The sequence below is a fragment of the Tunicatimonas pelagia genome (genome assembly GCF_030506325.1).
Lineage (GTDB): Bacteria > Bacteroidota > Bacteroidia > Cytophagales > Cyclobacteriaceae > Tunicatimonas > Tunicatimonas pelagia.
On record NZ_CP120683.1, the window covers coordinates 3,290,343 to 3,405,685 of the forward strand.

The 115,343-nt window shown below is 44.4% G+C and carries 104 protein-coding genes and 2 tRNA genes (1 of these 106 only partly in view); 44 read left to right on the top strand and 62 right to left on the bottom strand.

Annotated features, from left to right (window positions below):
* Positions 1-69: 69 nt before the first annotated feature.
* From P0M28_RS14060 to purK, 5 genes are all read right to left on the bottom strand, one after another.
* The gene (locus P0M28_RS14060) at positions 70-477 is read right to left on the bottom strand and encodes a hypothetical protein (protein ID WP_302210539.1); all 408 of its coding nucleotides are present in this window, start codon (positions 475-477) and stop codon (positions 70-72) included.
* Positions 478-939: 462 nt separating this feature from the next.
* Positions 940-1,359, bottom strand: coding sequence for a DUF3995 domain-containing protein (locus P0M28_RS14065; protein ID WP_302210540.1), 420 nt, complete (start codon positions 1,357-1,359; stop codon positions 940-942).
* 85 nt (positions 1,360-1,444) lie between these two features.
* Complete coding sequence (locus P0M28_RS14070; RefSeq protein WP_302210541.1) at positions 1,445-2,800, bottom strand: hypothetical protein; 1,356 nt, start codon at positions 2,798-2,800, stop codon at positions 1,445-1,447.
* Between the two features lie 137 nt (positions 2,801-2,937).
* Positions 2,938-3,465: a 5-(carboxyamino)imidazole ribonucleotide mutase gene (purE, locus tag P0M28_RS14075; RefSeq protein ID WP_302210542.1), complete on the bottom strand. Its 528-nt coding sequence runs from the start codon at positions 3,463-3,465 to the stop codon at positions 2,938-2,940.
* Positions 3,462-4,601: a 5-(carboxyamino)imidazole ribonucleotide synthase gene (gene purK / locus P0M28_RS14080; RefSeq protein ID WP_302210543.1), complete on the bottom strand. Its 1,140-nt coding sequence runs from the start codon at positions 4,599-4,601 to the stop codon at positions 3,462-3,464. The genes purE and purK overlap by 4 nt, the downstream gene beginning before the upstream one ends.
* 40 nt (positions 4,602-4,641) lie before the next feature.
* Here purK and P0M28_RS14085 point away from each other — a divergent pair, with 40 nt between their 5' ends.
* Positions 4,642-5,202 carry an outer membrane beta-barrel protein gene (locus tag P0M28_RS14085; protein ID WP_302210544.1) on the top strand — a complete coding sequence of 187 codons (561 nt, stop codon included), beginning with the start codon at positions 4,642-4,644 and terminating at the stop codon, positions 5,200-5,202.
* A 118-nt stretch (positions 5,203-5,320) separates the two neighbouring features.
* A complete protein-coding gene (locus P0M28_RS14090) occupies positions 5,321-6,757 on the top strand; it encodes a sulfatase (protein ID WP_302210546.1) in 1,437 nt (478 codons plus the stop codon).
* A gap of 147 nt (positions 6,758-6,904) precedes the next feature.
* Here the strand turns inward: P0M28_RS14090 and P0M28_RS14095 are convergent, their stop codons facing one another.
* A complete protein-coding gene (locus tag P0M28_RS14095; protein WP_302210548.1) occupies positions 6,905-7,372 on the bottom strand; it encodes a DUF4126 family protein in 468 nt (155 codons plus the stop codon).
* A gap of 136 nt (positions 7,373-7,508) precedes the next feature.
* On the opposite strand from P0M28_RS14095, the gene P0M28_RS14100 reads away from it, so the two are divergent.
* Positions 7,509-7,991: a DinB family protein gene (locus P0M28_RS14100; RefSeq protein ID WP_302210549.1), complete on the top strand. Its 483-nt coding sequence runs from the start codon at positions 7,509-7,511 to the stop codon at positions 7,989-7,991.
* 110 nt (positions 7,992-8,101) lie between these two features.
* Here the strand turns inward: P0M28_RS14100 and P0M28_RS14105 are convergent, their stop codons facing one another.
* Positions 8,102-8,758 (bottom strand): NUDIX hydrolase, encoded by a 657-nt coding sequence (locus P0M28_RS14105; protein ID WP_302210550.1) that lies wholly within the window; start codon positions 8,756-8,758, stop codon positions 8,102-8,104.
* Between the two features lie 59 nt (positions 8,759-8,817).
* Between P0M28_RS14105 and P0M28_RS14110 the strand changes: the two genes are divergently transcribed.
* The 3 genes from P0M28_RS14110 to P0M28_RS14120 all read left to right on the top strand — a co-directional run bounded on the left by P0M28_RS14110 (position 8,818) and on the right by P0M28_RS14120 (position 10,296).
* Positions 8,818-9,759, top strand: a complete 942-nt coding sequence (locus tag P0M28_RS14110) for a nucleoside hydrolase (RefSeq protein ID WP_302210551.1) — start codon at positions 8,818-8,820, stop codon at positions 9,757-9,759.
* A gap of 69 nt (positions 9,760-9,828) precedes the next feature.
* The gene (locus tag P0M28_RS14115; protein ID WP_302210552.1) at positions 9,829-10,023 is read left to right on the top strand and encodes a hypothetical protein; all 195 of its coding nucleotides are present in this window, start codon (positions 9,829-9,831) and stop codon (positions 10,021-10,023) included.
* Positions 10,024-10,074: 51 nt separating this feature from the next.
* Positions 10,075-10,296, top strand: a complete 222-nt coding sequence (locus P0M28_RS14120; protein ID WP_302210553.1) for a hypothetical protein — start codon at positions 10,075-10,077, stop codon at positions 10,294-10,296.
* A gap of 488 nt (positions 10,297-10,784) precedes the next feature.
* Here P0M28_RS14120 and P0M28_RS14125 read toward each other — a convergent pair.
* Together P0M28_RS14125 and P0M28_RS14130 are read right to left on the bottom strand one after the other, a co-directional pair.
* A tRNA-Leu gene (locus P0M28_RS14125) sits at positions 10,785-10,868 on the bottom strand.
* Positions 10,869-10,911: 43 nt separating this feature from the next.
* Positions 10,912-12,717 (bottom strand): MutS-related protein, encoded by a 1,806-nt coding sequence (locus P0M28_RS14130; protein WP_302210554.1) that lies wholly within the window; start codon positions 12,715-12,717, stop codon positions 10,912-10,914.
* 179 nt (positions 12,718-12,896) lie between these two features.
* Between P0M28_RS14130 and lysA the strand changes: the two genes are divergently transcribed.
* The 4 genes from lysA to P0M28_RS14150 all read left to right on the top strand — a co-directional run bounded on the left by lysA (position 12,897) and on the right by P0M28_RS14150 (position 16,386).
* Complete coding sequence (lysA, locus tag P0M28_RS14135; protein ID WP_302210555.1) at positions 12,897-14,150, top strand: diaminopimelate decarboxylase; 1,254 nt, start codon at positions 12,897-12,899, stop codon at positions 14,148-14,150.
* Entirely contained in the window at positions 14,147-15,157 is a 1,011-nt protein-coding gene (locus P0M28_RS14140) for a DUF3316 domain-containing protein (protein ID WP_302210557.1), read from the top strand. Before lysA ends, P0M28_RS14140 begins: the two co-directional genes overlap by 4 nt.
* Before the next feature lies 1 nt (position 15,158).
* A complete protein-coding gene (locus P0M28_RS14145) occupies positions 15,159-16,232 on the top strand; it encodes a S41 family peptidase (protein ID WP_302210558.1) in 1,074 nt (357 codons plus the stop codon).
* 79 nt (positions 16,233-16,311) lie between these two features.
* Positions 16,312-16,386 (top strand) — tRNA-Val (locus P0M28_RS14150).
* A gap of 41 nt (positions 16,387-16,427) precedes the next feature.
* On the opposite strand, the gene P0M28_RS14155 is transcribed toward P0M28_RS14150, so the two are convergent.
* The 11 genes from P0M28_RS14155 to P0M28_RS14205 form a co-directional block, all read right to left on the bottom strand.
* Positions 16,428-16,985, bottom strand: coding sequence for a Crp/Fnr family transcriptional regulator (locus tag P0M28_RS14155; protein ID WP_302210559.1), 558 nt, complete (start codon positions 16,983-16,985; stop codon positions 16,428-16,430).
* A 627-nt stretch (positions 16,986-17,612) separates the two neighbouring features.
* Positions 17,613-19,448, bottom strand: coding sequence for a tetratricopeptide repeat protein (locus P0M28_RS14160; RefSeq protein WP_302210560.1), 1,836 nt, complete (start codon positions 19,446-19,448; stop codon positions 17,613-17,615).
* A gap of 394 nt (positions 19,449-19,842) precedes the next feature.
* Positions 19,843-21,912: an Ig-like domain-containing domain gene (locus P0M28_RS14165; protein ID WP_302210561.1), complete on the bottom strand. Its 2,070-nt coding sequence runs from the start codon at positions 21,910-21,912 to the stop codon at positions 19,843-19,845.
* 128 nt (positions 21,913-22,040) lie between these two features.
* Entirely contained in the window at positions 22,041-22,649 is a 609-nt protein-coding gene (locus P0M28_RS14170) for a DUF2490 domain-containing protein (protein WP_302210563.1), read from the bottom strand.
* 7 nt (positions 22,650-22,656) lie between these two features.
* Positions 22,657-23,232, bottom strand: coding sequence for a hypothetical protein (locus tag P0M28_RS14175; protein WP_302210564.1), 576 nt, complete (start codon positions 23,230-23,232; stop codon positions 22,657-22,659).
* A 6-nt stretch (positions 23,233-23,238) separates the two neighbouring features.
* Positions 23,239-25,104 (bottom strand): tRNA uridine-5-carboxymethylaminomethyl(34) synthesis enzyme MnmG, encoded by a 1,866-nt coding sequence (gene mnmG, locus P0M28_RS14180; RefSeq protein ID WP_302210565.1) that lies wholly within the window; start codon positions 25,102-25,104, stop codon positions 23,239-23,241.
* Between the two features lie 297 nt (positions 25,105-25,401).
* Positions 25,402-25,842: an rRNA maturation RNase YbeY gene (gene ybeY / locus P0M28_RS14185; protein WP_302210566.1), complete on the bottom strand. Its 441-nt coding sequence runs from the start codon at positions 25,840-25,842 to the stop codon at positions 25,402-25,404.
* On the bottom strand, positions 25,842-26,243 hold the full coding sequence (locus tag P0M28_RS14190; protein ID WP_302210567.1) for an ATP-binding protein: 402 nt from the start codon (positions 26,241-26,243) through the stop codon (positions 25,842-25,844). Before P0M28_RS14190 ends, ybeY begins: the two co-directional genes overlap by 1 nt.
* Before the next feature lie 4 nt (positions 26,244-26,247).
* A complete protein-coding gene (locus P0M28_RS14195) occupies positions 26,248-29,544 on the bottom strand; it encodes a DUF4175 family protein (protein WP_302210568.1) in 3,297 nt (1,098 codons plus the stop codon).
* Positions 29,545-29,628: 84 nt separating this feature from the next.
* The gene (gene xth / locus P0M28_RS14200) at positions 29,629-30,393 is read right to left on the bottom strand and encodes an exodeoxyribonuclease III (RefSeq protein WP_302210569.1); all 765 of its coding nucleotides are present in this window, start codon (positions 30,391-30,393) and stop codon (positions 29,629-29,631) included.
* Between the two features lie 6 nt (positions 30,394-30,399).
* Positions 30,400-30,759, bottom strand: coding sequence for a hypothetical protein (locus P0M28_RS14205; protein WP_302210570.1), 360 nt, complete (start codon positions 30,757-30,759; stop codon positions 30,400-30,402).
* A 104-nt stretch (positions 30,760-30,863) separates the two neighbouring features.
* On the opposite strand from P0M28_RS14205, the gene P0M28_RS14210 reads away from it, so the two are divergent.
* A complete protein-coding gene (locus P0M28_RS14210; protein ID WP_302210571.1) occupies positions 30,864-31,541 on the top strand; it encodes a ComF family protein in 678 nt (225 codons plus the stop codon).
* A 147-nt stretch (positions 31,542-31,688) separates the two neighbouring features.
* Here P0M28_RS14210 and gldJ read toward each other — a convergent pair whose 3' ends face one another.
* Positions 31,689-32,903, bottom strand: a complete 1,215-nt coding sequence (gldJ, locus tag P0M28_RS14215) for a gliding motility lipoprotein GldJ (RefSeq protein ID WP_302210572.1) — start codon at positions 32,901-32,903, stop codon at positions 31,689-31,691.
* 245 nt (positions 32,904-33,148) lie between these two features.
* Positions 33,149-36,499, bottom strand: a complete 3,351-nt coding sequence (gene mfd / locus P0M28_RS14220; protein WP_302210573.1) for a transcription-repair coupling factor — start codon at positions 36,497-36,499, stop codon at positions 33,149-33,151.
* A gap of 125 nt (positions 36,500-36,624) precedes the next feature.
* Here mfd and P0M28_RS14225 point away from each other — a divergent pair, with 125 nt between their 5' ends.
* Positions 36,625-37,260, top strand: a complete 636-nt coding sequence (locus P0M28_RS14225; RefSeq protein WP_302210574.1) for a cytochrome c oxidase subunit 3 — start codon at positions 36,625-36,627, stop codon at positions 37,258-37,260.
* Here P0M28_RS14225 and P0M28_RS14230 read toward each other — a convergent pair.
* Positions 37,250-38,212, bottom strand: coding sequence for a RibD family protein (locus P0M28_RS14230; RefSeq protein ID WP_302210575.1), 963 nt, complete (start codon positions 38,210-38,212; stop codon positions 37,250-37,252). The genes P0M28_RS14225 and P0M28_RS14230 overlap by 11 nt on opposite strands.
* A gap of 35 nt (positions 38,213-38,247) precedes the next feature.
* On the opposite strand from P0M28_RS14230, the gene prmC reads away from it, so the two are divergent.
* The 7 genes from prmC to P0M28_RS14265 all read left to right on the top strand — a co-directional run bounded on the left by prmC (position 38,248) and on the right by P0M28_RS14265 (position 44,109).
* Positions 38,248-39,111, top strand: coding sequence for a peptide chain release factor N(5)-glutamine methyltransferase (gene prmC / locus P0M28_RS14235; protein ID WP_302210577.1), 864 nt, complete (start codon positions 38,248-38,250; stop codon positions 39,109-39,111).
* Positions 39,112-39,171: 60 nt separating this feature from the next.
* A complete protein-coding gene (cysC, locus tag P0M28_RS14240) occupies positions 39,172-39,762 on the top strand; it encodes an adenylyl-sulfate kinase (RefSeq protein ID WP_302210578.1) in 591 nt (196 codons plus the stop codon).
* A gap of 19 nt (positions 39,763-39,781) precedes the next feature.
* Entirely contained in the window at positions 39,782-40,684 is a 903-nt protein-coding gene (gene cysD, locus P0M28_RS14245; protein WP_302210579.1) for a sulfate adenylyltransferase subunit CysD, read from the top strand.
* Positions 40,685-40,701: 17 nt separating this feature from the next.
* Positions 40,702-40,986 carry a four helix bundle protein gene (locus P0M28_RS14250; RefSeq protein WP_302210580.1) on the top strand — a complete coding sequence of 95 codons (285 nt, stop codon included), beginning with the start codon at positions 40,702-40,704 and terminating at the stop codon, positions 40,984-40,986.
* 217 nt (positions 40,987-41,203) lie between these two features.
* Positions 41,204-42,493 carry a sulfate adenylyltransferase subunit CysN gene (gene cysN, locus P0M28_RS14255; RefSeq protein ID WP_302210581.1) on the top strand — a complete coding sequence of 430 codons (1,290 nt, stop codon included), beginning with the start codon at positions 41,204-41,206 and terminating at the stop codon, positions 42,491-42,493.
* Between the two features lie 152 nt (positions 42,494-42,645).
* Entirely contained in the window at positions 42,646-43,377 is a 732-nt protein-coding gene (locus P0M28_RS14260) for a 3-keto-disaccharide hydrolase (RefSeq protein ID WP_302210582.1), read from the top strand.
* A 156-nt stretch (positions 43,378-43,533) separates the two neighbouring features.
* Positions 43,534-44,109: a hypothetical protein gene (locus P0M28_RS14265; RefSeq protein ID WP_302210583.1), complete on the top strand. Its 576-nt coding sequence runs from the start codon at positions 43,534-43,536 to the stop codon at positions 44,107-44,109.
* Positions 44,110-44,141: 32 nt separating this feature from the next.
* On the opposite strand, the gene P0M28_RS14270 is transcribed toward P0M28_RS14265, so the two are convergent.
* The 6 genes from P0M28_RS14270 to P0M28_RS14295 all read right to left on the bottom strand — a co-directional run bounded on the left by P0M28_RS14270 (position 44,142) and on the right by P0M28_RS14295 (position 51,751).
* Complete coding sequence (locus P0M28_RS14270; protein ID WP_302210585.1) at positions 44,142-45,461, bottom strand: glycoside hydrolase family 140 protein; 1,320 nt, start codon at positions 45,459-45,461, stop codon at positions 44,142-44,144.
* A 99-nt stretch (positions 45,462-45,560) separates the two neighbouring features.
* Entirely contained in the window at positions 45,561-48,794 is a 3,234-nt protein-coding gene (locus P0M28_RS14275) for a PQQ-dependent sugar dehydrogenase (RefSeq protein ID WP_302210586.1), read from the bottom strand.
* Positions 48,795-49,024: 230 nt separating this feature from the next.
* On the bottom strand, positions 49,025-49,753 hold the full coding sequence (locus P0M28_RS14280) for a 3-keto-disaccharide hydrolase (RefSeq protein WP_302210587.1): 729 nt from the start codon (positions 49,751-49,753) through the stop codon (positions 49,025-49,027).
* Positions 49,754-49,842: 89 nt separating this feature from the next.
* Positions 49,843-50,901 carry a sugar phosphate isomerase/epimerase family protein gene (locus P0M28_RS14285; protein WP_302210588.1) on the bottom strand — a complete coding sequence of 353 codons (1,059 nt, stop codon included), beginning with the start codon at positions 50,899-50,901 and terminating at the stop codon, positions 49,843-49,845.
* Positions 50,902-51,167: 266 nt separating this feature from the next.
* A complete protein-coding gene (locus P0M28_RS14290) occupies positions 51,168-51,437 on the bottom strand; it encodes a HEPN domain-containing protein (protein WP_302210589.1) in 270 nt (89 codons plus the stop codon).
* Positions 51,434-51,751 (bottom strand): nucleotidyltransferase domain-containing protein, encoded by a 318-nt coding sequence (locus tag P0M28_RS14295; protein WP_302210590.1) that lies wholly within the window; start codon positions 51,749-51,751, stop codon positions 51,434-51,436. The genes P0M28_RS14290 and P0M28_RS14295 overlap by 4 nt, the downstream gene beginning before the upstream one ends.
* Positions 51,752-51,848: 97 nt before the next feature.
* On the opposite strand from P0M28_RS14295, the gene P0M28_RS14300 reads away from it, so the two are divergent.
* From P0M28_RS14300 to P0M28_RS14310, 3 genes are all read left to right on the top strand, one after another.
* Complete coding sequence (locus P0M28_RS14300; protein ID WP_302210591.1) at positions 51,849-52,364, top strand: hypothetical protein; 516 nt, start codon at positions 51,849-51,851, stop codon at positions 52,362-52,364.
* A gap of 78 nt (positions 52,365-52,442) precedes the next feature.
* Complete coding sequence (locus tag P0M28_RS14305; protein WP_302210592.1) at positions 52,443-55,241, top strand: M1 family metallopeptidase; 2,799 nt, start codon at positions 52,443-52,445, stop codon at positions 55,239-55,241.
* A 108-nt stretch (positions 55,242-55,349) separates the two neighbouring features.
* Positions 55,350-58,994 (top strand): T9SS type B sorting domain-containing protein, encoded by a 3,645-nt coding sequence (locus P0M28_RS14310; protein ID WP_302210594.1) that lies wholly within the window; start codon positions 55,350-55,352, stop codon positions 58,992-58,994.
* Positions 58,995-59,007: 13 nt separating this feature from the next.
* Here the strand turns inward: P0M28_RS14310 and P0M28_RS14315 are convergent, their stop codons facing one another.
* The 6 genes from P0M28_RS14315 to P0M28_RS14340 form a co-directional block, all read right to left on the bottom strand.
* A complete protein-coding gene (locus tag P0M28_RS14315; protein WP_302210595.1) occupies positions 59,008-60,036 on the bottom strand; it encodes a hypothetical protein in 1,029 nt (342 codons plus the stop codon).
* A gap of 107 nt (positions 60,037-60,143) precedes the next feature.
* A complete protein-coding gene (locus P0M28_RS14320) occupies positions 60,144-60,782 on the bottom strand; it encodes a hypothetical protein (RefSeq protein ID WP_302210596.1) in 639 nt (212 codons plus the stop codon).
* A 6-nt stretch (positions 60,783-60,788) separates the two neighbouring features.
* Positions 60,789-61,250 carry a hypothetical protein gene (locus P0M28_RS14325; RefSeq protein WP_302210598.1) on the bottom strand — a complete coding sequence of 154 codons (462 nt, stop codon included), beginning with the start codon at positions 61,248-61,250 and terminating at the stop codon, positions 60,789-60,791.
* 4 nt (positions 61,251-61,254) lie between these two features.
* Entirely contained in the window at positions 61,255-61,806 is a 552-nt protein-coding gene (locus P0M28_RS14330; RefSeq protein WP_302210599.1) for an RNA polymerase sigma factor, read from the bottom strand.
* A gap of 565 nt (positions 61,807-62,371) precedes the next feature.
* On the bottom strand, positions 62,372-63,844 hold the full coding sequence (locus P0M28_RS14335; RefSeq protein WP_302210601.1) for a SusD/RagB family nutrient-binding outer membrane lipoprotein: 1,473 nt from the start codon (positions 63,842-63,844) through the stop codon (positions 62,372-62,374).
* A 10-nt stretch (positions 63,845-63,854) separates the two neighbouring features.
* Positions 63,855-67,199 carry a SusC/RagA family TonB-linked outer membrane protein gene (locus tag P0M28_RS14340; protein WP_302210602.1) on the bottom strand — a complete coding sequence of 1,115 codons (3,345 nt, stop codon included), beginning with the start codon at positions 67,197-67,199 and terminating at the stop codon, positions 63,855-63,857.
* Between the two features lie 774 nt (positions 67,200-67,973).
* Between P0M28_RS14340 and P0M28_RS14345 the strand changes: the two genes are divergently transcribed.
* Positions 67,974-68,387 (top strand): Spy/CpxP family protein refolding chaperone, encoded by a 414-nt coding sequence (locus P0M28_RS14345; protein WP_302210603.1) that lies wholly within the window; start codon positions 67,974-67,976, stop codon positions 68,385-68,387.
* Between the two features lie 299 nt (positions 68,388-68,686).
* Here P0M28_RS14345 and P0M28_RS14350 read toward each other — a convergent pair whose 3' ends face one another.
* The 3 genes from P0M28_RS14350 to P0M28_RS14360 form a co-directional block, all read right to left on the bottom strand.
* Positions 68,687-69,220 (bottom strand): c-type cytochrome, encoded by a 534-nt coding sequence (locus tag P0M28_RS14350; RefSeq protein ID WP_302210604.1) that lies wholly within the window; start codon positions 69,218-69,220, stop codon positions 68,687-68,689.
* A 327-nt stretch (positions 69,221-69,547) separates the two neighbouring features.
* The gene (locus P0M28_RS14355) at positions 69,548-70,141 is read right to left on the bottom strand and encodes a nucleotidyltransferase family protein (protein WP_302210605.1); all 594 of its coding nucleotides are present in this window, start codon (positions 70,139-70,141) and stop codon (positions 69,548-69,550) included.
* Positions 70,138-70,845: a DUF3667 domain-containing protein gene (locus P0M28_RS14360; protein WP_302210607.1), complete on the bottom strand. Its 708-nt coding sequence runs from the start codon at positions 70,843-70,845 to the stop codon at positions 70,138-70,140. Before P0M28_RS14360 ends, P0M28_RS14355 begins: the two co-directional genes overlap by 4 nt.
* A 123-nt stretch (positions 70,846-70,968) precedes the next feature.
* Between P0M28_RS14360 and P0M28_RS14365 the strand changes: the two genes are divergently transcribed.
* Together P0M28_RS14365 and P0M28_RS14370 are read left to right on the top strand one after the other, a co-directional pair.
* Positions 70,969-72,141, top strand: a complete 1,173-nt coding sequence (locus P0M28_RS14365) for an aminotransferase class V-fold PLP-dependent enzyme (RefSeq protein WP_302210608.1) — start codon at positions 70,969-70,971, stop codon at positions 72,139-72,141.
* A 194-nt stretch (positions 72,142-72,335) separates the two neighbouring features.
* Complete coding sequence (locus P0M28_RS14370) at positions 72,336-72,965, top strand: LON peptidase substrate-binding domain-containing protein (RefSeq protein WP_302210609.1); 630 nt, start codon at positions 72,336-72,338, stop codon at positions 72,963-72,965.
* 53 nt (positions 72,966-73,018) lie between these two features.
* Here P0M28_RS14370 and P0M28_RS14375 read toward each other — a convergent pair whose 3' ends face one another.
* A complete protein-coding gene (locus P0M28_RS14375; protein ID WP_302210610.1) occupies positions 73,019-77,845 on the bottom strand; it encodes a DUF8578 domain-containing protein in 4,827 nt (1,608 codons plus the stop codon).
* Between the two features lie 465 nt (positions 77,846-78,310).
* Here P0M28_RS14375 and P0M28_RS14380 point away from each other — a divergent pair, with 465 nt between their 5' ends.
* The 6 genes from P0M28_RS14380 (at position 78,311) to P0M28_RS14405 (ending at position 82,085) form a co-directional block, all read left to right on the top strand.
* A complete protein-coding gene (locus P0M28_RS14380) occupies positions 78,311-78,808 on the top strand; it encodes an NADH-quinone oxidoreductase subunit A (RefSeq protein WP_302210611.1) in 498 nt (165 codons plus the stop codon).
* 3 nt (positions 78,809-78,811) lie between these two features.
* Complete coding sequence (nuoB, locus tag P0M28_RS14385) at positions 78,812-79,357, top strand: NADH-quinone oxidoreductase subunit NuoB (RefSeq protein ID WP_302210613.1); 546 nt, start codon at positions 78,812-78,814, stop codon at positions 79,355-79,357.
* Entirely contained in the window at positions 79,354-79,860 is a 507-nt protein-coding gene (locus tag P0M28_RS14390) for an NADH-quinone oxidoreductase subunit C (protein WP_302210615.1), read from the top strand. The genes nuoB and P0M28_RS14390 overlap by 4 nt, the downstream gene beginning before the upstream one ends.
* A gap of 113 nt (positions 79,861-79,973) precedes the next feature.
* Positions 79,974-80,381 carry an Xre family toxin-antitoxin system antitoxin gene (locus P0M28_RS14395; RefSeq protein ID WP_302210616.1) on the top strand — a complete coding sequence of 136 codons (408 nt, stop codon included), beginning with the start codon at positions 79,974-79,976 and terminating at the stop codon, positions 80,379-80,381.
* Between the two features lie 2 nt (positions 80,382-80,383).
* A complete protein-coding gene (locus P0M28_RS14400; protein ID WP_302210617.1) occupies positions 80,384-80,872 on the top strand; it encodes an RES family NAD+ phosphorylase in 489 nt (162 codons plus the stop codon).
* A gap of 4 nt (positions 80,873-80,876) precedes the next feature.
* Positions 80,877-82,085 carry a putative Ig domain-containing protein gene (locus tag P0M28_RS14405; RefSeq protein WP_302210618.1) on the top strand — a complete coding sequence of 403 codons (1,209 nt, stop codon included), beginning with the start codon at positions 80,877-80,879 and terminating at the stop codon, positions 82,083-82,085.
* A gap of 63 nt (positions 82,086-82,148) precedes the next feature.
* Here P0M28_RS14405 and P0M28_RS14410 read toward each other — a convergent pair whose 3' ends face one another.
* Positions 82,149-82,718 carry a hypothetical protein gene (locus P0M28_RS14410; RefSeq protein WP_302210619.1) on the bottom strand — a complete coding sequence of 190 codons (570 nt, stop codon included), beginning with the start codon at positions 82,716-82,718 and terminating at the stop codon, positions 82,149-82,151.
* Positions 82,719-82,811: 93 nt separating this feature from the next.
* The gene (locus P0M28_RS14415) at positions 82,812-83,378 is read right to left on the bottom strand and encodes a hypothetical protein (RefSeq protein ID WP_302210620.1); all 567 of its coding nucleotides are present in this window, start codon (positions 83,376-83,378) and stop codon (positions 82,812-82,814) included.
* A gap of 169 nt (positions 83,379-83,547) precedes the next feature.
* Here P0M28_RS14415 and P0M28_RS14420 point away from each other — a divergent pair, with 169 nt between their 5' ends.
* Complete coding sequence (locus P0M28_RS14420; protein ID WP_302210622.1) at positions 83,548-83,955, top strand: hypothetical protein; 408 nt, start codon at positions 83,548-83,550, stop codon at positions 83,953-83,955.
* A 181-nt stretch (positions 83,956-84,136) separates the two neighbouring features.
* Here the strand turns inward: P0M28_RS14420 and P0M28_RS14425 are convergent, their stop codons facing one another.
* The 4 genes from P0M28_RS14425 to P0M28_RS14440 form a co-directional block, all read right to left on the bottom strand.
* On the bottom strand, positions 84,137-84,613 hold the full coding sequence (locus P0M28_RS14425) for a toxin-antitoxin system YwqK family antitoxin (protein ID WP_302210624.1): 477 nt from the start codon (positions 84,611-84,613) through the stop codon (positions 84,137-84,139).
* A complete protein-coding gene (locus P0M28_RS14430; protein WP_302210626.1) occupies positions 84,613-85,521 on the bottom strand; it encodes an SMP-30/gluconolactonase/LRE family protein in 909 nt (302 codons plus the stop codon). Before P0M28_RS14430 ends, P0M28_RS14425 begins: the two co-directional genes overlap by 1 nt.
* Positions 85,522-85,583: 62 nt before the next feature.
* The gene (locus tag P0M28_RS14435) at positions 85,584-87,017 is read right to left on the bottom strand and encodes a sulfatase family protein (protein ID WP_302210628.1); all 1,434 of its coding nucleotides are present in this window, start codon (positions 87,015-87,017) and stop codon (positions 85,584-85,586) included.
* Between the two features lie 74 nt (positions 87,018-87,091).
* Positions 87,092-87,685 (bottom strand): nitroreductase family protein, encoded by a 594-nt coding sequence (locus P0M28_RS14440; protein ID WP_302210629.1) that lies wholly within the window; start codon positions 87,683-87,685, stop codon positions 87,092-87,094.
* Between the two features lie 188 nt (positions 87,686-87,873).
* Between P0M28_RS14440 and P0M28_RS14445 the strand changes: the two genes are divergently transcribed.
* The 5 genes from P0M28_RS14445 to P0M28_RS14465 all read left to right on the top strand — a co-directional run bounded on the left by P0M28_RS14445 (position 87,874) and on the right by P0M28_RS14465 (position 90,876).
* Positions 87,874-88,638 carry an SDR family NAD(P)-dependent oxidoreductase gene (locus P0M28_RS14445; protein WP_302210630.1) on the top strand — a complete coding sequence of 255 codons (765 nt, stop codon included), beginning with the start codon at positions 87,874-87,876 and terminating at the stop codon, positions 88,636-88,638.
* Between the two features lie 47 nt (positions 88,639-88,685).
* Positions 88,686-89,126, top strand: coding sequence for a hypothetical protein (locus P0M28_RS14450; protein ID WP_302210631.1), 441 nt, complete (start codon positions 88,686-88,688; stop codon positions 89,124-89,126).
* Positions 89,110-90,060, top strand: coding sequence for a SelL-related redox protein (locus P0M28_RS14455; protein ID WP_302210632.1), 951 nt, complete (start codon positions 89,110-89,112; stop codon positions 90,058-90,060). The genes P0M28_RS14450 and P0M28_RS14455 overlap by 17 nt, the downstream gene beginning before the upstream one ends.
* A 15-nt stretch (positions 90,061-90,075) precedes the next feature.
* The gene (locus P0M28_RS14460; RefSeq protein WP_302210633.1) at positions 90,076-90,264 is read left to right on the top strand and encodes a hypothetical protein; all 189 of its coding nucleotides are present in this window, start codon (positions 90,076-90,078) and stop codon (positions 90,262-90,264) included.
* A 129-nt stretch (positions 90,265-90,393) separates the two neighbouring features.
* Positions 90,394-90,876 (top strand): hypothetical protein, encoded by a 483-nt coding sequence (locus P0M28_RS14465; RefSeq protein WP_302210634.1) that lies wholly within the window; start codon positions 90,394-90,396, stop codon positions 90,874-90,876.
* Between the two features lie 76 nt (positions 90,877-90,952).
* On the opposite strand, the gene P0M28_RS14470 is transcribed toward P0M28_RS14465, so the two are convergent.
* The 3 genes from P0M28_RS14470 to P0M28_RS14475 all read right to left on the bottom strand — a co-directional run bounded on the left by P0M28_RS14470 (position 90,953) and on the right by P0M28_RS14475 (position 95,333).
* Complete coding sequence (locus tag P0M28_RS14470) at positions 90,953-91,876, bottom strand: PH domain-containing protein (RefSeq protein ID WP_302210636.1); 924 nt, start codon at positions 91,874-91,876, stop codon at positions 90,953-90,955.
* Positions 91,877-92,055: 179 nt separating this feature from the next.
* Positions 92,056-92,196: a Txe/YoeB family addiction module toxin gene (locus P0M28_RS31090; RefSeq protein WP_367281912.1), complete on the bottom strand. Its 141-nt coding sequence runs from the start codon at positions 92,194-92,196 to the stop codon at positions 92,056-92,058.
* Between the two features lie 164 nt (positions 92,197-92,360).
* Entirely contained in the window at positions 92,361-95,333 is a 2,973-nt protein-coding gene (locus tag P0M28_RS14475; RefSeq protein ID WP_302210637.1) for a serine hydrolase domain-containing protein, read from the bottom strand.
* A 505-nt stretch (positions 95,334-95,838) separates the two neighbouring features.
* Between P0M28_RS14475 and P0M28_RS14480 the strand changes: the two genes are divergently transcribed.
* On the top strand, positions 95,839-97,416 hold the full coding sequence (locus tag P0M28_RS14480) for a beta-N-acetylhexosaminidase (protein ID WP_302210638.1): 1,578 nt from the start codon (positions 95,839-95,841) through the stop codon (positions 97,414-97,416).
* An 89-nt stretch (positions 97,417-97,505) separates the two neighbouring features.
* On the opposite strand, the gene P0M28_RS14485 is transcribed toward P0M28_RS14480, so the two are convergent.
* Both P0M28_RS14485 and P0M28_RS14490 read right to left on the bottom strand, forming a co-directional pair.
* Positions 97,506-97,727 (bottom strand): PIN domain-containing protein, encoded by a 222-nt coding sequence (locus tag P0M28_RS14485; protein WP_302210639.1) that lies wholly within the window; start codon positions 97,725-97,727, stop codon positions 97,506-97,508.
* Between the two features lie 2 nt (positions 97,728-97,729).
* Entirely contained in the window at positions 97,730-98,002 is a 273-nt protein-coding gene (locus P0M28_RS14490; protein WP_302210640.1) for a hypothetical protein, read from the bottom strand.
* A 110-nt stretch (positions 98,003-98,112) separates the two neighbouring features.
* Between P0M28_RS14490 and P0M28_RS14495 the strand changes: the two genes are divergently transcribed.
* Complete coding sequence (locus P0M28_RS14495; RefSeq protein WP_302210641.1) at positions 98,113-100,242, top strand: alpha-galactosidase; 2,130 nt, start codon at positions 98,113-98,115, stop codon at positions 100,240-100,242.
* Here the strand turns inward: P0M28_RS14495 and P0M28_RS14500 are convergent.
* Both P0M28_RS14500 and P0M28_RS14505 read right to left on the bottom strand, forming a co-directional pair.
* Entirely contained in the window at positions 100,229-101,056 is an 828-nt protein-coding gene (locus tag P0M28_RS14500; protein WP_302210895.1) for a tetratricopeptide repeat protein, read from the bottom strand. The two genes, P0M28_RS14495 and P0M28_RS14500, sit on opposite strands and share 14 nt — an antisense overlap.
* Before the next feature lie 124 nt (positions 101,057-101,180).
* Positions 101,181-102,314 carry a hypothetical protein gene (locus tag P0M28_RS14505; protein WP_302210643.1) on the bottom strand — a complete coding sequence of 378 codons (1,134 nt, stop codon included), beginning with the start codon at positions 102,312-102,314 and terminating at the stop codon, positions 101,181-101,183.
* A gap of 157 nt (positions 102,315-102,471) precedes the next feature.
* Between P0M28_RS14505 and P0M28_RS14510 the strand changes: the two genes are divergently transcribed.
* Positions 102,472-103,434, top strand: a complete 963-nt coding sequence (locus P0M28_RS14510) for a hypothetical protein (RefSeq protein ID WP_302210644.1) — start codon at positions 102,472-102,474, stop codon at positions 103,432-103,434.
* A gap of 247 nt (positions 103,435-103,681) precedes the next feature.
* Here the strand turns inward: P0M28_RS14510 and P0M28_RS14515 are convergent, their stop codons facing one another.
* Together P0M28_RS14515 and P0M28_RS14520 are read right to left on the bottom strand one after the other, a co-directional pair.
* A complete protein-coding gene (locus tag P0M28_RS14515; RefSeq protein ID WP_302210645.1) occupies positions 103,682-104,149 on the bottom strand; it encodes a hypothetical protein in 468 nt (155 codons plus the stop codon).
* 298 nt (positions 104,150-104,447) lie between these two features.
* Entirely contained in the window at positions 104,448-104,702 is a 255-nt protein-coding gene (locus tag P0M28_RS14520) for a helix-turn-helix domain-containing protein (protein WP_302210646.1), read from the bottom strand.
* Between the two features lie 71 nt (positions 104,703-104,773).
* Between P0M28_RS14520 and P0M28_RS14525 the strand changes: the two genes are divergently transcribed.
* The gene (locus P0M28_RS14525; RefSeq protein ID WP_302210647.1) at positions 104,774-105,199 is read left to right on the top strand and encodes a hypothetical protein; all 426 of its coding nucleotides are present in this window, start codon (positions 104,774-104,776) and stop codon (positions 105,197-105,199) included.
* 103 nt (positions 105,200-105,302) lie between these two features.
* Here the strand turns inward: P0M28_RS14525 and P0M28_RS14530 are convergent, their stop codons facing one another.
* The 6 genes from P0M28_RS14530 to P0M28_RS14555 form a co-directional block, all read right to left on the bottom strand.
* Positions 105,303-105,674, bottom strand: a complete 372-nt coding sequence (locus P0M28_RS14530) for a VOC family protein (protein WP_302210648.1) — start codon at positions 105,672-105,674, stop codon at positions 105,303-105,305.
* Between the two features lie 114 nt (positions 105,675-105,788).
* The gene (gene fusA2, locus P0M28_RS14535) at positions 105,789-107,912 is read right to left on the bottom strand and encodes an elongation factor G2 (RefSeq protein WP_302210649.1); all 2,124 of its coding nucleotides are present in this window, start codon (positions 107,910-107,912) and stop codon (positions 105,789-105,791) included.
* A 216-nt stretch (positions 107,913-108,128) separates the two neighbouring features.
* Complete coding sequence (locus P0M28_RS14540) at positions 108,129-109,157, bottom strand: lytic transglycosylase domain-containing protein (protein ID WP_302210650.1); 1,029 nt, start codon at positions 109,155-109,157, stop codon at positions 108,129-108,131.
* A complete protein-coding gene (locus P0M28_RS14545) occupies positions 109,157-109,831 on the bottom strand; it encodes an LOG family protein (protein ID WP_302210896.1) in 675 nt (224 codons plus the stop codon). The genes P0M28_RS14540 and P0M28_RS14545 overlap by 1 nt, the downstream gene beginning before the upstream one ends.
* A gap of 176 nt (positions 109,832-110,007) precedes the next feature.
* Complete coding sequence (locus tag P0M28_RS14550) at positions 110,008-110,463, bottom strand: four helix bundle protein (protein ID WP_302210651.1); 456 nt, start codon at positions 110,461-110,463, stop codon at positions 110,008-110,010.
* Between the two features lie 40 nt (positions 110,464-110,503).
* Complete coding sequence (locus P0M28_RS14555; protein ID WP_302210652.1) at positions 110,504-111,415, bottom strand: TIGR01777 family oxidoreductase; 912 nt, start codon at positions 111,413-111,415, stop codon at positions 110,504-110,506.
* 390 nt (positions 111,416-111,805) lie between these two features.
* Here P0M28_RS14555 and P0M28_RS14560 point away from each other — a divergent pair, with 390 nt between their 5' ends.
* The gene (locus P0M28_RS14560) at positions 111,806-112,072 is read left to right on the top strand and encodes a helix-turn-helix domain-containing protein (RefSeq protein ID WP_302210653.1); all 267 of its coding nucleotides are present in this window, start codon (positions 111,806-111,808) and stop codon (positions 112,070-112,072) included.
* Positions 112,073-112,121: 49 nt separating this feature from the next.
* On the opposite strand, the gene P0M28_RS14565 is transcribed toward P0M28_RS14560, so the two are convergent.
* Together P0M28_RS14565 and P0M28_RS14570 are read right to left on the bottom strand one after the other, a co-directional pair.
* Positions 112,122-112,505 carry a carbonic anhydrase gene (locus P0M28_RS14565; RefSeq protein WP_302210654.1) on the bottom strand — a complete coding sequence of 128 codons (384 nt, stop codon included), beginning with the start codon at positions 112,503-112,505 and terminating at the stop codon, positions 112,122-112,124.
* A 59-nt stretch (positions 112,506-112,564) separates the two neighbouring features.
* Positions 112,565-112,828: a hypothetical protein gene (locus P0M28_RS14570; RefSeq protein ID WP_302210655.1), complete on the bottom strand. Its 264-nt coding sequence runs from the start codon at positions 112,826-112,828 to the stop codon at positions 112,565-112,567.
* 289 nt (positions 112,829-113,117) lie between these two features.
* Here P0M28_RS14570 and P0M28_RS14575 point away from each other — a divergent pair, with 289 nt between their 5' ends.
* Both P0M28_RS14575 and P0M28_RS14580 read left to right on the top strand, forming a co-directional pair.
* Entirely contained in the window at positions 113,118-114,533 is a 1,416-nt protein-coding gene (locus P0M28_RS14575) for a four-carbon acid sugar kinase family protein (protein ID WP_302210656.1), read from the top strand.
* Between the two features lie 145 nt (positions 114,534-114,678).
* Positions 114,679-115,343, top strand: the 5' portion of a protein-coding gene (locus P0M28_RS14580; protein WP_302210657.1) for a phosphogluconate dehydrogenase C-terminal domain-containing protein. It continues 166 nt past the right edge of the window; 665 of the gene's 831 nt are visible here — the first part of the coding sequence; its start codon is at positions 114,679-114,681; its stop codon lies off the right edge, out of view.

Consider the following 115,343-nt stretch of genomic DNA (forward strand, 5'->3'; position numbering starts at 1 on the left):
AATACAATAACTCCCATCGTGATAAATACAGCGAGGGCAATGCGATTATATTTTCGAATAAAGCTCATATTACTGAGGAATAGGAGTCGTCGAGCTATTAGTGCTCCACCAGCGAATGCCGAACGAAAACAGTAAGCAAAATGCTAGTGCCCATAGAAAATTCACCAAACTAAAGGTGTAGTACTCTGAGCTGTAAGGATCTTCTTCGTAAAGTACGCTGATTTCGTTATAGCTGATGAAGTAGGCTACCGCAAAGTTAATTGCTCCAATAATTAACACGTAGATCAGCCAGTGAAACCAGCGGTTGAAACGGGGGTGATTGATGATGTAGTAATAGATTGCTACTAACCCTAGTGCCGTTAGTAGCAGCGTCCAACCGATGGGAATATACAACTGCTCATTGTACACGTCGTCGGAAAAATTTTCGAGATAAAAGGCTCCCCAGCCTTCGTAAAGAGGAGCAAAAAAATCGTTCATACACCTGATTATTATTGATTAGAAGTTAGGTATTAGTCTTTAGATACGCTACGCAAGGTTTAAATAATTAACGATACTGAAGCATATAACACTAGTTCTTTATCGTCAGTACAGGCCAGTCTACTGCGGGATGTCTACAGCGTATTGTATCTTTTCAAGTTATTCATTATATTCATAGAATAACCTTGAAAACCCTAAACATGCGAGTTAAATTGTCACTTCCCGTTTCTACTCTATTAGCAACTGCCGTTTTCGTCTTCAGCTTAATAATCATGCTCGGATTATCGTTATCCATTGATCATAGTAAATTTGCAATAAGCCTCGGTGTTCCCACCCTCGGGATATATCTAGTTATATCACTTATAGCCGCCATTCTTGCTTTCAAATTCTCGCAAAGAAAATAGTCAAAGTTTTACTCTCATTTCTCTAGGCCGAACAGGGCCAAAATTTTTACAGACTGGTCTACATCAGCTGAATAATAACCCCCACTGTTCCAATCATCAGACACAAGGGAGAGTAGAACTGAGTATCCCGCTTTCCGAATTCGGTTTGTCTGATTTTTTTAAATAGACCCACGTACTTAAAATCCCCAATAGCCCGCACGATAAAGATCGCTGGGATAAGCCAACCTCCGTATTTAAGTATCCATTCGGGAATACCCACCTCAACCATCTCCGTTCGGAGCAAGTAGAATAATGAAAAGACGGTTAATCCCAAGCCAATAACGATACAATCAACTGCTCTCGGATTTAGTACTTTCTCTCCGTGCTCATTGGTAGGCAATATGCTACTAAAACCCCATTGGTTACCCAACGCCCAGCTAAAATGCAAGAAGGCAAGAGCCGCGAAAATGAGACACAAGATTACCGACAGTATGTTCATATTATACCGAGGCTAATTGAAATATTTTTCCTATTTGGTTTTGGGACTTTAATTAGATCAACTCCCAATCCCTAAAACCCAAAACCTACTTTTTAACTGAAACCTCAACCGTAAAATAAGCCTTCTGATTGTCAAATACCTGCTCATAAGCCTCTTCTATCCCTTCTACCAGGTATTGTAATCCGAAAGTTTGGGTTTGCTGGGTTCTGCTTCGCTGAATACCGGTGTCATCCGTAGAACTAGTATTTAAAACCCAAGCGGGCGTTTGTTTTACTAAAGAGATCGTTAGATCGGGATAATTGGTTTGCTCGGTGCTGACGACCAATACGTGGCTGGCTTTTCCTTCTATCAAAGACTGATCACGAGGATGAATCCGGGCTACTTCACTGATGCTGACGATAGAGTCTAGCTGATAGCCTTCTACCAAGTAATTGCTAAGGCTTGTTACGTAACTTTCCTCAGCCGGAATGGAGGCTAAGTCTATAGCTACGGCGAAGCTTAGTTTCTTGCTATCACCTCTTCGTCCCATTTCTACTTTCTCGATACCTCGCACGTAGTCGGCTGAGGAATAATCCCGGTCGGTACGGAACGAGGCCGTTGTTATCGTATTACTGAGGACGGTATAAAAGGGCGCATTCCCTTCCCGACTGGTCGATAAAAAATAACTAGTTTGATAACCATCTAATGCCGAAAACCGGACTTTACGCTGGAGCGACTGAAGGGCTTCTTCCGGCCCCATCAGCCAGATATAGTAGGGGCGAATAGTATTGCTGAGTGAAATCGGGCGGTCATTTTTATCGTAGTAGCTCCCGCTAAATTCAGACTGCAATTTGATAATTAAGGTACCGAATGGCGATTGTCCCAGTTGCTGCCGAAAGGTGTTGTACAGACTAATTTTTTGATTGTTGAGTAAATCTTCAGTATTACCACCTTTTACCGAAAAAATAAAGTCCGATACCAGCACACTCACTTCACCTTGACTCGCCTGATTAGCCACTTTTTGCAAAATCTCATTGAGATCGCTATTGCCCCGATTGCCCCCTCGTTGCTGAAACTCCTGAGGTTCCAGATCACTAATAAATTGGGAAACATCTTGCTGATAAGGAATCGATTGGGAGTTGATGTAGTACAGTTGCAGCGTATCGGCCCAATAGCCTACATCCACTAGCATCCGGTAGATAGCATCCTCAAACTGAGTATTCCCCCGCACGTAGCCATCCATGCTCCCCGAATTTTCCAGATAAACCGAAGCAGCATACGTACTTTTAGGTGCCTCTTCTACAGCAGCTTTTTGAGCCGGAGCCGATTCTTTTTTCTGGGGTTGAGAGGTGCCTTGTCGTTCTCGGTCGTAGGAGCAGGAAGTAATACCAACTGCTAATATCAATGTAAGCCAGTAGGTCAAATGGGGCTTAAAGGTATTTCGGATAGCTCTGTAAATCACATTCTGGCACAAACTAACCTCGCCCAGCAATTGTAGGAACCTGCTTAACTTATTTTTTTTCTCAGAAAAGTGTGATGGAATAGCGGTATTCAATCGTAGATTAGGTATAAGTGATGAACGACTGCTCTACGGAAAAATTACGTACCAAAGCCGATTTTGTTCCCTCGGTAACCGTAGCTCTCTACTTGCTCGGCTGATTCTTCTACTTTTTCTTTCATCTCTTTTTTGTAGGCATCCAGCTTTTTGGCAATTGCTTTATCAGTGGCTCCCAGAATTTGGGCGGCTAGAATCCCCGCGTTTTTGGCTCCGTCTAGCGCAACCGTCGCTACGGGCACTCCACCCGGCATCTGCAAAATGGAAAGCACCGAGTCCCAACCGTCAATGGAGTTGCTAGATTTGATGGGTACTCCAATCACGGGAAGCGTGGTTAGCGATGCCACCATGCCAGGTAGATGGGCTGCTCCACCGGCTCCCGCTATAATCACTTTAATACCTCGCTTACGGGCACCTTCGGCGTACTGAACCATTCGGTGGGGTGTACGGTGAGCCGAGACGATACTTACTTCGTGAGGGATTTCTTGGTCTTCCAGAAATTTGATGGCTTCTTGCATTACGGGCAGGTCAGATTTGCTGCCCATAATGATACCAATTTGGGGTTTGCTCATGCTCTTACTTTTAAATGTTCTTTAACAAATTGCGTTTTCTCTTTCAATTGATCTAGATTCTGATCTAAAATGGTGACGTGTCCCATCTTTCGGAAGGGTTTGGTCAGTTTTTTTCCGTACAGATGCACATTGATACCTTCTACTGCCAACACTTTATCCAAACCCTGATACTGGGCTTCTCCGGTGTAGCCATCTTCGCCCAACAAATTCACCATAGCAGCTGGAATAAGCGTATCAGTAGATCCCAGAGGTAAATCTAAGATAGATCGCAAGTGCTGAGCGTACTGAGAGATAGCATTGCCTTCAATAGTATGGTGACCACTGTTGTGCGGGCGAGGCGCCACTTCATTCACCAGAATTTCCCCATCTCGGGTCAGGAATAATTCTACTGCTAACAGTCCGGTCATATTCAGTTTTTCAATAACCTGCTTCGCCAAATCGGTGGCTTTCTGAGCAATCTCAGAGCTAATATTAGCCGGGGCAAAAAGATATTCTACCAGATTATGCTCAGGATGAAACACCATCTCGGTTACCGGAAACGCTTTGATCTCGCCCGATGAATTACGCGCTACAATTACTGCTAACTCTTTCTCAAAATTAATCAGCTTTTCTAACAACCCCGGCTGATCAAACCCCTTAGAAATATCTTCGGGAGATTGGATTTTCTGCACGCCTCGGCCATCATACCCAGCTCGCCCCAGTTTTTGCACGGCAGGCAGCATATCCTGATATTTTTCTAAGTCAGCTTGCTGTTCGGTGAGCACGAAGGGTGCCGTGGGAATGCCGTGTTGCTGATAAAACTGCTTTTGTTCCCGCTTATCCTGAATGAGTGCGATTACGTTAGGCTCAGGGTAGACTTTTTTTCCTTCTTCCTGTAGCTTTCGTAGTGCCTCGGTACTCACATTCTCTATCTCTATCGTTACTACATCGCAGTTTTGGGCGAATTTGTAAACGGTATCGGCATCCGTAAGTGAACCCTGGGTAAACTGAGTAGCAATATCCCGACAGGGAGCGTTAGCATCGGGGTCGAGTACGTGTACATCAATATTCAGATCAATCGCCGCCTGAATCAGCATCCGGCCCAGTTGCCCCCCGCCAACAACGCCTAAGGTTAGGTTTTTATAAATTGTGCTCATTGCGCTTTTATTTCTTCAAAATTACGGGTTTCTTTCGGTTATGCGATACGTCGGATTATTTCTCTGTGCGCTTTCTTTTTCATCTATCGTTTACGCCCAAAGTTTTCAGGCGTATGCCGAGTTAGGAATTAATGCTTCGCAAATTGATGGTGACGATCTATTTGGTTACAACCAGCCGGGACTACGGATTGGGGCACACGTAGCTTTACCCCTGGATAGCAGTTGGCTGGTTCGGGGTGGCATGGTGTTTAGTGGCAAAGGGAGTCGGCATGGGGAGCGCGATCTGATCTTTCAGATTATCCGGCTCAGCTATCTGGAGCTTCCCCTGGTAGCGCAGTACGCCTTACTAGAGCAAGTATCACTTACCGCTGGATTTACTGTAAATTATCTGATTGGGGCACAGCAAGACCTTGGCGGTGGTTTTGAAAGTTCTCGCGAAAATTATCGCAATATTGATGTTTGTTACACCGCCGGAGTTGTGTATAAACCCTTTGACAATGCCTCCTTCTCTATCAGTATTATCAATGGATTGGCTAGTGCCAGTTCACTAGAGTTCTTTCGTAACCGCAGTCTGGCGTTTTCGCTGTTTTATCATTTGTGAGGGGAAGGCATTAGCGTTCCATTGTGGTGCTCAGATGCCTAAACTTGATTAGTTTTCATGAATACGTGAACACCTGAGCACATTCTTCTTTTCAATTATAATTCGTAATTTATCCTCTATGAATTACTTCCTTTGCTTCAGCTTCTTGGTAGTCACTTCGCTGTTTTCAATACCTATCCGAGAAAAACCAACTCAGGCTCAAAATGCCCCCGACAAACCAAATGTCTTATTTATCGCGGTAGACGATCTGCGCCCTGAATTAGGCTGTTACGGAAAAACGGCGGTGATTTCGCCCAATATTGACCGCCTGGCTTCGCAGGGTACATTATTTAACCGGGCGTATTGTCAAATTCCGGTATGCGGGGCTTCCCGGGCGAGTCTACTTACGGGTTTACGTCCGAATCGAAATCGGTTTTTGAATTACAAGACTTGGGCGGATAAAGATGCTCCCGAAGCAGTAACCTTGCCGCAGCACTTTAAAAATAATGGTTACTATACTGTTTCTAACGGAAAGATTTTTCACTACCAGGACGATAAGCTAGAAAGCTGGAGCGAGTTACCGTGGCGAGCTCGTGACCCTAGCAATGACTGGCGCAACTATGTGACTGAAGCGGCTCAACAGATTGCGATTGATCACGGTAACGGAAAAGGCCCAGCCTTTGAGCAAGCTGATGTACCCGATACAGCTTATTTCGACGGAAAAATTGCGGCTAAAACGATTGCTGACTTAAAACGCCTAAAGGAACAAGATCAGCCATTTTTCTTAGCTGTCGGCTTTCTAAAACCGCATTTGCCCTTCAATGCACCGTCCCGATACTGGGATTTGTACAATCCGCAAAATCTCCCTGAAGCTTCTAATCCATTTCCACCGGAAAGCGCCCCGGACGCTGCAATCCATAACTTTGGTGAACTAAGGAACTACGCAGGAATTCCTCCTGAAGGCGCGCTAAACGAAAGTATGGCAAAGCTAATGGTTCACGGTTACCACGCCTGCATTAGCTATACCGATGCCCAGATTGGCAAATTACTGGATACCTTAGAAGAGTTAGATTTGGCTGATAATACGATTGTGGTGCTGTGGGGCGACCATGGTTGGAACCTGGAGGAACACGGGCTGTGGTGCAAACACTGCAACTTTGAAACTTCTCTTCGCGCTCCGCTACTTATTAAAGCTCCCGGTTTACCCGCCGGGCAGCGCACCGAAGCCCTCACCGAATTTGTCGATATTTACCCTACACTCTGTGAATTATCTAACTTAGCCCAACCGCAGCAACTAGAAGGTACCAGTTTGGTTCCACTACTTTCTCAGCCTAATACATCCGGTAAAGAATATGTATTCAGCAAGTATCACGAAGGCTTTACCGTGAAAAATGACCGCTACCGCTATACCGAGTGGAGCAAAGACGATGGTGAAGTATACGCCCGAATGCTGTACGACCATCAGCAGGATTCGTTAGAGAATGTAAATATTGTAGATCTGCCAGAAAATAAGGAGATCGTAAAGGGGTTACAGCAACAACTTCGTAAAATGTATCAGGAAGATTTCATGAAATGAAATTGGGATTGCGACTTTTACCTGGTTCAATGGATCTATTGTTCTATTGTTAAATCACTGGTTGGTTACTAGCTTACAATGATAGTCATCAATCATTACTCATCAGTCATTACTCATCAGTCATTATTCATTATTAACTGTTCGCTGTTAAATCCTCCTTTTGCCTAGTTTGATAGCTGCTACGTCTTCCAGACCAGCCCAAAGCATATCGGGCAGTTTTGTTTCCTGCGATAGCTTCTTGCGTAAATAGTGAAAAGTATAAGCCGAGGCCAACGCGCTTGATGCTCCTACGCTTCCTCCCAACCAGCGATTTTCGCGCGAAAGTACGGCTAACGTAGTTCCTACCAAAGCTCCCGATAGTCCTCGCCCTATCAGTCCGGTAGGGTCAGTTCGGCTAGGGGTCATCGGTAGCTTATCGCCAATCAGCTCTCCGGCAGCCAACACTTTTAAAATATTCGCCGTTGAACCGGACTGCATAAAACGTAAGTTTGTTCGGCGCAATCGCTTAGGCCGTCTATTCTTAAGACTGCCACTAAGTAAAGCCGGAGCCAGCATTGTACGCATTCCGGCCACAATTCCCAGTGCTACAATCTGATTTAATACGCGAGTGTTCATAGGTTACCGTTGTTAAAAAAATACACTTGTTTGAACTATAACCCGAAAGATACCAAATGTTTTAAAGTACGTATGAATAAGTCCGGGTAAATCGTACTTTACTATCCAACAGCTATTTATACTTGTTTTCATAATTATGGATTTATCATCAAGCGTTCAGCTACGGCAGCAGCTCGTAAAACATTTAGAAGGCGGAGAGGCATTTGTCCCCCTGGATACTATCGTTCATAATATTCCTTTTGATAAGCTCGGAATGGTTCCGGACGGTTTACCGTATTCTTTGTGGCAACAGTTCTATCATTTGCGCTACACGCAACTCGATATTCTAGAGTTCTGCCGTAACCCTACCTACGCTTCGGTGAAATGGCCGGACAACTACTGGCCGAGTGAAACAAAGCCGGAAGATTGGCAGCAATGGAACCGCATTGTCAACGCCTATTTCTCAGAGAGAAGCGAACTAGCTGAATTAACTACTAATCCTAAAAATAACTTAATGAAACCCCTCTCGCATGGTGAGGGACAGATGCTGCTACGAGAAGTTTTGCTGGTTATTGAACATACTGCCTACCATACCGGGCAGATACTGATCATCCTTCGTCTGTTGGGTGAGTATGAATAACAATGAACCGTTGACAGTGGATAATGTACAATGACTGATAACAATCGAGTCATCAAGTAATTTTACCTTCTAACAACAACCCGCTATTGGCAAAAAATCAGGCGATTATGTTAGTATATGCTACTACTTTCCTGATACTTTTCCGGGTTGAATCGGTACAGATGCCCCGGTCGGTGCGAAACGTTCTTTTCAAGTTCATCGAGTCGCTCAATGTAAGGTAGTTTCAGGATTTTCTTTCGGAAGTTGCGGTTATCTATTTTGATATTGTACAGTGCTTCGTAGAATCTTTGCAATTGATTTAAGGGAAATTTGGTTGGTAATAAATGATAAGCAATAGGTTCTAGCTTTACCAATTCCTTAATTTTCTCAGAGGCAAAAGCTACTTTTTCGCTGTGATCAAATGGTAATGGTGGAACTTCTTTGAAAGGAAACCACCTTGAAGTTTGTTGCTGACCTGATTCTGTAAGCTCTTCAAATTTGATGAATGAATAATAGGCTACTGAAGCAATTCTATTGTCCTGAGTGATATCGGTCAAGCTGTACGCTTTTAGTTGCCGCAGATAAACATTCGCCATTCCTGTTTCTCGCTGAAGAATGGATGAGGCAGTTTCTTCAAAGCCTTCAGTCTTTTTTATAAACCCACCGGGCAAAGCCCACTCTCCCTTCTGAGGCATATTGACCCTTTTGGTGAGCAAAATTTTTAGCTCATTGAGCTGGCTATCATACCCTATAATCACACAATCTATCGCTATTTTGAAATACATCATTTTGTTTACGTATTTTTTACGCTAACTTAGCGTTATATTTACGCTTACATATTTTAAAGATGAGAACTAAACCTGTTATTATGGATCACGACGGCTCGGCCGACGATTTCCTTTCTTTGATTTTACTGCTACTGATGAGGCACGTTGATCTGCTTGGAGTTAGCATAACTCCCGCTGACTGTTACCTCGAGAATGCATTAGAAACTACCCTAAAGCTACTTACGAAAGCCAAAAGAACCAATATTGAGATTGGAATTGGGCATGTTCACGGCATCAACGCCTTTCCGGCTGATTGGCGAGCCCGTCCAAAAGTTTTAAATGCTCTTCCCGACTTAATTGGTATTGATACTAACTCAAGCCCATTAGATTTCCGAACTAGTCAGGAAATGATCATTGAAAAACTGCTAACTGCTCAAGAAGCGGTCACCGTACTAATGACCGGGCCGTGTTCTAACTTAGCCCACGCTATTGAGCGAGAACCGAAAATACTGAACCACATCGCTGAAGTTATCTGGATGAGTGGAGCCTTTGACGTGCCCGGTAATGTATTGACCTATAATCACGATGGCACTGCCGAGTGGAATGTATTTTGGGATCCTATCTCCGCTAAATCATTACTAACACATCAAATACCCATTATTTTTATACCACTTGACGTAACCAACCACGTACCCGTAACCATTGATTTTTTAAAGAAACTGGCGAATCAATCGTCTGATTCCTGGGCAAATTTAGCCGGACAATTTTGGGCCACTACCCTAGATACCATTCCCGCTTACGAGTACACCTATTTTATGTGGGATGTGCTGGCGACCAGCTTTCTAAGTATTCCTGAAGCCTTTACGCTGGAGGAAGTAGAAGTTGATGTAGTAACTCAAGGTGCGTCGGCAGGAAGAACGTACCGAAAAGCGAATTCTGGCTATCACGCTAAAGTCGCTACCGATGTTAACAAAAAGTTATTTTACGACTACCTGTTGGAGGTACTTTCTACTGCATGTTGATACACTTAGCTTTTTCTACCGCTCTTCATTATTGGAGCAATTGTTTGCTCACTAGCTTACCACTTCTCTTTGTCTCAGGTCATTATCGTTATCAAAAATGACCATAACCCAGCTGAAGTAAAGCAGCAGGCGGCGTACTACGCCCACGCCTTAGGCATTGATGCGAACGTATATATTCTGATTAGCTTTAGCCACCGAGTACCCCGAAATTTGGGAGGCTTCACCCGCTATCGGGATTCTCGACCTGAGGGAGGCGGACACTAAATACACATTACACTCAGCCGAAAGGCCGGACGTTCCTCTCAAATACATACGTTGGCACATGAGATGGTACACGCTCAACAACTTATTGAGGGACGCTTGGTACAGTGTGACCTAGCTCACTACCGTTGGAAAGATCAGGCTTGTGAAAAAGTAGCTAATATAGCTTACCTTGATCGCCCCTGGGAAAAAGAAGCGATGGAGACCGGAGCAGCACTATACAACGCTTACCGGAGTAAATTTTTAGCCCTATCTCCTGTTCAGCTTCCGGAATAAATTCAAATGTTATTTTTCAAGCAGTCTAATCAATGCCTCTTTGGTATCCTGGTAACTCCCGTATCTGCTTTTCAATGATTTCCAACTTTTTACTTAAACGCGGCATTTTTGTCTATGCACTGACCAGGACTAGCATCTCTTTGATCTAGAAGCTCTTTGCACTCTTTCAACGTAGTTGAGTGGATGTTACCCTTCGGAATTTTGCAGCTAACCAGTACTGTTTTGTTTCTAGTGCCTAAAACCAGACGGATCGGATTTTTCCTTCTTTGCAGTTATCTAGGCGGAATAATTGCAACTCGAGCATTGCACGATGTCAATCATATAGGTATTGCACTGACTATTCTATTATGGATAGGAATGTATTTTGAAGACAAAAAACTATTCAGCTTGGAAAATAATAAATCTGCCCAAATTTGAGAACTCAGAACGCCTGATAACACTATCGTGGCTGATGATTTGGCAATACATTGTTAAGAATAAGAACAGAGTGCTGAGGGCGGGAGTCGAACCCGCACGAGTGTTACCTCACACGCACCTGAAACGTGCGCGTCTACCAATTCCGCCACCCCAGCATGAATTCAAAATTAGGGATTTCCTCTAGGATGCACAAAAGATTTAGTTGCCAATCGCTATTCCCATCTTTTCCATCAGTTTGCTGGCGTTGAAGCTTTGACAAACTCCATCGTGTAGCTTATAATCAAAAATAATTTCATCACCCGCAATGGTGCTGGTAAAGTTATAATTCCGCAGATTGGGTAGTTCGTCGGCCAATTTTCCTAGTTCCAGGTCATGCGTTGAGACGAAACCAGAAGATACTAATTTTCCCAGCTGCTTAATCAGCGAGGCGGCTCCGTGGTGACGGTCGTGGGAGTTGGTTCCTTTCAGAATTTCATCCAGCATAAACAGCACGGGTAATTGGGGGGCTTCCAGCATGGTGAGTAACTGCCGCAACCGTTGCAATTCGGCGTAAAACGAAGACACATTTTCTTCCAGCGAATCTTGGGTACGCATACTGCTGAAGACCTGCATCACCGCTACTTCAAATTGCTGGGCGCAGACCGGAGCTCCGGTTAATGCCAGCACCATATTCGTTCCTACTGTTCGCAAAAAAGTACTTTTTCCCGACATGTTTGATCCGGTGATGATATTGATTGTGCCCCGCCCCTGCATAGCAAAATCGTTGCTGACTCGCTGCTGAGGGGGAATAAGGCAGTGCCCCATCGCTTCGGTACGAATATAGTGTCGCTCACCCGAAATGGCGGGAAACGTGAAGTCAGGCTGGGCGTAGGCAAAGCTGGCAATGCTATCCAAAGCTTCCACTTCACCCATGCTGTTGAGCCAGGCTTCAACATGATCTTTCGTTTGGGCTTTCCAGCGGTCAGCTCGTAGTAGCCAGTGCACATCCAACAGAAAGATAACATTTAAAATATGGTACATCATGTTACCTCGCGCATCGAAATTTGATAAGATATAGCTTAGCTCCTTTATCGAGGCCGAAGCCGATTTACCATCGCCCTTTAATTCATTCTGCAATGATTGTAGCTTTTCCGATTGAAAAGACTGTTGCTCTACGCCTTCCATCATATATCGATAGGCCTGTAGCGTAGTCACACTTTTATTAGTCTGCTGATGGACTTTCTCCGCTGCTTTAGCCGTGGTGCCAACGATGGCCATATTCACTAAAATGACAATCATTGGTATGTACCACTGTACCGTGGGCAGAACAAAAGCAGCCACAATTAAAAGAACTGCCAATGCACTGAAGGCGTACTGTACTATCTGATAAACCTTTTGGTTACTGACCGCCGGTGGAGAAGAAGCCCAAGCCAACAATTGTTGAATATCTTCTTGGGTAGTGTCTACCTGTCGTCCGTGCGCTTGCTGAGCCTGTCGCCAGTCTAGTTGGTCTTTTAGCTCCGCTACGGCTGCCTGCCGAGCCTCAATTTCTGGTTTAGCTGCCGGTTGCCTCAGCCAATCCGCTAGAAAGTCTTTTCCCTTCCGGGTAGCACTGCGGTTAATAAGTTGGAACAAAGAATGTTCACCGAAAACATCTAAGTCACCGGAGTAGGGGTGGCGGGCATCTTGGTAGGTCTCGCCCGAATCAAATGAATGAAGCTGGTAATTTAGTCGGTGCAGTTCCTCTTGATTGATAGTAGATAACCGCTCGCTATGTTCGTATTTTTGCTTAATACGTTGATGCCAGCGAATAATCAACACAAACCCAACGACTGATACTACTAATGCAATGATAAACAAATCGGTAAGGCGAGCATTAGCCAAATAGACAATGCTGATAATGGCTACCACAAAGAATACGATTCTCAGTATAGAAACCTGGTTGTATTTTTTCTGTAGTATCTGAGCTTGCTGCTGAAATTCAGAAAGGCGACTTTGAAATATTTCTTCTACTGACTTCTTCATGATAATGATTAATGAGTAACGAATGATGATTAGTGAATAGTGGCAGTAATAATGGATTTTCTGATACCCATTAGTCATTACTCACTATTCATTAGTCATTATAATTAGTGGTAAGTTTCTAAAATCCATCCGCTATTCCCAAATCTTATTGTATCTTCACGGTTCTGAATAATTGATTTATGTCTTTTTCTAGCTCCACCACCGAAGCCATTCCTACTACTTTCTCTCCGCAGGGAGTAGACCTTACGCAGGTTTGCCAGCAGTTTGGTACTCCACTTTACCTATACGATGCGGATGTTATTATCCGGCAGATTAATACGCTCAAAAACGCTTTTACCTACTCTAAAGTAAAGTTCAAATACGCTGCCAAGGCACTGACCAACATCTCAGTACTAAAATTAATTCGCCAGCAAGGTATTGATCTGGATGTAGTTTCTATTCAGGAAGCCCACATTGGTTTGAAAGCGGGTTTTTCAGCCCAGCAAATTATGTACACTCCTAGCGGAGTGCCCTTTTCCGAAATTGATGAGGCGATTGCGCTGGGAGTGCAGATGAACGTAGATAGCTTACCGTTGCTACGCTATATCGGTGAACGTTACGGCAATACGGTTTCCTGCTGCCTTCGGCTAAACCCAGACATCCGAGCGGGTGGCCACGCCAAAATTTCGGTAGGGCATAACGAATCTAAGTTCGGTATTGCGCTATCGCAGCTAGATTTAGTAGTAGATGTGGTTAAGCAGTACGGCATCACGATCAACGGACTGCACATTCACACCGGTTCTGATATTAAAGACCCCGAGGTATTTGCTCAGGGTGCCCAACGATTGTACGCGGCTGCCCAGCATTTTCCTGATTTGCAGTTTATTGATTTCGGTAGCGGCTTTAAAGTAGCTTATAAAGAAGGTGATGTGGCTACTGACATTCCTCAGTTGGCTCGCCTAATGGAAGACTCGTTTCAGGAGTTTTGCCAGCAGTACGGAAGGGAACTAGAAATGTGGTTTGAACCGGGAAAGCTCATCGTTAGCGACTCCGGTTATTTGCTGGCTGAGGTCACGGTAGTCAAAGAAAACCCAGGGATTAACTTTGTCCACCTAGATACGGGACTAAATCATCTCATCCGCCCCATGATGTACGAAGCATACCATGAAATTGTGAATGTGACTAATCCTGATGGAGATTTACAACCCTACCATGTAGTGGGTTACATTTGCGAAACTGATACTATCGCGGAAAACCGAATGCTACCACAAGTGCGACAGGGTGATATTGTGGCTATCAAAAATGCGGGTGCTTACGGTTTTAGTATGGCATCCAACTACAACGCCCGTCTACGACCTGCCGAAGTACTTATTCATCAAGGTGAAGCTAAGCTAATTCGCCAGCGGGAAACGATGGATGATATTCTACAGAATCAAATAGAAATATCGTTATGAACAGTTGTTCATTTTTAACGTTTTCTCTCAGCGATACACGAAAGAAAAGCCAGCGAGGGAAATCTCCTTCACTCGTTCCGCGGTGGCTCTTTTTAAAAAACGGAGAAAACAAAACTGTATTCTCTTCCTTTGGGATAAAAGCATCGAGCAATTTTGAGAACGGAAGCAATTTCCCCTTAGAAAAAGGGGGTAAGGGAGATTTAAGGAAATTATCTTACTACTGTTTATTAGTAACCTTTCTTGCTTTATCGTTCACCCCAACCCAAGCCCAAGAAAAATTTCGTTCGTTCAATATTGGATTTGGTTATACCTTACCGAAATTTCTCGACGAAAGCTTTTCGGTACAGCGCTACCAAGGTCACGCAGCTTCGGTGGTGGGTGGTTTTCACTTCCGTAAAGATAGTAGCACACTTGAGCATATCGATTTACGGTTCGATTACGGGCAAATGTCCGCCTTTGCTTTTGAATTTGCTGATGTCAACTCCTTTCGCTTTGAGGGAAATTATAGTTATAAAAAGCGTATCAGTAACATTTGGGAAGACCGTCTTCAGTGGTTTGTGGGAGGTTCAGTCAATGGCCTTTATACGCTGTGGCAATTCACTAATTTTAGTAACAACTCATTCAATACCAGTCTGTACGTATCGCTTAGCCCCGCTACTTCACTAGCGTATCCCTTCAAACTCTGGAATCGACAATTTCGGGCATCATATTCGGCGTATTTGCCATTGTTAACTTTTGCGGTGCGTCCTTCTTACGGCACCACGCGCTTACCGGGCTTTCTGGATGATGAGCGGGACGAGCCTGTCGCCCAATTTTTTGAGAGCGGTTCGCTAACCAGCTTAAACAAGTTTTTTCGCTACAGCAACACCTGGTCTTTAGAGTACTTCCTATCGAATCGAAACCGCCTGCGCTTGAGCTATGAGTGGAATTATGTGCGCTACAGTGAACCTCGGCTGGTGCAATCGGCTTCGCATAATATAGTTATTGGAACCATGTTTAATTTTTAGCATGATGAAGTTAGTAAATGGATTTCTGGTTGCGGTAATCGGCCTGCTGGCCTTTGCGTCTTGCGAAGAAGTTTTTATTCGGGAAGAGTACGACGATAATGCGGTGGATGTCTTTAACGCTATGTGGACGACGGTAGACGAAAATTACTCTTTCTTTAACTTTAAAGGAATTGACTGGGATGCAGTGTACGAGGCTAATCGCCCCCGGGTGGAAAACGGAATGCGCCGCGATTCGCTGTTTAATGTACTGGCCGATATGCTGTTTGTGCTGCGCGACGGACACGTTAATCTACAAGCGGGCTTCGACCTATCCCGCAATTGGGATTGGTACCTGGATTTTCCCCAAAATTTTGATTTCACCGTAATTGAGCGCAATTATCTGGCTGATGACTACGAAATTACTGGACCATTTCTGCACCGAGCTATTGACTCAGTTGGTTATATTTACTACGAAAGTTTTGAAGATGATTTTAGTGAATCGGTTGTTGACTATTTGGTAACGCTATACGCTAGCCGAGTAACCGGTAATGATGATACACTTATCTTTAAAGGACTAATTATTGACGTGCGAGACAACGGCGGCGGTAGCCTTGATAATGTTAATACCTTAGCTAGCCGATTTGCTGATGAACGCCGACACGTGCAAAATTGGCAGTACAAAGATGGACCAGGACATAACGACTTTACCGACCCAATAAAGAAATACATTGAGCCTGAAGGAGCGTTCCAATACAATGGCCCAGTAGTAGTACTAACCAATCGGTCGTGTTATAGTGCTACCAACTTCTTCGCGCAGATTATGAAAAACTTTCCCAATGTAACTGTAATGGGGGATAGTACCGGAGGAGGGGGCGGACTACCCATCAATCGGGAGTTGCCCAACGGTTGGGTCTATCGTTTTTCGTCAACGGTAACTACCACGGTAGCCGGAGAAAACATTGAAGATGGAGTAGCCCCCGACATTCGGGTAGATATTACCGATGAAGATCGCGAAGCTGGTCGGGATACTATTTTAGAAGAAGCCCTTACAGAAGTTGATCGAATTTATAATGAACTATTCAATAGAGGAGCATAGAAATCAAAATATGAGACAAGAGATATGAAATCTGAAAAATACTTTCTTACCTTCATATTTCACATCTCATATTTTATTTGGGTCGTTAGCTCAGTTGGTTTAGAGCGCTGCCTTGACAGGGCAGAGGTCACTGGTTCGAATCCAGTACGACTCACTCCCTTCATGTTACTCTAGTATTTTCCTACTTCGCTACAGTCAACCTTTTATCTTTCTTATTCTACTAAGTGTTTCTTGACTAATACCTAAGAAAGTAGCAATATGACCTAAGTTTACTCGATTGACAATATCCGGATATTCATCTGTAAGTCTTTGGTATCTCTCATGTGCGGTATGAAACATCAACCCCTCAATCCGTTCGGCCAATTCAAAATAAATTACTTGGGTTAATTGCCTGGCTGACTTTTCATGATGAGGATTTTCAGATAGGAATTTTTCATACTGGTTGATATTGATCCTACTAACTTTTGCATCTTCAAGAACCTCTATATTGTATTTACTAGGCTTCCTAGTAACTAAGCTATCAATGGCTGATATGATCCCAAAGTCTACCACAAAATGTGAAGTGATGTCTAATCCATCTTTGTAATAGAAAGATCTACCTACGCCCTTATGAAAGATAAATAGGTCAAAGCATGTATAACCGCTCCTGTGCAGAAGTTGCCCTTTTTTATAGCACGCTGGCTGAATGAAGTATCTTGCCCCTTGCGCAAAATTCTCTAAATAGCTTTTTAAAGCTGCTGATTTCGGAGCCATATTTTGAAGCCTCTATTTGAAAAATATTTTCCTTTTTTGATTAATGTCAAAGCAAATAACTATCACTTAGGCTTTCTTAGATGAAAAAATGAAATCACTCATCCATAGAATCAGTATCAATAATATTTTTCTTATTGACTCAATTGGTGCATTATATACTTCCTTTGTCCTACTATTTTTCCTGATCGTTATTCCTGATTTAATTGGTATTTCTACCAGCATTTTGTCACTGCTAGCTTTAATTGCTCTTGTTTTTGGAGTATTTTCTATGATTTCACAACGGGTCGGTAACTCGCAAAAACTACAACTGTTAAGGATAATAATACTTGGAAACATAACTTACGTTCTGCTAACCACCTACATCTTAGTCTCCCACTTTAGCGTGATTCACTGGATTGGGAAAATTCATTTCACTCTAGAAGTTCTGACGATAGTAACACTTATCGTGATAGAGATTCGTATTGTCCAGAAAAGAATTTAATGAAAGTAAACTATCGTTCAATTCACTTTTACTACTTTTTAACTAATAGTTTTTGTAACCAGTAATAAGCGAGTAAACACACTATGCTTATCCTTTAGCAAATGGTAGACACAAAACAGTAGCACAAATATTACTTAAACTATCGTTCAATTTATATTAAAATCTCCTCGTAGATTGCGGAAGCGTTTGCGAACATCGGCTACGTAAATACTACCGGGATACTCTCGCATAAATTGGGTGTAGAGTTCCATTGCCTTTTCGGTATCTTTTAGCTGTTCTTCGTAGATGCGTCCCGTCATGAAAAGCGCATCATCACCCAAAATATCGTAATTATACGATTCTGTTATTTTTTCTAACCGACTTAGTGACTGATCAAAGTTCCCCAGCTGCAGCTGCACCTTGGCTACTAACCAATGTATTTCATCTTCCAACGGATGGCTTTGGTAGGTACTTAGCATACTATCTAACTTAGCTAGAGCTTCTTGCTGCCTATTTTGAAACAAAAGCAACTCCGCATCGGCGTAGGCTTGCATCGCAGCACCAGACGTATCTAACGCTGTATTATTTTGAATGAGCAGGCTCAGCGACATAGCATCGTTGGCAATTTCGCGAGTAGTCGCTTCCTTTAGCACGTTCAAATGATCTTGCGCTAGTTGGAAGTCGCCTTTGTAGTACGACAGTTTGGCGTTACGTAATTTGGCTTCGTAGCCAACCGGTTCTTCTTTGTGCGCCTTTTCTACTTGAGCGTACAACAGCGTAGATTCCCACGATTGATTCATAAGCACGTAGATGTCACCCATATCCAGCTTGCTTTGTGCCTTAATTTCCCGACTTGCCTTCGGGTTACTAGTTACTTCCTGAAGAATGGTAATTGCCCGGTCTTTTTCGTTCATGTAAAAAGCGTAGAGCAATGCCTGACTTCGCATCGCTTCTAGCGTAGCGGCACTTGGCCCAATGGGTGAGCCTTTACTCTCATCAATAAAATTTTGATAATCTTGAATGAGTTTAATAATTTCCTCCTGCTGCACCGGAAATTGGTTTTTTACCAACTCTTCTCGAGCTTTAATCTTGTACCGCCGGGCCGAAACGTAGTTAGATGTGCGCGGATGACGCTCAATTACGTAATCGTACATTTTGAGCGCATTGTCATAATCTTGGTTTTCCAGCGCGATCTGAGCTACGTTCATTACTTCGTCGCCATCGGTACGCTGCCGACGATCTACCGCTCGGGCTTGCATAAACGCCCCGTAAAAGTTTTTCTGTTGTAAATTGATCCAGATGAGCAGTTCGCTATACAACGGGTTATCAGCATCCTTCTGAATGCGATCTAGCAGCAAATTAGCCATGCTGTCCAAATCTTCATCTTCGGTCAGAATACTTTGCAACACATTTTTGACGTAGCTAACGCGAGACGGATCCTCATTAGCATAGCTAAGGTATTCTAGTACCATCTGATCCACTTTATTCAGTCGGCGGTATACATTGGCTAATTCCAGAGCGTAAAGGCTAGGGTCGCCACTGGTTTGCCTTCCTGCCATATAAATGCTCACCGCTCGCTCTATTAACTCATGTTTAATGAGATGGCCCGCCACAATACGCACTTGGTAAGTGTCTGTTTTGGCTTTTTCAAATACTTGCGTAAAGTACTTTTCGGCTTCAGCATCTTCACCTTGCCGTAAGTGTACAATGCCCGCATCTAACTGGTACAAAATATTGGTAGGGTAGTGGCGCAAAGCTTTGGTAAGATATTTTTCCGCTTCGGTTAGATAGCCATTGTTTATTAGCAGCCGAAAGTAACGGTCGTGGATGATAGGAATGTTTTTCTTTTTCCCGACCAATTCATCGTAGAGCGTTTTTGCTTTTTCAATTTCGCCTTTATCATCGTATTGCTGCGCTAACTCTATTTGCTGCGTATTTTGCCCATAGGCAAGCATGTTAGCGTTTGTTAGTAAAATAATAACCCAGATTATCGTACGGATCATAGTTTGTGGTTTGACAGCGGATAACTTTTGAACTAACATACTACATTATTAATTAATTATTTTTCTTCGAAATTATTATTAATTATTACGCTGTGGATTTGTGAATAACTCCCGTCAAATAAGCCAATTATTGAGCTTTGTGAATAACTCCGATAATTATCTACAAATTACTAACACACTTATCCACAATTAATCAGTTGACTTACAAACACTTATACGTAAATTATTCATTTGTTAACTAATATGTGGATAACTATATGGATAATATTAAAAGTGCATAACACTGTGTATAACTTACGTTGAGGAGTGAATAACCCCCCGAAATGGTGAAATTATTTGAGAGTAGTGAATAACAAGCTGTTTATTAACAAGTTATTGTTAGCTTTTCCACAGGTTATTCACTCGATAATGTGGATAACTCCCCAATGATAATGTTGAGATCGCTACGTTCCCAGTTAGCCCGTAGATCAATAATCTCTTCTTCGGTGTAGAAGTAAACTGGTTCGGGTTCTTCCTGAGAAAGAATGCTACCGGCTTCCCATTCTCCGTCTTCATCGGCATCTACCAAAATTCGGATTTGGTATTTGCCGGGTGGTACCAGCTTGAATGAGAATTTTTGGGCATCTCTAATTTCTCGGATTAACTCAAACTGTTGGTTGAGTAGTTGCACAGTGTAGCGGGGGTATTCGGTGGTTACCGTGCCACTAATGGCTCCGTAATCTTCAGGATTTTTGAATGAGAATTTTTGGATGATTTGTTCACTGCTGTCGTTTTCTACACTCATAAAACTTCCTCCGCTCGCGTAAAAATTGAAGGAGCGTAAATCGGTAGTAACTTCTTCTCGGTCGTAAGTTTTGGGTAAAAACTGTTGGTTAATCTGGGTGGTGTCTACATAACTTGTAAGTAAGGCGAGTTTAGCCTCTTCTTCCTCTAGCGATTTAATGCTATCGAGAACAGCTCGATCTGGATTTGCTTTCTTAGCTATTACAAATTGCTGTAGCCAACCGAGGCGGTTTTCTCCAGAAGCATCAGTTTCATTTTTCAGACTGTCTAAATAAACGGTTTGTTGGCGGACTCTATCTTTGTAAGATGAACTATCGTTCAATTTTAGGTAATAAATTACGCTATCCACAATCTGCGACTGATCTACGGGTACATCTAGTCCAACCTGATCGGAATGTTCGCTCCACTGGAGCGCTTGGCTATAATCGATGGGTAGATAAAATAGTGTATCGTAGCTCAATAAGATACTATCAGTATTTATTTGGGCAACGGGTTTAGAAAATACGAAAGTACCTGAGATAGTATCTGTAACTTCGTTGTCACCTGATATAAACTGAGTAGTGAAATCAGCAATCTTTCGGCGACTTTCAGTAAACTTCAAATAAAGCAGAGTATCGGGCAGTAATTGTTGAGCGGAGTCAGTAGCTGAAATAGTAATGGCTAAACTATCTTGCTTTAACGTATTGTAAATACGAACGACTTTTTGCTCATCTTGAAAATTGCTAAACAGCACAATGCTAGTATCAGATAGATTGAATGCAACTGAATCTTTTAGAAAATCCAGCGTAGCCTGGCCAACCCGCTCGGCTGCTGAAAGCGAATAACTGTCTAGTGACTTATTGAATTTTATCTCAAAGTATTTTCCATTAACCCGAGCACTTTGCAACCGAATGGGGCGAATGTCTTGCCGTTGAATAACTAGGTCTCTGATTTTATTTAATGCGTAAACCGAGTCAGTAATAGTTATTGAATCGGCCTGAACCAACTTATTAATGTCGGTTCCTAAGTACACCGGTTCAGATTTAAAACCGAAGGGTTCGTTATTTGAGTCAATTTTCAGGTTGCCATTTTCATCAACGTAGGCGTATATATTGTATAAGCCTTCCCGAATGTAGCGGATAGTATAGTCACCGCCTGTATCGGTTTTCGCTAAATACATGGGTGGGCCAGTGAAAGCATCTAACGTATCGTTCACATCATAAAGCGCAACCACCACATCCTCAACAGGCTGTTGGGTCATCAAAGCTCGAACGTTACCGCTTACCTGAAAGGAGTCAATTTCGGGCCCAGTACTAAACGCAACGATCAGATTTTCGGCAGGATTTTTTTCCGAAGCGTCTTTAATTCCCTCTCGGAAGTTAAAAGTATAGGTAGTGCTATCCCTCAGTTCTTCCTCAATTTCTAAAAAGAGCGTTCGTTTGCTTACGTAAAAACTATAATCCTCTATTGGTGGGGTGATAATAAGCTCTTGCTTTAGTTCGCGGCCTTCTATGTACTCGTCAAATTCTAGCTCAATCTTATCTTCATCGAAATTAACGGTTTCTAACTCAGGGTACATTCTGACTAATTTGGGTGGGATAGAATCTTTTGGTCCACCAGTGGGAGTTCCTTGTCGGGCACACGATCCAACCATGATTAGCAAAACCCAAAGTGCGAGTAACCAACTGTATTGTTTTATCATGTTTTTAGTAGTTCGGTATTTATTACTAAACGCCTATTTGGAAGCTTTCTTTTGATTATTTATATACAGCACCGTAGAAATTGCTAGTATATTTCGATAAGAACCGCGTTGTCCTGAAAGGTGATACATCAGCCCGGTTTGTAATTTATACTGTCGGTTGAAAAACCAGCCAATTCCGGCAAACAACCGATTTTCGCCACTTCCTCCCGGTTAAATGACCATAAGTATTCATTTGTTACAATAGCGTAAAGTTCTCCTGGGTCAAGCTGCTCACCGTTAAGTGGGCTATCAAAACCTAATTGATACCGCAAGCGGTTGGTAAATCCTGAATCTCGAATACGTTGCTCCAGCTGTACCCAGCTAGCAATTCGTTTTCCTGCTAAGGCATAAATTACAAACGCAAATTGTTCCATAAACCGATGCTCACGAAAATTGCGGGATTCGGGAGAGCGTAATTGAAAAGCGTAACCGCCGCTGAGCTTCTTGTTCCCCCACAATTCGTAGGTAGCAAAAACCTGGGTTTCGTTGAGGTTCCACTGAAAATCAGTCTGATTTTCTTCATCTTGATATTCTACCATCGTTCCCCTTTGCTTGATGTTTACGTTGAGTGACCAGCGGCTTTGAAATTTCTGTGTAAACGATAACCCGGGTTTCCACTGAAGGAGAGTGCTGGATTGGGCTAAGCAGTAAACATTTGCTGAAATAGCTGCGATGAAGATGAAAAAAAATAAACGCACGATAAGGTTAATAGAGGAAATTATCGAGTAACCGACGTATAATCAATCGCTTTTGCTGAAGAACACTCTGAGAGTTGAATAACATTTCGTACGAATGGACTTCGGAACCTTCGTTTAAACTGACTTCTAGTTCGTAGTTCTGGGTATTTTCACTAGTTAGCTCTTGGTAATCGTCAGTTTGGTTAGGTAAAAACTGACGCTGAATCCGCTGTATAGTGTGTCGGCTATAACCATTAGTTAAGACTGAATCGGTGCGTAGACGGACTGAATCAGGAATTTCTTCAAAACGGGTTAGTTCTTCAATGTCCTGAAGTTTACCATCGTCATTAAACTCTATGTTAAACCTTCTTCTATTTCTTACTAATTTTGTTTCGTAACTCAAGTTTTTTCCGTCAGTTTCTCGGTAAAACCGCTTTCTCCGGGATTCTTTCAACCAAATACTATCTAAATAATCTTGAGCAACTTTTGGTATTTCTTGCAGCTTGATCCGTTTTTCTTGCTCTTGCTTTACATACTCTTGAGCACGACTCGGTACGAAGAACATCCCCATTAGCCCGGCGACAATTATGATACGATAGAGCATGAACCTCTATTTGCCGAGATAAATCATAATGACTGACACATCTGCCGGAGACACGCCGCTAATCCGGGAAGCTTGACCAATCGTTTGTGGACGAATTTTTCCTAGCTTCTCACGTGCTTCAGTTGACAATGCTTTTACGGTGTTGTAATCGAAGTCACCGGGAATTCGGTAATCTTCCAAACTTTCCACTCGCTCGGCGTGCTGGCGTTCTTTTTCCAAATAGCTTTCGTACTTGGTCAGAATTTCTACTTGTTCTTTTACCTCCTCGTCTATTGGCTGGAAGTATTTTTGTAAAGTAGAATCAAGTTTTACTAAAGTTTTAACCGTAATTTCGGGACGCTTTAGTAACTGATGAATACTTACTTTTTCTTTAATAGTAGCAGTCGATATTTCATCTAGCCCTTCGTTTATTTCCTGGGGAGCAGCTTTTCGTTGTTTAATTTCGGTCATTACTTCTTTAATAGCATTCCGCTTATCAAATACTTTTTCTAAACGCGAATTATCAATTAGCCCGAGCTGGTGCCCCTTTTCGGTAAGTCGTAGGTCAGCATTATCCTGCCGGAGCAACAGTCGAAACTCGGCTCGGGAAGTAAACATTCGGTAGGGCTCTTCGGTACCCTTATTAATTAAATCATCAATTAGTACTCCAATGTAGGCTTCAGATCGGCGCAAAATGAGGGGTTCCTGCTCTTGAACCTTAAGGTGAGCGTTGATACCAGCCATCAGACCTTGGCAAGCCGCTTCTTCGTAACCGGTAGTTCCATTAATTTGCCCAGCGAAAAATAGATTCTCAATCACTTTAGTTTCTAAACTTAGCGAAAGTTGCGTCGGTGGAAAATAGTCATATTCAATGGCGTAGCCGGGACGAAATAATTTAGCGTTCTCAAAACCAGGAATATGGCGGATGGCTTGGTGCTGTACTTCTTCGGGTAATGAAGTAGAAAACCCGTTAACGTATACTTCCACCGTATCCCAGCCTTCGGGTTCTACAAATATCTGGTGGCGTTCGCGCTCGGCAAATCGGTTAATTTTATCTTCAATCGACGGACAATATCGCGGACCTTGCGCCTGGATTCGTCCGTTAAACATGGGTGAACGATCAAACCCGCTTTCTAATACTTCGTGAACAGTAGGGTTCGTATACGTAATATGGCAGCTTCGCTGATGCGTGAGTGGCTGAGTATCGGTAAACGAAAACTTACCAGGGTTTTCATCACCGGGCTGCTCTTCCATTTTGCTATAGTCTAGTGAGCGACCGTCTACTCGGGGTGGAGTCCCGGTTTTCATTCGTCCGGCCTCAAATTCCAAACTGATAAGTTGCTCGGTAATCCCTTTAGAAGCCCGCTCACCCGAACGCCCTCCGCCCATCTGCTTGTCACCAATATGGATTAAGCCATTCAGAAATGTACCATTGGTTAAGATAACGGTTTGGGATTTAATCTCCAGTCCGATACTGGTTTTCACTCCTACCACCTTCTCCCCTTCTACCAGAATTTCGGCCACCATTTCTTGCAGAAAGTCTAGGTTTGGAATTTTCTCCAATTGCATTCGCCAAGCCTCGGTGAAACGCGCCCGATCATTTTGGGTTCTTGGACTCCACATGGCCGGGCCTTTAGAGCGGTTTAGCATTCGAAACTGAATGGCTGATACATCAGTAACAATACCAGACAGTCCGCCCAGCGCATCAATTTCCCGAACAATTTGCCCTTTGGCTACACCACCCATTGCCGGATTACAAGACATCTGACCCATTTTGGCCATATCCATTGTGATAAGTAATGTTTTAGAACCCAAGTTTGCGGCAGCGGCGGCAGCCTCATTTCCAGCGTGCCCTGCTCCTACCACAACTACATCGTATTTTTCGAATAGCATATCTCTACGTAAGTTTCTCTTCTTCTTTACAAGTAAAATTAGTATTTCGTTTCCACTTTTTCTGATTTCTATTGCCGAAATAATGAAGTCTTCTTTTTAAGGTGCTTTGCTGTATTACGGACACAGAAACGGTAGAAGGTGAAGAGTGAAAGGTAGCTAATCTTTGCAGAGAATCTTTATCGTGTATATTCTCTTTTAGATCTACTAGATGCCTCATTTCAAGTAGGTTACGTTACGGTTCGTGAAGTAAATTGTTAATGTTCCACGTGGAACGTGGGCGTGAAGCGGTTTGGGATACTAAGAGAGGTGAAAATTCTGGAAGTAAAGGTTTACAAACTTATTCTCTAGGGAACGCATTTCTAACTTCTCGGCATCGGTAGAATCTTTGAATCCGAGTAAGTGGAGAATGCCGTGAACAATCACTCGTAGAAATTCAGATAGAAACGAAGCACTCAATTGATGGGCATTTTCCCTAACCCGGTCGATACTAATAAAAATATCACCTTCTAAAGACTGATTAATATCGTCGCGATTATCAAAGGTAATAATATCAGTATAATAATCATGAGAAAGATACTGCTGGTTAATGCTGAGAAGATACTCATCTGAACAGAAAATATAGTTGATTTCCTGAACAGACTGGTTGTGTTGACTAACAACTTCGAGCAACCAATCTGGAGTGGGAACAAGAAGGTTTTGAGGGTCAAAGTCTATATCCTCTACGAAAAATTGAATCACTAATTGATGTAAAAAATAAGCTCTACTGTACAACCTTCATCTCGGAAGTTTACTTCGTCGGAAAGGTGCTTCATTAAAAAAATTCCTCGCCCACCCGGTTTGTCAATATTCTCGGGAGCGGTGGGATCAGGCAAGTTGGTGTGGTCAAAACCATCACCTTCGTCTTTCACCCAAAAAATAATAGAGCCATCGTTAAGCTTCAAGGAAAGGTTAACATTCTTATGTGAATCGCCTTTGTTGCCGTGGCGGATGGCGTTATTCACCGACTCGGTGACGGCAATCATGATGTTACCGTATATGTCATCGTTCAAACTGAACTGTTCTTTAGCATTGTCGATAAAACTTTCTATCATCCGAATATTCTCGGATAACGAAGGAACAGAAATGCTGATTGAATTCATATTGCTAGTTTAAACGCTTAAAGTATTTATTAGCCTCAGTTTTATAGTAAGGATTAAGCTTGAGAGGCACGGTTTTTAGAAGCTCAATCTCCTGTTTTTTCAATTGAATGTATTCATCAAATCGCTGAGCCGCTTGTTTCTCGTAAGAGTCTTTAGCAGTTTCCCCTTTACGCTTTTGATCAAGCTCTTGCTCTCGGTCTGATTTTTCAACATCTAATAAACGGGTTAGAATTTGTTTCTGTCGTTCAATCAACTCGTTTGAAAGCTTTTTGTTGACCAAATCGGTTTCAGTTTCTTCCATTTCTTTAGCAAGTTGATCTCCGGTTCCTCCTCCCCCATCTTCTTCTGAATCCATTTCTTCCAGTGCTTTCCGAATCTTCTCTTGCTGCTGGGCTAGCTTGGATAATTCTTCGGATAACGCCCGCCCTGATTTCCCACTTTTCTGTAGGTTTTGAATCTGCTCATTGAGTTGCTTCTGCAATTCACTCAGGTTCATGTTTTGTTGAGAGTCGCCTGGGTTTTGCTGCGGGTTCCCCATCGCATCAGCCATTTGCTGTTGCATCTGGCTAAGCACATCGTTTAAAAGAAGTGCTAGGTTGTTAATGGAAGTCATAGCAAACTGTTGCTGACTAATGGCCTTGTACTGCTGCCGCTCGCGCAATGATTCCATGCTTTCATCCATGTATTTGTTCATGTCTTTCACCTCCCGGGTAACAAACGACTGAATCTGGAATACTCGTTCAGCCAGAGCAAGCAAGCTGTCTTCAATGATTTGGGAATCATCCCGTAGTTTAAGCTGTTCTTGTGAAAGATCGATAAAGCGGGGGTCATTTTGTTTTACTTCACGAAAATCCTTCATTACGGTTTCTTGGTCGAAGGAAAGAGTAATCAAATTGTCCAGAATATTCCGAAGGTTATCCATGTTCTCTTGCAGCATTTCCATTTCCATGCTCTGCTGCATCTGCTGCATTTTTTGCGCCATTTGTTTCATTTGCTGGGCACTCTTCTGCTGAGATTTTTGGGCTTTCTTCCGCTGGTTTTTTTCTAATGCTTCCTGAGCTTTTTGCTGCTCCTGTTGAGTTTGCTGTTGCTCCTGCTTCATGTCTTGCATAGGAGATGGATTCTTTAGGTCTTGGTTCATCTCATTGAGTTCTTCCATTTCCTTTTGAAGCTGTTCGAAGTCTTCATTCATCTGCTCTTGTTGCTCACTCAGTTCTTCAGTATCATTTTCTTTGTTCTCGGTTTCTTCAGCTAGCTTTTGTTGCTCTTCCGCTTTTTGCTCCATTTGCTGCTGCACATCTTCTAGCTTCGAGTCGAACTTCATTCGCTTAAATAGCTCTAAAGTGCGTTCCAGTTCTTCCTCCAGATTTTCTTCTTGATCGTTGATCTTCTGAAGCTGATCGCGCATTTTATCCATGTCTAGTTGCTCATCCAGTAGTTTTTGCAACTCTTCGTACATCTTCTTAGTCTCTTCATCCAGCAATTCGTCCATGAGTTGCTGCAATTGATCAATTTGCTCCTTCATCTTCTCACTTTGTTCACCAAATTGCTCTTGCTGCATTTTGCTGGCTTGACTTTGTTCTTTTAATTGCTCCAACTGTTTTTCCAAATCCTGGCGTTGCTTCACAATGTCTTCCAGCAGTTTTTTGTCTTGCCAGGTTAAATCTTTTTTCCCCCGTAGCCGCTTCTCCACCTCCTCAATATCTTGCTTCAATTGTTCGGCTTGTTGTACGGTTTTGCTAATTTGACTTTGAGTTTCTGCGGTTGACTTTTCTATATTTTCGCGAATTGTTTCTCGGTCAGGAATGCTGAATACGTAGGAAGATGTTTGCGACGATTTGTAACCGTTCACGGCATCATTGTCCCACACTTTTAAGAAGTAGCGGATTTTATTACCTGGGTTTAGCCCGAGTGTATCCACGTTCCACTGGTAGTAGTAGCTTTGGTTGTTCTGCTTAGAGTCAAGGGGCAATTTCATTTTTCGGTACTTCTCTTTGCTTTCACCTTCTTCCAAAGATTCAAACTTGTAAAAAAGGGCGAGTTGCGTGAGTCCGTAATCGTCAGATACATTTCCACCTAGCACTAAAAATTGGTAGAGAGTAGTATCCTGAAATTGCTCCAGGCTAATCTGCGGTTCCTGATCAGGAATAACATCCAGGTAGTAGCGAATATCTTGCTTGTTGCTACTGTATTCATTCACCAAATTAATTTGGTAAGTAGCCGATTCCAGGGCTTGCTTTTCTAGCGAAAATGCTCCGTTGGAGTCTGGCTCTAATCGGTAATTCTCCTCCTGCTCTACAAAAAGCAGTTGCATACTGTCGGCTGCCAGTGCGCTAAACTGCCAAGTGATATTGGTTCCTGCGGGTACTTGCAAGTTGCCGATGTTATCCAGTCGCTGATCTTCTCGCGAAAGATAGCTGGGGTAATCAAGATAGACGCTGAAGTTTTTAAGGTTAGGACGGTCTACTACCCGAATAGTACGAGATACAGAATTGAATCCAGCCGCTTCTATGTAGAAAGGAGTATCCCGCTGAATATTTTGAAAAGAGAACTGTAATATTCCTTCTTTATTGGAAGTCATGCGGAACCGTCGCCCGGAAGCCACTAAGTAGGCTTTGTCCGGAATAGCACTTCCTACTAAATCTACATCAACGGTAAAGTCTTCATTCTTGAATGCGATGAGCGATTCGTTTCCAAGATTAAATGAGAAAGGAGCTTCGGGAACATACTCTTTATTGAAGTTCACAATTCGGCGCGTACCTTCCGAGAAAAACTGAGGAACAAATAATAAAACGACGATCATAACTCCTACCGGAACTGCTAGATACTTTAGATGACGTAGATTCTTACGAAGGTCAATAGCAATTGGGAAGCGCACTACCGCGAGGTGCTTAGTTTTCTGAGCGATACTAGCCGCCAGTAGTGCCCCTTGGTCGCTATTGGTCCGGTTGAGCTGAATCAGGTTCAACAGCTTATCCTGCACCTCCGGAAAATACGTGCCGATTTGCCGGGCAGCTTCCTCATCGCTAATCTGCTGCTTGTTATTGTACAGCCGAACGAGTGGGTCAATCACCCACTTAACCAGAATAAAAAGGAATAATAATAAAAAGCTGAAAAATAATACACCACGCCATAGGCTACCAAGTCGGGCAGTATATTCAATAGAATTGAACAGAAGGTAGACTGATAGAACAATGGCTCCGAAGAAGATACTCCCCCTAACGAGCTTGTTCAGATAATACTTTCGCTTGTACTGCTGAAGCTGCTTGATAACGCTACTGAAGTGAGTGTCGGTTGACATAAGCATAAGCGTTCATTCGTGGTTTTTAACTTAGAGAGTTATCTTAAAAAATACGGAAATTCTGTCAATAAAGTATGTTTTCGGTTAGGCTATTTCCAAAACTATCGGACAATGATCGGAATGATGGGCTTGAGGTAAGATAGCAGCATTTTTTAGTCGGCCTTTCAATGCATCGCTCGCCATATGATAATCAATGCGCCATCCTAAATTTTTTTGCCGTGCTCCGGCTCGGTAGCTCCACCAAGTGTAGTGATTTGGCTCCTGATTAAAGAACCGAAACGTATCAATAAATCCCGATTCAATAAAACCTGATACCCACTCCCGCTCTTCGGGCAGAAAGCCAGTAGAGTTTTTGTTTCTTACCGGATCGTGAATGTCAATTGGGCGGTGGCAAATGTTGTAGTCCCCACTAATAATTAAATTTTCTTTTTCTTGTTTAAGTTCGTTAATGTAAGACTGAAAGTCAGCAAGCCACTGCATCTTAAAAGCTTGGCGGACATCGCCCATAGTGCCCGATGGCATGTATACGCTCATTACTGAGAAATCTTCATAATCAGCTCGGATCACCCTTCCCTCCTGATCGTATTTGTCGATACCAATTCCGTAATCAACATGCTTTGGAGTAGGCTTGGAAAAAATAGCTACTCCACTGTATCCCTTTTTGATAGTAGAAGTTTCCCAGAAAGTCTGATAACCCAATGCTTCAATATCTGAAACGGGTACCTGGTCGGGAGTAGCTTTTGTCTCTTGTAAACATACAACGTCGGGTTTCTCTTCACTCAGCCATTCCAAAAAGCCTTTTCGGATGGCCGCCCGGATTCCGTTTACATTGTAGGAGATAATCTTCATGTAGTATTAAATAGCAATGCCTAACTCTTGTTCAAAATACTCGATAACGTGCATTTTTAGAAGCTTCTCTTGCTCTAGCAAATCGAAGTGCGGTAATTTTTTTTGCAACTTCCAGTGAGGCCAACCATCCTGATCTATTCCTTCTAACGTATAAAATCCCGATAGTGACAGTACTTTACAGATGGCAATGTGCATCAAATCTTGCTTTTCTTCTTTAGAGAAATGCTGGGCTCCCCTACCCAACTCCTGCACCCCTACTAAAAAGAGGACGGCATTCAGGTCGGCGGGCCGTTTACCTATTTGTTGCTCAACGGTAGCTAATAGGCTTTGCCACCTTCGTTCCAGTACTAAATCTTTTTGATACATGCTGAGAAAAGGATCGGAAAAATTACGTCAGTAGGGTTACAATTTCTATTGCATGGGGCGTAAACAATTGTCACCGTATCTTGTGTGTTTCTATACGTACTAGAATGCTAAAGGATTTCTTATCACTCATATTTCCCCGAACTTGTATAATATCGCAAGTGCCGCTGGCAAAAGGCGAGCAGTTAATCGCCACCCAGACGATTGTCAGCTTGCCGAGGTTTGACTTAAACGAAGAAAATACGAGTCTGGTAAGAAGAGTATTCAGCTTTGCTCCGGTGAGCCAGGCTTGGGCTTACTACAAATTTTCTAAGCATGGTAAGGTGCAGAGGTTATTGCACGTCCTAAAATACCAAAACCATCCTGAAATTGGTGAAATGACGGGTAAGTGGTTCGGCCACGCTTTGCAGGAAAATGCAGAAGTAGCCGAAATTGACTTAATTGTTCCGCTTCCAATGCACAAAAAGAAGCAGAAAAAGCGAGGCTATAATCAGTGCGATTATATTGTGTGGGGATTATCGGAAGTGCTGGCAATTCCTTGGTCTACGCAAGTGTTAGTAAAAATTGAGAATACTGATTCGCAAACTCGTAAAAACCGGATAGAGCGCTACCGCAACAGTTATCGCGCCTACGCCATTCGGAAAGATGCTAACATTCGAGGAAAGCATATCTTATTAGTAGACGATGTAGTGACCACCGGTGCTACGCTAGGAGCCTGTGTCAGTTTACTACTAGCGGGTGGCTGCCGAGCGGTTAGCGTAGCCGCACTAGCCTCACCGGAGTAAGAACTTGATTAATCAAGTTCTTACAGTTTCCTCTGACTATGGTATAACTTGGCTAACTGAAAAATAACCTTGATAACAAAAAGGGCTTCGTTGTTTAGACGAAGCCCTTAATTTATAGATGAACCTATACTATAACGTATCTAAATTCTAGTAATTCGTTCCCGCGCGAATCATGGCGCAACGGAAGCCGATTGTAGCGGTAGCAGAATCTTGCTCTAAGTAACGACGGGTTCCCGGTGATAACCAGTAAGCCACATCGGCCCAAGAACCACCTTTATATACTCTTAACTCATTAGTGACTAGTGAGTTAAACTCACCTTGGAAGTTAGGAAACTTCTCATTATCATATTCTTCCTCTCGATCAATGGTACCATCCCGACGGATTGGGTTCAGATCGTTAAAATCCTGATAAGAAAGCGGACGGTACACATCGAGTACCCACTCGTTTACGTTACCGGCCATGTTATACAGCCCAAAATCGTTGGGAGGATATTCGTAGATGTAGTCAGTAATCATGGCACCATCGTTTAGCTTACCAGCAATACCGGCATAATCACCACGACCTCGCTTAAAGTTTGCTAACATACTACCCATTTGCTTACCATAAGGGTTTCGGGTGGCGTGACCATCCCACGGATAAATACGAGAATGCGTTTGATTTTCATCCAGGTACTGGGTACCAATCAATGCCTTAGCGGCATATTCCCACTCGGCCTCGGTAGGTAAGCGAAAATCAGGTAGCACTACTCCACTCTCCAGTGGAATACGTCCTCCTTCGGGAACATCTACTTCAGAGCCTGATTCCTCGATGAGTTTTTCGTTTACCACGGAAGTACGCCACTTACAGTAATCATTAGCCTGTCGCCAGGTAACTCCTACTACCGGGAAGAAACGGAATCCCGGATAACGAAGGTAGTGATCTTCGTAGGGATCATTGAACGCTAGAGAACGCCGCCATACCGTAGTATCGGGTAAGGCCGACTCATAAAATTCAGTGGTAGAATCTTGGCGAATATCAAATAGATACTCCAGCCAGTTGATATTGGCGATCTCAGTTTTATCCATGTAAAATGAAGCTACTGTAACAGTACGCTCCAAATTATCGCGGGTACCCATGAGATCTTCTTCAAAACTACCCATAACAAAACGCCCACCTTCAATGTACACCATGTTGGGGGCTTCGGGCTGACCTTGGTATTCGTCTAAGGTGAAATTTCCTTCCACGTTATACTCAATACCAGTGACATTACTCGATTCACCAGGATTCATACTGGTGGGTTGACTTTTGCTGCAGGCAGCAAGCACGGCAGCACATAACACAAACTGCCAAGCTCGGGGGACTTGGTTGACCAATTGCTTCATAACCTGTTTTATTAACTCTTAGAAAGCTGTTTTAGACGAATAACACAAACTGTTTTATAAATGATACTGCTAATTTGCACACATTCTCATAATATTAATAACGAATACTAGAAAAAATTATATGTATGTAAGTTACAGTATGAAATAAACAAGAAATAGCAAAGTTCAATGCGAATACTACGATAGTAACGAATTAAAGAATTCAAAATTATCTTGCTACAGACAATTTTAACACCTGCTCATTACTACAGTGAACTAATATCATCTAGTGTGCTAATGGCTTGTTGGGTATTCTCGGTTCTTTCTATGGACAAGATTGGTCGCTTTTTAGTTTCTTTAATACGGCACCGCTTCGGATGCTGCTGCACGTACTGAATAATTTTCCCAAAGGTTTCTGATTTGAAGTAGGACTCATTATCTAATCCTACGATGTAGCATTTCATCAACCCATTTTTCAGTGTAAGCTTTTCAAAGCCTAGCTGTTCGGCCTTCCAGCGTAACCGTACGGTAGACATCAACTCGTGAACGGGTTCGGGAATTTCGCCGAAGCGATCTTCTAGCATTTTTTTGAATTCCTGAAGCTGCTCTTCATCTTTAATATTATCCAGCCGGGAGTACAGGCGCAAGCGCTCAGTAGTATTGGCCACGTAATCTTCGGGAATAAGTACTTCCAGGTCAGTTTCAATGCTGCAATCTTGGACGAGCGGTTTAACTACTTCACTCAACTCGCGAGTAAAAAGGTCTTTAAACTCTGTTTCTTTTAGCTCCTGAACGGCTTCATCCAGAATTTTATGGTACATCTCAAACCCTAAATCAGTGATGAAACCAGTTTGCTCAGCTCCCAGCAAGTTGCCCGCCCCGCGAATATCCAGATCGCGCATAGCTACTTTAAATCCATCGCCTAACTCAGAATACTCTTCTAAGGTAGAAAGCCGCTTGCGCGCATCGGACGTAAGGCCGGAAGAAGGAGGAGAGAGCAAGTAGCAAAACGCTTTACGGTTTGAGCGGCCTACCCTACCCCGCATCTGGTGCAGGTCGGATAATCCGAACATATGCGCGTTATTAATCAAAATAGTATTGGCGTTGGGAATATCCAGCCCCGACTCAATAATATTAGTGGAAACTAGTACATCGTATTCGCCCTCAATAAACCGGAGCATGGTTTTTTCCAGCTTCGCCCCGTCCATTTGTCCGTGGGCTACGGCGACCCGAGCGTTGGGAACCAGTCGTAAAATAATGTTAGCGACTTCTTCAATATTGCCCACGCGATTATGGACAAAGAAAACCTGTCCGCCCCGCTTCAGTTCAAAGCTGACCGCATCACGAATAATGCTTTCGTTGAAAGTATGAATTTCGGTAGTAACCGGACGACGGTTGGGAGGTGGAGTGGCGATGATGCTCAAATCGCGCGCGCCCATCAGCGAAAACTGCAAGGTTCGGGGAATGGGAGTGGCGGTGAGGGTTAGCACATCGACGTTCACCCGCATTTCTTTTAACCGCTCTTTTACCTTCACTCCAAACTTTTGCTCTTCGTCAACAATTAGTAAGCCCAAATCCTTAAATTCAACATCTTTGTTCACAATGCGGTGCGTACCGATCAGAATATTGACTTCTCCGGCTTTTGCCTCCTTCAGAATTTCTTTAATGTTTTTGGTAGACTTAAAGCGGTTGATATAATCTACTCGCACCGGAAAATCAGCCAAACGATTATTAAACGTATGGTAGTGCTGCATAGCCAAAATAGTGGTGGGTACCAGCACCGCCACTTGCTTGCCTTCAGTTACCGCTTTAAACGCTGCTCGAATGGCTATTTCGGTTTTTCCAAAACCTACATCACCGCAAATAAGGCGATCCATGGGATGACTTAGCTGCATATCGCGTTTTACATCTTCGGTGGCAGTAGCCTGGTCGGGAGTATCTTCAAACATGAACGAAGATTCTAATTCAGCTTGCAAGAAGCTATCGGGCTGGTAGGTAAAACCGGGAGCCGACTTACGTTTGGCGTATAGGTCAATCAGGTCTTTAGCAATATCCTGCACCTTTCTCTTCGCCCGCTTCTTTTTGTTTTCCCACTCGGGGGAACCTAATTTGCTGATGGCGGGCGGACCTTCTTCTTTCCCGCTGTACTTAGAAATTTTGTGTAGCGAATGTACACTGACGTACAGTAGATCATCGTCGCGATAAACCAAGCGGATAGATTCCTGCTCCCGACCGCCCATATCCATTTTCTCCATTCCTGCAAAACGACCAATGCCGTGGTCGATATGCACTACGTAGTCACCCACTTTGAGGGAACGTAGCTCCTTGAGGGTAATAGCCTTCGACTTGGCTCGAATACCTTTGGTTTTGTACCGATGAAAACGGTCAAAAAGTTGGTGGTCGGTGTAGCAAGCAACGTTCAGGGTTTTATCAACAAAGCCCTCCCGTAGCGAAGTGTACAGTGAGTTGAAAGCTACTTCAGAATCAAGCTCATCAAAAATTTTGTGGAGTCGCTCAATCTGTTGCTCCGAATCGGAGACAATAAAATTGGTAATGTTGCGGTCCTTATTCTCGTGCAGATTAGCCGCTAGCAATTCAAAATTTTTGTTGAACGAAGGCTGTGGCTGACTTTTAATGGTGAAAACTTGATTGGTAGAAAAAGAGAACCGATGACCAAACTCTACTTGCGTAAACGGTACCAAACTTTCTAAAAAGCTAGCCTTAGTCTCGAATAGCATATCCGGGCTAAAAACTACTTGCGTTCCGTTAGACTCGACCATTAGGGATTCAAAGTTCTCGCTGGCCTCTACGTAGTAGCGGTTCACTACATCTTCCGCCGCCTCTATATCTTTCCACCAAATTTGGGTATTATCGGTGGGTAAAAAACTGATGAACGATTGCCGCTCTTCTTCCAGCAGTTTAGTCTGCACATTAGGGATAATGCTCACCTGATTTACTTCTTCTTGCGAAAGTTGAGAAGTGATTTCAAAGGTGCGAATGCTCTCTACTTCATCGCCGAAGAGTTCAATTCGGTAGGGTAACTCGTGGGCGTAGGAGTAAATATCAATGATACCGCCTCGTACGGCAAACTGCCCTGGTTCGTACACAAAGTCACTTTTCTCAAAATCGTAGGTAGTAAGTAACTCCGCAATAAACTGAGTGTCTAGTCGCTCGCCCGCTTTAATAAAGAATGTATTTTCTCGAAGCGAACGCTGGTTAATTACTTTCTCGGCTAGCGCATCGGGGTAGGTAACAATTAAATGCCCGTGAGTGGGAGTATTACTGATAATGTTTAGAATCTCGGCCCGCATTAGTACGTTGGCATTCTCGGTTTCATCTAACTGGTAGGGCTTTTTGTATGAAGCCGGAAATAGGTGAATTTCTCGCGAGGGATTTAAATTCTGAAGATCATTCTGAAAGTAGGCAGCAGCTTCCTGATCCGAAAGTACGAACAGCATCAGTTGCGGATTTATCCGGTACAAAGCACTTGCCAGCACCGCATCCAAACTACCTGTTACTCCCTTTAGCTGGGCTTGTGGTGCAGTACTAAGTTGGGTGGCTAGCGTTTGTATGAAACTATCGTCAGCGTATTGTTTAATAAATTGGGTGGGCTGCACAGAGTGGTACAATTATGGGACAATTAAAAAATAACAAGTCTGGAAAATAATCGTTTTGAAAGATAGCTAGAACTAAAAGCTCCCGGATATGTTTCTTTGATTAGGTATCAGAATAGATTTGGTGAATGATGCAAAACTACCATAAAAACACTGAAAAAGCCGAACGCGACAACGCAATTACTCGCTTAGAAAAGCTACACCCCCACAAAACATTGTTGTATCTGGCTATTTTTGGTAGTAGTTTGGTCTTCGTGTTTATGGTGGTATCCTACACCATGAGTCAGCGTAGCCCCGATGTTTTTATCGATTTTGAATTTCCTAAAGCATTCGTGGTAAGTTTAGTGCTACTGATGTATTCTAGCTACACCATGACTCGGGTAGTGCCTGCCTTTTTAAAGGATGATTTAAAATCAGTAAAAAATTCCTTGGGTATTACACTACTGTTGGGAGTTGCGTTCACTATCTCTCAGTATGTAGGCTGGTCAGAATTATATCGCTCTGGTATTTATCTTTCGGGCGAAGCATCAGGGGCGTATTTATACGTTATTTCAGGCTTGCATGTGCTTCACTTGGCAGCCGGGCTAGTAGTGCTCACGGTGATGTACACCCAGATAAGCACTATTTCTCGCGACCCGGTAAAAATGCTGATTCTGGTAACCAATCCTTATCAAAAGATTAAGTTGGAGATGCTGGCCACGTACTGGCATTTTGTAGATGCCCTCTGGCTAATTCTCTTTTTCTACTTCCTGTTTAGCTTCTAAAGTAAGTTGTTAACTGATCTTCACTCACCCGTTCTTCGGCTACCAAGTATTTTTCTTCAACAGTTGGTGCAGTAATTCCCTCACCGAAGGTGGTTTTACTGCTAAATACCCGAGCCTCGTCCCACCAGCCTTGCTGAATCAGAAACGATAAAAACTGCGAGCCACCTTCTATAAAAACTGAGACAGCTTGCCGTCGGTACAAATCAGTCAGCACATAAGCAATACGCTGCGGCCAATTGGCAGTATCAGGAAGTGAGGTAAATTCTAAATTGGATACGCTGAGTGGTGGCCGATGGGTGTAGCAAAGCGTAGGTTGGCTTTGGTCGAATACGTTTAGCTGCTTATCTAACGTTTGGTCGGGATCAACCACAATGCGAAGCGGGTTTTCGCCCGACCAATCCCGCACGTTTAATTGAGGGTTATCGTAACGATAGGTGTTCTTGCCCACCCAAATAGCTGCTTCCTGCGAACGCCACCGATGCACCAGCTTTCGAGCGTGAACCCCGCTAATCCACTTGGAGTCATAGTTGGAGCGAGCTACCAAGCCATCAGCCGTTTGCGCCCATTTTAAAACGATGTAGGGGCGCTTTTTTTGGTAAAATGTGTAAACCCGTCGGTTAACCGACCATTCTGCTGAGCGAAGAAAATCATCGAACTCTCTGGCAATCTGTACCTCTTTTATTCCAGATTGGTCGGCAAACGCGTGAAGTTCGGCCGAGTTTTCAAAAGGGTTGGTACTCACAAACAGCGTAGAGTTAACCGGAAACGTAATTTCTTTCAAGCAGTCTGCAAGCTGATTTTGGTACGGCAAATCAGGGTTCAACCATCCTTCGGCTACTATCTGCTGCTGAGCTACCACCCACCCTATCTGCGGGTGAATAGAGACCTTTTGAAATCTGGAACGGGCTAAGTCAATGCTTCTTTGGGCGAGAAGTCGGCGATTTTGAACCATCTTGCGTAGCTTTGTGCCAAGTTACAAAGTTTATAATGCTAATTAGTGCCCGCAAACTATATAATCAGCTACAGGATCAACTGTCTGACACGCTCAAGAAACACTACTCAACTCGAGAAATCGATACCGTGCTACGTTGGTTACTGGAACATACGCTATCTCTAACCCAGACCGATATATTGGTAGACAAAGAAACAGCACTATTGGACGTTCAGCAAAAGCAGTTGCACCACTACGTAGAGCGGTTGAATCAAGAAGAGCCAATTCAGTATGTTTTGGGCGAATGTGAGTTTTACGGGAGAACATTTGCGGTAAACCCTCAGGTGCTTATTCCCCGACCAGAGACTGAGGAACTGGTACAACTAATTGTTCAGCAGCACTCAAAGGCTGAAAATTTAAAGATACTCGATATTGGCACTGGCAGTGGCTGCATCGCAATCACGCTAGATAAAGAGCTACCTCAATCTACCGTCTGGGCATTAGATAACAGTCCGGATGCTTTAGCCATTACCCGGCAGAACGCTCACCGTTTGCAGTCATCAGTAGAATTTGTAGAGATGGATATCCTGGCTAATACGCCAAACATAGAGCAATTAGAGATGATAGTGAGTAACCCACCCTACGTACTCCAGTCGGAAAGAATGAATATGCGCCAGAATGTGCTAAAATATGAGCCGCAAACCGCTCTTTTTGTAGAAGATACTAATCCGCTTCTATTTTACCGTCGAATTTCGGAGCTTTGCACCCAACAACTAACCCGTGTGAAATGGGTATATTTGGAGATACATGAGAAATTTGCACCTGAAATTAAAGCTTTACTGACCCAGGGTGGCTTTGTAGCTGTGCGTACGGTAAAAGATATGCAGGGTAAAGATCGATTTATAGTTGCCAGTCGCTGAGAACCAAATTTTTATCATGTGATACACGCATTCTTTTGCGAAGGATATAATTTTAGATAATTGAATAACATATACCCTATTTTTGACACTATTCTAGGCCAAGCCGATAAGGAGGCCTTGTTGAAGCAACGAGGCAAAGTAATTTGGATGGTAGGCTTATCGGGTTCGGGAAAAAGCACATTGGCGCGAGCCGCCGAAAACGCTCTACACCAGCAAGGAAAAGTAACCATGCTGTTAGATGGTGACAACCTTCGAACGGGAGTAAACAATAATTTAGGCTTTAGTCAGGATGACCGTCGGGAGAATATTCGTCGGGCTGCCGAACTTGCCAAGCTTTTTTCGCAGTGCGGTATCATTACAATCTGCTCGCTTATTAGTCCCACCGATAGTATTCGCCAGATGGCAAAGAAAATAATTGGCGACAACTACTTTGAGGTATTCATTCACTGTCCGCTGGCGGTATGTGAAGAACGCGATGTGAAAGGTTTATACGCCAAAGCCCGTCGGGGCGAAATCAAAGACTTTACCGGAATCTCTTCTCCCTTTGAGGAGCCTCAGCAACCCAATTTAAAAATTAGTACTCACCAACAATCTATTGAAGAAAGCCATCAGTTGCTAGTCAGTAAGATTTTAGAAACGACCTCTTATTAATTCTGAAAATCAGTCAGTTATGAAATATAGCCTAACCCATTTACGGCAATTAGAATCGGAAGCTATCTTTATTATGCGGGAGGTAGCCTCGCAGTTTGAAAAACCGGTACTGCTTTTTTCCGGGGGAAAAGATTCTATCGTGATGGTTCACTTAGCTCAGAAAGCCTTCTGGCCGGCTAAAATTCCGTTTCCACTCATGCATATTGATACCGGGCATAATTTCCCGGAAACGATTGAATTTCGTGATCGGCTGGTAGACGAATTGGGTGCTAAGCTGATTGTGCGCTACGTGCAAGATTCTATCGACCAGGGAAAAGCGGTGGAAGAGAAAGGAGCTAACCCCAGCCGGAACGGTTTACAAACCATCACGCTGCTAGATGCCATTGAAGAGCTAAAGTTTGATGCGGCTTTTGGTGGTGCCCGGCGCGATGAAGAAAAAGCCCGAGCGAAAGAGCGTTTTTTCTCTCACCGCGATGAATTTGGTCAGTGGGACCCGCGCAACCAACGCCCGGAACTCTGGAATCTATTCAACGGAAAGAAGACGTTGGGTGAGCACTTTCGGGTATTTCCGCTGAGTAACTGGACTGAAATGGATGTATGGCAATACATTGCGGCGGAGAACCTGGATATTCCCAAAATCTACTTCTCTCACCAGCGCGAAGTAGTGAAGCGCGATGGAGTTTTGTTAGCCAAATCGGAATTTATCACCTTATTAGAAGGAGAGTCTTACGAAGAACGCCAAATCCGCTTCCGCACCGTAGGCGACATGACTTGTACCGGATCGGTAGAATCTCCAGCCAATACACTGGAGGCAATCATTCAGGAAGTGGCTGCTGCTAAAGTTACCGAACGCGGTGGCCGAGCCGATGATAAACGCTCCGAAGCCGCTATGGAAGATCGGAAGAAGCAAGGTTACTTTTAAGATGTGAAATATGAAATGTGAGCCGGGTCGCTGGGCGATATGAAAAATCACAAAAGCGAAAAATAGAAAAAGAGGAGTATGAAGGAGGGGATTTGAAGCAGAGGACGAAAGATTTTGCATCAAGCATTATTAAATTGAGCAATAGTATAGCTAAAAATGAAGCAGGAAGAATTATTAAAAGACAATTGTTGAGATCGGCAACTTCAGTTGGCGCAAATACCCGAGCAGCATTCCGGAGTAGAAGCCGAAAAGAATTTGTTGCTAAGCTAGGAATAGTCATTGAAGAGGCTGACGAAAGTTGATACTGGCTAGAGTTGTTAATTGAAGGAAACATGATGAGCAAAAACGATACAGTTGAAGCACTAATGAAAGAACCCGCAGAACTCACAGCTATTTTTGTTTCAATCAAACAGCGTTACAAAACCTAGCTTCCACATACTAGAACAGGTTTCGTATTTCAAATTTCACATCTCATATTTTCTAAATTTCTCATTTTACATCTCACATCTCATATTTTCTATGGATTCTCAATTACCAGACATACAAACCAGTGAGCAGTATTTGAGCATGGACTTGCTGCGGTTCACTACGGCCGGCAGTGTAGACGATGGCAAAAGTACCCTGATTGGTCGTCTGCTCTACGACAGTAAAGCCATTTTTGAAGATCAGCTCGATGCGGTAGAGCAAGCGAGCACCAATGCCGGTGACGAAAACGTAAACTTGGCGTTGCTCACCGATGGGTTGCGCGATGAGCGGGAACAGGGGATTACAATTGATGTAGCCTATCGTTATTTTGCTACACCTAAGCGTAAATTCATAATAGCGGATACTCCTGGCCATATTCAGTACACTCGTAATATGGTGACCGGAGCTTCTACCGCTAATCTCGCCATTATTTTGGTGGATGCGCGCCACGGAGTAGTAGAACAAACCTGTCGTCATGCTTTCATTGCTTCCCTCCTACGGATTCAGCACCTAATTTTGTGTGTAAATAAGATGGACTTAGTGGACTACGCACAGGATCAGTTTGAAAAAATCCAGCAAGAATTTAAGGCGTTTAGCTCTAAACTAGACATTCCGGATATTCGCTACATTCCGATTAGTGCGCTGAAGGGCGATAATGTAGTCCATAAATCAGAAAGCACGCCTTGGTACGAAGGTGGGAGTTTACTCTACACACTAGAAACAGTACAGATTTCTAGCGACTATAATTTTGTAGACAGTCGGTTCCCAGTGCAACGGGTAATTCGTCCGCAGTCGGATACCTATCACGATTACCGAGGCTACGCCGGAAGAGTAGCAGGTGGAGTGTTCAAGCCGGGCGATGAAGTAATTGTGCTTCCATCCGGGCTTACATCTAAGATAACGTCCATTGCTACCATTGACGGAGAGTTAGAAGAAGCCTTCCCACCCATGTCGGTTTCCATGACCTTAGAAGATGATATTGACACCACTCGCGGAGATATGATTGCTAAGCCGGATAACCAACCTAAAGTAGGGCAAGATATTGATTTAATGATCTGCTGGCTCAATGAAAAGAAGCTAACCCCCCGCGGAAAATACGCCATAAAGCATACCACCAAAGATGCCCGCTGCATTGTGAAAGAAGTAAAGTACAAAGTGAACATCAATACGCTGCACCGCTTAGAAGATGACCTGGAAATTGGGCTAAATGACATTGGGCGAATCAGCATTCGCACCACCACGCCTCTGTTATACGACAGTTACAAATTGAACCGTGCCACGGGAAGTGTAATTCTGATAGACGAATTTACCAACGAAACCGTTGGTGCTGGAATGATTATCTAACTTTTTCTGCTAACCTGTGGCTAGGGTGCGATTGCATATGACACGGATGGCACGGTGTTTATGACCATAATATCATAGGCATTTGGAGGAGGAAATACGAAACAATGGATGATAATGCTTATTGATACTTTAATCAAACTCAACTTTAAAATATGATATTGAGGATCACTGTTGCCATCGTAGTATGCTTGTTGGGATGTTCCCCGCCCTCCAATAACTCGGAAGAAGTTACCAAAGAAAAACAAGCGACCACCTCTTCAGAAGAGTGGCAGTTTCTGTTCAACGGGGATGACCTTTCTGGATGGGAAGTGTTGGGAGGCGACGCCAACTTTTACGTGGAAGACGGCATGATTGTAGGGCTAACTGAAAAAGGTCTACCCAACTGCTTTTTAGCTACCCAGGGCGAATACGATGACTTCGTTCTTGAGGTAGAATTCAAAATTGATTCGGCTATAAATTCAGGCGTTCAGATTAGGAGTGCTACCTATGAGAGGGATACTACTATTGCCTATATTAATGGTAAACTGGAAGAAGGCTCGCGAGATTGGGAGGCCGGTCGTGTCTATGGTTACCAGGTTGAGATCGATCCTTCTGAGCGAGCTTGGACGGGTGGTTTCTACGAAGAAGGTGGTCGGGGATGGCTAGTTCCTCTAACAGGTCAGCCGAAAGCCCAAGAAGCATTTAGGGCAGGTGACTGGAATCGCTTTAAGATACGAGCAGAAGGTAACACCTTCAAAACCTGGATTAACGATGTAGAGGCAGTACAAACTACCGACGAACAGCATAGTAAAGGGTTCATCGCATTGCAACTACACGGTGCTGGAAGAGAAGAACAAGTAGGACAGAAAGTGTATTACCGAAACATCAGGATCAAAGAACTATAGCAGAATTTAGACAAAGACACCGGTCTTATTTCTGGAAGCTTAACAAGACTTCATTGATGATTTTGCGTCACTCCTATTAAAAAAGACTAAGAAGCTGGAATCATTTAGTTGGTTCTGGCTTTTTTGTTTAAGAACTACATGCAACTTTTTTAACCTATGGTAAAAATTGAAAAAGAACTGAGGCAGGCAATTATTGAAATGCCCGAAAAGGAGAAAGATAAATTACTGCTTCGGCTAATTGCTAAAGATTTAAATCTACTCAACCAGCTACAGTTTAAGCTGCTGGAAGGTGAAGGAGCTACGCAAGAACGTAAAGAAGAGGTAAAAGACTATATTCAGCGGAAGGCAGAGTACTATCCTGCGTACTATTACAGCCCAGGGTATTTGATGATGGAGATGCGAGATTGTAGCGGAACAATTAATGAGTACCGCAGTATTACCAAAGATAAGATTGGCGAAATTGAGCTTCAGCTCGATATGCTCATTTCGCTACTCAAACCTAACATGAAGAAACTGACAAGTGCCCCACCCAGAAAAATGCTGAAGTTCACTCCGTATGTAGTGAAAAGAGCGGGGAAAATTATTGGTATGATAGAAAAACTTCATGAAGATTATCACTTGGAATTCATGGATGATTTGAAGCGACTAGGCGAACTAATTAAACAACTAGACCCTGAAATGAAAGTAGCTAGAATAAATGACGTAGATATTCAGTTGCTGTATGATAGCTGATAATCAAATCAGCGTAACTGAGCTTGGAGAAATTATTGGGCATTACTCAGCAAAATCCAATCCTGCTGATCGGGCGTAGCAATAGTTGGTTTGGCGGGTAAAGAAGAAGTTTCAATAATCGTAGTCTCGCCACTGCGTGGGTTGAACCAAGAGAGTTCTATCGCTTCACTAGAAAGTATTGATAAATCAACTTGCAGTTCTCGACCGGAGGGAACGTAGGTAATAGCCTGGGAAGAATCAGTTGAAAAGGCAGTAACGGCATAGTCGTTAGTAGCATAACCGCCGTCTTCCCGTATGATAAATGTTCCTAGCCAATCGGGTTGTAAATGAGGCCAGCCGAATGATTGCATGAGTGGTGGTAAATGCTTTAAACTTTCCGCTCCCGGGAATTGCAGCACCTCGCGCCAATCATCCCGAAGGTGCCAGTTGGGTGAACCGTAGGCGTGACCAGTAGCACCCGAAAGTACGGCCCAATAGGCTTGCTTTCTAGCCTGAAGTGCCGAACCCCAGTTATCGTGTTCTCCTTCGTAGGTGGATTCGCCCAGAAAAAACGGGAGGGCGGGAGTTTTTTGGTATTCGTCGTAGCATACCTCGTATACATCCGGCTGAATTTTATTCCAGGCCTTGTTAAACCCTCGGAAGTAGGTATATACCATAGATACGTCTAGCCAATCGGCATCAGGAAAGACATCGGTACTACTGTGGGTGGAGGAAGCGTGGTAGGTAAATAGCTGGTTATTAGAAGTTTGGTGTAAACCCTCGGCCATCGCCTCAATTTCTTCCAGTGCATTGAATGGGTCGTTGTCGCCACCCAGTACCCACATAATATGATCGTAATTGCCGTAGCGGTTCCCGACCCACTCGCCGTAGGCTCGGGCTTTTTCTACTCCGTTCCGGTTGAGCGGTAACGGATTGCCTTCGCTGTCTTGCCCAGCATAATCTTCGCGACAGCAACCCGACCACAGTGGTACTATGGCTAATAACAGGTTTTGCTGTTGAGCTTCTACTACGATACTGTCTACTCGCTGAAAGAATTTTTCGTTAGGCTGAGCTAAGTCATAATTGTTATCAAAAGGCAGCTCACCGTAGATGTTTTCTAAATCCTTCCCGCCAGTCAGCATGATCTGTAGCGTATTAAAACCCTGCGCTTTTCGGGCTAGCATGTATTCCTTCACCTCGGGCATAGTAAGTTTAAAAAACAGAAACCAGGGAGTATCGGCCTGATACAGAAACGGGGTTTCTTCGGCATTAACCAAATAGCGTTGATTTTCGCTAATAGATAGTGGGAAAACAGTTTGAGCGATGCCTTGCGCTGACAGAAAAAAAGCAAATAGAAAAAATAGAGGTTGCATGAGATGAAATTAGGCTAAGGAAATTGGTAAATGCAAGTTTAGAAAAAAGCCGAGACCAATTTAATGACCTCGGCTAAAGATATAAAGATAGTTGCTCGCTTAGCGACTAGCAACCCGCGAGTCGACCTCACTGTTCTGAAAATAAATCCAGTCAACGGAGGCTTTGGCCGAGTTATCATCAGAAGCACGGGTTACGAAGTAAAGCGTGTGCGTTTCTTTTGGGTTACGCTGAATGGGTAAATCAATTGTTGTCCATTCGGTAGCTCCGCCTGTAGCGGGAATAGCTGTTTCAGCAACCACATCGCCATCGACAGCATCTAACCGAACTTCCAACGTGATTCCTGCTTGGTTGGCTGCTACTCTGGTTTGCAGCATATCGATTCCTTGTAGATTAAAGTTCTCGAAGGTAAAGTAGCTACCATCGCGCATATCAGTCATAAAGGCATAATTAGTCTGGCTGGGCTGCCGAGGGCGACACTGGTACCGTTCATCGTGCAATTCTGCTTCTACTTTTGGGTTACGTAACATAATCGTCTTTTCCCGAGTCAGCGAACCCACCGGATCACCACCTTGGTCTTTATACTTCACGGTTAGCTCGTAGGTACCGCTTCCGGTCACCAAGTGCTGATCGGCTACGAAACTGCCTTGCAACGGTAATAATGAGGCTTCATCAATAGACAAGATATAATCGACGATGTTTTCGGCTTCTTCGCGAGAAACGGCCTGAGCAGGCATGGCTCGGTCGCCCCAGTTACCCATTCCACCTTGAAGAATTTTGTTAACTAGCATAGTAGTTACTTCTTCACTACGTTCGTAGCGTTCGGCTACGGCGTTGTAAGCGGGGCCAACCGATTGCTTTTCAAAACCGTGGCAGGCTTTGCAACCACTATTTTCAATCAGCGATAATCCGTCTACTACCATTTTGTGCCCCATATCATCTTCACTACCCGTCGCGGCACCCGGAACAAAGTTGAACGCAAAGTTGACGTTTTGAGGATCAATACCACTCTGAAGGCTACCGTCTTCCTGATCTTCTACCACTACTTGATACGCTATGGGAGCGTTATCCCAGTAAAAAGTCTGATTAGAAGCGAGCTGAATATCAACTGCTGGCGGTTGATTGCCCACCTGTATTTCAATGTCTTTACTGGTTGACTCGCCTTTATCGTCTAGAGTAGTCAGTTTGACCGAATAAATACCTGGCGCATCAAAAGTAAAACTAGGATTTGCCTCTTCGGATTGCACATTATCGGCATCGGTGAAGTGCCATTGATACGATAGTTGATCTTCTTCATCATAATCGAAAGAACCCTCACTAGAAAAATTGACAGTGAGCGGAGCAGCACCTACGGTCTCATCGGCGGCGATTTGCACCACCGGGGCCCGGTTTCCCTCGAAGTAATCTATTTTGGAAAGGGAAGCATCAGGGTTCTTGGCAAACCAGTCGGTACCGTATTCTAGCAGGTAGATGCTACCGTCGGGGCCCATTTCCATATCAATAATTTTCACGAATTTTGTAGAATCCAAGAAAGGTTCTAAACGTACCAGGTCGCCGTTATTGTCTAGCGTGACTGCAATAATCCAGTTCCGCATCCAGTCGTAGATAAACAACTTCTCGTCGTAGTACTTAGGAAGCTTAGTGTCGCTGTGGGGGAAATGATCGTAGTGATACACCGGGCCAGCCATAGCATTCCGGCCACCTTTACCCAAAATAGGAAACTCAGGAGAGTCGTCGTAAGGGTACCAGATTAGTGCCTTCTTGAAAGGTGGTAAAACCTTAGTTCCCGTATTGTTAGGTGAATTATTGACCGGAGCGTTAAAATCAAAGTACTCGCCAATTTCTCCGGTAGCAAAATCGTAGTCGGGGTAAGCTCGGTTTCCCCGGAAATGAGGCCAGCCGTGGTTACCGGCTTCTTTGGCCTGATTAATTTCATCGTATCCTTTCGGTCCTCGTTCACTATCAACTCGGGCATCGTTACCTACATCGCCCCAGTAAAGCCAACCCGTTTTCTGGTCTATACTGATGCGGTAAGAGTTCCGCGTTCCCATCGTATAAATCTCGGGTCGCCCGACCGAACCATCTTTAGGAAATAAATTATTGTCAGGAATGGAGTAAGTAGCGTCATCATTCACTCGGATACGAAGTACTTTCCCGCGCAGATCGTTAGAGTTTCCGGATGAACCTTGGGCATCAAACGGTGCCCGCCCCGGCCGCTCGTCAATCGGTGCATAACCATCAGACTGGAAGGGGTTGGTATCGTCTCCGGTGGAAAGATACAATAAACCGTTGGGGCCAAAAGCAATAGAACCACCCGTATGGCAGCATTCATCGCGCTGTACGTCTACTTCCATAATGAGCTTTTCCGATGACATAATCAGACTATCGCCTAGCAATAAAAATCGGGAAAGATGCTGAACTGGCTTATCTCCTACTGGAGAATAATACAGATAAATCCAGTTGTTATGGTAAAAATCGGGATCTTTGGCGATACCCATCAGTCCATCTTCAAACTTAGTATGTACATCTAGCTGAGCAATGGTTTTATAGCTCTCTGTTTCGGGGAAATACATTTTAACGGCTCCCTTTCGCTCGGTGAATACCACTTTACCATCAGGTAAGATAGTGAGTTCGGTAGGCTCATTCAGTGGGCCGGGAATGAGTACTTTTTTGACGAAACGATTATCTTCCGGCACGGGTAATGAGCGAGCAACCGCGTAATTCAATTGATTATCGCCAATAGCAAACTCGATACCTTCCAGCACAGTAGCTTGTAATTGATCACTTTCCAATCCGGTAGAAATATCCTGACCCCCTAAGTAAAAAAACTGACCCCCATCGTAAGGGCGTTTAATTTGCTTTGATGCAGATTGATTTTCAGCTTTATCAGACACTGAGGTAAGCTCTACCGGAGTCTGTTGATACTCAGGATTCTCGATAACTTCGGGCTGACTTTTAAGTACGCTTTCGTACCAAGGCCAGGTATATTTGGCTTGAATAGGCGCATTGATAGCCACTAATCCACCTCCGGCCTGTACTAGTCGTTCAACATTTGTTTGAACTTGTACCGATAGGGTATCGGTAGGAAGACCAAGCAACAAAACCGCACTGTACTGCTGGAGCTGCTCTTCGGATATCTGATTGAATTGACTGGTGGTATCTACCTTAAAGTTTTGATTTTCGCCCAGTTGGCGAAGAATACTGATACCCTGAGAAGCTTGGGGATTCGTTTGCTCAAATAGTACTAAAATCTGACGATCGCGGGATTCGCTGCATCCGTTCAGAAAAAAAAGGCCAAAGACAGAGACACAAAGTAGCTGTAGAAAAACTCGCATATTGATTGATTTGAACCTACCTTATTGCAGGCAGTGTGAAAATTACAAGTGATACGGATAAATAACTAGAATCAACTAAGAATAAGTTTCCTGCTGAAGTTCTGCTTACGAAAATAGTAAAATTCCAAGTTGGTCTTCGTAAAAAAAGCACCAGCGAACGCCAGTGCTTTAAGATCATAAGAGGAGATCCCCCTAACCCCCTTTTTAAAAGGGGGAACAAAAAGAAATGGCTATATCTCCCGAATACGAATATTACGGAACCAGACCTTGTCGCCGTGGTCTTGCAAAGCAATGTGCCCTTGATCAGCTTTACCGTACATGGGTAGTTCGCCAAATTTACTGGCAGCAACCGAATCTTGCCACGCAGGAGAACCCAACTCGTATTCAACGACTTTCTCACCGTTCAGATAGTGCTCCACCTGATCGCCGTTAACGACTAAGCGAGTGGTATTCCACTCTCCGGCGGGCTTTACGGTTTCTACGGTCGACTGTTGAACATCGTAGTTATCACCAGCTCGGTGCTTGCGAATTTGGGCATCCTGATGGCGTTCGTTGTCTAGTAATTGATACTCCGGACCTGAGTGCCAGGCTGGGCCAACTTCGTCAGTCTCAATGACATTAAAGAATAAACCGCTGTTGCCACCTTCGGATATTTTCCACTCCATTTCCAGTTCAAAGTTGTCGTACTCCTCTTTAGTAACAATGGTTCCGCCACCCTTCTCTACCAGAGTAATGGCTTCGCCCTCCATCTTCCATTTTTCGGACAGCGTATCAGCTTTGTAGTTGCGCCAAGCTTCTAGCGATGATAAATCTTGCCATTCATTGGCCATAGTTTCTGTCTCAACCACTTCCGGTTCAGCTTCAGTGGTGGCTTCTTCTGAAGATGACTCCCCGGAAGAGCAAGCGGTAAATACTGCGAACGCTAATCCGCTAAGAATTAATAAAATACGTTGGTTCATAGTTAAGTGTGTTATAGTGTTCAGGTGATATTGTGTTGAAGTGTTACAGTAGTGTGATGCTTGTTGCTACCAACTACAACGCTGTAATACTAATTCTTTATTCCTAAAATCTTTTTGTTGGCTTCATCATCGGCACCGCTGTCAGCGAAATCATCAAAGGCTTTTTCGGTTACGCGGATGATGTGGTCACTGACGAAAGGTGCTCCTTCGGCGGCTCCTTGTTCAGGATGCTTCAGAGCACATTCCCATTCTACGACGGCCCAACCATCGTAATCGTACTGCGCCAGTTTGCTGAACACGGCACTAAAATCTACCTGACCATCACCTAGCGAACGGAACCGTCCCGGGCGATCAACCCAACCTTGGTAACCACCGTACACGCCCGAACGACCAGTGGGATTAAACTCGGCATCCTTCACGTGGAACATATTGATATGCTCGTGATAAATATCAATGTAATCCAGATAATCCAGTTGTTGCAGAACAAAGTGGCTGGGATCGTACAGAATTTTTACCCGCTTATGATTGCCCGTAGCTTCCAGGAATTTTTCAAACGTAATTCCGTCGTGCAAATCTTCACCGGGATGAATTTCGTAGCAAACGTCTACGCCTTGCTCATCAAATTCGTTCAGAATGGGTGTCCAACGATCAGCTAGTTCTTTAAAAGCCATTTCTACCAACCCCGCTGGGCGTTGGGGCCAGGGGTACATAAACGGCCAAGCCAATGCTCCCGAAAAGGTAGCGTGAACATCGATCCCGAAATTACGGCTGGCTTTAGCCGCCAGTTTCATTTGGTTCACCGCCCACTCGGTGCGAGCTTTCGGATTACCGTGAACTTCTGCCGGGGCGAAACCATCGAACATGGCATCGTAAGCGGGATGAACCGCTACCAACTGTCCTTGCAAATGCGTAGAAAGCTCGGTGACTTCTACTCCAGCTTCCTGGCAGATGCCCTTAATTTCGTCGCAATAATCTTTGCTTTCGGCAGCTTTGGCCAGATCAATGCAGCGGGGATCAAACGTAGGAATCTGTACGCCTTTGTATCCAACCGAAGCCATCCACTTACAGGCACTTTCTAGGGTATTGAAGGGAGCGTCATCGCTCATAAACTGCGCTAAAAATATAGCGGGGCCTTTCATTGTTTTCATAAATTGTCAGGTTGTAAAGTTTGTCAAAAAATTCGATGAGGCACTAAAATAGGGCTTATTTCAGCTTTCTCAAAGAAAGTATTGTTGCGGATACCGTTGCCCGCTGCGAACGGTAAGTGAGCGGAATAGTCAGTGAGTGATGATTAGTGTTAAGTGGATTAAATTTGTTGTTGGATAGCATCCAGAAAATTACGGACTGGTTTAAGGAGAGGTAGTACTTGTTCTTCGGTGAAGTCGAACATATCGCCGTAATCACCCTTCTGCCGCTAGCCAAAAAGCTGTAAGTAGAGGGCATTATGAGTTTCGTTTATCTTTCCGGTTTTGACAAAGTGCAAACCAAATTGCCGTTTGGCACCTTCGTGAGTCTTTGGAGTAATATTATGCTTGAGTAGTAGCGCGATGGCAGCATAAAAGCAAGTGTAGTACAGCCGATTAATACAGAAGTTCCAGTACTTATTGTCAGCCATTAACTGGGCAGCTTGGTAGCTTTCTTCGGCCCTTTGTAGACGATACTTTATCTGCTCTTCTTTTATCATAATGTTAGTCCTTCTCGCTCAATATCATCGTAGAGTGGTGTGTCTTTTAGAATTTGTTGCCAGTAGTCTTTCTCGTAAATTATTACAGATAATACTTCTTCAGTAGCTAACTCCACTTTACCTATCAAACGGTATATTTTCTGCTCACGAGCTAATGTAACCTTCCCATCCAGTAACACCAGCACGTCCCAGTCGGAGTCGGGGCGGGCGTCGCCGCGGGCGCGGGAGCCAAATAGGATAATCTCGGCGTTGGGTTCGGCCCGGCGCACCGCTTGGCCGATTTGGGTGATGATGGAAGCAGAAATCTTCGTCATGACCCCCTCAATATACGATTTTCGTTGATTTGACAAACGTGGCAGGACGTTTTTCGGCTGAGAAAACCTAATACCGGCTTTTGGGTACCTTACCAACATGAAAGTAATCAAACTACTGTTTACCGTATTAGCACTAGGAGTTACTCTTCAAGCATCGGCGCAGTCGGGTGGAGAACAATATACTGCATTGGCACCTGGCGACGTGGATAAATTTTTAGAAACATTTAAGCCTATGACTGATGATCTTGAGGCACTGGAAGATAAGCTCAATGAAAATGGTGAGCTGGACGAGATGAAAGCAGCGTACAGTGAAACGGGCGATATGAGCGAGTGGCAGGAGTTGTATGATAAACCAGAAGTAAAGGCAATTCTCGATAAATACGGTTGGGACGAGCAGTATTACGAGAAAATGCGAACGATAATTACGGGCTTCGGGGTAATTCATTTGGAGAAAGAAATGGAGGAGCAGGCAGATGAAATAGAAGCTGAAGAAAAAGCTACAAGGCAAAGGCTGCTTAACGAGCAAAGGGAAAAAGTAGATGATGCTAGCCTATCTATGATCGAGGCTAGAGCTAATGATCTTTTACTGCTATTTGAAGCAGATCAAGAGTAGAAGCATAAAATAAATTTCTAGCTCCCGACCCCAGTAATCGCATCAACAATAATTACTTGACTGAAATGTTGATACGGTATGAAACCTCTCCTCACAATTTGCTTCGCCCTTATCTCTATCAGTCTAGCTGCTCAGAATTTTATAACGATAAGCGGTAAAATCACCAATGCCAACTCAGCACAACCGCTTCCCTTCTGCTCAGTTTTTATCAAAGGAAAATCGGTTGGCACGATAACCAATGTGGAAGGAGCGTTCAAACTGAATATTCCCGAAAGTTTGCGCGAAGATACGCTGGCGGTAACCTACGTAGGATTCAAGAATTTCTATCAGCCGGTCAGTGATCTTCCAGAAGCCATAACCATAGAATTGGAAGAAGCAATAGTGAATTTGGAGGAGGTAGCGGTGGAAACTAAGCGTATTTCTGCCGACGAAATTTTTGAGCGGGTGCTGGAAAAAGTTCATCAGGAAGTGGGCTACCCGACCAGCGATTTTAAGCTGAGCGGTTTTTACCGAGAAATTCATTCTAGTGAGAGCCAGCAAACCGGAGTGCTAGAATGTGCTATCAATATTTTTGATGATCGGCTAACTCGCGACTTTAAGGAAATAGACATTACCAATTTCCGAAAAATCTACAATCGCCAGCAAAATACCGATCAGTTTATTAAAGCGAAAGAAGGGCACAACCATCTTTTGTTGCTACTGAACGGTGGCATTAATCTGATACCAATAGGCAGCCAATACAAGAGGTCTATCTGGAAATTATCGCTAGAAATTGAGAAGGTTACCTATTTTAATGATCGTTTGGTCTACGTGCTATCCAATAAATCCTACGGACGGGAATTGAGACTGCTGGTGGATACGGAAAATTATTCGGTGTATAAGAATGAACTGATTATGCAAGTGGATGAGACCGATCACGAAAATTATGCTTGGCGAACGGTGAATCCACAGGGAGAAAAATGTGGGGCGATGCTGGATCATCAAGGGTATGAGTACCGAGAAATGAACGGAAAACTGTTTCCCTACTACTTCTTCCGAAGGTTTGATTACCGCTGCTACGATCTGAAAACTGACACTATTTCGGCGAAATCTGCTTTTTCTACCGAGCTGTTAATCAATCAAGTGGAAGAGAGTGTAGTAGCTACCTCGGTGGATAAGCTAAGAAGAAAGAAAGGGCTAATTAACCGTAATGAACCCTATGACTCGGCTTTTTGGCAGTACTTCAACGACATTCAGGAGGTTGACTTTGAGAAGAAGTTGATTGATGAGAAACTGGAATACGTAGCAACTACTAATTCTACGCTACCGACGAAGCAGGTGAAGGAGTACGACCGAACGTTAAGAATTGGTAATCATACTACCCGGGAGTTCACTCGAGCTGACACGCTCTACGGTACATTAACTCCTGAGTTGGCTTGCTACGATGTCAATTACTACGATCTCACACTAGACATTGATCCCGGCGAAGAATGGGTAAAAGGCAGTTCAGCCACTCACTTTACAGTAGTGGAAGCGACGAACAGAATCAGAATTGACCTGCTCGAGTATTTAAAAATCAATTCTATCCAATTTGGAGGAACAGGTTTAGCGTTTGAGCGAGATTTGGATGCGGTGTACATTTCGTTACCTGACACACTGAAAACTGGAACAGATGCTAAAATTCTGGTAAGCTACGAAGGACACCCACTGGATGCTGATTTTGATATTTGGGCGAGTGGCTTTCTGTGGCAAGAGGATAGTGAAGGTCAACCATTTGCTCAGTCGCTATGCCAAGGCTACGGAGCCAAAGCCTGGTGGCCGGTAAAAAACCATTTGTCCGATGAACCCGATAGTGCTTCGGTTCACGTTACCGTTCCTGAAGAATTAGTTGCTGTTTCTAACGGAAATTTGGCTGAAACCGAGACATCAGACGGGAAGAGTACCTACCACTGGAAAGTGCAGCATCCGATTAATAATTACAACCTTGCCGTACACATTGGGAATTACGAAAACGTGCGTAGTGAATACGTGAATCAGAGCAGGGATACACTGACACTGGACTACTACTTTCTTCCGCAAGATCAAGAATTGGCGGAAAAGAAGCTACCAATGGTGCCCAAAATGCTGGCGGTTTACGAAAAGTATTTCGGCCCGTACCCTTTCGGCAACGATGGTTTCAAAATAGTCCAGTCTCCTTATCCGATGGAACATCAGAGCTGCGTAGCCGTTGGGCAATATTTTGATGAGCAATTGATTCTACACGAAACCGCTCACGAATGGTGGGGGAACAGCGTTAGCATAACCGACAATGCTGACGTCTGGATTCACGAAGCCTTCGCTACCTACGCCGAATCGCTGTACATTGAAGAAGTGCTAGGCTACAAATTGGGGCAGGAACACCTGAACGCCCGCAAAAGCGAAATACTCAACGATCATCCCATTGTTGGCGCAGAAGGCGTAAATCACTTCCACTATCGAATTGAAGACAAATACTTCAAAGGGGCACTCATGCTCAACACATTGCGTCACGCGGTGAATGATGATCCGCTATGGTTTTCTGTACTGAAAGATATTCAAACTAATTTCCGACATTCCTTCATTGATACCAAGACACTCCTAAACTACTTCAACACCAAACTCGGTACAGATTACTCGTCATTTTTTAATCAGTATTTGCGTACCACTAAAATTCCTGTTCTGGAGGTTAAGAAAAGCGCAGAAGGGTTTGAGAATCGGTGGAGTGATACCTCATCTGAATTTACTATGCCAATAAAAATCAACGAAGCTGTAATAAGCCCCAGCAATCAATGGCAAAAAACAGATGTCACATTTACAGATGAAATCATAGGTCAATTAAAAGGTAGGTATTTAATAAAAGTAAACACAATAGCGTTCTAAGGCGAGTAGTACGTATCACTGAAGGTTATTACGTCGTACTTTTTCTGCTAAAATACTTCAGTAAAAAAGGCCAATTGTAACTAATGTTGCCTCGTAACGATGTTGATTATGAGGCATGTTCTATTAGCGTTTGCTTTACTATATCACTTTCCTCTCTCTTTATTCGCGCAGTGTGAAGATCGATCTAGTAAGATCATCCCAGATCGTCATTTTTCGCAAGATCAAGGTTTTGGTGGATCGGTATCGCTGTCGGGAGATTTTATGGCGGTGGGTGATCCTATACACGATACCTTAGCATACGACGGTGGTGCGGTTTTTCTATACCAGCGGCAGTCTACCGAGTGGAAGCATATTGCTACCTTTTTGCCATCTGATCCGGTAGAACAAGCCCGCTTTGGTGAAGTAGTATCCCTTACTGAAAATTATTTGTTTGTCAGCTCCCGGCTCAAACCACACGTTTACGTATACGCGCGGGGCTCCCAATGGGAAAGTGGTACAGAAGGCCAGCGCATTACTGCTCCAGATGCTTCACCCAATTTCGGTTGGGCAATGGAAGTTCGGCCTGACGAGGAGAAATTACTAATTAGCGATATATCGACGCGGGACGGGGTGGTTTACATTTACTCCAAGCCCCCCACTGGCTGGACGGCTGATTCTCCATCTTTCCTAACATTAGAACCACCAGTGGTACCATCTGGTAATTCGCAGGAATTTGGACGAGCGTTGGCGTTAGAGGAAGATTTGTTAGCAGTAGGTGCCCCCGGTTCTGACGGTGGCAGTGGGTCGGTGTATGTGTATCGCGACCAGAGTGGTGGGAACTTGAGTAGCTGGGGTTTGCCGGCTCAGCTTCATCCCTCGTTAGTTTCCATGCGTGGTAGTGGTTTTGGAGGAAGAGTCCGTTTAATGTACGGCAACGTTTTAGCGCAGTCGCATTACACTGAGGTCGATCATATTTTTCAGTATAAACCGCGAAGCACCTGGAGCGATACTACCGAAGATGTAGTGTACGACGTAGATGGCTCCAGCCATCGAGGATATACCAGTATAATAACAACCTACGATAGTTCGCTAATTACGGTAGGCAGTGGGTCAAATAATTTAGCCTACGCCTATTCTTACACCCTAAATTCGCAAGACTCCTTAGTTCAGCATCCTACCGACACCTTATATTCCCTGGAAAACTTCCCGTATCTTCCTGGCAGTGCAGCAGTAGGCACGGATGGCACACTAGCCATTGGGGTGTATCAGGATGCTCATCATCGGCAACAGGGAGGGGCGGTTTGGATCGTACCACACTCCGCTAATCGCTGGGTTCTGTCGCAACGTAAGAAAGTATTCCGTGGCTACTACAATACCTCGAACGACTTCTTTGGGCTAGAAGTGCACCGATCGGGTGAATATTTGTTTGTCGGAGCCCCCTTCGATCGGCGTAACTCGACAACTCCCTCACTAAGTGCGTTTGCAAACATGCCTAGTCATTCTGGAGGAGGCTCGTCGGTTACCTCTGGCTCAGTGCAGATATACCGAAGAAGAGACGAGGGCTGGCAAAAGGTGCATGAGCTGGTAGCAGATGACACCGTAGTTAACTTCGGTCGCGAAATACAGCTTCAAGGGGATATCCTTTATGTTGGTGCCAACAACGCCAAAATACTGCGCTTCAAACGAGGGACGACTGATCAAGATTGGGAGCCAATGCCAGCCATTTCTCCCCCGAACGAGCTTACCGCTAGTGGTTTTGGTAGTCATTTTCTGATTAGAGATTCAATTATGGTGGTAATGAGCTATCTTAAAACTGATGAAGGGAATGAAGTTGCCCTCTTTGTGTACGAGAAATTGGGGGATACTTGGCAATACCAGTCAGTTATCCCTTTGGGAATAAGTGCGTTACTAAATACTTTTTCCCAGCCAGTTGACATCTACGAACAGACCATTCTGGTAACCGGAGCGCGTAGTCATATTATCGAGAAAAGCAGCATCGGTAATTGGGGAATCGTAGCCACCCTGACCGGAAGTGATAATCTAAATCCATCCGTATTTCAGGGGAAGTCGGCAGTACTGTTAGAAGACCGGGCAATTATTGGTTACCCTTATGTACCTAGGCCATATTTTAAGAGCGAGGGGGAAGTTTATATCTTCCATCGTACTGATTCCTCATGGCAAGACACCGGGGAGCATCAGCGGCTGCTCGCCAGTACCCCTTCATACCTTCCCAGCTTTGGATCCTCATTGGCGGTAGTAGAAAATACATTGTTTGTTGGTGCGCCCCGCTATAGAACCTGGCTTGATAATGGTCAGGAATTAGCCCCCGGCTCGGTTTATGTGTTTCAGGCGACAGACACTAGTGCAGAATACTTCACGGAAGTAGCTGAAATCCAGGGCGATAAAAATACTCCAGGTGATTTGTACGGAACCTCTTTGGTAGTTGAAGAGGGCGAGCTGATAGTAGGTGCTCCCGCTGACGACCACCAAAATGGACGGTGGAGCGGAGCGGTGTACACTAAGCCAATTTCGGAATTGTTGACAGCAAGCAGTTTAGCAGTATGTGTCAGTGACTCAAGCTACCAACTCTCGGTGGAAGAGGAAGGAGGTAAGTGGATGGGACCAGGAGTCGTAGACGAGCAGGCCGGAACATTCAGTCCTGCGTTGGCGGGTATAGGTAATCATCTACTGCACTACCAAAAGTCAGGATGCTCATTATTGACCCCCCAGCTCATTGAGGTTGTGGGTATTGCTGAGATTCGCGTAAAGAACGAAGAAGGAGAGTACATTCACAGCCCTGATGAATCTGTTACTCTCTCTGCTAATGAGATCGATGGGGGGCAGTACGAATGGTTTTATCAATCTGACGAAGAATTGTCACCAATTGTGGTAGGGCAAAATTCTTCTCAGATAGAAGCAAGCTCACCCGGGCAATACTGGGTAACAGTTAGTATGAAAAGCTGCCATCGTACTTCCGATACGGTCTGGGTTTATCAATGCCAGGATGCTGACATTACGGTATACGACTATTTATCAACTTGCTCCTCTTTTGCAGAAGTACAAATCCACAACTACCAAGCGTCCAACCAATATTCTCTAATCAAGATAGGTGAACTTGGGGACACTACTTCGCTCGCTTCCATCGAAACTACGCCAATAGTGATTAAACAGGCGGGTAAGTATCAGATGCGGATGGTTAGTCCTACTTGCCAATGGCTATCCGATACGCTCGATATTCAAATTCCTACTAAAAACTGGAAGGTACTACCAGAGCCTCCCACGCTTTTTGTATGTTCTTCAGAGCAAAACCTAATGGGGCCGCTGTTGGAAGGTGCCCAATATGCGTGGTACTTTTACGAGTCCGGGCAGGTTCCGAGTTTGATAAGTACTGAGACCAATTTTGCCGCTACTAAAACGGGGTATTACCAATTGGTGATTCGCTACGCGCAATGCGAATGGCATTCACCCCCCAAGTACCTGAAATTCCATGAGCCAGTGTACCTAGAAGAATTACCTAATGTATTTACGCCCAACGGAGACGGTGTAAACGATACATTTGGCATTCCCCTCTCCAACGTTACCCAATATCACTTAACCATTTTTGATCGCCACGGGAAGCTGCTCTACCAAAGTAACGATCCGAGCGATAGCTGGGGTGGTGGAAAGGCCCCGGCAGCGGTTTACTTTTGGTCATTACGTTATCAAGATGAATGTGATACTTCAACGAAGACTAAGAAGGGGCGAGTAAGTTTAATCAGGACACGCACGAATTGACACTAATACCCAGCTAAAGCCCAAAATCTGCCCGAAGGTGCTGGAGGTGGTTACGGAGGGCATCTTGCCAGCGGGGAGCGGCATCCCAGGTATTGCCGAGGTAGACATCGCCGGTGTAGATGTGTTTTATGTAGTATTTGTAAACGGAAGAGCCGTTATTGGTGGCTTCGCTGGTAGACTCTTCGTAGCCCAGCATAGTACGTAGATTTTCTTCGGAAGATTGCAAGCGCATGAGAATAAAGGGGTAGCCACCCTGGCGAATTTCGTCTTCTTCCTGGGCGGGGTCAACCAAGCCGTATTCAAAGGGATAGCCTCGCATAATTTGGGCGATGACGGTGCTGCTATCCGCTAACATTTGGGCAGTATCATTACTGGCAATGGGTGAGGTAGAAAAATATTCCTCATGACGCGGAAGGGCTAATTTATCCAGTTTCAAATCTTGGGCAAAACCTTCCGCTCGGCGGCCTTTTATTACGTTACCGGCTCCAGTGAAAAACTCGGGCAAATCACTGATGAGGAAGTTTCGGGTTTCGTACTGGTTCAGTAGCATATACTTCTGAAACTGATCCATCATAGCTTGCCAATCATTACCTGTCATTATGTAGGCTGACTGGTCAGTTCCAACAAAGGATGCTTTCTCGTTAAAAGTAGTAATCAGTAGACCACAACGTGAGTTACTCTGTTGGGGGTTGTAAGTTAGCAGTATCACATTTTTAATGTTCCTACCGACTAATTGTCCGGTAAGTAACTTGGAAACATCGCGACCGGCGCGGGCATCTTGCAGATGATAGTAGGCTACGGCATCAATCCCTACTTCCTGAAAGGCTCGGTGAGCCGTTTCGGCAAAGGTTTGCCAGGTTTCATCGGGGCTAATCACCATGGGGGCATCTACTAAGACCATCGTTTTGGTGTACATTGCCGTTTCGGGCAATTCATTTACCGGAGTAAGATCGCGGAACGGGGCAGGAAAGACGGAAGTGTCCTGACTGTAGACCGAACCTACGATGAGCGCGAAGAGAACCGTAAGGGTAGTATGCTTCATGAAGTAGACGAACCGTTGGGCTAGTAGTGCAACGCAGCAGGGCGTTGGTTCATTATCCCGAAGTACTTTTTTCTCGGGAAGTTCGCCGTAAAGATAAAAAGTTTAGGCTATCGTTGTATACCCCGACGACCTTCGCCACGCCGTCGTTCACCCAGCTTGCGTAGCACCATCCGCTGAAAGTCGGCTTCCGCTCGGATGAGTTGTAGCATTTGGGTGGAAGAAAGCACTTCAGATAACTCTTCTGCCATCGTTTTTTCTAAATCTAGCTGCCGTTCTTTGAGTGAGAAGTATTCATCAATATGCTGTTGAGCCACTTCATCGTTTAGTTCATCAGTTCTTGTTGAGCGGCGCATTCTAAATTCCTCTTTTTTTAGTTCTCGCCGTTCTTTATCAAACTGATTGTAGACTGGCCAAAACTGCTGAGCTGTTTCGGGTGTAAGCGACAAACGTTCGGTTAAGAAGGCAATCCGGGCAGTTTCAATTTTCTCCGAGGGGCGTTGGGCTGAGGCGTTTACGAAGATACCCAAGCAAAGCAATAGCACCACAAAACCTGTTCTAATAATTCTAGGATGCGGAGTCCGGAACCGCGTCCATGGTAGCCTGGAGACCGGAAACCGAAAATTATGCTGATAATCAGTTAATTTTGCTTTAGACTTCGGACTCCAGTCCCGGCGGCTCCGGTCTCCGGTCTCCAATATATTCCTTAAACGGAAATCAAAATGATATTTAATGATGCGGTTTTTCATAATGTGCTATAAGTATTCTTCCAGTAAATAATCAGTATCGAGGTAGTATTCTTCCGGAAGATCATAAGATTCTAATTCTGCTTCCAGCAGGTCTTCCTGCTCATCTTCAGTAAGCAATACGGTAGAGATTACGTCTACTGAACCCAATTGAATAAAATCAATCAATTCCTGCTCACTCACGTCAGCTAATAAGGTTTGTACTTCCTCCTGCTCGACTTCAGCTACTGGCGTAGTGCTTGTCTGGAAAGGGTTGGTAAGCCAAACGGCTACTACTAAAACGGCTATGGCTGCCGCCGCATAATACCAGCGAGAAGAAATTGAGACTACTTTACCTTCTTCAGTTTTAGTATCCTCAATACGTTGCTGCATACGCTGTGAGAAATCGTTGAAGTAGCCTTTAGGAGCGGGGAACGGGTCTTGGTTCAATCCCCTCTTCTTCAGTTCGTCTAAATTTATCTTGTTAGCCATATCGCTAAATAGTTTCCAATTGTAAAATTGCTTCTATCTTCTTTACTGCCAAGTGGTAACTAGCCTTAAGTCCTCCTATACTAGTACCCGTAATTTCGGCAATTGCTTCGTACTTTAGGTCTTCAAAATATTTCAGATTGAAGACTAACCGTTGCTTATCCGGCAGTTGAAGCAACGCTTTTTGTAGTCGCCGTTGAATCTCATCACCGTCTAACGATGGCGAGTGATCAATTTTATCAGCTAATTCTTGATTAGCGTCACCCATTGGTAGAAAGAAGCGTCGTTTTTTCTTTTCCAAAAAGCGTAAACATTCGTTGGTTGCAATCCGGTACAGCCAGGTATATAACTGCGAGTCGCCCTGAAATTTTCCCAGATTACGCCAGACCTTCACAAAAGTTTCCTGCATCACATCGTCGGCATCATCATGGTCAATGACCATCTTTCGGATAATAGCGTACATTCGCTCCTGGTAGGTATGCACCAGTAGCTGAAACGCTTCCTGCTGCCCGTCTGCCTCTTTAAACCTACGAAGTATGTACTGATCCTGATCTTTCAAACGTATATTCGGCGATACTACTGCAACCAAACTAGCAAATCTTTTCGTTTTCTATTTAGATACGTAGTCGCCGGAAAGGTTTAATTGTATCCGTAAAACAATAGAAATGTATGAGTTAAAACTTACTCCAAAACTTCAACAGCGGGTTCGTGAAGAATTTTTTGAATTATGTCAGGTAAACGGCGAATTAAGGCTTGAACTTACCAAAGAGGGAATCGCTGGGACGCGCTATCTGAAGCCGAAGAGAAACAGTTTCCACCCTTGTGTCCGGATTTTGTGATTGAACTAATGTCAGAAACAGATTCGCTAGTGCCTGCTCAAAGAAAAATGGAAGAGTAAGTGGAAAACGGTGCGCGATTAGGTTGGCTATTCTTCCCCAATGATGAGAAGGTGTTTATCTATCGCTCTGATAAACCTGTAGAGGAAATTAGTAGTTACAGCCGTACTTTATCTGGAGAAGACGTTTTACCTTCGATTTGAATGTCTTGAAATAAAAAATGCACCGATGGAATTTCACCGATGCATTCTGTATGTGTAGGCACGTGATTAATCATGTGCCTACACATTATTGATAAATAGTCATGTTCTCTAACGGGCCAGGTACAGGGTCAGGGGCGTTTGGGTTACCGTTAATTTCGTCTAGGGAATATACAAAACGCCAAGGCAATTCGGTGCCTGCGTTAGGAGTGAGTGGAATTCCTTCTACGCTACCCCGGGTGCGCCGCTCGTCGTTCCAAGCAATGGTTTGCCCGTAAAACGTTACGTAGCGTTCTTCCACAATTTCTCTTAGCAGGGCATCATTGTCGAAAATGTTATCCATATTTTCCATGCCCCCCGCCGCAAAATCTTCCGCGATGTAAGGCTCATAGACTAATGTAAAATGCTCCTGATAAGTATCATCAATATACCCTCCTTCGCTTAAAAACGCCCGGTATTCATTGAGGTGCATCAGTCCTGCGTCAAAATCTCCCATCCGAACCGAAGTTTCAGCTAAGGTTAAGATGTTTTCCTGATAAGTAATAAGTGGGAAAGATGCATTTTGAGCAAACATGCCATTTAGTGTATCTCCCTGCGATAAGGAAAGCGTATTAGGTTCAATAGTACCTGGAGTATTTAAAGCCTGATCCGCCCCCAGATAGTAGTAGTTGAAGCGAGCTGCTTCATCAGTTTTAGCATTTCCCCGGTAATTTTCATTAGCTGGGTCTAGCAACGTAACTAAATAAGCTTCGCCTTGAGCATCGGCTGCTGCAATATCACCCGCCCGTGAGGTTGTGAGGAAGTCCCAATAGAAGTTCTGATCAACATCGTTGGTAGTTCCATGCTCTAAATACATTGAGCCGTCAAAGCTAGAAATACCATCTTCTGCTGCCTGAAGGGCGAGGTCATACTGCTTAGTATCCAGATAATACCGGGCTTTCAACGTGTAAGCGGCGGCTGTCCAAGAAGCTTTATCGGCATTATAGTAAATGTCAGTACCGCTGATGGGTATATCTGTTCCTTCCGCCAAATCGGCAATGCCTTCATCCAATAGGCTTTGTAGTGAAGCGTAGATATCCATCTGATTATCAAATAGGGGAAACTCAAATTGCTCGATTTGAGCGGCTTCCGTGAACGGAATGTCGCCCCACAACGAAGTAGCATTACCGATGCAATGGGCCTGGGTTACTTTCGTCATACCGGCAACAACTCTAAAACCTTGGGGCTCTACTTTGTCTAACACAATGCGAGAATTACGCAACGTGCCGTAGTACACCTGATCCCACATGGTGGTAAAGTTAGAGGTGCCTACGTTATATACCTGAAAATCGCCCCACTGGCGATCAACGCCCTTCATTTGTCCGGTCCACATAGCGGTTAACCGAGCGGTTAATCCGGTATGGGTGGTGGCATTGGCTAGTTGCATTCCGGTAAAAATCAATTCTGCCGGAGAATCGGAGGCGTTATTAGGATCATCGTTTAAATCTTCTACTAAACCTTCGCAAGCAGATAGCGAAAAGATGAATAGCGTTAGTAAGCTATAGTTCAATACTATTTTCATGATACTTGAATTAGTAATTAATGGCGATTGAGAAAATGTAGGATTTAGTACCCGGATTATTGAAGTAGTCCTGTCCTCTAGCGTTGGTAGCTCCGTCTAGTGAGGTTTCGGGATCAATACCAACTACATCCGTCCATAAAATGAGGTTTCGACCGCGTAGTGAGAAATCAATGCTTTGCAGCTTAGTCCTTTCGCGGAATTTTTGGGAAGTGAGGCTATACGAAAGGGATACTTCGCGCAGACGAGTCCAACTACCGTCTACAATAAATTGCTCCTGCAAGTTGCTAAAGCCCTGTCCCAATGTAGTGTACCAAGCCTCATCTAGTAATACCGAACCGCCTCCGAAGTCTCGAATGTTACCCCGAACAGTAGTTCCAGCCGCAACAGTTTCTCCGGCGTAGTTTACTAACCCCCCAGCGGGTACTACTACTTCGTTGCCAGTATCAGCGTGCTTTCCAAAGTTGTACAGTACTGACTTAGTGTTAGGGGCAAAGTCGCTACCCTGGAAGGTTTCAAATAGAGCGTAGAGTGAAAGGTTTTTCCAGGATATGGTACCGCCGATACCACCACGCCAAAGAGGGTTAGGGTCGCCAATCACTCCGAAATCAGAAGCTACTCTAGGGAAATTATTTTCATCTAACTCTAGCGAACCATTTTCATTACGAAGATATACTCCGCCGAATAGTGCGGATAAGGGTTCGCCTACCGTAGCTACGGAACTAGTGAGTGTACTAAACCCTCCTAACGGAATTCTATCGCTTCTGCCAATGTCAGTTACTTCGTTAATGTTTTGGTTAGCGTTGGCAAAAAGGTCGATATTCCAGTTTTGGTTAGAGAAAACGGTGAGACCCAGGTCAACCTCCCAACCTTTGTTCTCCATAGCTCCCGCATTGGTATAGACGGTCTCAAAGCCTACTGAGGGTGCCACCGCTAATTCTAGTAACAGATCGTTAATTTCGTTCTGGTAATAGGTGAAACCAGCTCGCAAGCGATCGTTGAAGAATCGTAAGTCGGTGCCTACTTCCCATTCGGTCTTTATTTCTGGCCTTAATTCCGGTTCCCCTCTCTGTTCTCCTTGTACAACGGCTCCATTGCCATAACCTACTCCCGAAAGAGCAGCTCCCCAACTTGTGAATAATACATCATCTACTGCTACAAAATCAGTAGTAGTGCGGTGCGGATCAGGCTGAACCCCTACTTGTCCGTATCCAGCCCGGAGCTTACCAAAACTCAACAGTGAACCGCCATCCAGCACTTCAGTGAACTGCCAAGCCACGTCCGCTGAGGGATAGAAGAATGTCTTGTCTTCTCCGAAGGAAGAGGCTGACTCTAATGCACTAGTGGCGTTAATGTACAGTTGGTCAAAAAAACCAAAATTAGCCGTGGCGTAGGTTCGCGTACTTCTAACGATAGTTTCCGTATCATCTGGAAAGCGATTAGCCCCTACTGCGTTAGAAAAATCGAGTGGCCCATCGGGGATTAGAAAGTTCTGCATTACTCCGCCTACCCGATTGTAGTTACGTTGGTTAATATTCCAACCTAGATTCACACTGCTGGAAATATCGGGGGAAAGTGCAAATGAGAAGCGACCAATCGCATCAAAGTTTAGTTGGGTTTCACCGAAGACAAACTCCTCGTACCGTCCGGCATTGTTGGCTCCTGCCGAAAATACCGGGAAATAGGTCTGGCGCTGATCTTCGTAGGTATCAGCTCCACCGCGAGCAATAAACTCGAACCAATTTACTGGTTTAATACCAATCTCGGCACTCATGATAAAGCGGTTCACAATGGTTGAATTCTGTAGCTCGTTGATTGTCCACAGCGGATTGTTGTAGGTTGGTTGGGAGGTGTTACCTAGATAGCGACGGTACGATCGGTGTCGGTTTAAAATAGGAGCCGCTTCGGGCGAGGCAAAGTAGCTACCGATGTAATCCTCGCTATTAAAATCGGGGGCAGCCCGTAGCATACCAAGGTATAGGCCATTTACGTTTGATCCGGTCTGAATTCGGTTAGAGGTAGTCCGGGCAAACGTAGCGTTACTCGATACCCGAACAATGTCACTGAACTTACGATTAGCATTCAGGCGAATAGTACTACGATCGTAGTCGCTTACGCCCCGGTAGATTCCTTCCTGGGTCATATGCCCCATACTAAGCATAAAATTCCCGTTTTCGTTACCACCACTTAGGCTCAAGTAATTATCAACAAAATATCCGGTCTGAAATACTTGATCTTCCCGGTTATCATTAAATGTTTCCCGGGAGTTTTTTCCCCCGTTGGGGTCATCAGCACTACCAGCCGGAATGGCGTAGTAACGGTTACCGTCCCGAGCTTCAAAGAAGCCAGCATAACGTGGATCAGCAGGGTCAGTAATTTGTTCATCAGCTCCATCGGGTCGGTCAGCAATTCTATCGCCAAAAGAGCGGGAATCCGTCGGGCTATATATTCCCCCTCGTCCCTGTCCAAACTTGTTTTGTAACGGGTGTAGCACATTTACTTGGTCGAGTGATACGGTAGAACGAAAGGTAACATCCAGTTTATCGGCATCGCGCCCCTTCTTAGTGGTAATTAAAATTACCCCATTGGCCGCGCGGGAACCCCACAATGCGGCGGCAGAAGCACCCTTCAAAATTTGCAGGTCTTTAATATCCGAGGGGTTAATATCGTTCATCCGCGACTGCTGACGAACTCCGCCGGTACCTTCCCCACTATTGGCCAAGTCGGCATTGGGGGCACCCACGGTATTACTGACTGGAATACCATCTACTACGATCAGTGGTTGCGATTCGCCAGTAATCGTATTCTGACCCCGAATCTGAATATAGGCTGCTGCACCGGGATCACCGCTAGAGCGGGATATTTGTACTCCGGCTGCTTTTCCGCTCAGGCTGTTAATTAGGGTATTTTCTCCCGAACGGGCGATAGATTCACCTTCCACTTTAGAGAAGGCAATCCCTCGGCTATCCGCGTCTTCTTCAAAACCTAGTGCGGTTACCACTACTTCGGATAGTTGCTTGGTATCATCGGAGAGTTCTACGTTCAGGGTAGACTGGTTACCAATGGCTACCTCTTTGGTTACTAGGCCGATGAAGGAAAATACCAGTGTTTCGGCATCTTCGCCTACGGAGAGACGGTAGTTACCGTCGATGTCAGAGATTGTTCCGTTGGTAGTGCCCTTCACCACTACGTTGACTCCCGGTAGCGGTTCGCCCTGATCTACTGAAGTAATTTTACCGGAAAGTGTCCTCTCTTGGGCTAGTGCTAACGTAGAGGTAAATCCCAAAATGACGAGCACCGCCAGCAATTTGTCGCGCCGACGAATGTTGATGGATAAATAAGTAAATAGGTTTCTCATAGGTAGATTATTTACGTTGTAAATGAATTGAATCAGCCTGAAATAATAGATGGCGGAGAAGCGATAATTATCTGGGATTGTTGCGAGGAAGAGGTAAGAAAAAATTAAATTTTACTTACATAAGAAATTGCAAAATAAAAGTGATATAAATACAAAGCAACTCTAACAAATAATTTTCTGCAATTATTCTTGATGACGGTTTTATATTTTGATTTTCACAAAATACACCGTCCGATGAAGTATATTTTTGAAAAATTAATGATGATTTTTGGTGAGAGTAGAATTAGAAGAAAATAGTGAAAAGTAAAAAAATTGAAGGAATATATTTCTGATTAGTAATTAGCTTAGTAGTTAGTTCACCCAAAGCCGGGGTGTGCTTAAAGGCATGACCGGAACCACTTTCTAGTATTCAGATATTAGGTACGTTAGGATAGCGACCCATGATAAAGTGTTTGTCAAATGTATCGGTATGCTATCAAACACGAGATTCTAGCAAAGGCACTGAGTGATCGGGTGATAAGGCAATTGCTAGATTAGTACCTTCTCGCAGTACAACTTCAATTTAACTTTCTGCGGATTCCGTGTCCGGCTTAGGATTGGTACAGGATAGAAGAATAGATAATAAGATAGAAAGTGCCTCAACGTCAAAATAAAAATCTAATAGTTAACCAGAGTGCATCAGTGGTATAAATCTCACTTCAAGCTAATTTTTTATCTGATTAAACCTTTGACTGGCACTACGGTCTAAAACCTGTAACAAATAAATTATGTGACATGATGAAGAAAATAGTAAATCTCAGCCTAGCACTTATTTTAATGTTTGGAACCATGGTTTGGGCTCAATCTGGTAGAGGAAACAGAGGTGGAGACCCAACTGAGCGGGCTGAAAGGCTAACAGCCTCTATGACTGAATTACTGAACCTAGATGACAGCCAGCAAGATCAGGTAGGCGACTTAAACTTAGAGTATGCCATGAAAATGCAGGAAAACCGAAAGGAAATCCAAGGTGATCGGGAAGCGATGCGCGAAATGATGGTAGCCCTCAATCAAGAGAAGGAAGAAAAGCTGTCAGCTATACTTAGTGAAGAGCAGATGCAACTGTACCACGAGAAGAAAGAAGAATTTAGAAAGAATTCCCGCGAACGGCGCGATAAACGTCGAGCAAGAAGAGAGTCGGCTAGCGAATAATGTTTTATATTTTCCTTCTAAAAAAGCGATGAGCGGACTGTTCATCGCTTTTTTATTGAGTTATGTTTTTCTCAAACTCTCGCAATTCTACTTACTAAATTGTAGGTAAACCGCATCAGAGCCAGCGCAAATAAAACATCAAATAGTTTGATGAAGGTGCTCTCTTTCATAACATCTTGAAGGAAAGAATTATACAAGGAAGTGGGAACCAGATTAAACGCATTAGGCGAAGTCAGTGCCGAGTATAAGAAAACTCCGGAAACTATTAGGGAAATTATCAATGGTAGAAGTTTCATAAGCTACTCTGTCTCATCCCGTACGGCTTTCACCTCAGCGAAAGTGACTGCCTCACCTTCATTGCCCCAACTATTGCGGACGTAATTGAGTACGTGGGCAACTTCTTCATCGGATAGTGGCTGGGGTGGCATCATGCCATTATAGGTTTCCCCGTTTACCACCATCTCCCCTTCCGAACCGTGCATCACTTGCTGAATAGAGCGGATTTTATCGGCCATCAAATAATCAGATTTAGCCAACGGAGGAAATGCTCCCGGCAGTCCTTCACCTTCACTCATATGACAAGCCAGACAGTAGCCTTGGTAAATTTCCTCTCCGAGCTTGATACTTTCTTCCAGATCCGGTTCAGTCTGCTGAGGGCGGTTGGCTTCTCTGAAATCAGAGCGGATGGAAAAAATGGAAGAGATGTAAATAGCAGCGCTTAAGGCTACGTAAGAATAGGTCATTGTCGTAATTACTGATTGTGTGAAGCTTGCAAAGATACTAAAGATTAACCTACTTTGCTGCGATAGGCGAATCTCCGCGGAAATTACCATTGTTATCAACTCTTGGTTTTGGGGGAGAACATATCTTGATGCCACTTTAAAGGGTTATCTCGAATATACTGGCGGATATTTTCTAAAGAACGTCTGTTACGGATGATATGATCGTAGAATCGTGCCTGCCAACCAAAATCTATTTTTTGTTTGCGACATTCATAAGATACCCGACCCTTGTACCAGCGTATTATTTTACCGATGGTGTTTTGAGGTAATTCCGTTGGATTATTCGGAATACCGGATTTCGTGGGAAATTGATTCGTAGGAACGTGATTAATCGCGCGACAAACCGTCACGTTCCTACGACAGAAATCATGCAACATCCTACAATCCCTTCAGCCTTTCCTTTATCCGGGCAAAATCATTGGGGGTATCTACATCATAAATACCTTCAGGAAAGTCAACTGAAGCAATCTGTGAAGCGTAGCGGGTGATGATGGATTTGGCTCCCGCCCGCCCATCGAGTTGAAGCAGTTCGGGAAACAATGCCTCACCAAACAGTGCTGGAACCCCTGCGGTATTGTGGTAGACCGAAGCAACCAAAGTTTTGCCAAGGTGCCGATAAGCAGTAACCAATTGTTCTAACAATGACGGACTAGCTAGCGGTTGATCGCACAACATAACGATGATAGCATTGGGCAAAGGAGTGACCGACATTATTTGCTGAATACCTGCTCGGATAGACGAACCCATCCCCGTTTGCCATTGAGGGTTATGAACGAAATGAACCTTCTCTGAAGAGAGGTTTTCCTGAATCTGGTCAGCGTAAGCTCCGGTGACCACAATGATCTCATCGCTAACCGTTTGGGCAGTTTGTACGGCTCGCTGCACCAGCGATTTTCCGTCAAGCTGCATCAGTTGCTTGGGTTGGCCCATACGGCTCGCTTCACCCGCTGCGAGTACAATTGTTGTAATCATCCTTCTGTACCAGATAATGCTTTGAAAGCGATACCAACAACTCCTGCCACCAGCATGATAGCCAGAAAGTAAAGGATATTGATCATTACCGAAATACCCATGGCTTTCCATTTTTTCTCGGGAAAAAAAGATACGATTGCCCAAGTAAAGTAAACAAACCATACAAGTTGAACCATGCTATTGAATAGAGCAGGATAATAGTACAACCCAAAAGTGGCTAACAGATACAGCAGAGTATACTCGGCTGTTACAAACGCTGCGAGTGTTAGGTGTTCAGCGTAATTGTAGCCTCTGCGGCGGAAAAATGCGTGAGTTATGAGTGCTAGTAGGGGAACCGTTAAAAAACCAATGATATTGTAATACTGATAGACAAACGCTATAGCTTCTTGTTGCGCTTGCTGGGCACGTTCATCACCGCTCGCTAATATATCTTCTCTGAGGGCACGCCCTATTAGATCGAGCTTGATTACAACGAAGCTGGCGAGTGCTGTAGCAAACACCAGGAAACGAATCGGGTTAGAATACCGCTTTCGCTCACCAGCTATATACTCTCGGATAGCAGCACCCGGATTGATTAAGAGCTGCTTACAAGTGAAAAACAATCCTTTGTCCCAGCTCAGAGTACTGAGTATTTCTTGCCAAAGATAGTGAAGAGTGATTCGGGGGGCAGTTCTGGTACTCTGTTCAACAGTGCTACGCTTCATATATCGTCAGATTCGTCCCATTTTGGGAAAATTTTCTAAATATTGGAAAGTGAGTAGGTTGCTACCCAGATTTATTGGTTTATTAGTCTAATCGTTTCTAATTTATTACAAAAAAAACGGACTATGCAATCTGCTACCACCACTATTGCTAATCAAAAAAGCTTGTTCTCTCTTCCGCCTGATATTACGTATCTGAATTGCTCATACATGGCTCCTTTGTTAAAATCAGTGGAAGAAGCAGGTATTGAAGGTTTGCGAAAGAAGCAGCTACCCACTCAGTATGGTCATTACGAGTTTTTTCATGAAGTAGATCACGTCAGAAAACAATTCTCTCAACTAGTTAATAATGCTGATTATCAGCGAGTTGCTATTCTCCCTTCGGTATCTTACGGTATGGCAATAATTGCTAAAAATCTGTCTGTTCAGCGAGGCGATAATATCGTAGTAGCGGGTGAGCAGTTCCCGAGTAATGTGTACCCCTGGCGTAAATTGGTAGCGAAAGCCGGAGCCGAGTTGCGTACCGTAGCTGCTCCAACTAATTTTGAAAGACGGGGGCAACGTTGGAATGAACATCTACTAGAATCCATTGACAATCAGACGTGTATGGTAGCAGTAGCGCACACGCACTGGGCAGATGGTACCCGGTTCGATTTGAAAGCAATTCGGCAGAGAACTCGTGATGTGGGAGCTTTACTGGTGGTAGATGGCACCCAGTCAGTTGGGGCAATGCCCTTTGATGTAGTTGATATTCAGCCAGATGCGCTTATCTGCGCTGGATACAAATGCTTGATGGGTCCTTATGGCGTTACACTTGCCTATTTTAGCGAATACTTTGATGGCGGAGAACCCTTAGAAGAAGGATGGGTAACGCGCCATAAAAGTGAAGATTTTACTAATTTAGTCAATTATCAGGATCAGTATCAGCCCAAAGCAATACGCTATGATATGGGCGAACGCAGTAACTTTATTCTTATTCCCATGATGGGAAAAGCCCTGGAACAAGTTTTGGAATGGCAACCCGAGCGAATTCAAGAGTATTGTCACAGTATTTCAGCAACCGCTATTGAAAAGATAAGAAAATTAGGCTTTTGGATAGAAGAGGAAACCTACCGTGGGCATCACCTTTTTGGAATACGTATTCCCGGCGAAATATCGCTAGAAAGGCTGCAAAACACCCTTGAACAGGCTAAAATAGTTGTTTCTGTGCGAGGGAGATCAATGCGGGTATCACCTAATATGTACAACGGAGAAGATGATTTAAGCCGTCTAGTAGATTGTTTGCAGGGTTTAAAATAGAAAAACCCCGAATGCAATTAAGCACTCGGGGCCAACTATCAACCTTAAACAAACGCTAAGAAAAAAATCCTTGCGCGTTTAGTTTAATACAAATGTTGTGCCAATATTCTCATACAATTTCTTAAAATAGTTATTTATTATATTTTTAGTTAACCATTGGCTTTGGTAGTAGTTATGAATTCATATAACACGCTATGAATACCTTTCTGCCCTTATTTCCCCTGAAGCTGGTAGCCTTTCCGGGTGAGCAACTTAACTTACATATATTTGAGGAGCGTTACAAACAGCTAATTAACGAGTGCATAAACGAAAGTAAGCGGTTTGGAATCCCAGCTTATCTTAATAATCAAATAGAATATGGTACTGAGATCAGCGTAGAGCGTGTAGGCAAAGCCTACGCTGATGGTCAAATGGATATTGTAACAATAGCCCATCGGGTGTTTAGGGTGATTGAATTTTATCGGGTGGCTCCGGGTAAGCTGTACGCTGGGGGTGATGTTGTTTTTTTAGATAATATTGCTGACCAAGACTTTGCCAAGCAGCAACAAATGGTAGAGCTTACGTTAGAGTTGTTTGATATACTAAGTCTATCCGACAGCTTTACCGTAGGCGATCAGCTATCGGCTTTTGATATTGGTCATAAAATTGGCCTATCGAATCAGAAAAAATATGAATTACTCCAAATAGAACAGGAAAGTAGTCGGCAACAGTTTGTGATCGATCATCTGAAAGAGTCTATTCCAGTAGTTCGGGACATGGAAAGTGCCCGGGAGCGCATTCGTATGAATGGACACTTCCGGAAGTTTGATCCGTTAGATTTTTAAAAGTTTGATGATAACATGAGCCTGCTTCTTTACAAGGAGCAGGCTCATTATCATTAGTGATGTACTGTAAAGCGAACTACTTTTCGCTCTTCTCCGCTAGCTAATTCTACTAGGTAAATACCTTCTTCTAGGCTTGACACGTCAAATTCTCGCGAAGTGAAACCACTTGCTTGCACTGACCGCGAGTCCAGGACATTACCAGCTAGATTTCGGATTTTAATGTAAACCATGCGAGAGTCACGTTGATACCAACTAACTCTCAACCACTGAGAGGCCGGGTTCGGGTATACAACTACCGTAGAAATAATTTCTTTAATGATCTCGTCAATGTAGTCTCGAGGATTGATCCTCACCGTTACTTCATTACTGCGTTCGGAAGAACGTTCGTTCTGGATGGCTTTTACCCGATAGTAGTATTTGATTCCGGGAATGGCTCGTTGGTCAGCATACGCATTTACATCGGCATCCAGGGTGTCAATGGTTCGGTAGCGGAGCTTTCGCCACCAACCCCGGCGGGTGCGCTCTACTACGTAACCGGTTTCACTCACCGAGTTATCAATCCATGATAAAGCAATCCCTCGCTTTCCCTGCACCGTGGCACTTAAGTTAGTAGGCGCGGCCAGCGGTAATTCTGCTGAAGCCACGTTACTAAAGTCTGAGTCAGGATCGTAGGCATTGGTGGCTTGTACGCGGTAGTAGTAGGTGATACCGTCCTTCAGTTCGGTGTCAGAGTAAGATGTGCTATTTTCATTCAGCGAAGCAATAGTTACGAACGGACCATCAGCCGATTCGGCACGAGCTACGACGTAGCCTAATTCGTTATCTGCGGAATCGCTCCAGCTAAGAGTTACTTGCGTAGGAGAAATTACTTCAGCCATTAGCTCTGCCGGAGCTGCGGGAGCACTTTGGGATACCCGAATGAAAATATCACTACCATTGGAGCCTTTTCCCTCGGCCGTACCGTCGGCATTGCGGAAAACCATTGCCAGATAGTACACTGAAGCACTGCTATCTACGCTGTAATAATCGCGGGGAGTAAGTGTGATTTCCCAGAGATCATCGGAGCCAGACACAGGAGTCATTTCACCAATACCATCGTCTTGCCCCCAGTTGCCTACAATATTTTGCCAATCGCCCCCACCGGGTGTGTCCGTATCGATAAGCACTACGCCCGAGTGCATGTATACTTTATTAGCACCGACTAGATCAGTAGGGCTTGCCGTAGCAGCATTAAATACAATCCGAATTTCATCGTCAGCCGTAAATGCAGCCGGTTCAACGGTTACTACCGATTGGCTAGGCGTAATATCTACGTAGATCAGATCGCTTTCCCGTCCTTTACCAACGTTTTTGCCCGAAGCATCGCGGAAGTACATACCGATGCGGTAGGCCGTCTGGTTGGATGCTAGCTGATAGTATTCGCGCGGGCGAAAAGAAATCAGCCACTTTTCGTTATCACCGGGAAGCTTGGTCATCAGCCCTACTCCATCATCAGCATTGGTAGAACCCACAATATTGGTAAGCGTAGTACCCCCGGTGCTATCGGTAACTACTCCAGAATACAAGTATACTTTTTCGACTCCAACTAACCCCTCGGTTCCTGCCGGATTAGCGGCTGCCGCGTCGAGAATAATCTGGATGCGATCATCTACCGTGAAGGTTCCCGGATTGACCGTGATGATTGGGGTAAAAATATCAATCAAGCCGGGTGGGGGAAAATCCACGGGCTGGTCTAGATAGATATGAAACTCACCGGGAGCTAATTCTATCGCTTGACTAGTGCTGCTCACCTCGTACTCAGAACCCGAAAAGAAATCGTACCAGGTGCCGGTACGCTGAAACGAAGGTGCTATAGTGCCGCTACTTATCCCGAAATTACCGACAATAGTTACGTTCATGCTTTCGTGACTGATATTGATTTCACGAAGCTGACCGCTGGGAGTCCAGGAGAACTCTCCGCCCTCAAATACCTCGTTGTAGTCATTCACCAGGTTAATAATCGCGGCTTTTACATCGTAGAGCCGTCGGCGGTCTTCGTCAGAATAATAATTCAGATTGTCGGAGTCGCCCCAGGGAATAGGTTTATTACCCACCCGGCCATTGAAGTTAATCGGGAAATCGTAACCTAGTTCACCGAACTGCCAGAACATCTTCGGCCCCGGTAAGGTGTAGAAGAAAGCCGAAGCCATCTTTATTCGCTCCAGAGCAATATCAAAATTCTGAATGTCGTATTCGCCACTGGACAAGCCTTCGTTAAGAGCCCGCACCATGAGTCGTTCCTCATCGTGGCTTTCCATGTAGACCATCAGGTTTTTATCATTCCAACCTCGAGTGCTGGATAACGCCCAGTTCAGATCGGTGCCAGTTTTGCCGTTGATTACATCGTTGTAGGGATGATTCAGATTGCCCCACAGCATCATGCCGTAGTCGGCTAGTACTTTTTCTTCGTCGTTGTCACCCAGGTGCTCCAGAATAATATAGGTGTTAGAATCAACCGCCCAAATCTGATCGGCCATTCGCTTTAAAATATCCACCCGCGACTGATCGTAGCTGCTCCAGGCACCTACGTCGGTAGGGTCTTTTCCTTCGTTTTGGGTGAACCCTTTGGAAAGATCGAAGCGGTAGCCATCAAACTCGTATTCTTCAATCCAGAAGCGGTTTACGTCATCCATGTACGCCTTAGTATACGCACTCTCGTGGTTAAAATCGTACCCTACATTGAAGGGGTGGGTCGCCTCTGGATTAAACCAGGGACTGTTCTCGGCGGGACGATTATTGGCTTCATCCCAGTACATTCGTACCATTGGGCTTTGTCCGAAATGATGGTTGAGCACCATGTCCAGAATGACTACGAAGCCTTCGGCATGGGCTTGGTCAATAAATTCCCGCAGATCGGTTTCAGTACCGTAGTATTTGTCAGGAGCTAATGCGTACGACGGATTATAGCCCCAACTTTCGTTGCCCTCAAACTCCATAATAGGCATCAACTCAATGGCGTTCACGCCCATGCGTTTCAGGTAGCTTAGTGTATCCGTCAGGTCATTGTAGCTATGCGATTCCAGAAAATCGCGGATCAGTAGCTCATACACTACTAGTTCTTCGTTAGCCGGACGACCACCCACCACCTCGGGATATTGCCACTCGTAGGCGGTTTGTCCAGTTTGTAATACGGTGGCTATCCCGAATTCGGTGCGATCGTACTCCGGCAGATTAGGATACAGCGACTCAGGAATACCACTGTCGTTAAACGGATCAGCTACCTGATCGGCGTAAGGGTCGCCCACTCTGATGGTGCCGTCTACCCAGTACTGGTACACGTAGGCTTGCTGGGGAGTGAGGTCGGTAACGGTAAGCCAGAAGTATTCGCCGTTGGGCGTTTGGTTCATTTGGTAGGCTGGATCGATTTGCCAGTTGGTGAAATCACCCACTACGTACACAAAGTCTTTCTGGGGAGCCAGTAGTACCAAAGTAGCCCGGGTCTGATCAGTTGAATCATAGTTGATGCCCTGGGTTACTCCGGCAGGAAGTTCAGCGATGATGTCTTCCGGGCGAACCGCCAGTTGTAATTCACGGTTGCTCTCTACCATCTCACCCTCAATCGTAGCAGTTACTTTTACCTGAATGGTTTGAGAAGCCGAAATGGGATAATCATAAGAAATTTCTGCAGCGTTGGCTGAAGAGGCTACCGACTGAAAACCTCTGCCATTGTCAATCAACATTTCTAAAGCGGAGGCCGTACCAGAAGCTTCGGCACCGATGGTGAGGCTACCTCCGGCGACTACAAAATTTTGATCGTTTGCTGGTTGGGTAAACCGCACGTAATTACCCGGATCAAGCGTGATAAAAATGTCTCCGTCTTCGTCAGACTTTCCGGTTTGGGTACCGTTAGCGTTGCGAAAAACCATTCCCAGTTTAAAAATTGGCGTTCCGTTTGGCACACCGTAGTATTCACGAATGCTGGGCAAGGTGATTTGCCACTGGTTGGGCTGATCCGGTACCGGAGTCATTTCACCGATACCGTCGTCTTGCCCCCAGTTGCCTACCACGTTTGTCCAGGTAAATCCATCCGGGCCAGAAAGAATGACGCCGGAGTGCAGGTATACTTTATCGGCTCCGCTTAGTCCGGATACGCCCTGCGTAGCGTCGTAGGTTATGGTAATTTCTTCGTCAGCCGTAGGCATAGTCGGGGTGATAGTGACGATTTCGCTGCTGGGTGGAGCATCTGCCTCGAAGCTGTACTGCCCCGTTACGTCATTAAAGGTTATTTGGTAGGGTCCGGCAATAACGGGAATATTCGAGCCATCTTGCGTTCCAGTTCCAGTGGGAAAATCAGTGCTGCCCCAGTTGACGGCCCAGTCATTATTCGCCCGAAATTTTGCCTCACCATCGGTGAGCGTTAGGTTATCCAATGTCCAGACGTGAATGTCGTCCGCACTCTGATTGAGCGGAGTGGAAGCATCCCAGCCGCTGGGCGTGGCGTCGCCAATAATGCCGATGGTTTCGTAAGTAGGCGGGTCAAGTTGGGTGAAAGTGTAGGCTCCGCTCTGGCTATTAAAATCTAGCGTGTAGTAAGCCGTAGCAGGAATCTGAATATTTGCCCCATCCTGCGTAGCCGTTCCACTGGGAAAGTCGGCTGCGCCCCAGTTAATATCCCAAGCATCGTTGGCTCTAAACTTTAACTCGCCTTCGCTTAGCTGGACTGTTAATGCCCATTGGTCAGGATTATCAGCGGCTTGCATCATGGGGGTAGAAGCATCCCAGCCCTGCGGAGTAGCACTACCGATAATACCGATGGTTTCGTAAGAAGATTGCCCTGAAACCAAAAATGGTAACAGCGTAATTCCGGTAAGCAGATAATAAAATCGTAGGTGTAAAAACATAAGCAGTTAGGTTGATAAGCAGGTAGCAAAGATAAAAAAATAAGGCTGTGTTGATGCAATATTGGCAATATTATGTCAAAAATAATCTAGTAAATTATGATAAAATGAGGGGTAGGGGGTGAGGAGTAGTGTACGACAATTTTGCATACTGTCTTACCGGATGAGGCTTTGCGAATTCCGGCATCTCCCTCATAGTAGGTGGGAGACCCCGGCAGTCGCCACTGCGGAACAGGTCCGGGGATACCTACTTTTTTATTGTTTTTGCAAAATTGCGGCAGCCGCGCTGTCGTACACCCTTGAAGGGTTGAATAAGCAATATTCTTTCTTTTATTCAATCCTTCAGCTCTTCATTTTTTCCTTATAAACGGAGATAATTGATTTTCTGCGAAAAGATCGTGTAAACTTAATCTGGCACTCGCTTCCCTACTCGGAATTTGTATCTTTACTGATTATCTGATTTATACCATGCAAAACACTGAGCTGTCGGGTTTTGGAACCATTCTACTTTTCATTATCGGGGCGATTTCCTTTGTGCTGGTTACACTGGTGGTCGCTCGGCTTATCCGACCCAACCGACCTAATGAAGAGAAATTGACGACTTACGAATCGGGGGAAGATCCACTGGGTTCGGCCTGGGGGCAGTTTAATCCCCGCTTTTACGTAGTCGCGCTAATCTTTATCTTGTTCGATGTGGAGATCGTCTTTCTGTTTCCTTGGGCTACGGTGATGGGGCAGGCTGAATTGATTGAGCAAACTGACGGTGTTTGGGGCTGGTTTGCCCTGGCCGAAATGGCAATCTTCGTACTAATTCTGGCACTAGGATTAGCCTACGCTTGGGCAAAGGGTTTTTTAGATTGGGTAAAACCACAAACCACTCCTTGCCAGTACAAATCAGTAGTGCCCGATGAATTATACCAGCAGATCAATCAAAAATACGAAGCCCGGATCTCAAATAAGATATAGACTATGAAAGGACTACTAGACCAACAGTTTGGGCAGGGCGGTATTATCGTTACCAAAGTGGATGACTTGATTAACTGGGCACGGCTGTCGTCGTTGTGGCCGATGGGCTTTGGGCTAGCTTGTTGCGCTATCGAGATGATGTCGACCTACGCTTCTAACTTTGATCTGGATCGCTTCGGAGTCTTTCCTCGCCCCTCCCCTCGTCAGTCCGATGTGCTGATTGTGTCGGGTACGGTTACCTTCAAAATGGGCGACCGGGTACGACGATTATACGAGCAGATGGCCGAACCTCGCTACGTGATCTCGATGGGTTCCTGCTCTAATTGCGGTGGTCCCTACTGGGAACACGGTTACCATGTGGTAAAAGGAGTAGATAAAATTATTCCGGTAGATGTGTACGTGCCGGGCTGTCCCCCTCGCCCGGAAGCACTGATTGGAGGAATAATCAAACTACAGGAGAAAATTCGTAATGAATCGCTAATGGCTCCTACGGCATTGGAAAAAATTATGGATAGGAAAAAAGTAGAAACTAATTCTGAAACCGCATGAGTTGGGAAGAAATCGCTGAGAAGGTCAGGGGAAAGTTTGGTGCAGAGAGCATCGTAGAAGTGATAGAAAACGCTTCTCCGGTTGTACTGCAAATAGCATCTCCACAGTTACTGGAAATATGCCGCTTTCTCCAGCAAACCGAAGGGCTATACTTCGATTATCTATCCTGCCTCACGGGAATCGATAATGGTTTGGAGGCGGGAACGATGGAGGTAATCTACACGCTGAATTCCATTCCTTACGAACACCAGCTATCGCTCAAAGTAGTCGTCAATCGTAACCAAGCCGAAGAACCGCTGCCGGAAGTACTGTCGGTTGTATCCATTTGGAAATCTGCTGATTGGCATGAGCGAGAAGTGTACGACTTACTGGGCATCCGCTTTACCGATCATCCCGACCTCCGCCGTATTTTGCTGCCCACCGACTGGCCTGGTCATCCCCTCCGCAAAGACTACCAGGAGCCAGAAACCTACCACGGAGTTGGAGTGAAGTATGAATCTTGAGTCACTTTTTTTAGCAGTTGCACTTCTGTCAAATCTTCCCTCGCTAGAGTAAATCAACATTTTTCCACAAGTTGCGTATATTTACGTATATCAAATGTAATATTACGCACATTATGATTTCTTCATTTAATTCAGAGGCGTTGCATATGGACGACCTTTCTTTGGTAGCACAAGCACAAGATGGGTTAGATGCTCAAGCGATTACTAATTTTCGTGAACATGCCCAGTTTAGTAAAGAGGTGATGGCGGGACTACTCCATATCACGCCAAAAACTATTGATAATATGAAGGCCAAACATAAAAAAGTGGGGGTTGTACAAGCTGAAATTCTGTTGAGTCTCATCCGGCTTTTTTCGCGAGGAGAACAATTGTTTGGTAGTGTTGATGAATTTAAGGATTGGTTAGGTTTTCCGCAACCGGCTCTGGAAATGCAATCACCTAACAAGTTTCTCTTTAGCGTTACCGGCATTCGACTAATAGAAGAGTGCCTGGAACGAATAGAACAGGGGTACGCTGCCTGAGTATGCTGGTTTACCGAATTGTTAGCAACAAGTACGCTAACAGCTTACACGCCTCTGGGTTTCCCGGCCGATGGAATAAGCGGGGTGAGTTGGTTATTTATACGGCAGCCTCCGCTGAAATCGCTTTATTGGGGAACGTGGCTCACCGTATGGGACAAGGAGGTTTTATGAGAAATGAGTCTGCCTGTATGGAAATAGAAATTCCGGACACATCAATACAGGTGATAGACAAGAGCGACCTGCCTTCAGATTGGAGTAGTGCTTCTCCTTATAGCCAGACTAATATCCTTGGTTCATCATGGTATCAGAAGTGTGCGTATTTATTGTTGCAGGTGCCTTCCGCTCCGGCTCCTACGGGTACCAGTTATTTGATTAATACTACCCACCCCTTGTTTCGAGAAGTACAATTGACCAAAAGTTACCCCTATCCTATTGATCATCGCTTTGCCGAGTTGGACAAGGATCTTACCCAGTACTTGAAAAAAAGTTGAAGTGATGGAATCTCAAAGTAAGACGAAAAATCTCTATTTGGCGATACTAATATTTATCATCGCTTGCTCTTCCGGACAAAAACCAGATAATCAAGAGATTGATTATTTAGGACAGGAAGCACCCGGCGATGTTCCTGGAGTTTTCGGTAGTGAAATTGTTTCCGTCAAAGAGAGATTCGATATGGGATTCACTATGTCGCCGGATGGTAAAAGTATTGCCTTTGGAGTATTTCACGAAAATGACTCAACCGAAACCGCTATCTATCTTATGCATTTTGTAAGCGGTGAGTGGATCGCCCCGCGCAAAAACTTTCTTCCTGACAACATCAATACGTTTTTCCCGATGTTTAGCCCTACCGGAAACAAGCTCTATTTCGCCAAGTCAACGGATGGCTCACCAACCGATTTGTGGGTAGCTGACTATTCTAACAATCAAGTCACCAATCCTCAGCCTCTGGATTCAATATTTAACTCTACCTCCCGAGAAGCGGGACATGGGGTATCAGCCAGTGGGGCTTTTTACTTTACTTCCAATCGGGATGATCAGTACCAGTGTTGTGGTGATGTGTATCACGCGGAAGCTGGTTCAGAAGGTTACGATACCGTTCAGAAGGTAGATGAATTAAGCTCGGTTGAAGATGAAGAGAGCCTGTTTCTATCTCCTGAGGGTGATTACATCATTATTCAATCTTGGCGAAATGAATTTGAATCTAAGCACGATCTCTACATCAGTTTCAAAACAAAAGCGGGCGCATGGACTACGCTGGAGCGATTAAACTCCCGTATAAACAGTAAAGAAATAGAGCAGCGACCGTTTGTCTCACCCGACAACAAGTTCTTATTTTTCAGCAGAATGAGCGTCACTCAAGTAGACAGTGCAGAAAACTATGATTCGGATATATACTGGGTAAGCACCAAATCCATTTTCAAACCCTATCTTTATAACGATAATATTGACGTTGACATAGAGCACGGCGAACCATTTCAGTTGGATTTGCCGAAGGATTTATTCCGAGATGTGGACGATACTAAATTGTCTTACCAAGCATCCTTGGCAGACGATGCTGAGTTACCCGAATGGATAAAGTTTGATACCGGCAATCTGTCGTTGAGTGGAACTTGGAAGTCAGAAGAACCGCTGATCATCAAAATAACGGCGACGGATAGCGCAGTGAACAATGGATATTATAGGTTTCAGTTAGACAGTACTTGAACAAGGGGTTCTTTTATCTTGAGGCGATAGCAGGTATAACTTGCTACAGGTAGCTATGATTTATTATGTGGTCTTAGTCAGCGGCTTTTCTCCTCTACCAAGTGGAATTATAAAGGTCTTACACGTCCTCTCGTAAAGCTGATTATCACTTCTCTTTGTATATGTTTTGATTTCTTCTCCAATCTTATTGTAGAAATTAAAGGATTTAGTATGGCTACTGCTTATATAAATTTCACGAAACCCTTTGTCAAAATAGTAAGGTGAGATAATAGATTTCAACCAATAGCTTCCGTATCCTTTTCCTTTCTCGACAACGTGGAAGTACTTCAGAAGTATTGTGCTTTCAGTATCTAAAATAGTATCAATTGCAAGTTGATCAACAGCTCCACCAACAATCGTTAATACACCTTTAATTTCTTGATTCTTTTCTATTGTATGTATTTCGTACCAGATTCCGTCAATATCTTTTGAGGTTTCGATATAATTGATTGCGTGATAAAGCTCATTGTAGTCGTCCCAATTGTTTTCTAGTTTCCAGTTCACATATTTCCCTATTGGCGAGAACAGTCTGCTACTGAAAGATTTATGAAGTACAAAGTTTACGTTATCTTCTATGTTTCCGATTATTCTCATCAGCGATTTTTAGGATCATGACTAACTAGAAAAACAAATGCGTTCAGATAATAAAATCGTCTATGAATGTACAAACACCGTAACACCAAGGGGTTACTTTAACTTCACGCTTTCCATCACTTTTTGGGCGATAGGTTGCCATTGGGATTGACGTTGGCGAGGGCAACTAAAGGTAAATACGAGGGCTTTGTTCTGGCGGATGGTATATTGAGCGTAGGTATAGCGATGCACCGGAGGCTTGGGCGTAATGGCATCTTCGTCTTGCTTCACTACGGAGGTAAATTCAAAAAAAGCAACCTGCGTTTTATCCACCTCCCGAATACCTTCTTCTATAAAATCAACTTCATCGTACAATTCCAGTAAGCTGGAGCGGTAAAAATCTTTTAGCATCGGTAAATCATCGGCTCGCCAGCGAGTGTTGGCCGCACTCACGCTAAAGTCAGCCACTTGGTTCGCACTGGTATACGCTGCTAAGGGTGGACGGGCCGAAAGAAATTTTTGCTGCATCTGATCGGCCGTCATTACTTTAAACGATTCGGGTAAGCTTACACTGATCTCTTCAGAAATATCTACTCGAACGAATGTATCTTCAACTGACCGAAAGCTGCTGATAGCTGCTACAAAAGAGCAACCGAAAATCAATACAAAAACGTATTTCATACTATTGGGGGTGGAGATGCAATACATAGAACGCAGATAATAGTAATTATCGTGAACGAATAGATAAATTTTTATAACAGAGGCAGGTATTAACTGTACCAACTTCAAACACTGTCTTGAAAATTTGGTTCTCTTCTGAGGAAAATCATTGTACTGTAATTCAATTATCATGAAAACATACTCATTATTGTTTGCCGTTATTTTTGCTTTAGGTCTACTCGCTTGTGGCGGAGGTGAATCAGAGGAAACTGAAGTTTCGGAAGAGGCAGGTTTAGAAATGAAGACTGAGTTTGAAAGCGTAGAAAAGCGCGTGCTTATGGCTTCGCTCATACGGCAAAAAACCGATTTGGAATACCGAATCCGGGAAATACAGAGTCACCCAGGCGGTACTACTCCCCCAGCGGGCGACTTAGGGCAACTGAAAACCTACGTAGATGATATTAGCCGGGAGATTACCAAAGTGCGGCAAACCCCCGATGGGCAATTAGCTGAGGTAGAAAAAACTGCGATGGCCGCCATCGAAGGTGCCGGAGCATTGCTGCAATCGTCCTATATGCGAATTGATAGTGGGTTTTAAGGGCTGTCAGCAATTCGTTCGATACTTGAAGTTAGGCTGACGGTTCAACCTGCTCCGGCAAGGAGTCGCTACTGCCTGCCGGTAGGCAATATTGTCAGACCTCGGCTATTGGCAGATAGATGATTAATTGTTGATTGTCAAATCATCATCATTCACTACTCATCAGTCATTAATCATTCACTCACTCCATCTTCTTCCCCCGCTTGTAGCGAACCGATTTTACAACATCGCCTGATTCATTGTAGTAAACCCAAGTGCCGTGCTTTTTTCCTCGGCGCCACTCGCCTTCCCACTTTAATTCACCATTAGCGTGATACTGGTTTTGACCTAAAAACTTGGCGTTTTTATCTAAACTAGGCACATTCAGGGGGTGCAGTGTTTCTTCGTTGGTGGCTAGTAGTTTCATCGCTTTTCCGGTGGTAGCTTCTTCCAGAACTACGGTATCGGCTACCAAAGAAAATTGCCCCCGCGAAAGCTCCTGGCTATTCACCGACTCACTACGCTCATTGTACTCCATCATAAACATAGTGTAGTTGTTGGGTGGACTAAGGTTCAGGCTAATTTGTTCTTCCGGAATAATGTAGGTTCCGTAAAGCGTATCGGTAGCCATCCCGGATGGATGATAGCTGAGCAAGCAGCAAATAGCAAGCCACTCCATCAGTTTGCCGTAACCTTATAAGCCACTACCCGATGATCCCGAAAGGTTGGAACCAAAAGCAGGTTTTGTTGCGGAATATAACCGATATCGGCGGCATTAATTTCTTCCGCTTTAGTATCCAGTAGTTTTATGGTTTGTCCGCTCTCAGCAGCTACGTAGTGTACTTCGCCTTGCCAGGTAGAGACAATATAATCACCGTTCGGAGTTTTTATAATCCCATCGGCCGAGGGAATACCTTCTAACCACGTATCTTGCACTTGTTTGCTATCCAAATCTATGGGAGCCAGAAAACCACCTCCGGCTGAAGCTAATAGCATTTGATTACCATCAGCCAGTAATCCGTTGGGTCGCTGCAAGGTCGAGTCCTCTAGCCAGACCATCGGCTGCCCACCCTCTATCATGTGGATTTTATCATTATCGGAGTCAGAAACGTACACTTGTCCCTGGCCGTTGATTGTAATGTCGTTCAGAAAGGTAGCGCCTTCAATGGGGTACTTGTTCAAAATTTCAGCGTCGGCAATGCTGATTTCCACCACCTCATCAAGATCTGATACGTAAAGTTTGCCATCAAATACACCCATTCCTTTGGGGTCGTTTAAGCCTTCCACCCAATTTAGTTCGTCTACTATTCCATCGGGAGCAAGCACGGAAATAAATCCGTCACCGTCTTTACTATCTTTATTGAACGCGCCAATATTGGCTACAAAAATCATATCAGTTACTTCGTCGTACAGCACCGATTCGGGAGTGCGGAGTACAGTATCAGTTGCCCACTGTTCCTGAAAATCAACACTCAACGATGGCTCTTCTGGTAGGGTGGTCTCAGCAGTTGTTTCCTCAGTTTGATTTCCTGAACTACCGCAAGCGGCTATAAATAGGCTAGTAGCAAAAAACAAGATCAATCTCATAGGTAAAAGGTTAAGTTTTGTGATTAGCAATTTAGGAAGCATTTTTTGCCTGAGCAAACGATTTAAGGAGTGTAAGGCACGGTTTCTTTAGCATCTACCGGGTAGCCCCACTCCCGGATGTATTCCATACCCGGACGAAATTCGTCTCCTTGCTTTTTAAGTTTTTTGGTGAGCAACTTGTCCAGCTCTTGCTGCAACTCGGAGTACGCTGGATTATTGATGAGATTATTCATCTGGTAAGGGTCGCGCTGATTATCGAAAAACAGCCAGGATCCGTTCAAGTCGCGCGTGTAGGTGTAGCGCAATGTGACGATGCCCCGATATTCTTTACCCCCTCGGTCGAAGCGGTTCCACTGGCCAAACGGTTGTACGCAGCTAATTAGTGTGGTAGTGTCGGGCAATGGAAGTTGCTCAATCAGATACTCACTAAAATCATAACCTTCTACTGATGATGGGATTTGAGCGTCACTCAACCCAAGTAAGGTGGGCATAATGTCGTAAGAGTTCATAAGAGCAGCGTACTCACCGGGTAAAATCTGCGGATGGCGAATTAGCATCGGTACCCGGATAGATTCTTCGTAGGGTTGCTGTTTTTTGTACGCCCGATGTGAACCGAGCAGGTCGCCGTGGTCGGAAGTAAAGAGAATAATGGTGTTATCGCTGGTTCCGGTGTCCTCCAGTGTTTGCAGAATATTAGCAATCTGGTCATCTAGCGCAGTGCAGTGAGCGTAGTAACCCGCTAGGTCGGCTCGTACCATAGAATCCATCTCCGGCGGTACATTCGGATGCAGTTGCATCTCTTTAGGGGCGTACATATTCAGATACTCCTGTGGAGCAGTTCGATACGGAGCGTGGGGCGTGCCCCAGCTTACGAACAGAAAAAACGGTTGCTCATCTTGCGCGTGATCGCGGATATACTGCTGAGCATCTTCCGCCTGAGCAATGGCATCGTAGCCCTCCCAAAATTTTTTCTCGGGCGAATTGGCAGTATAGTAAGCTGAATTATTATAGTTATGCGAGCATTCCAAGGCTTTCCAGTACTGAAACCCCTGCCGCCGACCACCCGGTGGAGTGAAGCTATGACGACCTCGGCCATCTAAATGCCACTTGCCAATGTAGCCGGTCTGATAGCCAGCGTCGGCCAATACTTCCGCAATAGTGATAGCAGTAGTATCCAGCTGCACATCGTTCATAAACAGCCCGTGGGTCAGTGGGTGTTGCCCAGTAAGAAGTGAGGCTCGGTGAGGCGTACATACGGGCATTCCCGAAACGGCATTAAATAGGTTGGCACTCTCCGCAGCTAACTGGTCAATATGCGGGGTTTTTACGTTAGGGTCGCCCCGGTAGCCAAATGCTTGCGCTCGCCACTGGTCGGTATGCAGAATAAGAATGTTAAGGGGCTCCTCCGGTTTCGGCGAATTACGCACTCCCAGTGTTAATATTCCGAGAGCTACAAGCAAGAAACCGAAGAACAGCTTATGGGTAAAAGTAGCCATGAGTAGGGTTATGAGTCGTTAAGTATGCCAGTGTAGTGAATGTTAAGAAGCTTTCGGACAGTGATAGTAATTTTTCACTCTCTAACCCAACTCACCTTCTCGCTAATAGCGTCTCGCCTTCCTTCGGGCCACTTATCGGTTTTAGGCATACCTAGGTAGAAAAAGCCGAGTAGCTTATCTTCAGCTTCTAGCCCAAAAAAAGATTTGGCTTCCTCGTAATAGGTGACTCCTCCGGTTCCCCAATAACCGCCTACTTCGTAAGCCGAAGCGGTCAGGTACATATTTTGCACCGCGCAAGCCGTCGCCATCACTTCCTCAATTTCGGGTACTCGCGCCTTTGGGTCGCGCTTCATGCCAATGGCTATAATGTGCGAGCATAGTAGCGGTTTTTTCTGAAGCTTTTCGTACTTTTTCTGATCGAAAGAGCCTTGAACTTCTGTTACTTTTTTATACAAATCAGCCTGGAAATTGGCGAGTTTTTGTAGCCCCCCACCCGAAAACACAGTAAATCGCCAGGGTTGCGTTAATCGGTGGGTGGGTGCCCAGTTAGCATTTTCTAATATTGCTTGTATTACCGTATCATCTATGGTTTCTTTATTGAATACGGCCGGATATAGTGATCGGCGATTTTGAATTAATTCGGTTGCTTGCTCAGGGGTGATATTCATGGGTTTTGGGTGTTAGAGTGCTAAAGTATTTTAGTACGTGTTAACGTATTGATGTATTCATGTGTTCAGGTAAGTACGCACTTAAACACTGCGCGGTGGTCTCATTAACACCTTAACACAATAACACTTTTGAATATAGCACCTTCGTTAAATTATTCGTATGATTAGGTCTAAATATCCAGTTGTTCATGAGTCTACAAATTGATTTATCGGGTCAGAATATTTTGGTTACCGGAGCTACCCGAGGTATTGGGCGGACAATTGCCGAGCAATTGGCTAAAGCTGGAGCTAGAGTAGCTATCCATTATCGTCAAAGTCAAGAGCTTGCTGAGCAATTGGCAGCAAATCTGGAAAATGGAGCAGTATCATTTCAGGCTGATTTAGAAGATTCGGAAGAAGTGCTGCAATTATTTAGCAGCGTACTTCACAAATTTGATTGGATAGACGCACTAGTGAACAATGCCGGAATTGCCATTGGTGCGGAGGTAGAAGCCACTGATGAGGCTTTCGTAAATACTTGGTCTAGAACAATGCGCGTCAATTTAGATGCCACTGGGTTACTATGTAAAAAAGCCGTTAACCATTTTCAGAAAACTGGTGGCGGACGCATTGTAACTATTTCTTCTCGAGCCGCCTTTCGGGGCGATACCAGCGACTTTTTGGCTTACGCTGCCTCTAAAGGGGGAGTAGTCGCGCTTACCCGATCTATTGCCCGAGCGTACGGTAAACAGAACATCAAAGCCTTTACAGTGGCTCCTGGCTTTACCTGCACTGATATGGCCGAAGATTTCATTGAGAAGTACGGCGAAGAATACGTCAAGAATGATATTGCCCTTGCATCGCTCACGCAACCGCAGGATATTGCGCCTACCATTGCCTTTCTACTAAGTGGGTTGGCCGATCATGCTACCGGAGCCACCATAGACATCAATGCGGGCAGTTACGTTCATTAAGCATAAAAATGAAAAACTAAAATCAGAAATAGTCGGTTAATTTCAGTATGGAAAAACCATTACGGCAATTACCATTGGGGGTAGAGCCTTGGATGAGAGGTGTATTATTACTTGCGGGAGCTTACAATGTGGGTTGGGGAGCTTTTATCTATTACTTTCCAGCTTCCTTTTACCAGTGGATTACCGAAACTTCAGTAGTCCCTCCCGGATTAATTAAATGGCAGGGAGCGGGAGTGCTATTGTTTGGAGCAGCTTACATTGTAGTAGCTTTATATCCGCAGCGATTTTGGTGGGTAGTTCCGCTAGGAATCTTATCGAAGATATTTGGAGCCATTGGCTTCTACCTTTTATTTATTCAGCCTACGCTAACAGACTCCTACTTGTTCCATCTGATTATGAACGATTTGCTGTGGCTAATACCGCTGACTATTATTTTTATCCGAATGATTCAAGTACGAAAACAACGTTCTCATGAAGCGACTGCCTGAGTGGATCGGTATGCTGTTGCGCTTCATTGGGTTCACCAACCTACTGTGGGGGCTAATACTGGTGTTCGCTACTGAAGGGTTACTTCGGTGGGCACAAATAGATGTACCGGTGGTATTGCTACCCTGGTATATGATTGGAGCAATTGCTATGCTCTTAGGAGTGGCGTATTACTTCACCTCATTTAACCCGGTAAAGGGGTTACTGGTACTGTTATTAGGTTTTTTAATTAAGCTTACAGAAACCGTAGCGATCATTGCCGGCTGGGCTTCTGAGGTTATCACTCACCAACTAGTGCTGTACTTTGCCGTGAAAGATTTGATCTGGCTGGGCCCGCTAGGCGCTACCCTTTATTTTGTATTTCGCGAATGGCAGGCACCGCACGATGCTCAGAATATAAATCCAGAAGAATCACTTCCTGAAACCTTAGCAAAATTTTCTACAAATCAGGAGCATAACCTCTCATCACTTTCGTATGAACAGCCTTTGTTGCTGGTCTTTTTACGGCATTTTGGCTGCACATTTTGCCGTGAGGCACTACAAGAAATTGCCGAAAAGCGTACAGCCATAGAAAATCAGGAAGTAAAAATAGTGCTCGTTCATATGGGAAGTGTGGCGCAAGGGGAAGCATACTTTGCTAAGAATAATCTGAGTGGATTATCCCATATTAGCGATCCTAGCTGTCAATTATATAACTTGTTTCGCTTGCAACGAGCCCGGTTTTCGCAGGTGTTTGGTTTGCGGGTTTGGTTACGTGGATTTAAAGCGGGCGTACTGCATAGTCATGGAATTGGCAAGTTAGTAGGCGATGGCTTCCGAATGCCGGGGGTTTTCCTCATCTACCAGGGCGAATTGCTCAAAAGCTACAAGCATCAACTTGCCTCCGATCGTCCTGATTATGTTTCTTTGGCGAGTTGCGAGGTTGTTATTTCCTGATAGCTGGCACTTGATATGTGCGAGTTTGATAAAATTATCAAAGAGAATATCGAGGCTATTTTCATTCCGCTGTTAGAAAAGCTTCTGGGAATACGGATTGCCCAGTCGAGCGAACTAAAAGATAAAATACAGCGGACTATTGAGCGAGAACCCGATTACCTGAAGCGTATTACGGATTCTACTGGGGCTACTTTTATTCTATAGCTAGAATTTCAAACTGCCGACGACCCTAAAATGGTTTATCGTATGGTGGAGTATAAAGCCATTTTACAGCGCAAGTACGAAATACCAGTTAAGCAATTTGTCATTCATCTTGGTGTTAATCCTTCAAAAATGAGAACCAAGCTTAACCAAGAGGAAGAGATTACGGGCTTTGAGCTAAAAAGTATTCATAACTTACCGACTACTGAAGTACTCAATTTCGACATTCCCGAGGAAATTATACTTTCTATTCTCACGGATTATCCCCGAGCTGATGCTAGTCAGATTATTTCCCGTATTATTTTCAAACTACAGAATGCTGCCCAAAGCCCTGCTGACCTAAATCGCTACATACGACAATTGCTCGTGTTATCGCGTTTGCGTAAATTAGATGGTGAGATAGAAAAACAAGTAAAGAGTATGCCTATTACTTACGATATAACTAAAGATCGTTTATATAACCGTGGTGTTGAGCAAGGTATCGAGCAAAAGACGCAAGCTATGATTACTCGGCTTATTAGACAAGGGCTGCTTACTGATGAGCAAATTGCTGAGGTAGCTGAAGTAACTGTAGCCCAAATAGTCCAGGTCAGAGCCAAACTTTACAGAAAATAGCTGGTATCCAATCTGAGGAGGGGCTAAGCTATTTACGCTGAAGGCTGTATTGGCGGACTATCTGCTCCGGTGTTAATCATAATAGCTGATCTATTTGCTCCTTAAATTCCTTTGGCTTGTCAATGTGCAAGCCAATTACTTTAAACCGCTTCTTCATTCCGTAAAGCCCTATCAGCCTATTTTCTTTCTTCAGGCTGATAACTACATTATGATTTTCCATCTCTCCCAGCGGTGAAAGTTTTGCAAAATGGGGCCTCTCTACTGAATGACTCGTTAGTTCCACTGATTGAATAGCTGAAAAAGGAATTTCAACTTCGTTCAGAATACCGTATCGTAAAGTCAAACTATTCTCATTGATTGAGATAGGGCGTTTGGCGAGTGAGCGGGCAAAGCCAAAAACTTGAAGAGCGGTGTAGATACTTAAACCAGATAATACCCAAGCAGCAATAATGCTCCACTTAGCTAGCAAAAGGTGAAGAACGAATGTTTCAATGATGATAATAAAGATAAAAGCTCCGAGTAGTGCGGGCGTTCCGCTTTCTTTATGGTAGGTAAATTCGTTTTTCTGTAACGTTCTGGTTCGCCAGTTGAGAAATCCGTAGTAAATCACGGAAACTTCAGTGACAACGGGCATAATTACTGCTTTAGGAAGGATCTCGCGACAGGTACTTTTTAAGGCTGAGAAGAAATCAGGGTTAGCCCCTTTCAATCGTTTATACTTACCAATTGTGCTACGAACTTTTAGAATGACAAACGTCAGCACAGAAAGCTCGACAATTGGTAAACCCCAGGTTTTGAACCAGGCTAAATATGTTTGACTTTCTTTCGGCAGAAAATACGTCCCGATCAGCAGCCCAACAACCATGACCGGAACCGCCGTTGTCTTCGGGATTTCCGTTTGGCGGATAAGCAACAGATACACCAGCGGAACGGTCAGCAACAGATCAACAGTAATGGCGAGAGTGAATAAATTACTATTCCCCGATAAAGGTGATTTCATTAAGAAAATAAGTGCTCCAAAAAGGCTTAGAGGAAGTCCGAACGTAACAAGGTTTCTATGAAAGGTAAGTGGTCTAATCATACGATTTCTTGCTTTTAGGTTCTATTGAGGTATACGGATTAGCACCCAAATGAGTTGAAAAGGGGTGTACGACAGCGCGGCTGCCGCAATTTTGCGAATTATGAGTCGTAGAGATAGCGACAAGCATAGATGAGTAATTCGTCTTCAGCTACTTGATAAACCAATCGGTGCTCTTGGTCTATTCGTCTTAACCAGTATCCAGCCAAATCATATTTAAAGGGTTTCGTTATCTTCTTCAACGCTATCTAAGTACTTTTTTAGCCCGGCTCGGAATTCGGAGAAATTAGCAGCAATCATAAATCTATTTATTCTTGTTTATGTACGAATATACGTACTTGTTTAAGAACAAGTTCTAACAGAAACTGCTTCTACTAACGAATAATCCTATCGTAAAAAATTAATATTATTCTCGCCCGACCGAATACGTAATTCCATCTACTAACGAGTTGTAGATTACTTGCTGGATGTTGGTGCGGGTGTTGAGTTTGTAGAGGCGAGTGTTGTCGCGGGTGGGATGCACACGATTAGAGAGGAAGACGTAGACCAAGTTATGTTCAGGATCGGCCCAAGTGAAAGTTCCGGTGAAACCAGAATGACCGAAGCTGGCATCACTACTACTTACGGCAGCATTTCCGGTAGGCGAACGCTCTAAGTTAGGTTTGTCAAAGCCCAAGCCCCGGCGGTTGTCATTTTCAGGAAATTGGTAGCGGGTAAACTCTTGAATCGATTCGGGATTAATGTATTGCTTTCCGCCGTACTCGCCTTCATCCAGATACATTTGTATTAGTTTGGCTAAATCGTTAGCATTGGCAAATAATCCAGCATTGGCCGAAACACCACCCATCATAATCGCACCCTCGTCGTGTACCGGACCATGAATCGCTTCGCCACGAAAGGCATAATCGCTTTCGGTAGGGACAATGCGCTCCAGGGGAAATTTTTCAAACGGGCGAAAACCTAGCGTAGTAGCCCCCAGGGGCTTATAAAAATTATTGTTGACATATTTCACGTAATCTTCCCCAGATAATCCTTCCACCATTTTAGGGAACAGATAAAACGCTAAACCCGAATATTTATACTTAGCTTCGTCTTCCAGGGGTGATTTTTTGATGGCTTTGTAAATTTTCTTTTGGTAGTTACGGTGCAGCCACATATTATCGGTAAGCTTAATAGGAAAACGGCGGGACGAATCTGATTTAATCGTAAACCATTTATGACTGCCATTGTCGCGCAGCGTGCTTTGCCAGTAAGGAATCCAGGGTTTGAACTTAGCCTGATGCGCCAAAATCTCCCGAAAAGTAGCCTCGTCTTTATTAGAGTTTTTGAAGTACGGCAGATAGTCTCCTAGACTTGCTGACAGGTCAAACTTTCCTTCGCCGTGTAGTTTCATCAGAGCCGGTAAAGCCGATGAGATTTTGGTGATTGAAGCCAGATCGTATAAGTCATCCAGCTTGACCTTCACTGTATCACTGTACTGCTGTAAACCATAAGCTTTGTGCATCACCACTTTACGATCTTTAGCCACCAATACCTGGCAGCCGGGAATAGCTTTGGCATCGATGGCTTCTTTTACCAGCGAATCAATCTGAGAGCAAAGAATTCGAGAGTCCAACCCTACATCTTCCGGCATAGTGTAGCCGAAACGTAGGTCGCCTTGTATCGTTAATCCATCGCCCGCCTGATACTTATTTCCGATACTCACCGGTAATGTTCCACTCGCACCAATGCCTCCGAAGATAAGCTGAGCTGCCAGTTCTTCGGTATGACGATTATCCTGATACGCCACAATCAACCCATCTGCTTCTTGCGGATTAGGAAGCTTATCTAGCACATAAGGATTTTTAAAGACGGACAGTACCGTATTTTCCCGTTGCGTAAGTTCACTTAACAAGCTTTTTACCGAAGCTGATAACTTTAACTTATTGCGGGGATACTTACTGTTATCATGTACACTTACCAAAACTACATCATGATTGGCTATTTTTTTACGAATGGTTTCAGTAGCACTTGAACCAGCGTTAGCCGCTATTTTCATATGGTCAACTTCACTATACAAACTTAGTGTCTTCTGAAAAGAAGTAATACTGCTTTTGGCGCCAATAGCTACCGAAGCGATGCTCAGTGTATCTAACTGGCGAATAGGTAACAAGTCGTTTTCATTTTCCAGTACGGTTAATGCCGCTTCAATCAATTTGCGGTTAAGCAGCTCTCCTGCGGGAGTCGTCATATCGCTAGCAATATTTTTGACCACTACGGGTTGATAATTATCCAGCCCAACCCATTGCTTTACTGCGAGTATTTTGCGACAACGCTCATCAATTTGTTCCTGGGTGATAATTCCTTGCTTAATGGCTTTACGGATTTCGGCAATGGCGCGTGGTACATCTTCGGTAAATTCCAGTAGGTCATTTCCCGCCAGGATCGCATCTTTATCAACTACACCCGGTTCGTTCCCAGCAGTCACGCCCTTCATATTCATGGCGTCGGTTACAATTAGTCCAGTGAAGCCTAGCTCATCCTTTAAAATATCAGTGACAATAGATTTAGATAAGGTAGAAGGCAAACCTTGGGTAGGATCTAGCGCGGGAATGTTCAGATGAGCGACCATTACTCCGCCTACTCCTGCATCAATAATTTTACGAAAAGGGTACATTTCCAATGAATCTAGCCGGGCACGTGGGTGATTGATTTGCGGTAGCGCGTAGTGCGAATCAGTATCGGTATCGCCGTGGCCGGGAAAATGCTTGGCCGTGGTCAGGATTTGCTCATCTTGCATTCCGCGCATGTAGGCGATTCCCTTACGAGCTACATTCTCCTTATCTTCGCCAAACGAACGGAAATTAATGACTGGGTTCGCTGGATTGTTATTCACGTCGACCACCGGGGCAAAGTTCATGTGCATTCCGGCTCGTTTCATCTGCCGGGCTACTTCTAGCCCCATTTGGTAGAGCATATTATCGTCCTGAATGGCTCCCAACGTCATCTGAAACGGATAGCTAATCGTACTGTCCAGCCGCATCCCAATGCCCCACTCTGCATCCATTGATACCAGTAGCGGTACCTCAGAAGCTTCCTGAAAGTCATTCAGCATCCGCGCCTGTCGCCCAGGTCCACCCTGAAAGAAGACCAATCCGCCTACTTTGTGCTTGTTGATCATTTGTATCAGAGCCTGCTTATGTGCTTCGTCGCGGTTAGAATACGCCGCCACGGCAATAAGCTGGGCAATCCGTTCGTCGGGTGAGAGGGTTTGCATTACTGAATCTACCCAAGCACTCTGAGTGTGTTGGAGAAAAGGTGGTTCGCTGGTCTGAGCGAACAAAGTGCCGTACAATAAGCTGAGAAGAAGAAAAACCCCTACTAATTTTCTAATATCCATACGTGCGAGAATTATTTACGCAAGTTTGCTAAAATTTCGTGCCAAACAGCTAACGAAAGTACGGGGATGATTGCATAAAAAAAAGCCCCGCCAGGTGTCCGAGATTCGGAACATCGCCAACGGGACTTTAAGTGGGGGCAAAATTGAGAGTTGGTTAATTGCCTCTTTGTGGTTTAATGTAGTGTCTGGTTTGGTTAATTTACATGCATTAGTAGCAATCAAAATGGTAATGTCACCCGCTATAGTGAATTTTCCTAAGTCATTTTTCCTCATCAGAATAGAAGCATCGTAGAACCTTGAAAAAATTTGATGTAAATATTTAAATTTGAGTGCGTTAGCCTGAAAGTTCAGCGGGGTGCGCGCAAGGGGTGTGGGAGGAAGCTTTGAACTTTCCGCGCCGCGTTGGCGTGAATTTTTTGTTCGTTTTTGTTTCAAGACAAAAATGAACGGAGCATCTTGCTACCTATTAGCAATGAATTATCAGTCTTTGCACCAAATGTATCACATGAAAATACTTAGTAAGCTCCTAATCCTAACCGTTTTCTCACTTTATGCAAGTTGCACCGCCGAGCCACCCGCCGAACCGACTGACCTTACCCAGGAAGTAATTATTCCAAAACCTGTTTCAGTAACCACTAGTGGTGGTGCGTTTACACTGACCGAAACCACTAGAATTTATACGCAGGGCAATGGCGAAGAATTAAATCAAATAGCCCGTCAGCTTTCTGACTATCTATCTCCCGCTACCGGATTTAATCTACCAGTAGAATCTACCGAAGGCGAAGCTGATGACGGACATATTTTACTACAATTAGACAATTCTGATACTGAACTGGAGGAGGAGGGCTACGAGCTTAATATTGCTGAGGATGCGTTAACACTCATCGCTTCGGAACCCGCTGGACTCTTTCGAGGACTCCAAACCATTCGCCAACTACTACCGCCCGAGATTGAAAAAGGTTCTCCTCAAGAGCTGAGTTGGGAAATTGCTACGGGCACTATCCGTGATTATCCCACCTACGAATACCGGGGTGCTATGTTAGACGTAGCTCGTCACTTTTTTCAGGTGGATGATGTGAAGCACTACATTGATCTGATGGCTTACTACAAGCTGAACCATCTTCATCTGCACCTCACCGACGATCAGGGCTGGCGTATTGAGATTAAGTCGTGGCCTAAGTTGGCTGAATACGGAGGGAGTACCCAGGTTGGTGGCGGAGCCGGTGGACACTACACCCAAGAGCAATACACAGACATTGTGCAGTATGCTCAGGCTAGGTTTATCACCATTGTTCCTGAAATTGACATGCCCGGTCATACCAACGCCGCGCTTACTTCTTATCCTGAACTAAATTGCAGCGGTAAAGCTGCTGAGCTGTACACGGGTATTGAAGTAGGTTTTAGTACGCTTTGTACTGATAGCGAAGTGACTTATCAGTTTGTGGATGATGTAATTGGAGAGCTAGCCGCGCTTACGCCTGGTCCTTACATTCATATTGGCGGCGATGAGTCGCACGCCACGCCGATGGAAGATTATATTCCCTTCGTGAACCGGGCGCAGGAGATTGTGCTAAAGCACGGCAAGCAAGTATTTGGCTGGGACGAAATTGCCAACGCCGATTTGGTAGATAATGCAGTAGTGCAATACTGGGCTGAGGCTGAAAACGCTACTAAAGCCATCAAGCAAGGCGGGAAAGTAATTATGTCGCCCGCCACCAAAACCTACCTGGACATGCAGTACGATTCTACCACTGAACTTGGTTTACATTGGGCGGCCTATATTGAGGTAGACAGTGCCTACATCTGGGAACCTACCGAAATGGTAGCGGGCGTAGACCGGGAGCATATTCTGGGCATTGAAGCTCCCCTTTGGTCGGAAACGGTGACTAATATGGATGAAATTGAGTACATGGCCTTTCCCCGCCTGATTGGCATCGCCGAAATCGCCTGGACACCCGCCGCTGACCGTCAGTGGGAAGACTACCGCACCCGTCTCGGCCAGCACGCCCCTTATTTGAAGGCGCTAGAGATAGATTACTACGCTTCGGATTTGGTGGAGTGGGCGGAAGACTCAGTACAGTAAAGGTTAATATTACCTTTAAGCCTGATAACGCTTTACTTGAATCAGCTTCAGGTATTCACCATCCAAGTGATTAAAATCTTGATCTGTTGTTAGCAGTCTTGAATTCGTAACAGTATATCGGTGAGTAGTTTCAGCCTCTTCTTTCCCCAATAGTTCCGGCGAGCAAGAGATTTAATTTCACCAACAGTAACTACCGAAATTACCGGATTATTTTCTACTCCGAATGGGTCATATTCCTTTTCTACGTATTGCCGAGTTTTTTCATCCCGAAGATAAACCAATACGATATTGGTATCTAGTAGATAATTCATAACTAGATCATTTCTAACAACTTATCGATTGATTCTTCTACATTTAATTCGTCAATCTTCTCAAAGAAGTCCTTCTTGTTAATAGGTTTGAAATTTTGCTCTTCTTTTAATTCCTCAATATTCATTTTTTTTCGCATCGGCCTCGCCAAGGCATGTAACACCTCTTCTTCTGCTACAATCTTATGAATAGCCGAGTCAACCTTCTTTAGTTTGCTAGTATCATGCATTTCCATAATCTGCTTGATCAGATTTAGTTTTATGGTTTCTTCTTGCATAGGTCAACAGTATTGGATAATTGAATGGTGATCGTACGCATTGCTTATTCGGTGGGTTCGTCTATTTTTACGATTGGACTGCTTTTATTGTTTTCAGAAAATCTATCGTTATGAAGTTATGGATTCTTTTCACGCGCTTAGCAGTCATTACGACAGTGGTTTTATGCTACCTACCCAGTCAGGCTCAAATAGGCACTCCGGTAGAGCTACTGGTTGACCAGCAAACTCCCGAACCTTTTAGTGTTACTAAAGCGGACTGCTACGTACAATTTTCGGGTGACAGCTTGGTATTGGGTAATGCTACTATTGAGCGGATTTTTGCTTGGAACGATGGAAACCTAATCACTGCGAAGTTAACGGATAAGGGTAGCGGTCATTCTTGGAGAATGACGAACAACCGAGTGGATACCCAACTACCGAATAATCCGGAAGAGGCAGCAGCGCAACAACTTAGCGTACACTGGCACGATACTACTGCGCTGGAGCCTGCTTATCTGGAAGCAACCGTAACTACGCAGTACATCAAAAAGGTATTCAGAATCTATCCTCGTACTCCCGCTATTGCTTGCGCGGTGTTTTTTCAATCGCCTGAGGCTTTGGTAAACTCAACCTCCGTGCAACCTGCCAGCGATGGGGTGGAACGAGCAACCTCGCAGGAAGCGCAGGCAGTTACGCTTGATCGATTATCGCTACCAGGTTCGCACTGGCAGGTTACGAACGTCCGTTTTCGCGATGCCACCGACCATAATAATACGTTAGTCTACTCGCAGGATCAATTGCTCTTTACCAAGCCAACGCATTTGCCAGGCAACCTGCTATTTGCTGAAGAGTCAGCTTCTGAGCACGGGATTTTCTGGTTGAAGGAAGCCCCTTTGGGAGAAAATCAGCTCGCCTACGTGGGGTACGATTTTGAAGTGAAAACTGGGGAAATAGCGGTAACAGGACCTGTCCCCAACCAAATGGGAACTGATAGCATTTGGCATTCTGCTTATCGGGTTGTAACCGGAGTATACGGCTCAGAGCAGGACAAACTGGCGGCTTTACGTTCCTACCAGCATCAAGTGCGAAGCTACCAGCCGAAGCGAGATGCCATGATTATGATGAATACTTGGGGGGATCGGGGTAAGGATGGAAAAATTAATGAAGCTTTTGTACTACGGGAACTGACCAGTGGTGCTCGTCTGGGTGTAACGCACTTTCAGATTGACGACGGTTGGCAGCAAGGGTTATCTAAAAATTCAAAGTCGGCAAGCGGAGATCTTTGGGATCAGTGGTCCAAGGATGATTGGCAACCGCACAATGATCGCTTTCCGCGTGGGCTTTCCCCGATCGTACAGCGAGCCGCTTCGTTAGATATTCAACTGGGACTATGGTTTCACCCTAGCAACGCCGGGGAGTACGCTACTTGGGAGCAAGATGCAGATATTCTGATTGACCTTTATCAAAAACACGGCATCAAGGTATTCAAAATCGATGGGTTGCACATTGAAAGTGCTCGGGCGGAGCGTAACCTTTGTCAAATGTTCGAGAAAGTGCTTACAGCTAGTGATGGGCAAATTGTCTTCAACCTGGATGCTACTGCCGGAAGACGCGGCGGATACTTCTACCTGAACCGCTATGGTAATATTTTCTTAGAAAACCGCTATACCGACTGGGGAAATTACTATCCGCACTGGACACTACGTAACCTGTGGATGCTCAGCCATTACATACCACCCCAGCGACTGCAAGTAGAATTTCTGAACAAGTGGCGGAACGCATCTAAGTATGCTGCTGCTGATCCGCTGGCTCCAATTAACGTTCCTTTTGACTATCAAGTAGCTATAACGCTTATGGCTCAACCTTTGGCGTGGTTGGAGGGAACCGGCCTACCCGAAGAAGCCTTCGCTGTATCGGGAATGCTCACCAAGTACCAAGAAACGTCTGAAGCACTGCATCAGGGAGCTATTTTTCCTATTGGGCAAGAACCCAATGGGTTTAGTTGGACGGGTTTTCAGTCAGTTATTAGCAAATCAGAAGGTTATCTGATGGTGTTTCGGGAGAATAACGCCCACGAAAAAGTTGATTTAGCAACCCGTCTGCTACCGAACCAATTAGTAACCTTAAAACCCATACTTGGCCAGAGGACAGAAGCTCAGGTGCGTACCGATGCACAGGGGCAGCTTCCCATTATGCTACCTCACGCTCACTCATTTGCCCTATACCATTACCGATGCGTGCCTTCTACTACCGATCAGTAAAGAAAATGCGGGAATCAATTTTTCGTATAAGCTGGTCAATATCGTACTGGTAGATTTGCTCCTGTACTTCTACGTAGGGGCGTAGATGAAAATAGCCCTGCTGAAAGTATTTTTCCGCTTCCTGAACCAGTTGAAGTGCCTGAGCATTTTCACCTCGCTGGTAATGAATACGACTTTTGTGGTAGTAGCAATCTGATAATTGGGGATAGTACTTCAGGGCGCGGTCAAAATCGGCGAGGGCATCGTCGGGTTGATTGAGTTTTTCGTGGGTAAGGCCACGATACAGAAAAGCGTAGGTATCTACGAAGCTTTCGTCTTTTTCTTGGGTGACCTCATCAACGTAACGGGTAAAAAACTGAAGAGCCATTGAATAATCCTCCAGGCCGTAGTAACAGAGGCCACGCATATAGTCCACACTTTGGGCTTGTGGATAATCGGTAAAGTCGGGGGTAAGCGTATCGGTGGCATTAAAATCGGCAATGGCCCGCTCGTAGTCGCGGTAAAAGTAGAGATACAAGTAGCCGCGCCAGCCCTGCCACTGCACCGGGTCGTATTCTATCACTTTTTGGTAATAGGTATGCATCTCGTACGGAAACCCTCGCTTCAAGTAGGGAATACCGCGTTCGCGCCAAGCTACCGCATTCTCAGCGTTATACTTCAATGCTTCGTCAATTAAGAACTGGTCGGGAACGGTGCCTTGATTGTAGTAGTAGCCACTGCCCACCATAAAAGCCAGTTGTTTTGATAGCTGTAGCTTTTCATCATCCGTAAATTCTTTCTGATACCAGTTTTCTGGATCGGATTGACAAGCCACTACCAAGCTTAAGCACAATAAACAAATGAAAAGCCTCCAGTTAAGCAGAGGCTCGCCAGATATACCTATTCCCCCTTTTTTAAAGGGGGCTGGGGGGATTTTATCTCCCAGAAGAGCACTTCTTTTATGGCAATACATCCACCAACTTTCCATCTTTCAAACGAAATATTAGGTAAAAATAAGTATCTCGAGTCTCACCGTCAATCACACTCGGACTCCAGGTTCGCAGGTTGTAAACAATATTGTACAAATGGGCAATTGTTTGCGAATTGAATTCCTTCTTACCAAAGTCTAAATCGGCTTGTTCGGTAATAAACCATCCCGCCTTGCCCTCGCAATTTACCACAAACCGAAATGTTAGATAGCCCGATTCATCAAACAGTAAACTACTATCCAGTTCGGAGTAAATAATGTTGAGCATCACTCGTTTTCCTTCAGCATAACTACCGTCGGGACTGGAATGATAGTACTGAACTATACTTTCGGGCGAATTGCATATAGCGAAATCGGTTGGCTGATCTATTGCCTCTTCAGGATTAATGTAGCCTACATGTTTCCGTCTGTGGTCAGCCAGTTGTTCAAACTGACTCAGAGGCATTTGCTCTACCAGCTCCCAGTGTTCTTCACCGGCTGATGATACGCCTTGATCCTCAAAGAAGCCTAAGCCCGCAGCGTAAGTAGTTTGATAACTTGATCCCTCTACGGTAGTATCACCCTGATAGATTCTTTGATAGCGATTTTTCAGAGTAAACCGTCGGGCTACTCGTCCCGCTACCGTGGTATCTTCTGCATTCTGCTGAGTTTGTATGTTCCACCAGGTGTTATCTTCCGCATATTCCATCTTCAGCTCCAACACCGAAGCACTGTCACTACTGTTCCAGCTTATTGCTACTGGCTGAATGATCTCAGCACGAAAAGTATCGCTTCCGTAGTAGTGTTCATTCTGGGCGAGCAGCATTTTGTTGTCCTGAAGAGTGTATACGCTGGTGCGATACTTCTCAAACCCAGGATTGTAACTGCTGATAGTTAGCTCGTCGGAAGCCGTTAATTGGTATAACTGGTAGCGAACATCTGTGCGAGTACCTCTAGTAGGCCCGGGGTTGACGTGGTAGTAGTACTTATTGACTACGCCTTCTCTCAATCGGTCGGTCGAGGGTAGGTACTCGACAGCCATCCCCAAATCGGTTTGGGTAGATTCGCAGGCGGTTAGAAGCATAAGAAGTAATATTAGTCCGCTACCAAATCTATATACTTTCATGCGTGGGAAGTATTTTTAGCTCGAGTATTTGCGCTAAGATAGTGCTCACTCATCAGGTACACTATTATACTTAACTATTTTACTGCTGGCCTGATAATCTTTGGCTAGCTGTACATTATCCACGGTAGTAAGTATATTAGGATACACCCTTGTACCTATGAAACTCTTTCTACCTTTTCTTAGCCTTCTACTACTGAATACTATGACTACTGCCCAATCCGATTTCCCCAGCACAACGATTAGCAATGAGCAACTTGAGGCGAAGGTGTATCTACCGGATGCCAAGAACGGTTACTACCGCAGTACCCGTTTCGACTGGGCCGGAGTAATTGGTAGTTTGCAGTTTAAAGGGCACGAGTACTTCGGGAACTGGTTACCAGAACACAACCCGCTTAATCCTGAATCCATCAGTGGCCCAGTAGAAGCATTTTATCCTGTCGGCTACGAGGATGGCGACACTTTTCTGGTAATTGGTATTGGGATGCTACGGAAGCTGAGTAACAAGCCTTATCATTTTATGGATCAATACGAGATTGTAGACGGCGGGCAGTGGGAGGTGCAGTCAGGTGACTATCAGGTTAGGATGATCCACACGCTTAATCACGAAAGTGGCTACGCCTACGAGTACACTAAAACTATTCGTCTGGCGGACGGAGAACCCAAGATGATACTGGAACACCAGCTAAAAAACATCGGTGAGAAACCATTGGAAACCACAGTCTACAATCACAACTTTTTCATTATTGATGGTGAAACTACCGATCCCAATATTACGACTGCTTTTAGTTATGATTTGGAGGTGAAAGACGGAAAAGGTTTTGGTGAAAAGATAGTAGCTCACGGAAATAGGCTAGTTTATAAAACTGCTTTGCAGAAAGGAGAATACGTATTCACCCCTAATCTAAAGGGCTACGGCTCTACGGCTGACGATTATGACATCCGTATTGAAAACGTAAAGTCGGGAGCAGGCGTACACATCACCGCTGATCGACCCCTCCTGAAGATGATTTACTGGGCCTCGCATACTACCGCTTGCCCTGAGCCTTACATCCAGATTGATGCTGCCCCCGGCGAAGAGTTTACTTGGGATATTGGGTACGAGTTTTATGTGCTGGATTAGAGTATATTTGAGGAATTGACCTGCTGGATCTTGCTAAAATAATATTACCAAACGCTGCCGGATCACCAAGAGATTGTATGAAATCGACAGTTGAAGCTACTGTTTTCTCATATCGTGCGTTCTGTGGTAGCAATAAACTCACCTTGATAGGCTTTATCTACGCAAAGTATTTCTAAATGGTCAAAAGATCTAGTTTTCAAAGCAATCGCTCAACACCTTACTTACTAATTTCCAGCGAAAATCTGCATTACGCACCTTCCTTCATATCGGGCGGTTCTGTACGTAATCTAATAGAGTCCCTATAGGCTTCTATTTTACCTAATAGCACCTCTTTTTGCTGTTTACAGTCAGCTAACTCCTTCCTTAAGTCACTTATCTGTTGCCTTTCTTCACTATTGGTAGGATAGATAAGCTTTTCTGGCTCTTTTAATATTATATCACCATAAAGACCACTAATTACACCACCGTAACTTTCATTTTGTGAAGCTTTCATCACGTCCTGAAACACAAAACGTGCATCAACTGGAAAGAACTTGAATAATTGAATTAAATGACCCAAAGGAACATCTCTAGCTCCGGAAAAAACATTGGTTATAGCCGAATTACTAATCCCTAGAGTCTTAGCAAAAGAATTCTTGTCCTTAACTAAATGACTATCTTTCAGGTGCTCATACACTTCAATAAACCTACGGGTTACCTTTTTCCGATCATCCATTTCAATATTTTTACATTTTGTGAAAAAATATTTGCTATTATTTCACTTTATGTGTAAGTTTGTTGTGTACTTGTGGTAGAAAAATAAAAAAAAGCTGAGGAAAAGCCCACCTTATGGTAACTGAAAAGTAATCGCAGAGGTAGTACACAGTCAGATAGAACCACTTACTAAATTGATACTTTATCCTTCAGAGTAAATGTGAGACTAACGTTCGCCCGCTGTAGTCTACTGGCAACTTACGGATAAAATAGGTAGGAAAGTCTTTAAGTTTATATACTGTTTCTATAATTATTATTCCCTATTGTAGGCTCTCGTGACTTGTACGAAATAGATCATCTAGTGATATCCGAAGTGCCCGGCAGATGCGGTAGGCAATTATTAAAGATGGGTTAGTTTCTCCTCGTTCAATACGCTGATAGTGTGAAACATCAATATCTATCCGCTCTACAACTTCATATTGAGTCATTCCTCTTTCTTTTCTGGCAGATCGAATCTTTTCACCAATTAATTTGCGAAGCTGTTTGTCGGGTTTTCGCATAATGCGAAAATCCATTAAAAAAATTCGCGATAGAACGGTAAATAATCCTATGATAATATTTATATTCGATTTAACTGTTCTTTCTAATGCAGAAAATAGCGCTCAAATCACTCTTAGATTTGATGAGTTCTTATTATAGTATCTACACTACTCAATTCTACGAACAACGTCGCGAAGATTCTACTGAGAATCAGGTTGAGCCTAGAAAACTGCCTGATCCACCTTACTTTGTAGCTGTGTTAGATTATTTGAAAGAAGTGGGATATGTCTTTAATTACGATTCCATTTGTTTCGAGTATAGTGGTCATATCCATACTTCTGACTTCTTTATCTTTCAACGTGACATTCAGCACGCGTTTCGGGAGCTTAGTAAAAGATTTTGGCAATGCTATCAAAGTCAGCATGGGGAGCAAATTGACCCACCTAACTACTTCGTTGATTTTCTAGACCACCTTGAGCGTCAGTACCGTATCCTGTTTAAATACGATCAAGGTACTTTCGTAGAAGAATAGTTACCTATATTAAGTCGGGTTAAGCTAGATGCAGCTTCTGGTGAAGACTTTAGCTGGGATATCGCGTATGAGTTTTATACGCTAAATGGTCAATAAGCCATGTTTAAACGTGCTGATCAATCAGAACGGAGTTTCCATCCGGGTCAACTACCATAAAACCGGCAGGGCCGCTGGTACTTTCATCAGCCTCACTTTCCAGTTTAACTCCCTTTTTCTTTAGCTTCTTCTGAATATCTCGAACATCATCGTAGCCCGCCAGCGTATTAGCGTTCTCGTCCCAGCCCGGATTAAAAGTCAAGACATTACCCTCAAACATCCCTTGAAATAAGCCAACAAGGGCGTTTCCATCTTTCATAATCAAGTAGTTCTGCTCCATATCTCCGCCGAAGACTTCAAAACCCAAATTCTCATAAAACACTTTTGACACGCTAAAGTCTTTCACGCTAAGGCTGATAGAAAATGCTCCTAATTTCATAGTTTATTTTTTAAGTTAATTACCTACTATTTGAGGAAGAACATCCGAAGTTTCCAAAACCTCAGGTGTTTGAGGGAACAATTGCACACTGTTCCCTGCCCATTGCTAATTGAATTAGGCCATCTCTAGCTCACTGTTGGCAATCAGTTGCTTCTGAGTATCGTAAGGAACAGGAGAGTATTCAGCGAAGGATGTTTTGAAACTGGCTCGACCGTGAGTGAGCGACTTTAGGGCACTACTAAAATTCATCATCTCCGCTAGGGGAATTTTTGCTCGGATAACTTGGTACTGGTTTTTAGTGTCAATGCCGATGACTAGCGAACGGCGGGTTTGTAGTTCGGTCATTACATCGCCCATCATCTCTTCGGGCACCAGCACTTCCAGGTGGTTGATCGGTTCCAGAATTTTGGGATCAGCTTGCATAAAAGCTTGTTTGAAGGCTTGCATTCCGGCAATCTTAAACGAAATATCGTTAGAGTCTACCGCGTGCATTTTACCATCAAAAACCAGTACGCAAATATCGCGAGCGTAGGAGCCGGTTACTGGACCATCTTCCATCTTTTCCATCACGCCCTTGAGAATAGACGGCATGAAGCGAGCGTCGATTACTCCACCAACAATGCAGTTGTAAAACACCAGTTTTCCGCCCCAATCCAGATCAATCACTTCTTTGTTACGGATGTTGTAACCTTCGGGATCAGCCATACCTTCAGTGTAGGGCATGATCGTCATATGTACCTCCCCAAATTGCCCCGATCCGCCCGACTGCTTCTTATGCCGATACGAAGTGGTAGCTTCTTTTTGAATAGTCTCGCGATATGCAATGCGCGGTTCTTCGTAGTGAACTTTTACATTGTACACATGCTCTAGCCGCCACTGAGTAACTGTTAGGTGTAGCTCACCTTGGGCGGTGAGAATGAGTTGCTTTAGTTCGCGAGAGAACTCAATGTTTAGCGTAGGATCTTCGGCGTGTAGCTCCCGAATGGCTTCGCCTATTTTTTCTTCATCATTCTTACTATCAGCGACAATGGCGGTGCGAACCCGGGGTTCAGGAAATTCCATCATCGGGTATTCCATGCTGGCGTTGGCATCGCGCAGGGTATGGTTGGTTTGGGTGTCTTTGAGTTTTACAGTGGCTCCAATATCTCCGGCTACCAGTTTGTCTACCGGATGTCGTTGGCTACCGTCCATAATGTACAGTTGGTTCATGCGCTCCGTTGCTTGCGACTGCGGATTGTACAAATCCATGCTGGCAGTTACCTCGCCCGACATTACTTTAAAGTAACTCACTTTACCCAAATACGGCTCAATCAGGGTTTTGAAGACGAACAAGCTGGTGGGCTTGCTGGGGTCACAGTTAATTTCTTTTCCAGCAACGGTAGGTTCGGGAGCCATATCGCAGGCACCGGGAGCTACGTTATCAATAAAGCCCATCATACGGCCACTGCCCATATTTTGCTTGGCCGATAAGCAGAACACCGGAAATATTTCGTGCTTCTGCATTCCGATTTTTAGGCCCTGCCGCAGTTCATCTTCATCCAGATTACCTTTCTCGAAGTACAGTTCCATCAAGCTATCGTCGTTAACGGCGGCTTTTTCCACCAGTTCGTTGTGTAATTCTTCGGCTTTGGCTTTTTCACTATCGGGGATAGGAAGTTTTTCGGGCTTACCTCCTTCGGATGGGAATTTATACATAGTCATCTTCAGCAGGTCAATAATGGCATTAAAGCCCTCACCGGGATTAACCGGGTACTGCATTAGGGCTACCGCATCGCCAAAGCTTTGCTTAGCCGATTCTATGGATTCGTCAAAATTAGCTTTGGGATGATCTAGCTGATTGATCGCTAGAATGGTAGGTTTCTGAAATTGGTCAATGTAGTTCCAGATTAGTTCGGAACCAACTTCCACTCCGTGTTGAGCATTCAGTACCAGTACGCAGGTATCGGCTACCCGCACCGACGATACGACCTCGCCCATAAAATCATCCAAACCCGGAGTGTCAATAATATTGATTTTGTAGCCGCGCCACTCGGTGTGCAAAGTGGTAGCGTAGACCGAATTTCCGCGTTCGTGCTCAATTTCGTGGAAATCCGATACGGTGTTTTTGCTTTCTACGGTGCCCCGTCGGTTGATGATGCCGGCCTCGAACAACATGGTTTCCGCTAATGTTGTCTTGCCGGATTTTGCGCCGCCCAGCAGCACAATGTTTTTGATGTGGTGATTGTCGTACACTTTCATAGGACATGATTGGGTTTGGAGTGGAACAAAAAGTAGCGAAGCTCAGACGTTTCTGAACAGGAGAGGAAATGAATATACGCAGAAGAAGGGAGAAAGGAAAGAGGAGAAGGCAACGTGTTGAAGTGTGCCACGCTTTTTGTTAGAGCGTAGTGACGAAGAGCACTCAGTCTTTTCGTTAAGTGCTATAATACTAAGTGCGATAGTCCTCTAACCCAGTTAATCACTCACCTGAACGGTGGGATTGTACTGCTCAGTAGGGTCTTGCGAAATTAAAATTTGGTAGGTGTTTCGCTTCACAGTAAGCTCGGGTTTCCGCAGCCAAGGGTTGTAGCGTTTCAGAATTTTATAGCTTACTCCGTGCGTATGAGCAAATTCTACTAAATCGTCGATGGTTTCGGTAACCGTGACTACTTTAAATTCAGGCTGATAGTAGCGTTCTTGGGGATCGATGTAAAACCCGTAGGCTTCGGGATTTTCCATTATCATTTTCATCGCCACCAGCCGAAAAAAGTAACGAGCCGTTTCTTCATTGAGTAGCATATCGAAGTAAGAGTTAATCTTTTGTTCTTCTAGTCGGCGTTCAAATCCCCGCATTCCAATATTGTACGAGGCGGCTACATTTACCCAGTTACCAAACTTGGCGTGGGCTTTTTTAAGATATTTGCAGGCAGCTTCGGTTGATTTTACCGGATCGTAGCGTTCGTCTACCTCTTTATTAACTTCTAAGCCAAAATCTTTGGCTGTTCCTTTTAGTAATTGCCAAAAGCCGACGGCATCTTTGGGTGATCGGGCGTGTTCTACCAACCCACTCTCAATTATTGGTAAGTACTTAAAATCAGTAGGCACATCATTTTCCTCCAAAATTTTCTCAATAGTCGGTAACCAGCGCTGGGCTCGCTTAATCATCAGAATGGTGTTGGAGTGCCAGTTGGCGTTTACGTGAATCTCCCGGTCGAGACGCTCGCGCAGGTCGGGTTCTTGCAAAGAAATGGTTTCGCCTACAAAGTTCACTTGTTGCGGAATAGGAACGGTAAATGCTTTGTACCCCGCGGGGGTCATAATTACTTCGGGAGTACCTTCTAAGTTTTTGGGGGCGGTAGTTACCGAAGGTTCGTCTTCGCCCACGTTGCCTAATTTTACGTTCTCTCGTTGGCTACCAGCAAATTCTTGCCAGCCAATGTAAATGAGCAATCCAATAATAAGCACGGATTGAATAGCTACTTGTGTTTTAATGTTGTTGAGCATTAGAAGTTGGGCGAAAGAAGGTACTTAGAATAAAACTCGTCAATAACCGCTACGGCATCGGTAGCCGAATCTACTATATTTATTAAATCTAGGTCTTGCTCATTAATGTTTTTTTCCTGCTTCAGCATAATTTCTTCAATCCATTGCAGTAGCCCTTTCCAGTAGTCGCTACCCACCAGCACAATGGGGAAACGGCCCACTTTCTTGGTTTGAATGAGCGTGAGTGCCTCAAAGAGTTCGTCTAACGTGCCGAAGCCACCGGGCATTACGATAAACCCTTGGGAGTACTTCATGAACATTACCTTACGGACGAAGAAGTAATCGAAGGTGATGATCTTGTCAGGGTCAATATAGATATTGCTGCTCTGTTCAAACGGAAGAATAATGTTCACCCCTACGGATTTACCATTCTCACTTTTGGCTCCTTTGTTTCCTGCCTCCATAATACCGGGACCGCCCCCCGTAATTACTCCGTAACCGTGGCGTACGATTTTAGCGGCAATTTCTTCGGCCATTTTGTAGTACGGGTGGTTATCGGGCGTTCGGGCCGAACCAAAAATCGTTACGCAGGGACCGATCTTCGCTAGCTTCTCAAAGCCTTCCACAAACTCGGCCATAATTTTGAAGACCGCCCAGGAATCATTGGTTTTGATCTCGTTCCAGTCGCGGTTCATAAAGGCTTTTTTAATGCGCGATTCTTCTTCACCGCTAACAGTGCTTTCGGGTAGCTTTTTGGGGGTTCCGTTGTTGTCTGTTGTGTTCATGTGAGTTCTATTTTGTTATTATTGTACTAAGCGACTATCGCGCGGTGTTAGGGTGTTATAGTTCTTAGTGCTATTGTTCGTTAAGCCTAAAGGTGTTTTTTCGGGAGTGATAAGATATAATGATGATTCGGTACTTCTTGCTTTGTGTAGCCTACGCTTGGTTCGGATACGCCATTCTGCCTATTTTGAATATATTTAATTAAAGCTAATATGCTTTTACGAGTGTCATCTACAGACAGATGTATCTGTCTTAACTCGGGTTCAGGAAAATAGCTTAAACCTTCTAGTACGTACAATATACTTTTCACTTCTGCTACTGAACTTTGAGCTACATTTAAAAATTGAGAAAATTCTTTGGGGTGATAACGAGCAAAACCCTCAGCAATATTGTTCATGATAGATAAAGCTGCTCTTCTAAATTGTCTCTGAGTATCGTAGTACTTGCGGAGTTCTCCCTTTTGACTTAATCGGTAAACTAACCGTACTACCGAGCGAGCCGATTGCCAACACCGCAAATCCTCAAACCTCTCTACTTTCGCCATACCAAAACTATAACACCTTAACACTCCAGCACTAGAATATTTACTTCAACAAATCCACCAAAGCCGGGCGCAAATCTGTGTACTTAAACTCAAATCCTGCCTTCTCAATTTTGTCGCTCTTCACCCGGTTTCCTCCAGTTACCACTTGAGCCATTTCTCCCAGTAGCAATTTTAAGGCAAATGCGGGTATGTTCGGCAAAAATAGCGGCTTATTTAGTACATCGGCGGTCTTTTTGGTAAGTTCATGGTTCGTAGCTGGGTTCGGAGCTACTCCGTTGTATACACCTTGAATCTCACGCTGCTCTAAGGCAAAAATGAATAATCGGCAAAGGTCATCCAGGTGAACCCAACTCATGTACTGATTACCTCGCCCTAGTGGTGCCCCTACTCCAAATTTAATAGGTTGCATAATTTTGACCAGTGCTCCCCCCTTTTCACTAAGCACAATACCGATTCGAATTTTCACTACCCGAAGATTTAACGGATTTATTTTATCTACGGCTGCTTCCCACTGGTGCGTAACTTCTGCTGCAAATCCATCGCCTGAAGGGCTTTCTTCATCTACCCAAGTTTTGCCTGTATCAATACCGTAGTAGCCTACTGCCGAAGCCGATACAAAGGCTTTAATAGCATGGTTGTTTAGCTTAGCAATAGAATCTCGCAGCAGTTCAGTAGATTCAGTACGACTTTTCAGAATTAGTTCTTTGCGTTTATCAGTCCAGCGTTTGTCGGCGATACCCGCTCCCGCCAGATGAATGATATAATCTACTCCGATGAGGGCTTCGGGGTCTATCTCTTTTTTCTTGATATTCCACTGGTAGGTTTTCACTTTTTCATCGCCCGAAACTGAACGACTAAGGTGAGTAACGGTGTAGCCTTTTTCTTGTAGTAGTTGGGTAAGACGAGTGCCAACCAAGCCGGTTCCACCCGAGATAAGTACAGTAGCGTTCATAGTATTAATATTCTTTCCGGTTAAAGAACTTGCTATCGCTACTTCTGTTTAACCGCCCTGAAGGCTTTCGGGTAATATTTTAAGCCGACTATTGATTTTCTGTAACGCATGCATGAAGCCATCTTCATTGGCCAGAGAGACAAAAGTTCGGCGACTACCCTGGTAACGAATCAACTAAGTCTTCCAAGCCCATTGTAACCATATTGGTTAGATATTCCAACCACTAGGCAAGACTAAACCAGTCAGATGATTTTTACGTATAATAGTATAACAACTAAATAAAAAAGTATTACTACTAATAATCTTTTGATTTATGCATCTGTAATCTCTAGATCGAGAAAAGCATACGAGAGAATGCACAACCAATAAAGAACCTCAAATACTACTAGAATGAGCAAGCTATTTTCAAAAATGATAGACAAGTTTTATAGGATTGACCAGCTTATCCGTATGAAGGCAACCGGACAACCTCACGAATTGGCCAAGCGACTGAGGGTTTCACCCAGCACAGTTTACGAGTACATGGATATTATGCGGAGCGTGTTGTCAGCTCCCGTTAGATATTGTCACACTAGTCGCTCTTACGTATACGAGGAGGAAGGAAAGCTTTTTCTAGGTTTTAAGAAGAAACCATTACTAAACAAGCGAGCAGTGTAGAGACGGAGTTACCATGATGAAGATATCATGAGTGCGAAAATAGCCATGCTTAGCTTATTACTTTCACACTGATAGTCTTTATGAATAAGAGTACGGCTAGTCTTCTAGAAATGAGACCTTTCCCGTATCCATTGTCTACACAAGATAAAACTATCGCTTTGGGATACTGGGCATAAGTGCTTTTTCTCACTTGCTTAGAATGGTTCCGGGCAGTTAAATCATTGCTTATAAACCGTTGGTTTCCCTCTCGGAAGAGGCTAATTACTTCGTCAGGAATGAGTGCTGCTTGCTCTTCGGCGGTAAGCACCTCTTCTAGCGACGTATCTGATACTACCTCATCTGCTGGTTCTTTGGTCTGATTGCTTTGATTATTACAGGCAATAATACAGGTGGCGATACTAAAAAGAAGTATTGATTTAGTTACAGTCTTCATAGGTTCAGATTGACTATCGTGTGATAGAGGGATTTCGCTGATACTCTTTCAAGAGACTGTCAATTTCTTTGCAAAAGAGAATCTACCCTTGCGGATTTATCTTCAATCAGAGAGTCCAACTTATTCACTTTCTCCATTTCATAGTTAATTATAGAATCCAGTTGCTCTACTTTTTCTATTTCGTAATTGATGACAGAATCTAGTTTTTCAACTTTATCATCTAGTAGATTCCATTTCTCACTGGCCTGCTCTCTTATTTCACCACAGCTTGCAAGCACCACAATGCCACTTATAATAGATAATAGGTTCAATCGTGTTTTCATTATTTATTCGTGTTAGTTTAAAAAGTCGATTTACTTCAGGTTTTTCAACCGCTCGAGCTGATACTGAAGTACAATGATAATATCTACCACTCGGATTTTACCGGAGTGGCTTTGTCACCACCCAATCAGAAAAAATGTTGTTCTGGTGTATGCTGTTACTGATTTCAATACTAGCCTTTGAGCTGAGGGGAAAATGAATAAGTTTGGATGCGGTTGGTATCAAAAAATGCACTTTCTAGTTTCAATCTCACGCAAGCGGTTTAAATTAGACCAAGCAAGCCAATAGCCTATGCCACTTCATTCATCTATTACTGATCAACACCCTATTTTTTTGAGCTTCTACGGCGATGATTTCACCGGATCTACCGATGTGATGGAAGCTCTAGCACTCAACGGCATTCCTACGGCCCTATTTCTAGCTCCACCCAGTCCCGAAGAAATTGAGAAATTCTACCTGAAAAATACCGTAAGTGGCTCTGAAAGAAAACTGGCAGCCGTAGGTGTAGCGGGCATTAGCCGTAGTCTTTCCCCAGCAGAAATGGATGATTATCTTCCGCCTATTTTTGAGCAACTTAGCCAGATCGATAGTGCGTTTTTTCACTATAAAATCTGCTCTACTTTTGACTCATCTCCCCAGGTGGGCAGCATTGGGCACGCTACTGATTTAGCCTATCCTTATTTTTCTTCGGACTACATTCCGCTACTAGTTGGTGCTCCCTCGCTTAATCGCTTTTGTATCTTTGGAAATCTGTTCGCCCGGGTAGACGGAGCAACCTATCGGCTCGACCGTCACCCAACCATGTCGCGCCATCCGGTAACACCCATGCACGAAAGTGATTTACGCCAGCACCTAGCCAAGCAAACTAATCGCCCGGTACAATTGATGGATTTATTTACACTAGAATCCGATGAAGCTACTCAACAAGACAAATTAAATGAACTAACGAAGCAGTCGGGCGATTATCTGCTTTTTGATACCTATAACGAAGAACATTTATTAGCCGTAGGGCAAATTCTATGGAATAAGCGAGCTAAATGTCGGCAATTGCTTGTAGGGGCTTCAGGCACGGAATACGCTATTTGCAACTACTTACAGCAGCAGGGGTTGCTAGAAAAACCTTCGCCACCTAGTTCACCTGGAAAAGCTGAACCGGTTATTGTGATGGCGGGTAGTTGCTCTCCTACTACCGCCGAGCAACTAAGGTGGATTATTCAGCAAGGGTTCGCTGATATCCGAATTCGGAGTGAAAAATTAGTTCACCCGGATAAACGTGATGCTGAGATACAGCGAGTAGAAACGCTAGCGTTAGAAGCATTAGGCAGAAAACAGCCCGTTGCTATGTATACCGCTCTAGGTCCCGACGATCGGAGTATTGCTACTACCAACCAGCGGAAGCAAATACTTGGATTAGATAAAACGCCTACTAGTGCCTTACTAGCTGGGGCACAGGGGAAGATACTAAAATCATTATTAGAAAAAACCTCAGTAAAACGAGTAGTAAGTGCCGGAGGGGACACCTCGGGCTACATTGCCCAGGAACTAGGAATTTACGCTCTGGAAACACTCATGCCGATTGCCCCCGGAGTGCCACTGTGCACCGCTCACGCTCACGATGCTCGTTTCGATGGACTACAAATTGCCATGAAAGGAGGACAAAACGGAAAAACCGATTACTTTGCTTCTATTGTACAAGGTAGTGCTTAGTATTTTAGTGTTATTGTATTAAGTAGTCAGTTCATGCCACTTATAAGGTCTACAACACACTACACCAAACACTGTAACACCGAAACACCGAAACACTATCGTACTGTAACACCAAAGAACCATAACACCCTAAAACTATTTAATTATGAAAAATGTCGTTTTAGTCGGAGCAGGAGGAAAGATGGGGATGCGAACTACCGCTAACCTGAAGGGAAATGCAAATTATGAAGTTTTTTACTTGGAAGTAAGCGAGGTGGGTATTGCTCGTTTGCAGGAAAAAGGCGTTCACGTTTCTCAGCCTGAAGATGTACTACCTGAAGCTGACATCGTGATTCTGGCGGTGCCCGATGTAGCGATTAAGAGCGTAGCCTCGAGTATCGTTCCTCAGATGAAGTCGGGGGCAATGGCGGTTACGCTAGACCCGGCTGCCCCTTGCGCCGGACATTTGCCTGAGCGTGAAGATGTAACCTATTTTGCGGCTCACCCCTCCCACCCTTCAGTATTTAACTGGGAACCCAATGAAGAAGCTCACTACGACTATTTTGGTGGAATTGCGGCCAAGCAAACCATTGTGTGCGCTTTGATTCAGGGACCGGAGGAAGATTATGCCGTTGGCGAAGCATTGGCTAAGGAAATGTACAAGCCCGTGACCAAATCCCATCGTGTTACTATTGAGCAAATGGGCATTCTGGAACCGGCTTTATCCGAAACCTTCGGGGCTGCTGTGGTTACCGTGATGAAAGAAGCCGTAGATACGGTAGTGGCGAAAGGTGTACCGAAGGAAGCCGCTTATGATTTCTTCTTGGGTCA

Coding starts and splice junctions, on each gene's coding strand:
- P0M28_RS14060 (WP_302210539.1), bottom strand. CDS start 477: ATGAACGATTTTTTTGCTCCTCTTTACGAAGGCTGGGGAGCCTTTTAT.
- P0M28_RS14065 (WP_302210540.1), bottom strand. CDS start 1,359: ATGAACATACTGTCGGTAATCTTGTGTCTCATTTTCGCGGCTCTTGCC.
- purE (WP_302210542.1), bottom strand. CDS start 3,465: ATGAGCAAACCCCAAATTGGTATCATTATGGGCAGCAAATCTGACCTG.
- purK (WP_302210543.1), bottom strand. CDS start 4,601: ATGAGCACAATTTATAAAAACCTAACCTTAGGCGTTGTTGGCGGGGGG.
- P0M28_RS14085 (WP_302210544.1), top strand. CDS start 4,642: ATGCGATACGTCGGATTATTTCTCTGTGCGCTTTCTTTTTCATCTATC.
- P0M28_RS14090 (WP_302210546.1), top strand. CDS start 5,321: ATGAATTACTTCCTTTGCTTCAGCTTCTTGGTAGTCACTTCGCTGTTT.
- P0M28_RS14095 (WP_302210548.1), bottom strand. CDS start 7,372: ATGAACACTCGCGTATTAAATCAGATTGTAGCACTGGGAATTGTGGCC.
- P0M28_RS14100 (WP_302210549.1), top strand. CDS start 7,509: ATGGATTTATCATCAAGCGTTCAGCTACGGCAGCAGCTCGTAAAACAT.
- P0M28_RS14105 (WP_302210550.1), bottom strand. CDS start 8,758: ATGATGTATTTCAAAATAGCGATAGATTGTGTGATTATAGGGTATGAT.
- P0M28_RS14110 (WP_302210551.1), top strand. CDS start 8,818: ATGAGAACTAAACCTGTTATTATGGATCACGACGGCTCGGCCGACGAT.
- P0M28_RS14130 (WP_302210554.1), bottom strand. CDS start 12,717: ATGAAGAAGTCAGTAGAAGAAATATTTCAAAGTCGCCTTTCTGAATTT.
- lysA (WP_302210555.1), top strand. CDS start 12,897: ATGTCTTTTTCTAGCTCCACCACCGAAGCCATTCCTACTACTTTCTCT.
- P0M28_RS14140 (WP_302210557.1), top strand. CDS start 14,147: ATGAACAGTTGTTCATTTTTAACGTTTTCTCTCAGCGATACACGAAAG.
- P0M28_RS14145 (WP_302210558.1), top strand. CDS start 15,159: ATGATGAAGTTAGTAAATGGATTTCTGGTTGCGGTAATCGGCCTGCTG.
- P0M28_RS14155 (WP_302210559.1), bottom strand. CDS start 16,985: ATGGCTCCGAAATCAGCAGCTTTAAAAAGCTATTTAGAGAATTTTGCG.
- P0M28_RS14160 (WP_302210560.1), bottom strand. CDS start 19,448: ATGATCCGTACGATAATCTGGGTTATTATTTTACTAACAAACGCTAAC.
- P0M28_RS14165 (WP_302210561.1), bottom strand. CDS start 21,912: ATGATAAAACAATACAGTTGGTTACTCGCACTTTGGGTTTTGCTAATC.
- P0M28_RS14175 (WP_302210564.1), bottom strand. CDS start 23,232: ATGCTCTATCGTATCATAATTGTCGCCGGGCTAATGGGGATGTTCTTC.
- mnmG (WP_302210565.1), bottom strand. CDS start 25,104: ATGCTATTCGAAAAATACGATGTAGTTGTGGTAGGAGCAGGGCACGCT.
- P0M28_RS14190 (WP_302210567.1), bottom strand. CDS start 26,243: ATGAATTCAATCAGCATTTCTGTTCCTTCGTTATCCGAGAATATTCGG.
- P0M28_RS14195 (WP_302210568.1), bottom strand. CDS start 29,544: ATGTCAACCGACACTCACTTCAGTAGCGTTATCAAGCAGCTTCAGCAG.
- xth (WP_302210569.1), bottom strand. CDS start 30,393: ATGAAGATTATCTCCTACAATGTAAACGGAATCCGGGCGGCCATCCGA.
- P0M28_RS14205 (WP_302210570.1), bottom strand. CDS start 30,759: ATGTATCAAAAAGATTTAGTACTGGAACGAAGGTGGCAAAGCCTATTA.
- P0M28_RS14210 (WP_302210571.1), top strand. CDS start 30,864: ATGCTAAAGGATTTCTTATCACTCATATTTCCCCGAACTTGTATAATA.
- gldJ (WP_302210572.1), bottom strand. CDS start 32,903: ATGAAGCAATTGGTCAACCAAGTCCCCCGAGCTTGGCAGTTTGTGTTA.
- P0M28_RS14225 (WP_302210574.1), top strand. CDS start 36,625: ATGATGCAAAACTACCATAAAAACACTGAAAAAGCCGAACGCGACAAC.
- P0M28_RS14230 (WP_302210575.1), bottom strand. CDS start 38,212: ATGGTTCAAAATCGCCGACTTCTCGCCCAAAGAAGCATTGACTTAGCC.
- prmC (WP_302210577.1), top strand. CDS start 38,248: ATGCTAATTAGTGCCCGCAAACTATATAATCAGCTACAGGATCAACTG.
- cysD (WP_302210579.1), top strand. CDS start 39,782: ATGAAATATAGCCTAACCCATTTACGGCAATTAGAATCGGAAGCTATC.
- cysN (WP_302210581.1), top strand. CDS start 41,204: ATGGATTCTCAATTACCAGACATACAAACCAGTGAGCAGTATTTGAGC.
- P0M28_RS14260 (WP_302210582.1), top strand. CDS start 42,646: ATGATATTGAGGATCACTGTTGCCATCGTAGTATGCTTGTTGGGATGT.
- P0M28_RS14265 (WP_302210583.1), top strand. CDS start 43,534: ATGGTAAAAATTGAAAAAGAACTGAGGCAGGCAATTATTGAAATGCCC.
- P0M28_RS14270 (WP_302210585.1), bottom strand. CDS start 45,461: ATGCAACCTCTATTTTTTCTATTTGCTTTTTTTCTGTCAGCGCAAGGC.
- P0M28_RS14275 (WP_302210586.1), bottom strand. CDS start 48,794: ATGCGAGTTTTTCTACAGCTACTTTGTGTCTCTGTCTTTGGCCTTTTT.
- P0M28_RS14280 (WP_302210587.1), bottom strand. CDS start 49,753: ATGAACCAACGTATTTTATTAATTCTTAGCGGATTAGCGTTCGCAGTA.
- P0M28_RS14285 (WP_302210588.1), bottom strand. CDS start 50,901: ATGAAAACAATGAAAGGCCCCGCTATATTTTTAGCGCAGTTTATGAGC.
- P0M28_RS14290 (WP_302210589.1), bottom strand. CDS start 51,437: ATGATAAAAGAAGAGCAGATAAAGTATCGTCTACAAAGGGCCGAAGAA.
- P0M28_RS14295 (WP_302210590.1), bottom strand. CDS start 51,751: ATGACGAAGATTTCTGCTTCCATCATCACCCAAATCGGCCAAGCGGTG.
- P0M28_RS14300 (WP_302210591.1), top strand. CDS start 51,849: ATGAAAGTAATCAAACTACTGTTTACCGTATTAGCACTAGGAGTTACT.
- P0M28_RS14305 (WP_302210592.1), top strand. CDS start 52,443: ATGAAACCTCTCCTCACAATTTGCTTCGCCCTTATCTCTATCAGTCTA.
- P0M28_RS14310 (WP_302210594.1), top strand. CDS start 55,350: ATGAGGCATGTTCTATTAGCGTTTGCTTTACTATATCACTTTCCTCTC.
- P0M28_RS14315 (WP_302210595.1), bottom strand. CDS start 60,036: ATGAAGCATACTACCCTTACGGTTCTCTTCGCGCTCATCGTAGGTTCG.
- P0M28_RS14320 (WP_302210596.1), bottom strand. CDS start 60,782: ATGAAAAACCGCATCATTAAATATCATTTTGATTTCCGTTTAAGGAAT.
- P0M28_RS14325 (WP_302210598.1), bottom strand. CDS start 61,250: ATGGCTAACAAGATAAATTTAGACGAACTGAAGAAGAGGGGATTGAAC.
- P0M28_RS14335 (WP_302210601.1), bottom strand. CDS start 63,844: ATGAAAATAGTATTGAACTATAGCTTACTAACGCTATTCATCTTTTCG.
- P0M28_RS14340 (WP_302210602.1), bottom strand. CDS start 67,199: ATGAGAAACCTATTTACTTATTTATCCATCAACATTCGTCGGCGCGAC.
- P0M28_RS14345 (WP_302210603.1), top strand. CDS start 67,974: ATGATGAAGAAAATAGTAAATCTCAGCCTAGCACTTATTTTAATGTTT.
- P0M28_RS14350 (WP_302210604.1), bottom strand. CDS start 69,220: ATGGTAATTTCCGCGGAGATTCGCCTATCGCAGCAAAGTAGGTTAATC.
- P0M28_RS14355 (WP_302210605.1), bottom strand. CDS start 70,141: ATGATTACAACAATTGTACTCGCAGCGGGTGAAGCGAGCCGTATGGGC.
- P0M28_RS14360 (WP_302210607.1), bottom strand. CDS start 70,845: ATGAAGCGTAGCACTGTTGAACAGAGTACCAGAACTGCCCCCCGAATC.
- P0M28_RS14365 (WP_302210608.1), top strand. CDS start 70,969: ATGCAATCTGCTACCACCACTATTGCTAATCAAAAAAGCTTGTTCTCT.
- P0M28_RS14370 (WP_302210609.1), top strand. CDS start 72,336: ATGAATACCTTTCTGCCCTTATTTCCCCTGAAGCTGGTAGCCTTTCCG.
- P0M28_RS14375 (WP_302210610.1), bottom strand. CDS start 77,845: ATGTTTTTACACCTACGATTTTATTATCTGCTTACCGGAATTACGCTG.
- P0M28_RS14380 (WP_302210611.1), top strand. CDS start 78,311: ATGCAAAACACTGAGCTGTCGGGTTTTGGAACCATTCTACTTTTCATT.
- nuoB (WP_302210613.1), top strand. CDS start 78,812: ATGAAAGGACTACTAGACCAACAGTTTGGGCAGGGCGGTATTATCGTT.
- P0M28_RS14390 (WP_302210615.1), top strand. CDS start 79,354: ATGAGTTGGGAAGAAATCGCTGAGAAGGTCAGGGGAAAGTTTGGTGCA.
- P0M28_RS14395 (WP_302210616.1), top strand. CDS start 79,974: ATGATTTCTTCATTTAATTCAGAGGCGTTGCATATGGACGACCTTTCT.
- P0M28_RS14400 (WP_302210617.1), top strand. CDS start 80,384: ATGCTGGTTTACCGAATTGTTAGCAACAAGTACGCTAACAGCTTACAC.
- P0M28_RS14405 (WP_302210618.1), top strand. CDS start 80,877: ATGGAATCTCAAAGTAAGACGAAAAATCTCTATTTGGCGATACTAATA.
- P0M28_RS14410 (WP_302210619.1), bottom strand. CDS start 82,718: ATGAGAATAATCGGAAACATAGAAGATAACGTAAACTTTGTACTTCAT.
- P0M28_RS14415 (WP_302210620.1), bottom strand. CDS start 83,378: ATGAAATACGTTTTTGTATTGATTTTCGGTTGCTCTTTTGTAGCAGCT.
- P0M28_RS14420 (WP_302210622.1), top strand. CDS start 83,548: ATGAAAACATACTCATTATTGTTTGCCGTTATTTTTGCTTTAGGTCTA.
- P0M28_RS14425 (WP_302210624.1), bottom strand. CDS start 84,613: ATGGAGTGGCTTGCTATTTGCTGCTTGCTCAGCTATCATCCATCCGGG.
- P0M28_RS14430 (WP_302210626.1), bottom strand. CDS start 85,521: ATGAGATTGATCTTGTTTTTTGCTACTAGCCTATTTATAGCCGCTTGC.
- P0M28_RS14435 (WP_302210628.1), bottom strand. CDS start 87,017: ATGGCTACTTTTACCCATAAGCTGTTCTTCGGTTTCTTGCTTGTAGCT.
- P0M28_RS14440 (WP_302210629.1), bottom strand. CDS start 87,685: ATGAATATCACCCCTGAGCAAGCAACCGAATTAATTCAAAATCGCCGA.
- P0M28_RS14445 (WP_302210630.1), top strand. CDS start 87,874: ATGAGTCTACAAATTGATTTATCGGGTCAGAATATTTTGGTTACCGGA.
- P0M28_RS14450 (WP_302210631.1), top strand. CDS start 88,686: ATGGAAAAACCATTACGGCAATTACCATTGGGGGTAGAGCCTTGGATG.
- P0M28_RS14455 (WP_302210632.1), top strand. CDS start 89,110: ATGAAGCGACTGCCTGAGTGGATCGGTATGCTGTTGCGCTTCATTGGG.
- P0M28_RS14460 (WP_302210633.1), top strand. CDS start 90,076: ATGTGCGAGTTTGATAAAATTATCAAAGAGAATATCGAGGCTATTTTC.
- P0M28_RS14465 (WP_302210634.1), top strand. CDS start 90,394: ATGAGAACCAAGCTTAACCAAGAGGAAGAGATTACGGGCTTTGAGCTA.
- P0M28_RS14470 (WP_302210636.1), bottom strand. CDS start 91,876: ATGAAATCACCTTTATCGGGGAATAGTAATTTATTCACTCTCGCCATT.
- P0M28_RS14475 (WP_302210637.1), bottom strand. CDS start 95,333: ATGGATATTAGAAAATTAGTAGGGGTTTTTCTTCTTCTCAGCTTATTG.
- P0M28_RS14480 (WP_302210638.1), top strand. CDS start 95,839: ATGAAAATACTTAGTAAGCTCCTAATCCTAACCGTTTTCTCACTTTAT.
- P0M28_RS14485 (WP_302210639.1), bottom strand. CDS start 97,727: ATGAATTATCTACTAGATACCAATATCGTATTGGTTTATCTTCGGGAT.
- P0M28_RS14490 (WP_302210640.1), bottom strand. CDS start 98,002: ATGCAAGAAGAAACCATAAAACTAAATCTGATCAAGCAGATTATGGAA.
- P0M28_RS14495 (WP_302210641.1), top strand. CDS start 98,113: ATGAAGTTATGGATTCTTTTCACGCGCTTAGCAGTCATTACGACAGTG.
- P0M28_RS14505 (WP_302210643.1), bottom strand. CDS start 102,314: ATGAAAGTATATAGATTTGGTAGCGGACTAATATTACTTCTTATGCTT.
- P0M28_RS14510 (WP_302210644.1), top strand. CDS start 102,472: ATGAAACTCTTTCTACCTTTTCTTAGCCTTCTACTACTGAATACTATG.
- P0M28_RS14515 (WP_302210645.1), bottom strand. CDS start 104,149: ATGGATGATCGGAAAAAGGTAACCCGTAGGTTTATTGAAGTGTATGAG.
- P0M28_RS14520 (WP_302210646.1), bottom strand. CDS start 104,702: ATGGATTTTCGCATTATGCGAAAACCCGACAAACAGCTTCGCAAATTA.
- P0M28_RS14525 (WP_302210647.1), top strand. CDS start 104,774: ATGCAGAAAATAGCGCTCAAATCACTCTTAGATTTGATGAGTTCTTAT.
- P0M28_RS14530 (WP_302210648.1), bottom strand. CDS start 105,674: ATGAAATTAGGAGCATTTTCTATCAGCCTTAGCGTGAAAGACTTTAGC.
- fusA2 (WP_302210649.1), bottom strand. CDS start 107,912: ATGAAAGTGTACGACAATCACCACATCAAAAACATTGTGCTGCTGGGC.
- P0M28_RS14540 (WP_302210650.1), bottom strand. CDS start 109,157: ATGCTCAACAACATTAAAACACAAGTAGCTATTCAATCCGTGCTTATT.
- P0M28_RS14545 (WP_302210896.1), bottom strand. CDS start 109,831: ATGAACCGCGACTGGAACGAGATCAAAACCAATGATTCCTGGGCGGTC.
- P0M28_RS14550 (WP_302210651.1), bottom strand. CDS start 110,463: ATGGCGAAAGTAGAGAGGTTTGAGGATTTGCGGTGTTGGCAATCGGCT.
- P0M28_RS14555 (WP_302210652.1), bottom strand. CDS start 111,415: ATGAACGCTACTGTACTTATCTCGGGTGGAACCGGCTTGGTTGGCACT.
- P0M28_RS14560 (WP_302210653.1), top strand. CDS start 111,806: ATGAGCAAGCTATTTTCAAAAATGATAGACAAGTTTTATAGGATTGAC.
- P0M28_RS14565 (WP_302210654.1), bottom strand. CDS start 112,505: ATGAAGACTGTAACTAAATCAATACTTCTTTTTAGTATCGCCACCTGT.
- P0M28_RS14570 (WP_302210655.1), bottom strand. CDS start 112,828: ATGAAAACACGATTGAACCTATTATCTATTATAAGTGGCATTGTGGTG.
- P0M28_RS14575 (WP_302210656.1), top strand. CDS start 113,118: ATGCCACTTCATTCATCTATTACTGATCAACACCCTATTTTTTTGAGC.